Genomic DNA, 115343 nt, shown 5'->3' on the forward strand with positions numbered 1-115343 from the left:
ACGAAAGCGGATTCCTTGCTGGTGGATTTGGAGGCGTCGGGGCGAGAAGTTTTTGCCAAAGATATCGATTTGTCGCGCACGATCGGCTGCTTTGCGGCGATTTTCCCGGTGCAGCTCGTTCTCAAGGGCATCTCTGGGCCTGGGGAAGCTTTAAAGGCGATTAAAGAGCAGGTGCGGGGCGTACCCAATCGAGGTGCTGGCTTTGGGGTACTGCGCTATTTGGGCGATCGCGCAGAAGTAGCGGCGCACTTGCAAGCCTTGGATCGATCGCAGGTTAAATTTAACTACCGCGAGCAATTAGATCCGATTTTGCCTGAATCTTTTGCCTTTGAGCTAGTTGAAAGCGCGAGCAGCAGCCTGCTAGGAAATCGGCGCTATCCGATCGAAATTGACTCCGGCGTGCGACAAAATAGGCTGCAACTAGAGTGGAGGTATAGCGAAGCAGCCTACCGACGAACCACCATCGAAAAACTAGCTAAAGATTTTGTGGATAATTTGCGATCGCTTGCCGCCCACTGTCAGTCTGCCGAAACAGGAACCTACACGCCTTCTGACTTCCCCAAAGCCAATTTGAGTCAAAAAGACCTCGAGCGCTTCTTAGCGAAAATCAACCAACGCAGGTAAAAAAAAATCATGCAAGTAGAAAACATTGAGGATATTTACGAACTTTCGCCGATTCAGAAAGGCATTCTATTTCATAGCTTATTCGCTCCGGAATTGGGACTGTATTTTTTCCAAATGCCCTTTTTGTTGCGGGGAAATCTCAACGTTGACGCTTTCTCTAGCGCTTGGGAGCAAGTAGCAAACCGACACGCGAGTTTGCGGACAGGCTTTTTCTGGCAAGATATCAACAAACCCTTACAAGTTGTATATCAGCAAGTAACAGTTCCCTTAGAGGAATTCGACTGGCGAGGGCTAAATCCTGCGGAACAGGAGGAGCAATTAAATACTTTTCTGGATAGCGATCGCGCCTTAGGGTTCGACCTTTCCCAAGAGTGTTTGATGCGCCTGGCTTTGTTTCGCCTAGCTGACAACTGTTACCAATTTATTTGGAGCAGACATTTTATCGTGATGGATGGGTGGTCAATCCCCACGATCCTCGCGGAAGTGCTTCAAATTTACGAGGCGATTTGTGAGGAAAAAAAGGTAGATTTAGGGCCCAGCATTCCCTACCGAGACTACATCGAATGGTTGCAAAAGCAAGATGTAGCGAAAGCCCAGACGTACTGGCGGCAGGCGCTCGGAGAATTGCGATCGCCTACTTCCCTCACCAATCTAGATGCTAGCAGCGCCTTCAATTCCGAGGAAAAATACGACGAACAGAGAATCTATTTATCGCCAGAAACTACAGCAGCGCTGCAATCTTTTTCGCGGCAGCACCAGCTTACATTGAGTACAATCTTTCAGGGAGCATGGGCGATGCTGCTCAGTTACTACAGCGGCGATCGCAAAGTCGTCTACGGATGTACGGTGGCGGGACGCCCAGTAGAATTACTACAAGACGAGCCACTAATTGGGCTATTTGTTAACAGCTTGCCCGTATGGATCGAGGTAGCTTCTGACCAATCTCTGCTAGTTTGGCTGAGGCAGCTTCAAGAACAATTACTGGAAATGCGCCAGTACGAGTGGAGTCCGCTAGTTGATATTCAAGGGTGGAGTCAAGTGCCGCGAAGCAGGCCTTTGTTCGAGAGTATCTTGGTGTATGAAAACGCGCCTGTGGATTCACTCTTGGAAAAATGGGAAGGCAATCTAGAAATCTCGAACTCGATGATTTTCTCCGATGCGCCAAATTTTTACAAGACTAACTATCCCCTGACTGTTGCCGTGTATCCGGATCTCAAGTTCTGCATCGGCATCAATTACGATTTCCGCCGCTTCGAGCTAGCCACAATTACTCACATTCTGCAGGATTTCGAGAGATTGATTCAGGGCATCTTGGCGCAACCAAACGCGCTCCTAAAGGACTTGATGTTGCCGATCGATCGCGAGTATCCCATGACGTTAAGTCTGGAAAGAGAAGTAACGTTTAATTTTGAATTGTCCGCCGCCTAACTAACAAATCAACTAGAGTGAGAAAGTTGCCATGCATCGCATCGCCCTACAAAAGCCAAGTCAGCCAGCGAATATTTTTGAAAGTCGCGAGTCTAATGTCAGAAGCTATTGCAGAAATTTTCCTGATATATTCCATCGGGCAAAAGATTCTATCATATATTCCGAAACAGGAGCGGAATATATCGATTTTTTAGCAGGGGCAGGGGCGCTGAATTACGGGCACAACAATGACTATATCAAGCAGAAGGTAATAGCTTATCTGGCATCGGACGCGATCGCGCACGGATTAGATATGCACACCTCAGCCAAAAAAGAATTTTTAGAAAAATTCTTTTCGTCTGTCTTAGAACCGAAAAAGCTGGATTATAAAGTTCAGTTTTGCGGCCCAACGGGAACGAATGCCGTTGAAGCGGCTTTGAAATTAGCCAGAAAAATCAAGAAAAGACCGGGCATTTTCTCATTCATGGGAGCCTATCACGGCATGACGTTAGGCAGTTTAGCTGCGACTGGCAATATTGCAGCGAGAGCGGGGGCAGGCGTAACCTCAAATAATGTAACTTTTATGCCCTATCCCTATGGGTTCATGGAAAGTTTTAATACTATCGGTTATATCGAAGCAGTCCTAAATGATGTCAATTCTGGAATCGAAAAACCAGCGGCAATTATTTTTGAAACTGTGCAAGCTGAAGGGGGAGTAATTGTCGCGCCCGTCGAGTGGATGCAACAACTCAGAGACTTGTGCTCACGCCACGACATTTTATTAATTTGCGACGACATTCAAGTGGGTTGCGGGCGGACAGGGCCATTCTTCTCATTTGAAAGAGCTAATATCGTTCCCGATATGGTAATTCTCTCCAAATCGATCAGCGGTTACGGATTTCCGATGTCGCTTTTGTTGATTAAACCTGAGTTAGATATTTGGGAACCGGGCGAACATACAGGTACATTTCGGGGAAATCAACTCGCTTTCGTAGGAGCTACCGCTGCTCTAGAGTATCGAGAAAATATCCATCTCGAACGCGAAGTCCAATTGAAAGAGTTCTTTTTACAAAAATTCCTGGCGGAAGAAATTGCTCCGATCGACGAAAAAATAGATATCCGAGGAATTGGTTTAATTTGGGGCATCGATTTTGAAAAATTTGGCGCTGCTAGTTTTGCTAAAAAAGTCACTTCGCGGTGTTTCGAGTTGGGATTAATCGTGGAAAGAGTTGGGAGAAATGATACGGCTATAAAAATATTGCCTCCCCTGACTATCGAATGGTCAATTTTGCAAAAAGGCTGTGCGATTTTGCAACAAGCCTTGTCCGATTGCTTGAATTCCTAATTGCTCTAATTTTTTCCAATTTTTAAAATGTGAGGAGACGATCGATGATAGCCGTAGCCAATCAAATCAGACCAATTACCCCCATTTCAGATAACTTGTTGTCTCAAAAAATTTATTGGTTAAACAAGCTATCCGGGGAACTGCCGGAGACAACTTTGATAGCCGATTATGTAAGACCTGTGCTAGATAGCGGCAAAGAGCGAGAGGTCGCCTTTGAACTGTCGAGCGAACTGTCTGAAGCGATTTTTAAGTTGGCGAAAAAATCCGATTTGTCAATTTATCTAATTCTGCTCGCTACCGCTAAAATACTGCTCCACAAATATACGAGCAATAGGGATGTTATTGTCGGCTCGCCGGTTTATAACCCAGAAAAAAGCGATTGCTTAATTAATCGAGTGGTTCCGCTGCGCTCCACGGTCACTCCTCAACTGACTTTTAAAGAGTTTCTGCTCCAAGTCAAAGACACTGCGATCGCGGCCTACAGCCACCAAAATTATCCGTTTGCTGAATTAGTGCGGTTGTTAAAACTTTCCGAAACTCAGAGCCGCTGTCCAATTTTTGACGTAGCGGTTTTATGGGAAAACATTCACTCTGCAAGCGATCTCGCGGAACTCGGCAATGATTTAACAATTGCTTTGAAAGTCGATGGGAATCGAATAGTCGGCAAAATTGACTACAGCGACTTGCTTTTCAAAGAGAAAACCATCAGAAGACTGACGGCACACTATGTCAATCTTTTGGAAAACGTCACCAACAACATTCACCTGAAAATTGCGGATCTTAGTTTTTTAAGCAAATCTGAAATCCGCCAGCTATTAGAAACTTTTAACGACAATGCTAGAGAGTATCCTGTCGAGCGAACGATTCACGATTTATTTGAAAGCCAGGTCGAAAAAACGCCCGATCGAATAGCTGTTGTTTTTGAAGAAACTCAGTTAACTTATCGCGAACTGAACGCAAAAGCGAATCAACTCGCCAGATTTTTGCAGAGTTTAGGAGTCAAAAATCGACAACTGGTGGGAATTCTGCAAAAACGGAGTCCGAATTTTCTCATCGCTATTCTCGCTATTTTAAAGGCGGGGGGAGTCTACGTTCCCATTGATAGCACTTATCCTCCGGAGAGAATTCGCTATATGCTTTCTCACAGCGAAGTGCGGATTCTCTTAACAGACGCTTCATTTTTAGAGATTTTGGCAAGCCAAATCGAGTATTGCCCTCAGTTAAAATATTGGGCTTGTTTAGATGTCAAGCCGGAGGGCGCGACGAGATCCGCCTCCGAGGTTCAGATATGCGATCGCCGCGATTTCGATAAACTGCCCGCAGCCAATCTAGAAACTAGCAATCGCGGCACCGATCCAGCTTACGCGATTTATACCTCCGGTTCCACCGGATTGCCCAAGGCAGCTATTATCCGACACGGCGGCGCGATCAATCACATTTACGCCCAATTTGAATCCCTGGGATTGACTGATGAATTTACCTTTTTGCAAAGCGCTCCCGCTTCATCGGATATTTCGGTTTGGCAATTTTTAGCGCCTATTTTAATTGGCGGAAAAACCGTAATTGCCGACGCGGAAACAATTTGCAATCCAGAAAAATTGTTTGAGGTAATTCAAAAACACAAATTAACCCTCGTCGAACTCGTTCCCACCGTTGTCCGAGGATTGACAGACTATCTTTCAAAATTCTCGCCGCAGCAACGAGCGTTCCCCAATTTAAAATGGATGATGGTAACGGGAGAATCCGTCTCGGTAGAGTTGGCGAATCAGTGGTTGCGCCTGTATCCCTCTATCGGCGTTGTCAATGCTTATGGCCCTACAGAAGCGGCTGACGATATTACGCAGGCAATTATTGAAAAACCTTTGCCGGAAAATCAGCGATCGCTATCCATTGGCCAACCCCTAGCCAATTTAAATCTTTACATCCTCGACTCTCAGATGAAGTTAGTTCCCATCGGAGTGCCGGGAGAGATTTGCGTGTCGGGATTTGGCGTCGGCGAGGGCTATTGGAAAGATGAAAAGAATACTCAATTAAGCTTTGTTGAAAATCCCTTTCCAAATACGGCAAAACCGCTGCCAGGAATTGACAAAGATTTAATGTACAAAACCGGAGATTTAGGGCGGTGGCTTCCCGATGGAACGATCGAATTTCTAGGGCGCATCGATCGCCAGGTAAAAATTCGCGGTTTCCGCATCGAACTAGGAGAAATAGAGGCTGTATTGGAGCGACATCCAGCGGTGCGGGAGACGGCAGTTATCGTCAGGGAAGATAACCCCGGCAACAAGCGTCTAGTCGCCTATATCGCTGGGCACCAGGCACAAAACAGTTTATCAGAGTTTCAATCTTCGAGCCTTGCAGATGAGTTATGCGGCGATTTAAAACAAAAATTGCCGGAATATATGGTGCCTTCAGCCTTCGTGCTGCTGGAGGCGCTGCCGCTTTTGCCGAATGGGAAGGTGGATCGCCGATCGCTGCCTGCACCGGAAAAAAGCGCGATCTCCGCGGTGCGATCGCCCCTGGAGGAAATGGTTGCTGGCATCTGGAGCGAAGTGTTAGGGATTGAGGGAATTGGCAGCGAGGATAACTTCTTTGAATTGGGAGGACATTCGCTATTAGCTACTCAGGCGATCGCGCGCCTGCGAGAAGCCTTTAAAATTGAATTGCCCCTGCGCGTCTTATTTGAATCGCCAACAGTGGCAAGTTTGAGCGATTGCATTTCCCAAATCAGCAGCAGCGAGCAAAAACTGGAAGCACCCCCGATCGATCGCGCACCGCGAGGCCCAGAATTGCCCCTGTCTTTCGCACAACAGCGGCTGTGGTTTCTCGATCGCTTGCAACCGGGCGATCCGGCTTACAATATCCCCGCAGCCGTGCGCTTGAAAGGTGCGATCGACGTAACAGCATTAGAGCGCAGTTTCCAAGCAGTTATCAATCGCCACGAAGCCTTGCGGACAACTTTTGGCGAGGTGGAAGGGCGGCCCATTCAATTGATAATTCCCGAACCGACTTTCGCCCTCTCAGTTATAGATTTGCAGCACTTTCCTCAATCTCAGCGAGAAGCAGAAGCCATGCGACTCGCCGCCGAGGAAGCGCAACAACCTTTTGACTTAGCAAACTGGCCATTAATGCGAGTCACTTTGCTACAGTTAGACGACACAGAATTTATCTTATTGCTAACCATCCATCACATCGTTGCAGATGGCTGGTCTCTTGGGGTACTCGTGCGGGAAATGGCAACCCTCTACGAAGCTTTTTGCACTGGCAAACCCTCCCCACTTCCCGAACTTTCAATCCAATACGCCGATTATGCCGTGTGGCAGCGAAACTGGCTCTCTGGGGAAGTTTTAGAAGAAAAACTTGCCTATTGGAAGCAACACTTAGGCAATCCCTTACCAGTGCTGCAACTGCCTGCAAAACAACCGCGCGCCGCTGTTTCTACCTATCGCGCTGCCCTTCAACCTTTCCAGCTTTCCCCAAACCTTTCCGCCGCGCTCAACAAGCTGAGCCGCCAACAAAATGTCACCCTATTTATGACGTTGCTAGCTGCTCTTGAAACGCTGCTATATCGATCGACAAACCAGGATGACATGGTGGTCGGCACCGACCTCGCCAACCGCACCCAATTGGAAACAGAGGCTCTGATTGGTTTCTTTGTCAATATCTTGCTTTTGCGCGGCGATCTCAGTGGCAATCCTACTTTCATAGAATTGGTCGATCGCGTGCGCGAAGTCACCTTAAAAGCCTACGCTCACCAGGATTTACCGTTCGACAAATTGGTGGAGGAATTGCGGCCCGATCGCAGCCTGAATCAAACACCGCTCTTTCAAGTCTTATTCGTCATGCAAAATATGCCCATGCCTGCTTTAGAGCTAGGCGGGTTAACTTTGACACCCTTAGAACAAGACAGCGGCACCGCCAAATTTGATTTAGTTCTCTTCGTGGGAGAAACCGAGCAAGGAATTGCAGGCACTTGGAAGTACAACACTGACCTTTTCGAGGCCGCCGCCATCGAGCAAATGTCCAGCCGTTTTGAAACCTTACTCAACAGCATTGTGGCAGAGCCTGAGACTCGGTTAAATAACTTAGAAATTCTCACGGAAGCGGAAAAAGAACAACAAGCAATGCAAGAAGTCAAGCGCGAAAAGCTAAATTTTAGCAAGTTTAAGAGTGTTAAACCGAAAGTAGTCACTCTGCCAGACGGCGAGTTGATAAAAACCGAATTTCTCCAGCCTGGGGAACTATTCCCGCTAGTCATTAAACCCGCTGCCAGCGATGTCGATCTCATTGATTGGGCGAAAAACAACCGACCATCGATCGAGACAAAATTGCAGCAACACGGTGCAATTTTGTTTCGAGGCTTTACCGATCCCTTAGTTTCTACTTTCGAGCAGTTTGCCTTGGGGATTTGTCCGGAATTGTTCAGCGAGTACGGAGATTTGCCGCGCGAAGGAATGGGTGGAAAAGTTTACGGTTCGACCCCTTATCCTGCCGACCAAACCATCTTCTTTCACAACGAAAGTTCGCACCTGCACCGCTGGCCCATGAAAATCTGGTTTTTCTGCGTTCAACCCGCGCAGTCAGGCGGCGAAACCCCGATCGTTGATTGCCGGAAAGTTTATCAGTTGCTAGACCCCAAACTCCGAGAAAAATTCGCCCAAAAGCAACTGATGTACGTCCGCAATTACACCGACGGACTCGATGTAAGCTGGCAAGAATTTTTCAAAACGGCGCATAAAACTGAGGTGGAACAATATTGCCGTCAAGCGGGCATAGAATTTGAGTGGAAAGACGGAAATAAGCTCAGAACTTGCAAGCGGAGGCCGGCGATCGCCAAGCACCCCAAAACTGGAGAAATGGTATTTTTTAACCAACTTCCTTTGCACCACATTTCCTGCTTAGATCCGGTCGTCCGCAACTCCTTATTATCTGTCTTTGGAGAAGGAAACCTACCTCGCAATGTTTATTACGGCGACGGCACTCCCATTGAAGACTCGGTAATGGCAGAAATTCAGGCCGTCTATCAGCAGGCAACCGTTAGTTTCCCTTGGCAAGCTGGCGACATATTAATGTTAGATAATATGTTGGCTGCTCACAGCCGCAATCCATTTGTCGGGTCGCGCAAAATTGTGGTGGCGATGGGCGAAATGATCGGTGAAGCCGAGATTTAAAAGCTGACTTTTATCCCGCCAAATTCGGCTTTAGCCGACTCTGCTACGAATTGAAAATTGCCATTAGTAGCCACTTCAACGCCTTGACCATAGTCTGTTTTAACTTATATGTTGCACCATTCTCAATCAGCCTTTTATGGGCGGGTTCTCCTGCCCACCCCACAAGAAAATCTACTCTTTGTGGAACAGGCATCTTGCCTGTTCTTGAGAAGGGTGCAAGATGTGAGTTTTAACGGACTTGATCTATTAGCCAGGGACTTTAGTCCCTGGCAATCCTAAAACATAAAGCAATATAACCAATGCAAACAATTAATGGATTTCGGCTTTCTCCTCAACAAAAATATCTGTGGCTGTTGCAACAAGATAGTCCCGCTTATCGGGCACAGTGCGCCATTCTGTTAGAAGGCGAGCTTCAAACAGAAGCTTTAAAAAAAGCCTTAGAAAAAGTTAGCGATCGCCACGAAATTCTGCGAACCAGCTTTCAGGGACGTTCTGGGATTAAATTTCCGATTCAAGTCATCGGCGATCGCAGCTTAATTTCCTGGCATATCGTTAATCTTGAATGCTTTACCGCGCCAGAACAAGCGGCTAAACTCCCTGAAATTTTTCAAAACGAAAAGCGCTCAGTTTTCAACTTTGAGCAAAATCCAATTTGGCGCTTATCCTTAATTTTTCTATCAGCAAACAGGCACATTTTGCTTGTCAGCCTCCCTTCCCTGTGCGCCGATTTCCGCACCATCAAAAATCTAATTCGAGAAATTAGTCAGTGTTATGCAGCTTGCTTGCAAGGTCAGGAACTGGCCGACGAAGTGGTGCAATATGTCCAATATTCGGAATGGCAGAATGAATTGATTGAGGATGAAGAGGCGGCAGAGGGCAAAAAATATTGGACTGAGCGGGATTACTCGGCGCTAGCCAGTTTAAAATTGCCTTTTGAAAATAAAAAAGTCAGCGCGTCCAACCCATTTGAACCGAATTTTTGTGAGGTTAAAATAGAACTGAGTTTACTAGAAGAAATAGAAGCGATCGCCCGCCGGTACGACACCTCAATATCTGCTTTCTTTCTAGCTTGCTGGAAAACGTTGCTCTGGCGGCGGTTGGGAAAGGCAGAAATCATTATGGGCACCGCCTTCGACAATCGCAAATATGAAGAATTAGAGCCAGCACTCGGTCTATTTGCCAAGTTTTTACCGCTTCGCACCCAACTGCAAGAAAATTTTACCTTTCAGGAATTCTGGCAGGAAATTCAGCAATCCCAAAGCGATGCTTATAAATGGCAGGAATATTTCAACAGGGAAGATATAAACGCCTCGCCTGGATTTCCATTTTGTTTTGAGTTTGAGGAACAACTAGAAAAGTATGCGGCGGCTGGCGTAGATTTTTCAATTTACCAGCAATATGTCTGCGGCGATCGCTTCAAAGTTAAACTCTCCTGCGTGCGCCGAGAGGATGCTCTCATCGCTGAGTTTCACTCTGATCCGGCCTTGATAGGGGAACAAGCGCTCCAATGTTTAGCAGAGCAATTCTACACCTTAATAAAAAGTGCAGCTAATCAGCCAGAAACCGCTATCGGCGAGTTGGAAATTCTGAGCGATCGCGCCCGCCACCAAGTCTTAGTTGAGTTCAACCAAACACAGAAAAATTACCCAAAAGACAAGTGCCTTCACGAGCTCTTTGAACAACAAGTAGAGCGCGTACCAGATCGCCTTGCGGTTATCTGTGAAAATCAGCAGCTCACTTACCGAGAACTCAACACCCGCGCCAACCAAATCGCTGATTACCTACAACAATTAGGAGTAAAATCCGAAGGATTAGTGGGAATTTGTGCTGAGCGATCTGTGGATGCGATCGCCGGAATGCTCGGCATTCTCAAAGCAGGCGGCGCGTACTTGCCACTCGATCCGGCCATGCCAAAAGAGCGCCTCGCCTTGATGTTGCAGGATGCCGGAGTGGCAGTGCTATTAACGCAACAACAGCTAATCGAAAAATTGCCAAAAACTCAGGCAAAAATCCTTTGCTTAGATGCAGAAATTCCCTCTGTCTCCCCCTCTCCCTCTCCTCCTCTCTCTCCTGAAAATTTAGCTTATGTCATTTATACTTCCGGTTCCACTGGCACGCCAAAGGGAGTGGCAATTGAACACCGATCGCTCGTCAATTACCTCTACAGCATTCAGGAACAACTAAACCTGCCATCAGGTGGCAGTTTCGCAACCGTTTCTACCTTGGCAGCAGACTTAGGAAATACAGTAATTTTTCCAGCTTTATGTACGGGAGGAAGCCTTCACATAATTTCCCAGGAACGCGCCACCGATCCAGAGGCGATCGCTGCTTACTTTCAGCAGCATTCCATTGACTGTCTCAAAATCGTTCCCTCCCATCTAAAAGCTTTATTAACTGCTTCCGATCCGGCGCAGGTTTTGCCGAAAAAGCGATTAATCCTTGGCGGCGAGGCCTTAAGTTGGAATTTGCTCGAAACTATTCAGAAATACGCCCCAGACTGCTCAGTCTTCAACCATTACGGGCCAACAGAAGCCACCGTAGGCGTGCTGGCTTATCCCATCAAAGACAGAGAAAATTGCATTTCTGAGACAGTTCCTCTCGGTCGCCCTATCAATAACGCGCAGATTTATTTACTTGATTCGCACTTGCAGCCAGTTGCCATTGGCGTGTCCGGCGAGTTATACATCGGCGGTGCTTCTTTAGCTCGCGGCTATCTAAACCAACCCCACTTAACAGAAGAAAAATTCATCCTCAACCCCTTCGACGCCGAACCAAGAGCGCGTCTGTATAAAACAGGAGATTTGGCTCGGTATTTGCCGGACGGAAATATTGAGTTTTTAGGGCGGATCGACAGCCAAGTTAAACTGCGAGGGTTCCGCATTGAATTGGGGGAAATAGAAGCAGCGCTATCTCAACATTCCGCTGTACGCGAAGCAGTAGTTTTGCTACTGGAAAATGAACCTGGGAATCAGCGCTTAGTGGCCTATGTTGTACCCGCGAGGGAATCAGCGATCGCTATTAACGAGCTGCGGTCATTTTTAAAAGATAAACTGCCCGACTACATGGTTCCTTCTGCTTTTGTCGTAATCAAAGCATTGCCCCTCACTGCTAATGGCAAAATAGATCGGCGGGCGCTGCCAGCGCCGGAGGCGGCGAGAGCCGATTTAGCAGATACTTTTGTAGCTCCTAGCACTCCCCTTGAGAAAATGCTTGCTGAGATTTGGGCTGAACTGCTAGGGCTGGAAAAAGTGGGAATTTATGACAATTTCTTTGATTTGGGGGGACATTCATTACTGATTACTCAGTTGCTAGCAAAGGTAAGAGATTCTTTCCAAAAGGAATTGCCCTTGCGCCGTTTCTTTGAAGCGCCTACCATCGCTGCTTTAGCAAAGAATATTGAGGTGAAGCATGGGGCGGATTCTGCGGGCGTGAGCACTGCCAGTTTCGATATTAACGCTGAAGTTGTTTTAGATCCGGCAATTCGCCCTGCAACTCCATTGAGCGAGCCAAAAACTGAACCAGCTTGCATTCTCTTAACAGGGGCGACGGGCTTTTTGGGAGCCTTTTTACTCCGCGATCTCTTGCAACAAACTCAAGCAGAAATTTATTGTCTAGTCCGTTCTGCCGATTCAGAATCAGCTAAAAAGCGGATTCAAAGCAGCCTCGAATCCTATTTAATTTGGGATGAAAGCAGCAGCGATCGCATTATCCCAATTTCTGGAGATTTGTCTCAACCACTTTTGGGGCTTTCCGAGGAGCAGTTCGGAGTTTTAGCCACTAAAATTGATGTCATTTACCACAATGGCGCGTTTGTCAAGTTTACTTATCCCTACTCGGTTCTCAAACCCGCTAACGTTTTGGGGACGCAGGAAGTTCTGAGATTGGCGAGTCAAAGTAAGCTAAAACCAGTGCATTTAATTTCTACGATTTCCGTTGTCTCGGCAATGGGAGAATCTGGGATTGAGGTCGTGCGAGAGGAGGATGAACTCACTCCGGGAGAGAGTCTAAAAGGCGCTTACACTCAGACTAAGTGGGTGGCAGAAAAGTTAGTAGAGGTGGCGCGCGATCGCGGGATTCCTGTTAGCATTTACAGGCCCGGCCGCATTTCTGGGGACAGCCAAACAGGGGCTTGTAATCCCAGTGACTTACTGTACAGGTTAATCGCTGGTTGCGTGCAACTTGGATGTGCGCCCGATGACGATAAGCTGATGAATGTAGCGCCTGTTGACTATGTGAGCCGAGCGATCGTTCATCTTTCGAGGCAAAAAGAATTGCTCGGAAAGACTTTTCATTTAGTCAACCCTCAGTCCTTTCAGATGAGTGAATTGCTTGGCTGGATTTGCTCAATGGGCTATCCAATTAAACGAGTTTCTTCTGAGACTTGGCAAGCAGAAGTAATCAATCGCGCTGGATATTCTCCTGAAAATGCGTTGTATCCGCTGGTCAGTCTTTTTTCGGAAAAAGTTTCGGAAACAGAAATGCCTAAATCTGCGACGCTGAAATTCGATTGCCAGAATGCGTTGAAGGGACTTTCGGGAACCAATATTATCTGCCCGCAAGCGGATGCGAGTTTGTTTCGGACTTATTTTTCTTATCTCGTCAATAGCCAGTTAATAGAGGCTCCCAAACATCTGGTCTAAAAATGTAGAGGCGCGATCGCTCGCGTTTCTACCTTGCTCACTTTGAGGAGAATTTTCAATGAAGGAGGGCTTAAACTTAATGAATGTTAGCTTAGGAAATAATAATGCGATCGCGATCGCAGGCAGAGCTACCGCAGAAGGAACGGGGCGTTACAGGGAACGCCACAAAAAAAACTGTGCAGCCGATCACTTCCGAGAAACTGGTTCGCTTGTTGCCAGCTCGATTGGAATTGGCACTTACCTTGGCGAACCAGATGAGTATACTGACACTCTTGTGGCGGAAGCTGTAGTGGAATCGGTTCGGCGGGGTGCCAACGTAATTGACTCAGCAATCAACTACCGCTACCAGTGCGGAGAGCGGAGTGTCGGAAAGGCTATCCGGCGTCTTTTGGAATCGGGAGAGGCTTCAAGAGATGAACTAATTATCTGCACGAAAGGTGGCGTTCTTCCGCATCCAACTCCAAACCATGTAGAGTGGTTTTATCAGCAGTACGTCGAGCCAAACAACTCTACTGTCAGCATGGCAGATTTGGCTGATGAGCGTTACTGCATCCACCCAGAATACATTCAAGATCAGCTTAATTGGAGCCTCGCCAACCTCGGCATTGAGACAATCGATGTCTACTATCTTCACAATCCAGAAAAGCTACTTTCTCAAGTTGAACCCGATACTTTTTACAATCGATTGCGAGAGGTTTTTGAGGTACTTGAAGGTGCGGTTTTAGCTGGAAAAATTGCTAATTACGGTGTGGCAACTTGGAATGCTTTTCGCGTACCTCCAACTGAAAATTACCATATCGATCTGGCGCGTGCGAAGTCCATTGCTCGGGAAGTAGCTGGGAGCAGAGAGGATCGGTTTCGGTTTATCCAGCTTCCTTTGAATATGGGGATGCCGGAAGCGGTGCTAACCCCAACTCAAACAATCGAAGGAGAACAAGTTTCAGTATTGGAAGCTGCAGATCGCTTAGGCATTTGGGCGATCGCCAGTAGGTCGATCTGTGAAGCGCAGGTTATCGGTCAGATCCCAGAAAAGATTGCTTCTGCCTTTGGCGATCGCTTGCGAACAGACTGCCAGCGGGCGCTCCAATATACCCGGAGCGCCCCTGGCCTCTTGAGTGCCCTTGTAGGGATGAAAGCGCCAAAACATATAGAAGAGAACCTAGCCCTCGCTGCTGTCCCGCGGCTTGGGAGGGCAAGCTTTCAGGAACTTACTGATTCAATTGTTCAAGTGTTAAACGGAAATTGATCTTCCCCTTGCCGGAGAACGGCTGAACTTAAAATCTTCAATGGCATTATGGAATAGTTTCAGTTAATGTTTATGGTTCTTCCGTACTTAGTGTGCTACAATTGGATATTATTGTAACATTTTAGCCCATTAAGTACGGAAGAACCCTGATTACTGACTAAATCAATCATTAATAAATTCACCTTCACAGATAATCGAGTCTCTGTTCTCCAAATCTTCTTGATTCCAGACCGCGTTTAATGCTGCGGAACTTAAGGAAGTTGACATCGTATTTAATGTTGTGTTGTAGTATTCGACAGCATTATTAAGTTCCACCTGCGGCGCTTCTTTGAAGTACGAATTAATATCAGGCGTACACCGCTGGGCTTGGTAGTATACATAAGCTTCAGCATTAATGCACATTACGTGGTAAAAATCCTTATTTGCTGCCGCAACATCTCCAAGTTTATACAGCGCTAAACCCCGGTTGAGATAAGCTTTAACATAGTTCGGATCGAGTTCCACTGCTTTGTCAAAGTCTTCAATTGCAAGCTGCATTTGTTTTAATTTATAGCGAACACAACCTCTGTTATAATAGGCATAAACATTTTGTGGATCGATGGCGAGTGCAATGTTGTAATCGGCCATCGCCTGCGTATTGTCTCCTAGTTGGTGGTAACAGAGACCTCGATTTATGTATGCTTTGATATATTTAGGATTCAACCGCAGCGTTTCGTTAAAGTTTTCCGTGGCTGCCTCTTTTTCTCCCAAAAGGTAGTAAGCGCGCCCCCGGTTGTAATAGGTTTTATAATTGTGGGAATTGATAGATAGAGCTCGATTGTAGTCTTCTATTGCTTCTTCGTAATTTCCTAAATTAGCAAGTACAAGTCCCCGGTTGTTGTAGATAGCGTGGTTGTTAGGCTTATTTGCTAAAGCACAGTTTAGATCATCAATGGCTTTTTCGTGTTCTCCGAGATGACGCCAAGCATTACCTCGATTCAAGTAAGCCTCGAAGAAATTAGGATTGATATCTAGGGCTTGGCTGAGGTCTGCGATCGCTTTTTGGTAGTCTTTCATGTAATAGTAAACCAAGCCGCGATTGTTGTAGGCTTTGGCATCGGCGGGATTGAGTTGCAGTATGCGATCGAAATCGTCGATCGCCGCTTCATAGTTTCCTTTCTTAGCGCTGTGCAAACCACGCTTGTAAAATTGTTTGAGGTTCATAGGTCAACTTTCAGGATTGCTTGATGCTGGGGGTTGATTCCCGTGCAGTCAGTTTTGAGTTCGACAGCCGTTAATCTGTTGAAAGAGCATCCACACGCAGTCAGAGTAACTCTTAAATGATTCCCGGCAATCTACCCTAAACAGGCTTTTTGGTTTATTTTAACAGTAGTTAAATCCTGTTGAAAGGCTCTGCACCTCGGCTGGATTTACTTAGTCAGTTCGATTGTTTACCCGACGCTCGACTTGATCTCAAAAGTCTAGTTTTACTTGGTGCTCTGTGTCTCTTGATGCGGGGGCGATCGGCTCGATCGGCAAATTAAGTTTGAGACCGCTACTCAGTATAAATTGTTGCCAGCAGTCCTACCGAGTAAACTCTATATTTTTTTGACAAACTTCGTCTCAGTATTTGCGGCAGTACGTCTCTAAAAACTTTTGTGGCCTAATTACCAATTACCGATTGATTTCCTCTTCCACATAAACAGTCAATTTCTCCAAATCTGGAAGTTCGATCAATTCTTGTTCCTTTTCCTTAACCGACACGGGCATCATCACAGGTTTACGCTGCTCAATCCAGCAACTCGCCAGCGGTAAAGTTTGTTCCAAATCTTCCAAAGGCCTCGGAATTACCATCACCGCGTTCAACTCGCCAATTCGCTCAGCTTCGTACATTCCGGCCTCTACGGCTACTGCTACATCTGCAACTGCACCGCGAATAATTGCCGTGCACAAACCGGCGCCTATTTTCTCGTAAGCTGCCAAGTGTACGTCTGCGGATTTGAGCATAGCATCGCAAGCACCGACCATTGCCGGAAATCCCCGGGTTTCGAGCAAACCGATCGCCTGATTGCTAAGCCGAGAATAACTGCCGCTTTCCGAAAGTTCAGTCAGCCGAAAGCCGATCGGCAAAACCACTTCCAAATTAGCCAAAGGTCTAGCAATCACCAACTTAGAAACAAACTGCCCGAACTGTTCGGCAGTTTGAGCTCCAGCTTCCACAGCCAAACGCACATCCGAAATTCTGCCCCGGACGATCGCGGTACAGTGACCGGAACCAATTTTTTCGTATCCTACTAAAATCACCCCTGCCGACTTCAGCATCATGTCAGCAGTCCCCACGATTGCCGGAAAACTCTTGGTGGATACCAAACCCAAAGCAGTGTCTTTGAAGTATTCCTGGCGCTGCGATCGCTCTTCGTGACTGTTACGATCTGTTTGTCCGTCCATCTTCTATTACCCTTAGAAACTTCCCAAAATAAAAATTTGTTGATAGTTTATAGTTTCTCAGATGAGAAGACAGACTGCACGAGCTACAAGACACAGATTGCTGCGGCAAGGCCTTACAAATTGCTGAGCTACCAATAATATGAGATTACCTATTTATATTTGATCTTTCTGCCTTCAGCATAGCTGTCTTTTGCGGAAATGACGGCTACCCGGAACCGCCCGATAGACTTTGGCCGTTTTCCTCCGATCGATTAAAAGCTTGCCGGTGCGGAAACAGCGTCCCCAACAGCCGATTGATGTGAGCTTGACCGTACAGAATAGTTGGCGTTTCCCCTGGTTGGGGCGGCTCTGCGGCAGTGGATTCCGGCGGGTCTGGGGCAGTCTCTGGCGCAGTTTGAGGCGGTGTTTGGGCGGGTTGTGGCGGCTCGATCGGCTCGATCGGTCGATCGACTGGTGGCGTAGTGGCTTCGGGGGTTTCTGGTGATGTTGGCGCTGCTGTTGGCGCTGTTGCGGTTGCTTCTTCTGTGGCGGCTTGGCGGCTGGTATCTCCCATTAGAGAACCTGCTGCCATAATTTGCATTTTGTCGATACAAGGATTGATTAGGGTCGTCCCGGCCCCAATACAGGCATTTTCCCCGATCGTTCCCGCACCTACCACCAGCACCCCTGCACCCAGAATAACGCCCGCCGCGATTTCCAGAGTACCTTCACGGGCGTGAAGGATAACTCCCATACCGATACAGGCACCGGCGGCGATCGAGATCCGGCTGCCCGGATCTGCTTGCAGGATTGCTCCAGGGGCGATCGCCGCACCCTCATTCACAACTACATCGCCACTCATCAAAATCTGAGAGTTGCTACTTAATTGCAGTGGCGATAAATACATTCGACTTCACCATGAAAGGAGCTATTTTTTTCGATAAAACGACTTTAAATTATGGGTTTTCTCGACTGATAAATTTAACCATGTCAATCTAAGAAACGATAATTTACTAATACTGAGAAGCTTGATGCTTTAACGTTTTATAGAAACTTTCAGAAGATTCTAGATTTTGACCAACATTTCTCAATCGAGCTTTTTTACTATCTCAAGTCCAACTTCAATCCGCTTGGATTTCTCCCGTGGACACCTGTGTGAGGGCTTAACGGGAGAAACAAGCTAATTACCAGGCAAATTAAGGTCGTTGGATAATTTCTTCGAGTACCCGGCGCTTCGCTTTGGAGTCGATGCCCAGCAAACGGACGTACTCGCCACTGTGTTCTTTGAGACAGCTTTCGAGGGCAGAAATCACTTCGGATTCGCGGTTGGATGAGATCGGGGCGCAACTGCTCCAAGAACCGGTGCGGAAACGGCGCGCGTCGGCGTGTTCCGTGCCAATTTTGTAGCCTTGGGAAAGCAGGTTGCGGATTTGATCGAGCGTCTTGCCGGTCAAACTTCCGCTGCTGGCCGAACCAGTCGAAGCTGCTTTGTATCCCGATGTTGCTGCCGACTTAGATGTTCCTGCCGGCTTAGCCGATTGACCAACCGGGCCGTCGGGACGCTGAATAATTTCTTCAACTATGCGTCGCTTAGCTTTCGGGTCAATCCCGATCAAGCGCACGTACTCGCCCTGGTACTCGTTCATCACAGATTCCAAAGCGGCGATCGCCTCAGATTCGTTTTTCACTTGCAGCGAAGCCCCGCTTTGCCATGAACCGGTGCGGAAGCGGCGCGCGTCGGCGTGTTCCGTCCCCACCTTGTAGCCTTGAGCTAGCAAGCCGCGAACCTGAGCCACTGTTTCGGCACTCAATTTTCCGCTTGACACAGAACCGCTATTGTGGTTGGAAGCTTGTGCAACTTTACCGTTAAATTGGTGAGTTTTCGCGCCGTTAGAACCGTTAGAGCCGTTGTCTCCCGGTCTTTGGACGATTTCTTCTAGTACGCGGCGCTTGGCTTTGGTGTCAATCCCGATCAAGCGGACGTATTCTCCTTGGTGCTCGGCCATGCAAGCTGACAAAGCCGCGATTACTTCAGAGTCGCGGGTTGAGGAAATCGGGCCGCAAGTACGCCAAGAGCCGGTACGGAAGCGGCGTGCATCGGCGTGTTCAGCTCCTACGCTGTATCCTTGGGCTAGTAAATTGCGGATGCTATCGGCAAGAGTTGAACTCAATTGGGTGCCGGCATGAGTAGAATATTTGGTTTGATTCATATTTGGGTTGGTACTTTTCTCGTTGCGAATTGGTGCTAGACAGGCGATGTTCTCAGCGCAGCGATAACCCGTTCTCAGAGCGTCATTGATGCCGATGACATGGGTCGCAAATTGAATGTCAGAATCTTGAACGTCAGGCAAGCGATCGGCTTGCTTCTGATTAGTGATGATGGCTCCCGAAGGTACGTACTTACCGGGGGGGATCTCCACATCTTTAATTAGTACGTGCATCATGACAATGCAGCCGTTGCCCACTCTGGCATTGAACACCGTAGAGCGAAAGCCGATAAAGCAGTTGTCGCCCACGTAGGCAGGGCCGTGAATTAAACTCATGTGGGTGAGGGAAGTATTTTTCCCCACCCACACAGAATAGGATTTGTCGTCGTCTCCTGTGACTCGGCCTTGTTCTAGGCCGTGAATCACTACTCCGTCTTGAATGTTGCTTCCTTGTCCGATATAAAAAGGAGTGCCTTCGTCGGCGCGAATAGATGTCCCGGGGGCAATCATCACATTAGAACCGATCTGCACATCCCCAATAATGTTAGAAAAGGAATGTACGAAGGCGGTATCGTGAATTTTGGGCTCAGCCAAGTTTTTCGACCAAGGCGTCGGGGGAGCCGCAACGTTGCGGACTGCCATAAATTAAGTTCTCCTAAACTGAAAAATCTTTTTGTTAGTTGTTAGTTGTTAGTTGTTAGTTGTTAGTTGTTAGTTGTTAGTTATTTTTCCACTAACTGCTAACTGCTAACGGTTGCAACTAGCCGTATGGGTCGTCTTTTTTACTGTAAATGAGGCGGTTTTCTACATTGACAGTATCTATAATGCCTACTACCAGAGCATCGATCGGACGGTTTTCGCTTCCGGGCGCGATCCGGGCTGCGCTGCCTCGGGTCACTAAAACCCATTCATCGATACCAGCGCCCACACAGTCAGCGGCTACCTCATAGCCGGGAACTGGCGAACCTTCCTCATCAATGAATTGCAGCAGTAGAAATTTCGATCCTCTCAGCGTCGGCTCTTTTTGGGTACTGACAACTGTGCCGAGAACTTTGGCCATTTGCATTTTAGGTAATAGGTAATAGGTAATTGGTAATTGTCATTTTTACACTGTCACTTGTCTTTTTTTAATTAGCTTTCCTCAGTCCGCTGTCCGCCTTTTAGAGCTTCGTCTAGTAACTAATCACTCATGACTGATGACTGATGACTAATAACCAATATCCCATACCCACCTCAATTAAAAATTAAAAATGCTAAATCAAAAACATCGCGATTTTTAATTTTTAATTACCAAACGCCCCTAACAGCCGATCGCCTGTCTTAAGATCTGTTGAGGGGGCGAATGCCGCTGACGCCTTCACGGAACTGTTCTACAGCTTCGGTGTAGCGAATCGGCAACACGTACTCTAAGTTTTCGTGAGGGCGGGCGATTATGTGGGTGGACATCACTTGTCCGCCGTTAACGCGCTTCACTGACTCTACTCCGGCTGCGACAGAAGCTTGCACTTCCGAGACATCTCCTCTTACAATGACCGTAACCCGAGCGCTACCGATTTTTTCGTAGCCTACCAAGGTGACGCGGGCTGCTTTGACCATCGCGTCAGCGGCTTCTACCACTGCGGGGAAGCCTAAGGTTTCGATCATGCCAACTGCAATTGCCATTGGTTTTACTCCTGATTGAATATTTGGGGAACTAAACAGTTAATTTTTGACGATCGCACAAATTTTCCTTAAACGAAATTTTTGTGCGCTAAGAACTTAGTAACCTCGGAACTGTTCTACTGCTTCTGTATATCGAATCGGCAGAACGTATTCTAGGTTTTCGTGGGGGCGAGCGATAATGTGGGTAGAGACGACTTCTCCGCCGTTCACGCGCTTGACGGATTCCACTCCTGCTGCGACTGAGGCTTGGACTTCCGACACGTTGCCGCGCACAATTACGGTGACGCGGGCGCTGCCGATTTTTTCATAGCCCACGAGGGTAACGCGGGCAGCTTTGACCATAGCATCGGCAGCTTCCACAACAGCGGGAAAACCTTTTGTCTCAATCATTCCCACGGCAATTGACATTTTTGAATCTCCTTTGAGGATGAGCGAAATTACCGTTACAAATCTTTGAGAAATCTAAAAATTTGGACGGGGAGGCCCACATTTTTTAGTAAGGCAGTGTAAAGCTTCCTATCCTATAAGAATAGGGGAAGCTGTCCACCTTGACAATATAAACTAACATCATAATGTTTAATAACAAAAATTAAAATTTTTTATGTTACTTAAACTAATTTAATATTTATTTAATAATCTTAATATAGAGAGGGGTGGATGCCGACGGCGAAGGGGGATTCAAGTAAGTAATAATACTCATAAAGTAGAGTTCGGTATGTGAAGCCGGAGCTGATCACTGCCGGGACACTTGGGGATTTCAAAAGGGGGATCGCGGGGAAATCGGCAAAAAAGCAGTCTTGACCCATCAGCAGGCATTTTTTTCTTTGAGTGCCTCGTCTGGTCAGCTAGTAATTTTGTATTGAGATAATTATCAGTTTTGATGGTTTAATGTATAGTTAATCTGGAGTGCAAATTATTTTGCCACAACTATACGATCGGGTTTAGTCAAAGTTTTAGGGTATCGCGCGATCGCCCGCGACTGTTTTTGTATAAAGGCAGCCGGTAATTTGAAGTTTAAGGGATAAATTAAGTCAGGAACCTCAGCCTCAAGGCATGAGGCTTGAAAGAGAAATCTAACAAGCCATCCTGCCCAGCCTAAGTCTTAACTGACTACGTTTTTTGAGTCACGACACCGGGCGGATGCGAAGCTAGTCCCCTGCTCTGTCGCTAGTAGTTAAACAACTTTAAGGTCACTGAAGTAGTGCTGCTAGCCGGCGCAAGCTCAGAAAACCTTGGCGAAGCTAACTTTACCCCAGAAATGGGAGTTTGAGGCAACCATACCTCATCGGAGGGGCAACCATACCCCTCCACCCCGCGAGGGGATTTTAATTAATGTAAAGCCGTGCTAAAAGCACGGGGTTTCTACCCATTTTTCTCATGACTCAATTTCTCCTCCAAGCCTGTTGGTGGGTACCTTTATATGGCTTGATAGGCGCAATTTTAACTTTGCCGTGGTCTACGGGAACCGTTCGCAGAACAGGCCCGAGACCGGCAGCTTACTTCAATTTGCTGATGACGGTGTTGGCTTTCATACACGGGTCAGTTATTTTTACAGCGACTTGGGATCAACCCCCCCAACAATTGCTCGTGCACTGGGTGCAAGCAGCCGATTTAGATTTGTCTTTTGCAATAGAAATCTCCACCGTCAGCGTCGGAGCAATGGAGTTAGTTAGTTTTCTGAGTTTGCTAGCACAAATTTACGCCCTTGGCTACATGGAAAAAGACTGGGCGCTAGCTCGATTTTTTGGGCTGCTCGGTTTTTTTGAAGCGGCAATTAGCGGCATTGCCATTAGCGACTCGCTGCTTCTAACTTACGCTTTGTTGGAAGTGCTGACGCTTTCAACTTACTTGCTAGTCGGGTTTTGGTACGCTCAACCGCTGGTAGTAACAGCCGCTCGTGATGCGTTTTTAACCAAGCGTGTAGGAGACGTGCCACTGCTGATGGGAGTAGTGACGCTTTCAACTTTAGCGGGAAGTTTGAATTTTTCCGATTTGGAAATATGGGCTGAAACTGCAACTTTGTCTCCCCTAGTGGCGACTCTTTTAGGTTTGGCTTTAATCTCCGCACCTACAGCCAAGTGCGCTCAATTTCCCTTCCATTTGTGGCTCGACGAGGCGATGGAAGGGCCCAATCCGGCTTCGATTATGCGGAATACGGTAGTTGTGGGCGCTGGCGCTTATGTTTTGATTAAACTTCAGCCTGTTTTAGCGCTGTCACCTGTGACGGATGCGGTGCTGGTGGTTTTGGGTGCGGTGACGGCTGTTGGCGCTTCCTTGGTGGCGATCGCCCAAATCGACATCAAAAGAGCACTATCGCATTCTACCAGCGCTTCTTTGGGTTTGGTGTTTATCGCCGTGGGGCTAAATCAAGTTGACATTGCTTTGCTGTTGCTGTTCGCGCACTCGATCGCCAAGGGCTTATTATTCATGAGCGTAGGGTCAGTTATTGCCACAACTAACACTCAAGATTTAACAGAAATGGGGGGGTTGTGGTCGAAGATGCCTGCCACGACTACGGCTTATTTAGTAGGCGCTGCGGGGATGGTAGCGCTGTTGCCTCTGGGCAACTTTTGGGCGATGCGGCGCTGGCTCAACGGTTTTTGGACTCTGCCTTTGTGGCTGGTAATTGTGTTGCTTTTGGTTAATGGTTTGACGGCGCTAAATTTAACTCGCATATTCGGTTTAGTGTTTGCTGGAAAAGCGCAGCCGAAAACTCGCAGAGCTCCAGAAGTCGGTTGGCCAATGGCTTTGCCGATGGTAATTTTGACCGTAATGGGGCTGTTGGTGCCTTGGATGTTGCAGGAGTGGCAACTTTTAATTAGTTGGACTGGGCCTTGGGCGGAAACGGGGGATTTTGATACTTTAAATTTGCTGTTGAAGACTCTGCATCTTCCGCTGTTAATGTTATCTGGGTTGATTGGCGTTGCGGTTGGGGTGGCGATTTATTGGTACGGGGTTTTACCTCGACCGGTAAGGCTGCCGGTGCCGGCGTTGCAGGATTTGTTTGCTTACGATTTTTATATCGATCGAGTTTACCGCTTGACTGTGGTTTGGGCTGTGGCTTTTATTTCTAAAATCAGCGCTTGGACTGATAGGTATGTGGTGGACGGGGCGGTGAATTTGTTCGGTTTTGCCACAATTTTTAGCGGTGAAGGGTTGAAGTACAGCGGCACCGGTCAGTCGCAGTTTTATGTGTTGACTATTGCGGCGGGTGTTGCTGTATTGCTGGCGTTGATTATTTGGCAGTTTTAAACCGCAGAGTTTGGCAGATGAATCTATTCTGGGTTTGTCTGCTTTTGATCTAGTTTTATTTAATTTTTAACCGCAGATGAGGGCGGATGAACGCAGATGAACGCAGATGATTTTATTCTGGGTTTGTCTGCTTTTTTATCTCATTTTACTCAAACTCGATCGGCCACAATTCTGTCACCGCAACTTCCCAACCGGGCAAAAGTTCGGGAATTGAAATCATGTCGCCGTCTCTCAATACCACTGGCTCTGCTTGGGGAGTGTAAATTGTTATTGTGCGCTTGTCTGGGTCGATTAATATTCCTACTTTTGCTCCGAGTTCGATAAATGATAAAATTTTTTCTTGCAGGGGTTTGAGGCGATCGGACTGAGATTTGATTTCTACAACTAAGTCGGGAACAAGTTCGGCAAAATACCTTTTACTTTGTTTGAGGCGATCGGCTGTCACAAAAGAAACATCGGGAGCTCTCAGATCAGAATTGGGGAGGATAAACCCGCCGCTAGATTCAAATACTCGTCCGAGTTTGCAAGGTTTGACCCAGTTTAGTAAAAGTCTGCCAAACTCTGCCCCAATTTCGCTCGATACAATGTCTGATGGGCCCATAAGGATAATCTTCCCGTCTACCAGTTCTAATTGGTAGTCTAGATGCGCTTCCGATAGTATACTTTGCAGTTGTTCCAAGTCGGCAACGGTGAGACGGGTGGAAGGAGAACCGGATTTAATTCGCAAATATTCTCGATCTGTAAGACTTGAGGTCATAGGAGGATTCCAGAGATATTTGAATCTATGTTAACAAGAAAATCAGCCGATCGCTTTTATATGTAGTTGCTTTGCGTTAATGTTAAATATAGCTCTAAATACTGTGTAACAAAGGAAAGTTTTAATTGATGCTCAGTGCTTTAATCTGGATACCAATGTTGGCCGCTGCCCTGATTGGGCTCTGGCCCGGTTCAGTGAGTTCTAAAATAGTTCGGAATGTCGCGATCGCCATTGCGGGTATAACTTTTATTCTCTCGGTGATTTTGGCAGTTCAGTTTGATGCCAGTATCAGTCAGTTGCAGTTTTCGGAATTTATTCCTTGGATAGATGCTTTGGGATTGAATTACAATCTCGGCGTTGATGGTTTGTCTTTGCCTTTGGTAATTTTAAATACTCTGCTGACAGGGGTAGCTATTTACGCTACGGATGAGTCGATCCGCAGACCTCGACTTTATTATTCTTTGATTCTGTTAATTACAGGCGGCGTAACAGGGGCTTTTTTATCTCAAAATTTGCTGCTGTTTTTCCTGTTTTTTGAGGTAGAATTGATTCCGCTTTACCTGTTAATTGCGATTTGGGGAGGCGAGCGCCGAGGTTATGCTGCTACTAAGTTTTTAATCTATACTGCATTTTCGGGAATTGTGCTGCTGGCTGCTTTCTTGGGCACTGGTTGGCTTAGCGGTGCTTCGAGTTTCGATATGGTTGGTGCAGCGGGCGCCTCGCATTTGCAAGGAGGATTGCCCTTGCCTTTGGTGAGGCAAATTGTTTTGCTGGCAGGGATATTGCTGGCTTTTGGAATTAAGATGCCTTTAGTGCCTTTTCATACTTGGCTGCCGGATGCTCACGTAGAAGCTTCGACGCCGGTTTCGGTGCTGCTGGCGGGGGTGCTTTTGAAGCTGGGAACTTACGGGATGCTGCGCTTTGGTTTGGGTTTGTTTCCAGATGCGTGGGCGGTGGCAGCGCCGACTTTGGCGAGTTGGGCGGTGGTGAGTGTGCTTTACGGGGCCAGTTGTGCGATCGCCCAAAAAGATATGAAAAAAATTGTAGCTTACAGTTCGATCGCTCACATGGGCTACATTTTGTTAGCTAGCGCCGCAGCTACTCCGATTAGTATGCTGGGAACTGTTTTACAAATGGTTAGCCACGGTTTAATTTCGGCGCTGCTATTTTTGAGTGTCGGCGTTGTTTACAAAAAATCCGGCACCCGCAACATCGATGTCCTCAAAGGTTTGTTCAATCCCGATCGCGGTTTGCCGATGATTGGCAGTTTAATGATCCTCGGCGTGATGGCTAGTGCCGGCATTCCGGGTTTGGCTGGATTTATTGCTGAATTTTTGATGTTTCGGGGCAGTTTGCCAGTGTTTCCCGTGCAAACTTTGCTCTGCATGATCGGCACTGGTTTAACTTCAGTTTACTTTTTAATTATGGTCAACCGCGCCTTTTTCGGCCGCCTTTCGGATGTGGTGGTAAATTTGCCGCAAGTCCGCTGGCGCGATCGCATCCCTTCGCTGGTTTTAGCAATAATTATCGCCATCATGGGAGTGCAGCCGGGAGTTTTAATTGCTTTGAGCGAAAAAACTGCGATCGGAATGGTTGCTAATGTGCCACCGCAAGTTAAAGTTATTGCTCAAAACTTGAAATAAAATATGACGTAGGTTCGTAGTGAGGAATGCAAGTCCTCTCTTAACAGCTTTTAGTCCATAGGTTCGTAGTGAGGAGTGCAAGTCTTCTCTTAACAGTTTTTAGCCCATCATTTAAGGACTAAAGTCCTTACTACAAACCTATTTCTTCGTTCTTCCTTCTATTCAGGCTTAATTAAAATGACAAGTACCGTATTAAAACCATCTTCCCATCCCCTATCCGCATACATTGACATCTTGGAATCAGGCAAAGCTTTACTGCCTGAATCTACGGAAAATGTAGTTGAAGTTGTCGGCATTCTCAAAAGTTACGGTGTGGTTCTTGATGCCTATTCTCGCAATCTTAATTATATTGCAGAAGAACAGTTTTTAGTGCTTTTTCCGTTTTTTAAATATTTCAACGGAGATGTGACGCTGCCCAAATTAATTCGCTATTGGTGGCACGATCGCATAAATTTTGAGTATGCTGAGTATTGCATGAGAACAATGCTTTGGCACGGCGGCGGCGGTTTGGATAGTTATTTGGATTCCCCGGAATTTAGCAGTTTGGCCGAAAAGGCGATCGCGGCTAAATTGAAAGGCAATTTTTTCATGCAGGGACTAAACAAAACCTTTCCTGATTTTTTGCCGGAACAAGTGCGGATGCTGGCTTATTACACCGGTCTCGGTCAGTTTTGGCGGGTAATGAGCGATTTGTTTATAGACTTATCTGATTCCTACGATCGAGGGGAAACTAAGTCTATTTCTGATGTAGTTGATTTTGTCAAAGCCGGTTTAGTCGCCGCGGCCAGCCTACCGATTACCTACAGCGTCAAGATTCACGGTCAAGTCTACGATATACTGCCAGCGACGGCTAATTTGACATTTTTACCAGATGTAGCCGTGCCTTATGTAGAGGCTGTTTTCTTTCGGGGCACAGCTTTTTTTGGTACAGTTTCCTACAACGCTCAAGCCCATCAAATCCCGGAAAAACAAAAAGATTTTGCCTACGGGGCTTTGTTTGCTGATCCTTTACCTATTGGAGGTGCAGGGATTCCGCCAACTCAATTAATGCAAGATATGCGGCATTTTCTGCCGGAGTATTTGCACGAAGTTTATCGCACTAGCTGTCGGGGTGAAGATGATCTGCGGGTGCAAATTTGCCAGAGTTTTCAGAAGTCGATGTTTTGCGTGACGACGGCGACTATTTTGGGTCTAGCACCTCATCCAATGAATACCTCCGATCCAGAGGAAAAAAAGGCTAATCGAGCTTATTTGGAAGGTTGGATGGATCGATTTGGGAATTCTCGCTTGGATTGGGCAAACCAGCCAACTAACAGGGCCTGTCAGTTGTTCCCCGAACGGTAGAAGGGCGACTGGTTTTTAGGGCGCAATGTCTTTAGGAGTTGCAACATACCGGCTTTGGCAATTGCTTTCTTTTGGAGGGCGAAAGCTCATCCTGGCGATCGAAAGGATATCACGTCCCGTCAAATAGGCGTTATAAGGCAAGTAGTGAAAGCTTCAGTCCTCAAACTTTTATGAGGACTGAAGTCCTCACTACCAAACAATTTTATGGTAGTCATTTTAACGGACATAATATGACCTGATCAACTGTTTGTTTTCGGCTCATTGTGATTGCTTTCATAAGAGATGTATCCGCTAACGCTTAGACTGGTAATGACAGGATAAAGCACTTCTTATTTCCGAAGTATCTAAATTCGGACTAGAAGACTCAGGCCGTGAGAGTCGGTTCCGCAAGTTCCCAGCAAACCATAAGTTTCTGCTAAATCTTTGACTAAAGCAGTTTGTTTGGGACTCGGTATCCAAGGATTGGGATTACCGTAAGCATAGTAAATTTCTACACCGTCAATGCCGAAACTGGCTGCTTCTGGGATTAGTTGATCTGCGCTAGATCGATACCTGCAAGGATGTGCGAGAACTGCTAAACCTCCTGCTTCATGAATAGCTTCAATTACCCGGGCTGCTGAATAACAATAAGTACCCTCCGTGCTTTTACCTCGTAGGTATGGTTTGAGACTGGGATGTTGCGGATCGAAGGCGTAACTGAGAATGTGTACCTCATTGTTGAGCAATTCGGCATTAATTTCAGCGCCTGTCCAGAGACTAGGTGCTTCGCTATTTTTGTCGGGATGGTTTAATTTCCAATTATCCAGCCAAATTTGAGCTTTAAGGTAGCCTTGGGTGCTGTGGTGGTCGGTGATAGCTAAGCCTTTGAGACCTCCGGCTATGGCTTGTTCCATCAATTTCTCTGGCTGCAATCGCCCGTCGGAGTAGACTGTGTGCATATGAAAATTATAGGAACCCGGACAGCTATCGGCATCAATTGTCTGAAAGACTTGTTTGAGTGCTGAGATATTTTGGGCTTCTGGTTTGAGACTAGAACTTGTTGGGGAAGCGAGATTGACAGCCATAAGCGTTATTATAGAAAAAACTAACCTTGTTTAATATATCTAATAAATTGATATGTTGCACCTGTGGCAATAGTCGGCTGTGGGATTGAAACATCTGGCGGATTGTTGCGTTCGGCACAAGATATCAATTCACTCGCACATCTTGCACAATTCTCTATCCAGCATTTTATCTGCGGGTGGGGGCGGGTTTATGAGATTATTGATTTTAGGCAATTATATTTGGTAAAACTCCCCTCTAAAGGTTTGTTGACAATGCCGCAAGATATCAATTACTCCCACATATTGCATCATTCTTAACAACAGGCTTTCCGGCCTATTCCACCAAGAGTAAATTTTCTTGTGGGGTGGGCATTCTGTCCGCCCTCTACAGGTTTGTTGACAATGCCACAAGATATCAATTCAATCGCACTTTAAACCTGCAGCCGCGGCTGTGGGAAATTCGATCGGCACAAAAGTAACGCCATATATTGCTGTAGAACATGGTACAATATGCGCTACTCGTTTGGGAGGATTTTTCCGATTTCCAGTCTTTGAGTCAAACTCAATTATACCCGTTGCTCCCTCGGCTTTAAAGTTGGGATCGGCTAAGGTTTTTTGCATTCCTTCGCGGCTGGGTTCTGGCTGCATTTCTAGGGCTTTAATCAGTGTCCGGGCGGCATCGTAGGTTAAGGCCGATCGAGTATTCACCGGGCCTCCCCACAATTTTTCCGCGTTTACAGGAAATTTTTTGTCAAAGCTTGCTAGCGGATGCCAAAACAGGGATATTCCCAGTTTTTCAATAGACTTTAGCTCTTTTGCTACTTCTAGCGTTCTCGGTTCGTACAGCGTCCAGGGCCCGACAATCCAATTGCGATCGCGGTTAGCTTTTATCATTTCGATCGCATTTTCCAGGGAATTAGTGACTTGACCGTCGGGAATGACAAGTAAGGCTGTTTTTCCGGCTTTCTCAACTTTTTGGATTGCTGTTTCGGCGTCAAAATTATTTTTAGATAAGTCGTAAGAATTACGTAGCCTAAAAGTCGAGCCTCCTTTTGCTTCAAATTGCTTTTTGAATTCTTCCCACAAAGAAGCGCTGAACGGACTGTTGGGATTGTAAAATACTGCGGCTTTTTTCTCACCAACCAAGAACAGTTGATTTACTAAAGCTTCAGCTTCTATGCTAGTTGTCGGAGCCGTCCGAAAGAAAAATTTTCGAGGTTTTCGCGTCAGTTCTTCTGTGGTGCTTCCCGGAGAAATGGCGATTAGTTGATTTTGATTGTAAATATCTACTGTTTCCACAGTCATGTCGCTGGTGTAGTGTCCGATGACTGCTAAAATATCGGGTTGGGCGGCCAGTGAATTAGCCCTTTGAACGGCGTAGGATTTGATATTTCCGTCATCAGCAATGATGACTTTGAGACCTTTTTTTCTAATAGCTTTTGCTTCGAGAAATCCTTGGCCTGGAAAATCTTTATTGCTGCTGTCATTGGGTTTGATGAGACTTAAATTAACTTCGGTTTGAGCTTGAGCAATGCCACGCAGCAGTTCTTCTGCTAAATTTGCGTTGAAGATGCTGCCGTCCTGATTTCTGCGGATGGGAACAACAATTGCGATCGTGTAATATTCTGCATTTATTGCCTTTAGCAGAGCATTGTTGATGTAAATTAAAGTTTCTGGGTCTCTGCGGTCTTCCCGCCAGGACTGTTTGAGCAATTTTAAAGCTTCGGGATAATTTCCGTCGGCAAACTCATTGATTCCCCTTTGTTTTGACCACAGGGCGGAGGTTTGCACTAAGAGTTTTTCGCCGGAACTTACACCATCTGCGGAGGGGGTAGGCAGCGTTGGTTGCGGAGAAATTGTGGGGATTAGCGGGAAAATTCTGGGGATTAAAAGTACGCTAGCCCCAAAAGCCGCAATTCCCGCAAAGCCGAACAGCAGCCAGCGAAAGCGCGATCGCAACTTCCGCGAAGTTTTGCCTAACTCGGGCCGTTCGACGATCGAATCCAAGCCTTGCAAAATTTCCTCAACAGACTGGTAGCGCTGCTGAAAGTGGAAGCACACCATCTGGGTTAAAATATTTTTGAGCTTCTTGCTAACTTGTACCGCAGGGCGATCGGGCGTCGAGTAATCCCAGACAATTTCACCAGTTTCGGGGTCTTGCGGCAGATTTGTGGGACGCCGCCCGGTGAGAGCTTGGATGGCGATGATTCCGAGGGCGTAAATGTCGTTGTAGGGTTGCGGGAGAGAGCGCGGATTGTATTGTTCGGCCGGCATATAACCGCTGGTACCGATCACCTGAGATGTGAATATTTCACCTGTAGAGTTAGAAGTAAAAGTGCTGATTTCTTTGACAGCCCCAAAATCAATTAAAACAATTTTTTTATCGGTTTCGCGCCGAATTAAGTTAGCAGGTGTAATATCGCGGTGAATAATTTTTTCTTGGTGGACACATTTTAAGATTTCCAGAACTTGCCGCAACAGAGCAACGGTTTTTTTCTCATTCCACTGATCGCCCGCAGTTAGTTCTTTACAGAGGGGATGTCCTTCAACGTATTCTTGAACTAAATAAAAACAATCGTTTTCTTCAAAGCGATCGAATAATTCCGGAATGCACGAGTTTTGCCCGAGACGGTGCAAAGCGCTAGCTTCCCTTTCAAACCGCCTCCTTGCCATCTCCAAGACGCGCGGATCGTTCGATGAGGGAAAAGGAATTTCTTTAACAACGCACAGAGGATTATTAGGTTTGTTTATTTGTGCAGCCGTGTAGGTTCTAGCAAACCCTCCCTGTCCCAACAAAGCGATAATTTGGTAGCTTTCGTGCAGGATATGCCCTGATTCGAGACACATAAATTTTTCAATACCTCTTGAGTGGCTGCGGTCTTTAATGTTAATTATAGGGACTTAAACAAAAAATTAGTCCCTCTCATGGTAAAATCCATTGTAGTGTAGTTGGCGCTTCCACGTCGCCAAAATCTCATCAAGGAAACAAGTCCCACCGCCATACCCCCATGCGTCGATAAATGGTGTGGTTGCGAGAGACAATGTTTTTACCCACAAATCGCAAAAAACGGGGTTCACCCTAATCATAGAGCACTCAGGTAAGGGCGAAAAAGTGACTCTTTAACTTCAAGAGTTGGCAGACAATATATGGCGTGAAATCGCCAAAACTGATCAGGGGGTATTTTTAGTAACTAAACATTTATATGATGGAGTAAAAAGTCTGTCATTAGATGTAAGCTTTTAAGCATTTAAACTATGAGCAGAGCTTTACATTTTAAAGTTAAGACTGTTAATACCGTCGCATTTGGTAGCCGTGCTCGGAAAAATTATCCCCGTAATTTTAAGCGGCGCCGGGAAGAAGGATTGGCTCCTTCTAATCGTTTTAAGCTCGAACGTTTTGGCTTTATTTGATTCCTCTACAAAGCCAATAAAAGAGCGGTGTAAATTCCAGCACCCAGAGCAAATGCCCAAAACCGACTTTCTCGTTCTTCTGGCAATTCTTCTTTGAGAACGTTGAGAACAATTCCTCCGGCTAAAAAAGCAAATAAAACTGCGATCGCAGTTTTTCCAATTTCTGTAGCGCTACCCAACACCCACCCCACAATAATAGCTGCTGCTAGTATCCAGCGTCCGATGCGATCGTAAATATGCTTGTGGTGTTCCCGCAAACCAGAGTCGTTCACTGCAAAGTGCAGTGCCATTGCACAAGAAAACAACAGCAGATTGGTAAAGCCTGGTTGTTCCCGATGCAGCAGCAGATAGCCAATCAGAGCATTGTAGATTGAAAAAGAGGCAATGTGCAACCAAAAAACACCAAGACTGGTCACATCATCTTCGCCACGCTGACGAGATAAGTTTGCCATTCGCTCCAGGCCGTAAAATACAGTCAATCCTAACAAAGCTATTAAATAAACGTGGTGTTCTAGATAGGAAATAACTCCTGCTTCTACTTGCTCTAATACCGCTTGGTGCTGATTTAGTTCCGGTAAAATATGCACAAAAACATAAGCTACCGAAACCCCACCCGCCGCTGAAAGCCAGCCACTGCGAGGAATAGGTGCAAACCGCAACTTGCCGCAAAATAAATGTGTCAGGGCTAAACCAATGGCACTCAGCGCGGTTAAAGCTAAAGTATTAGGAGCCAGGCGTAAAGCTGCTGCTATTACCATAATTATGCTCAACCCAATTAATCATGTCTTAAAGCTTTAATGACTTGGTGATACCGCTCTTGCACATCTTTCTGGTCTTGCTCTTGAGAGATTTGTTCGCCGCTACTATTTAAAATCATCTCCGCCTGACGGCGTAAAGCTTCTCGTTGTTTGGAATTGTGGGTGTAAGTGGCAATGCAAGCTATAGCTTCCAATAAGCGAATTGTTACCGCCACATCTGATTTACTGTACTGGCGGATTTGGTTAAAGGCAGCATCGACTAACCCTTCAAACGTCACTCCTTCAACAATGACGCGCAAATTTTGTTCATCGTCGTAGCGATAGGGCGAGGGAAAATCCCTTTCAGCGAGGCGGGATAATCCGGCGCTGAGTCGATCGATACACCGAATCGCAGTAAACGGATCGTTGATACCAGGAGAAATCGCACGCAAGGCAATTTCAACTAACTGATCGATGGGAAATTTTATATCTTGATATTCAGTCCGTTCTTGGCCCAGAATAAAAGCATCGTTAATCTGTTGTTTCAGGCTTTGATTCACCTCTTTTTCCGGGAAAACCATCGCTAAATCGCTGCCCTTGACGATAAACTTTCCCGGTCGAGTTGTAAGACGTACAAGCAGATCGTACTTACGGGCAGTTTTCATTAATTCGTCGTCATCGATTGCTTGCAAATAACCCTCGCCCGTGGCTTTGATTGGACTTGCTTCCGAGTCAAAATTTGCAGGAATTTCTCCGACTTGTCGCGAGTTGTTCGCTTTACCTTCTCCGATTTTTTCGGGAAACAGACGATCTAGAGCTTTGTCTAAATCGCCACTAACCTGAGTAATTATATGGGAGGCTTGAATAATGGTTGATGCGTGATGGATAAAGTAAATCAGTACGCCGATACTGGCAATTGCCAATCCGGTACCAACTGTAACCGAGAGTTGGGGTACAAAGAGACTGTATCCTTCTCCTTCTGCATGAATGGTTCGCAGTACGAGTAAACAGTAAATAAACGTGGCAATGAAAGTGCCAAGCACGATTTGATTGCCCGTATCCTGCATAAAATTACGCAGCAATCGGGGACCAAAATTTGAACTCGCTAACTGAAGCGCCACAATAGTAATAGAAAAAGCTGTAGCAACAACGCTGATCATTGAACCGGCAACCGATGAAAGAACCGCTCGCGCACCATCGGCTCCACCCGTGTAAATCCACCTCCAGTTTGGTATATTACCCGTGCGGTCAATTCTCAGCATTGCGATCGCTAAAATCATCGACCCCACCGCCATCAACGTTGGGATAAACCAGTAGCTAGAGTGCAGCGAGTCCCAAATTTTGCTTAACTTGACATTTTTCATGAGTTGGGGTGGCGTGAAGATTGTCCGTTGCCATCTTGTTGCGATCGCACTTCAATGAGTTTTTGCAGAGAACCGCTGATGCTGCGGGGTTTGGGAACTTCGCCATTACCAGCGGGCCATCCTTCGCGTTGACGTTTGCGATCGCCATCCGTCTCTTCGGTTTGGTCGTGAAACAAAATTTGCTGCGTAGGAAAGGGCAAGTCGATGCCATTGGCAGTAAGCTTTTCCTTAATCGCAGAAAGCACCTTGTCCCGCGATCGCAGATCGTCAAGTCGTCGCGGCGGAGCAATCCACCATCGAGCGCGGATATTGACGGTACTTCCTGCAAGTTCCATCAGCAGCACGTCAGGAGCAGGGTCATTCAAAACCTCATCCACACTCTGCAGGGCTTCCATCATTAACTGCTTGGCTCGGTTAATATCATCGCCGTAGCCGATACCAACGTCGTATTCCATCCGGCGTTTCTCAAAGGCGGTATTCACAGTAACAGAATTGGTGAACAATTCCGCATTGGGAACTACAATCCGGCGACCATCATAGGTTCGGATTGTTGTAGCGCGAGTTTCAATATTTTCTACCGTTCCCTCAAAGTTTTTAAACACAATCTGGTCATCGATTTGGAACGGTTCCGTCAAAAGAATTAGGATACCAGCTAGGAAGTTTTGTAAGATATCGCGAAAGGCAAAACCAATCGCTACCCCGCTAATTCCCAGCAGTTGCACCAAATCGCCTGCTTTAAATGTGGGAATTACAATCGACAAGGCAATAAACAGACCAACCAGAACAGTAATACCCTGTGCTAACCTTCCTAACACCAGCCCCAAATTCCGGGATTGGCGGTGGTTGCGGGTAAGTCGCCTGACCGCTCTCTTAATTGACCTGCCAACAAAGAAAAAGATTCCGAAAACAAGGAACGCTAGTATCATATTAGGCAGCAGGACAATGAAGCCATTGATCATGCTCTCAATCTTGTCCCAGACTCCGGATATTTCTGCTCTCATAAAACTTCCTCTTGCATCATATCGATTCCGGTTGCACCGGAATGCTTGTTGACTGTTGACTGGTGACTGTTGACTGTAGAAGGAGGGGTCAACAAAATGAAAATTGCGCGAATTATTTGTTGGCAGGTTGATTCGACTTTACGCCCGACTCCGGAAACGCGGATTTGATATCATTCCTGCCTGCGCCGGAATTGATATCAGTCGTTATTGATAGTAGTGAAATTAGCCATGTCAAACTCTATCTTAAGGCGGTAGATTACTGTAACGTGAGGCTAATTTAGGACTTACACAGCCCCAGTAAATATTGGGGATGGTTCGTTACGCAGAAAGCTAACGCACCAACAATTTTTTTCAAGTGGACATCGAAGCCACATCTTGACCGTTGAGTTTTTGTGCGATCGCATCCAGCACCCTCTGTTCTGCTTCGGAAACCTCTCCGCTACTTTCGGCAATGCGACGGCATTGAGCTAATAGCGGTACTGCAAAGTCGGGGTTAAGTTGCTCTAACAATGCACCCAATGGTTTGGGGGACTTGATGTTAGCAGCAATCCTTTTGAGAGAATCGGCATTTAATTGCAATGCCTTCAATTCTGGCAAAATATCTTCCCAGTTTTTGTTGGGATAAGTTGCCAAAATCATGTGAACCATAATTTGATCCATCCCTGCTTGCTGCGCGATCGCAACATCGAGATATTTCTCGCTTTGTTGCTGAATCGATTGCAGCGTTTCGGTTCCAGGTTCTTCAGTATCTTCCCTCAGTTTGGCTTCGTAAAACTGGCGCGCCGCATATCCCAGCGCGTACAGCATCGTAGCATTGGTACTCGCACCAATCATCGCGCCAGCCAGCGGTACGTTGCGTAAAAAGCCCAAACCAGCTCTCATTGCGTTGCTACCGCCTAGCGCTAACCCAAAAATTGCCAAAACCTCGCCTTTTCGGGCTGGCTGTTGCAAATCCATCCCATAAGCGGCGGCAATTTCATAAACCATTTCGGTTTGAATGGCAGTAGTCGCCGCTAAATCGATCGCCAGCAGTGCAGCCGCGACACCGGGTAAAATGCTGCTAGCAAATCCAACACCACCGGCGTGGATCGCTTTTTCCACCATAATGCGATGGGCAATTTCGCTGGCATCTTCATTGGGATACTTTTGTTGGAGTTCCTTGACTTGAGCTTCGGCTTTGGCTAAGTCGATGCGATCGCTGACCCCAACTAACCAATCAAGCCTGAGTACCCCTGCCACTTGTTTAACAAAGGGAAGATTGCCAACATAAGTTACCGCATCTCCGGTTCCTTGCGTCGCTTGTCCAATCCATCGATAAGTTTGTTTAGCAGCAGCTTCCCCCAAATCAAGTGCTGTGTCAACAACCGCTTTGCCTGTATTCATTGCAGATTCTGTTGTCTCGGCAATGAAATTTAACAAACCAGACTTTTGCTGTGAATTAGTTTCTTTTTTTGGGTTTGATTGGTCATCCATCACTGTTTTTTCAATTAACTACAATACGCCAGATTTTCAGCTTGGACGTAGCCTCTCAGAGGCACTGTAATCGGCACCCAACCATCCGTTCCTAAACTTTCAATCGTCACTCTTCGTCCATTCGCGACGACTCCAACCCTTTCCCCATCAGTGGAAGGTGCTTGATGTACATTAATTCCTCTGGCGGCTGCCACTTGGCGGCAGTTAGTAGGAGGCGGGGCGGTTGCGGCTTCACACGCTCCGAGAAAACCACCATATACGTAGCCTTGTATGGGGGCTGTAATTGGTACCCAGCCATTCTCACCAAGATTTTGAATCGTCACATTGCGTGCGGAATCAATGATGCCAACCGCTTCGCTGTTAGCCGTCGGTTGTCGCCGAACATTAAGACCATTCCTCGCAATAACCTGGCGACAGCTATCCGGTACTTGCGCTAGTAAAGATTCACCTTGAATCTGTGTTTTATTTGTATTAGCGGCGAACGAGGGAGCAACTAAAACGGTTGCCGTTAACAAGATCGAACTTGTTAACCTTGTATATTTTTGCCATATCCTCTGCTCTTGCATCGCTTTATCTCCTTTTAAATCTCTATGCCAAAACCTTAGAAAAGGTTTTTAGCTCGTTCATCTTCTCCAAGAAAGGATGAATCATCATCCCAATGGTATAAAATCATTCGACTCGCTGCTGTGCTTGTTGAATTTTCAGGTTTTATCATCGCTAATCAAGCATAAACGCGAGGTTTGCGAGCGCCAACAGCAGCACCAATCATTGCCGCTGCCAAACTCAGCAAAGAGCCAAGTAGAAATGACCAAGTAGCTTTAGCTGTATTACCAGCTATATCGCGAACTTGATTTGGGTCTACATTCGGCGCTTGATTCGGTATATTAACGCCGCCCTGTTGTTGTACTTGATTGGCAATTTCTCCAGCATTAGCAGCGGCAGCGCCAACAGCACCCGATATCCCGCTTCCTAATAACCAAGCACTAAGTGCTAATGTAGCTCCCCAAAGAATTGCTGCATTCAAAAATGCTGTTTTCTTGGTCATCGGGCCGCAGCTTTGAGCCATCACCCAACCGCCCAAAAATAGGGAAATTAGCAAACTGATAATCGACCAAATTACGACCCCAATACCAACGGAACCTGCATCCGCCCCTGTTGCACCGGCGCTTAATCCGATCGCCATTCCCAAAGCGCTTAAAATTAGTTGAGTGCCCAGAGCGATCGCAATTCCTGCCAAAATTGGCCCCCACCTCACTTGGTCGTGGTAATCCACCGGCGGATTGACGATTGTAGGCTCAGTGAGTTCACTGCCCGATCGATCTGAATAAGTCATAAAAGATTAACCCCTGCGGTACTGCGGTACGTTGTTGCTTTTTTCGTTGCTTGTAGTTTAATTGTACTTAATAATTATTACTAGAATATCTACCGAGGGGCATAATATTTTTTTATTTAATTATTTTAAATATCAAAAGTAGTAATTTCGCTCATAAATCGAAATCTCATTCAGAAAAAACCCCAGCAGCTACTTAGAGATGTCCTTAATTTTGTAGGATCTCCTGTAGTTGTTGTAGGATCTCCCGTAGTTGAGGTGATAATAAAACCTGAGAAATCCTTGTGAGATATTTTGGCCTAAAGGTTGTAGGTTGGCTCAACCCAACCTACCAATGATTAGATAAATTTATCACATTCAGTCGGGGAGAGCTAAATTCATCTACCTAAAGATAGAAAAATATAAAAAAATATCGCTATCTTGATGATTTTCAATTGGCTGAATCCTTCATAAGAAGGAAGTATTAGAACTGATATCTATCTAGAGTAGGTGCAAAGCTTGATGTACATAGGTACAGGAAATAACAATGTTACTTTACAAAATTGAGGATTTTAATCCCAACTACCGCCAAGCAGCTTTTGATGACGACGATATCAAAGGGGCGGATGTGTATGCCGGAAATACCGATGATAAAATGGGCACGATCGATACTGTGCTGGTAGATGAGACAGGACGTTTCCGCTATTTTGTGGTAGAGACTGGTTCTTGGATTTTTGGCAAAAAAGTTTTACTTCCCATCGCTCTTTGTCGCGTTGATTTTAAGGGGCGGCGCGTTTACGCTACAGGTTTGCAGAGTAAAGAGCAAGTGGAAAAACTACCCAGGTATGAGCATGGGACAGCAGTTGATTACGATTATGAAGAACAAGTGCGGGGTATTTATCGGACTTCAACAGTGGAAGCGTCTGCACCAGTAGAAGCATCCTTACCTTTAGAAGGGCCTGTTCCCGTTTCTAGAACGCATTCTGTCTCGCCTCAAGCTCGTAAAGCTCCCTATGACCGGGATACCTATACTTACGAGCGAGAGCCTGAATTGTATCAGATGAACGAACAGGATCATCAAAAACTTAAACTGTACGAAGAACGATTAGTTGCAGATAAAACCCGTCGCAAAACAGGCGAGGTAATAATTGGCAAACAAGTTGAAACCAAAACGGTACAACTGGAGGTTCCTGTAGAAAAAGAGCGAGTTGTGATTGAGCACACTACTCCCGAATCGGCAGGGAGTCGAGTAACTCCAGATACCGCCTTCAAGCAAGAAGAAATGGCACATTTTGATATCTACGAAGAAAGTGTGGATATCCAAAAGCAAGCGTTCGTGCGCGAGGAAGTGCAAGTCAGAAAAGAAGTTGAGCAAGATACGGTTGAGGCAACAGACACAGTACGTCGCGAAGAGTTAGATGTAAAAAAAACAGAATCGGATTCGGAGCGGAAAAAAAGTAATCCGCTTTAACTCAGCCAAATAGTCTCGTTAAAAATGCAAAAATTAGGAGGACATTTCTCATGTCTAATCGCAGGCATTTACCGTCAATCAGCGTAGCCTTTTTAGCTTTAGCCATTAGTGTCAGTGGCACTGGGTTTGTGCTAAGTTCCCAGCAAGTTGCTGCTCAACAAGCTCAATCGAAATTTCCTGATGTACCGCAGAATTACTGGGCGCGTCCGTTTATTCAGTCCTTAGCTGAAAAAGACATTGTTACCGGATATCTAGACGGAACTTTTAGACCCAAACAGGCTGTGGATCGGGATGAATTTTCGGCGATGCTCCGCCAAGCTTTTAATCGAGCAAGCGTTAGAAAGATACCGAGTGGAAGTTACTTTAAGGATGTGCCTCAAAACTATTGGGCAGAAACTCCGATTAAAGAAGCTTATGAAGGGGGATTTATGAATGATTTTCCCGGAAATGAGTTTCGTCCGAAGCAGCCCTTGACTAAGGCACAAGCATTAGTTGTGTTAATGAGGGGTTTAAATATGGATTACAATCCGGCTGTTGTCAAAACTGAGCGAGCTGCTGCAACTCCAGCAACGCAAACTCCCGTAAATAAACGTCGAATTGCTAGGAACCGTTTGGCATTTCCCCTCGCAGCGACTGTTTTGATGCAGCCGTTATTACCTGTAGTGGCAAGGCAGCAGCCTGCGGCTGCGCCCGCAACTAAACCGGCTAAGGCTGTTCCACCAACAACGACAAAAGCTGCAACTGCTACTGCTAAAATTTCGGCATTAGAGTTTCTCAATTCGTACTATAAAGATGCCGAGAAACTTCCTAAATATGCGGTTGAGCCAGTGGCAGCAGCGACCAAGGCAAAGATAGTGGTCAACTATCCAGATCCCAGAGTTCTTAATCCGAACGAGTTGCTCAGTCGGGGTAGTGCTACTGCCCTAATTCATCAAGCTTTGGTCAATCAAGGTCAGATAAAACCGCTTCCAGACAAGGATAGTGCTAAGTACATTCCTACGAGCCCACGTCGCTAGTTCTCCCATCAACATTAACTTTTTTACCCCTGGATTCGATTGACTCGAAACCAGCGATAGCCGTAGGCTTCTAAGGGAATAGAGGGCGAGTCCGCATCGATAGATTCATAGAGCCGATCGCCAAATAAATCGAACAGATTGCTGTATTCGTTAGATTTGAGCGTAGCGGTACAAGGCTTGTCCGCTAGATTGTGGACAGCAATCACCGTCCTGCCTTGCCAGTCGCAGCAGTGGGCTAACACCGAGGGAGAGTCGGTTTCGAGAATGTGCCACTTGCCCCTACCCAACTCAGGACATTGCTTGCGGATGCTGATTGCACGTTCCATCCAGTTAATTAATGAGGCAGGATCGCGCTGCGCTGCGACGACATTGACTTGTTTGTAACCGTATTCTCCGTTGGCGATCGCAGGTCTGGCAAGGGCATCAGTTGCAGCCGTCGAGAAGCCACCATTCGCTGCATCTGACCATTGCATCACCGTGCGGACGCTGCCTCGACCTTCCAGCGAAAGGTCATCGCCCATGCCAATTTCTTCGCCATAGCGCAGCATGGGTGTACCAGGCAGGGTGAAAAGCAAACTGTAGATTAGTTCAATCCGGCGGCGGTCACCTCCCATCATCGGTGGTAAGCGACGACGAATCCCGCGCCCGAAAATTTGCATAGTTTTCTCAGGGGCAAACGCTGCAAAAATTTCCTCTCGTTCCGATGAAGTAATGCGATCTAGCGTCAGTTCATCATGGTGGCGCACAAAATTAAGCCACTGACAAATATCAGGAATATCCGGTAAGGTTTTTAGTCCCTCGCGCAATGCTGTGGATTCTTGACGCGCCAATGCCAAAAACAGATGCTGGTTCAGCAAAAAGTTGAACAGGATGTGCATTCTGTCGCCCTTATCAAAGTAGATAGGAATTTGCTCGCGATCGACATTTGCTTCTGCCAGCAACACTGCATCACCCCGACGCGATGACACAAACTCTCTCATTTCTTCCAAGAAACCTCGCAGCTTTTCGGGGTCTGCACCTTCGATGCCAATTCCTTTAATTAAAAAGGGAACAGCATCAATGCGAAATCCAGACACGCCCAGTTCTAGCCAGAAACCCATAATTTTGCAGATTTCTTCTCGTACCGCCGGATTGGCAATATTCAAATCTGGCTGTTCCTTGTAGAAGTGATGCAAATAGTAAGCGTTTGCTTGTTCGTCGTACTCCCAAATACTGTCCTCGGCATCGGGAAATACCAGCAACTCTGGAGGTGTTTTGGGTGGATTTTCTGACCACACGTAGTAATTGCGATACTTAGAGTTTTTATCGCTTTTGGATGCCACAAACCAAGGATGCTGATTGGACGTATGATTTACTACCAGATCGATCAGCACGCGAATTCCTCGTTCCTTTGCTTGGTGCATGAACTCGACAAAATCTCCCAGGGTTCCCAGTCTCGGATCAATGTTGTAGTAATCCATCACGTCATAACCATTGTCCCGGTTAGGGGAAGGATAAAACGGCAGCAACCACAAACAAGTAATTCCTAGGGCCGATAAATAGTCTAGGCGGTTGATAAGTCCTTGAAAGTCGCCGACACCATCGCCGTCCGAGTCCATGAAAGTTTCAACATCGAGGGAGTAGACAATTGCGTTTTTATACCAGAGGTCTTTCATTGCCGTTTATTTCCTAATAAATAAACAGTGTAACTTGGCTGTGCTCAGAAATCCGGTCACAGGGCTATTTAGGAAGCTGAATGCCACCGATATAGCTCATATTTCCGAATATGAGCCTAAGTTCTGTTTGTCCCAATTCAAAATATATCTCTCAATATAAAGCTAAATGCAATATCTATCAAGATAATAAATAAATTACGTTTTTTTTATTATTAAAAAACGGTCGCTCCTGCTGACTACAATTAGCAGGAGCGATCGCTACCAATTTCAGATTAGATGTTCATCCCAATAGCCAACTTGTTTAGCTGGTAGCTGCACTGTCTTCGCTCTCTTTCGCCAAGACAGTGCAAAACCACCAACCTTAGTTAAATCGGTCAGCCCTTGTCAATCATAAGGACATAGGAGTTGTGTTTGCCTTTAACGATCGCCAATGCTGCCAACTACTCTTCTACCCAATTGAGTAACCCAAGAGAAGTAACAGCTCCAAAAAAGTGAGCGCCAATCAGATTGACGTTTGCCATCGTCACAAAAATATCTAGGGAGCGAATCACATTTTCAGGCGTATAAGCTGCGAGCGCTTGGGGTTGACTAAGAGTTTTCGCTAGCACTACAGCAACTGTTTCTTCAGAAGCGACAAACGCTATTAATACCCCCACCAAACTAGAAACTAATCCAATCCGTAAGGTGTGAGTAATATGTTCTTTGCTGGGATATACCTGGGAATTTTCGGCGTGCAAAAGTCTGCCTAACAGCCTATAGCGAAAATCCCAAAATATTCTAAAGCCCAGCAATGACAGGCCAATTATAGCTAAAACTACCCCGAAACCAATACCTGCATTATTGGTTTGGTCGCCCATGTTGCGACCCAACATAGCAAATAATAAAACAATGCCGGAAACAGCACCCAAGAATAACTGTATCCAGAAGCTAAATCGACTAAACAAGCGAAAAGTGGCGACAAATTCGCTTTGGGTCAGCGGTTGCGGCAAGGATTCTGGTTGATTCATTATATCCACCTTATTGCTGAATTGAGCATCAAAATAAACGAGGTAAGAAATAGGTTCTGCTTGTCTTCCTAGGGCAAGCGCTCGCCTGGTGGTTAGCTATTAGACTTCTCCAGAAAACTCGGTTAAGGGCAGGCGGGATGCCTACCCCGCAGTAGTTATGAGAGAGGTCTATTGGTTACTGAGGAATGGCTGAGGGATATACTCCTGTAGCAACTAGCACAGGTTTGTTGGTATACTCGACTTCTAGCTTCTGCTTCAAGGTCAAATCCCATTGTAGATCGTAGTCCCGCTCAAGTTCAGCGAGGACAAACGGACGCAGCACGCCGGTTACGGCAACCTTCTCACCTTCTCGCACGCTTGGTTGTGGAACTGTGTGTATCACTAACAAGTCTTGTCCGCCAATTAATTTCTCTTCATCCAAGGTGAACGAGTTTGGACTTCTGAGGCTTTCGACTTCACCGCTCACCGCCAGTGTCTTGCCGTAGTATTTTTTGGGGTCTGAGGTGAGTTCCCCCGGTGTGGGGGCTAGCGCCATCGATTGTGCAACGATCGTAGGTTTACTTTCGTACTCGGCGTACAAGTTTGGCTCTAAGCCTAATTTGTACTCGCGCTCAATATCTGCAAGGACAAAATTGCGAACTGTTCCCGTTACTTGAACTTCTTGACCTGATTCAGTCGGCAGCACAAAAGGCTTGCCGGTGGCATTGACAACCAAAATCGATTCGGTGCTAAAAAACTCCTTATCGCTAACTGTAAAGGTCGATGGCCCCAATTTTTTGACTGGTTCGCTTCTGATGGTCACAGTTTTGCCAAGCAGTTGTGCTGTTTTATCAACCACATTCTCGGTTGTCGTGGGAACCGTACCGGGTGTTGCAGGTGCAGGTGCAGGTGCCGTTGCTTGCTGCTGTGGGGTAGTACAAGCCGGAAGCAGCATAGCTGCTAGTGCGAGGGCGATCGCTCCTCCCTTAGCATTCGAGAGCTTTTGAGTGTAATTGTTCAAACGATTATTAACCATTGAAAAACCTCCTAGATTTTTTTTGTTTATTTTGTTGATGAAGCTACAGAATTTGTGTTCAAAACCGGGTTTTTTTATAGCCTAATTCAAAAACACTTGACCGTCAGATTGAATTCTTAAAACTCCTTGATTGCCATCCAAGTTACTCGTTTCATCTATTGAAACTGCTAGCATCCCTTTTTCAGAACTAGACATGGGTATAACTTTCAGCAGCCCTCCATCTACGCGCACCATTGTGACAGTCACAGGCGTTGGTAGATTTTGCAGAACAATTTCTGCTCCGCGCGCTAGCATTCGGGATTCAGTATGCCCGATCGCCTGATAGGAAATCGGGGCATTTGTGCTGTTTGTTAATTTCACGCTCACCTCACCTGCCATTGGTGTGACAGTGGCAAGGGGAGTCTGTCTTGTTTCTGGCAAAGGTGGTTGCGTAACATTCGTTCCCCTCGCGGGAGGAACCATATTTTGACCCAACTCTTGCGGATTCAATCTTTGACTTGCAGCATTAGGCGGACATCCTTGAGAAACCCGAACATTACTGTTATAAGGTTCTTCATAGGAAATCCTAGGACAGGAGTTGAGTGTAGGAGCGGGAGCTGCTGATGCCACAAGAGGAACGGTTGGCAGCGCGATTAATAAACTTCCAGAGATGATTTGTAATATCCCTGGCGTTTTTTTCCAGCGATTGAGTTGATACATAGATATCTCCTGATGGAATCTTTCAAATTTAGTCAGGTTGGCCAGATTTTTGGTGGCAAATAGTCGCGAGTCACCGCTCAATTTTGAAACAGTACCAAAGTTTCTTCGCTGGTGCGATCGCCTCTACTAGAACTGAGATTCACCTCGTATCGGGTTCCTGGTAGGGAAATGGTCGGCTTAAAAGCAAAGCTGAATTTACCTTGTTCATCCGCCCGAATTGTGCGTTCGAGGATATTTCGTTCAAATCCAAACAAACCTGCCACAGAAGAGGTAGCCTGAACGTTGACATTAACTGTCGCATTGGGGGCGCTGCGTCCTTCCACTTCCACCGTCCCGCTGACGCGAGCATTTTCTTCGGGAGTGATAATTTCTAGCGGGATTTCGGCAGTGTTGGAACTGCCATCATCGCCAGCAATTAGTTCTCGATCTAAACGGGAACGAATAACTTGATTTCCCGACTGCAAACTAGCAGTAACCGCCGCACCGGCAGGGGGGAAATAATCTTGGCTGCGGATCGTATATTCCCCTGTGTAAACGCCGTTGGATTCTTCCCGCATGGGGATGTTATAAGCAACTCCTTCAATGGAGAAATTAGCTGTAGCGTTGGGAGTGCCGAGCAATTTGAAATTGAGCGTGGTTCCTGGAGCTAACTGCTGTACGGATCGGGCACTGAAGCGGTTAATAGACAAAGATTGAAAGCCGCGATCGCTATAACCAGCTACTAGAGGTTGTTGCAAGCGGGTGCTACTGATGCGATCGCCTTGTTGCAAATTTGCCCGCACAACTGTATTTTCGGAAATTCGATCGCCCTGGCGAATCATGTAGCTTGCCTCGTAAACTCCCGGTTGAACCTCCCGCATCGGCAGATTTTGCACTGCATTTGGGATAGTCAAGGTAGCTCTAGAATACGGGGTTCCTCGCAGCACGAAAAAGAGTTCAGTTCCCGGATCTAATCGCTGTACTGGATACGCGGTAAAACTGTCGATATCCGAGCCGACTACTCTTCGTTGAGCTACTTGGGTAGAGGGTTTGGCGCTAGCTTGGGCAATTTCTGGTAAATAAATGGTTGAACCCAACAGAACCAGTCCAATTGCCGTTGAAAATGATTTTATTTTCATAAAATCCTCCTAAATCGCAACAACCAACCTCTTGCAGTAACGTGAAAAGAAAATTTAAATTATTAAAAATTTACTTTTGCTAAAGGTCGATTGTATGTGTTCTACATTCTTTCAAAAAAGTTCTACCTTCTTTTAAAATGTTGTTTCTCTCTCAATTTAACTTCAAATCTCCACAGCTTGCCATCTGTCGGAGGCCATAAGCAAATATCTATCTGATGAAAGATGATTGAGGAAAAAATGATAAATTTGCGAGTTAAGTGCGATCGCTCCGACTATTGGCGATAGATGCTTGATTCCCAACTGTCGCACTGGGACGCATCCATTCTTGCAACGTCCATAAGCTAGTTAGGGCAGCTATTGCAGCTCCCAAACTATCCATAATCAAATCAATAATCGTATCATCCAGGCTCCCAATCACTTCGGTTGAGAGAACAATACCAGCCGTCCACTCGGTAACTTCCCACAAAGCACCAATCGCAATCCCAAAACTGGTTATTGTTAGCAAGTACAGCAGTTTATGGTTGCGAAAAATAGTCAGCATTGAACTGTATGCTAAAAAACTCAATGCTAAAGTCACGGCAAAAGTCGTGAAAGCATGAACAATTTCATCATAAGGTCCCGGTTGGTAAAACAGTCCAAAAATCCAGCCTCCGGCGTTGAGTAAGGCAGCAAGCACAAATAGGAAATCAAACAGCGTTGGCAAGCGATCGACCATCACCACAAACGCCAGAGAGGCTACTAAGAATAAGGCTAACCCCAAGGCATTTTGCCATTTTCCCTGACTCAGAGCAGCTATTACTGCTATTGTTAATAACGCCTGTCCTACCCAAGCTGCAACTCGATAGCCACGCCAGTTTGTAGTCATCATCACTCTCCTTCTATCTTAAGATCACACATCCCCGACTTCTTAGAGAAATCAGGGATCTCCATGCCCTTTATGTGGTTTATTGGAGTTCAATTTCTAGAGGTCATCTTGAGCAACTTGGGCATGGTTTAAGGCAGCGACTAAGGTAACTCCGCCTAAAATATTACCAATTAGGGTAGGTATCATGAATTTGCCAAAATATTCAGACCACGAAACAGCTTTAATTGCCACTGCATAGAAAACTTCCACAGATCCGGCAATAATATGAGGAAATTCACCTAGCCCAACCAGGGAAGTGATGATAACAATTACCCACAGTTGGGAAGACTCAGCGGCGGGGAGAAGCCAGACCATTAAAGCAATTAACCAACCAGCAAAGATGGCCCGCAATAAAGTTATCCAAAATCCTCCATCGATAACTCTTAAACCTATTTCGCCAAACGCTTTTTGAAATTCAGGCGGGAACACTCCAACCTGTGCAACTATTGAGGCAAATATGAATGCACCTAACAAATTGCTTGCTAAGACAATTCCCCATAATCGCAGCACTCGCATAAAAACTTTGCGTCTGCGATCGTTTAACAAAGGCAGAATGACAGTCAGAGTATTTTCAGTGAACAACTGCTGACGCCCCATCACCACAATGACAAAGCCGATACTGTACCCAAGGCTGACAATGATGGAACTCCAAGATTGCTGGGGTAAATTTGCTTGGAGTACACCTTGAGCCACCAGGGAAAATCCCATAGATAGTCCTGCAGCTAATCCAGACCAAGCTAGGGCTGAAACTGGACGGCACAACTCACTTTCACCCTCAACCCTAATCGTTTCGTGAATGATTAACGCAGTGGGACGGATTCGCTCAATAATCTCTTCACGATCGCGATCGCTGAGTTCCAATTTTTGTTGGCCCAGCAATTCTATTGCTTGGCTTGCTCGATCGCTATTTTGTGTCATCTCGCTCTTGTTAAATTATATGAACTTCGTAGTTCTCAGGATACAAACTAAACAATAGCGACGCGCCTAACCTGAGAATGAGCTTTGGGTTTTTCTAAAAAGTCCCTGTAGAGAAAAAATAGCCGTGCAACATCTATCTTAAGTTGGGTGATTTTAAAATTGAATGTAAAAGCAATATATCTTAAGTAAGATATTTGGATATTTGCTTTAATTTTGCACAATCTTTGCCCGACATAGGTGTAGGGTGAAAATGTAAGAGTGGCAGTCTTAGGAGGTATCTTTGTACAAAATTAATTCGTTAAGTACAAGAAAACCTGACCCATTCAAAAATTCAACCACGAATGCGATTGGGGATGCTTCTAGCTGGTTCGTTCGCTGTAATTGGGAAAGAAAAGTCCTCTCTCAAACTTGAGAACCTAGTCAAGGCTGAGTGCGATCGCATTCGTGGTGGAGATTGCCGTTTTTTTGGGACTAGCAGCAGTTTTTTTGGCTTGGCGCGTACTCTCATTTGCAATTGACAAAGACCTGCTGTGAGTTTTACGTTGGCACAATCATGCAAGTAGCTTTAACATTCAGTTCAATCTAACGTTTTTGCTGGCGATCGCAGTTGTCTTTGGTTTAATCGGGCTTTGGGGAAAAGCCACCAGCAAGCGTCGTTTTAACAAGGTGTGAAGCACCGGAATATGAAAATCCACAATTTCAACCTCACCATAAATCGTGGGTAAATCGATCGGTGTTGACCAGTTACTTATCGAGTAATAACAATGAATAGAGATAGCGATGATCGCAGTTCTTCGGCACAAATAACTAACCAACAGGGTGAAAATACAAGTCAACAAATCCCGCAGCCGCCAGAGGGTTGGGATCGCTTTAAATGGTTGGGGCCTAGTTTTTTATGGATGCTGTCGGCTGCTGGTTCTGGTGAGTTACTATTTACACCTCGAATTGCAGCACTTTACGGCTACTCGCTGTTGTGGGCGCTGCTAGCGGCTGTTATCCTCAAGTGGTTTATCAACAACGAAGTAGGGCGGTTTTCGGTTTGTACGGGCGCAACGATTTTAGAAGGTTTCAAGCAAATTCCTGGGCCGAAAAATTGGACGATTTGGCTGATTTTATTGCCGCAAGTGGTAGTAGCCATTTCCACCGTTGCCGGACTTGCAGGTGCCGCCGCTACAGCACTGATTCTAGTAACAGGAGGAACTGTTAAACTTTGGACGGTGATTATTATCGCTGTGACGGCAGCAATTGTGTTCATGGGGCAGTATGAAGTTGTTGAAAAAATTTCCTCAATTATCGGCATCGGCCGCACATTGGCAGTGGTAGCGGCGGCGATTTTTGTCTTTCCCAACCTTCGACAATTCGCAGCGGGCCTAGTGCCTCAAATTCCCCAAAACGTGCAATATCAAGAAATCCTACCTTGGCTGGGTTTTATGCTAGCAGGGGCAGCGGGATTGATGTGGTATTCCTATTGGGTGGAAGCCAGAGGATACGGTGCTGCTTCCATCAAACAAGAACAACCCCTTGATTTTAATCAAATCGGTCACGAACAAGTAAAAAGGTTGCAGGGTTGGGTGACTTTAATGAGTTTATCCAACACCTTAGCAGTCGTGGGTGCGCTGTTAGCCGCGCTCGCTTTTTTGATTCTCGGTGGCGAGTTGTTGCGTCCCCAAGGATTAGTGCCAAAAGAACAACAAGTAGCAGAAATTTTGGGTAGTTTGCTAGGCGACCTTTGGGGGCCATTTGGCTTTTGGTTTATGGTGGCAATTGTTTTTATTACTTTTTGTAGCACCACGCTTTCAGTCCAAGATGGCTTTGGGCGGATGTTTGCCGATGGCACGCAAATTTTACTGCAAGGATTTGGCGTGCGGGGTCGTTGGACGAATGAAAAATTTTTGCGGCCATTTTATATTATCGTGCTGTTAGCTGCGTTACCCATTGCGATTTATCTGATTTTCGGCGAACCCGTTTCCTTGTTACAAATGGCTGGAGGCATTGAAGCAGCTCACATTCCCATTGTGACTGGATTAACGCTTTATGTGAATCATCGAATGCTGCCCAAGGAATTGCGACCCTCGAAGTTTATCTGGGGTGGAACGGTAATTGCAGGAATCTTTTTTGCCTGCTTTGCAGTTATCTATCTTTTACAACTGAGCGGGGTAATTGGAACGAGTGGAGGAGGAAGTTAAACAGGGTTTTTATAGGGGCGCTAGGTGGTGAATGTGCCAGAATTTCGCAAAAATAATAGTTACATTTGTCTGGCGATAACTGGCAAACTGTAACAGATACAAACTCCCCCTCAACTGCAATCGGAATAGAATTTTTAGATATTGCAATCGACCACAATCAAACATCTCCGATTCACTTTACTTTTTTCTGGACTCTTTCCCAAAATTGGGAAAATCGCAACTATCAAGTTGCTGTTGTTAGTTAACCTTCACTTTCAAATTGTTATGACTCTCGCAACCAAACCTTTATCTAACTATATCGCCGTCGTGTTTGACTTCGACGATACCCTTGTCCCGGATACCGTCGATAGTCTGTTAGAAAGCCTCAATATTGATGCGCTCGCCTTTCGTAGCCAGCGAATTCAACCTTTAATCGATAGCGGTTGGGACGATATTCTAGCCAGATTTTACGCAATTATCGAGGAATCTAAGCGTCAAGGGAACAAAATAACCCAGGAATATATAGCAAATTTTGGGAAAAAATTAGCGCCTTTTGATGGCGTTGCGGAAATGTTCGATCGCCTACGTCAAAGCGCTTATGCAATCAACCCCAAAGTGGAAGTTGAATTTTATCTAATTAGCTGCGGTATGGTGGAAATTGCCCGTAATAATTGCCTCGCCCCCAACTTTAAGGCGATGTGGGGTTGCGAGTTCCATTATGGTAAAGACGGCGGGATTGAGTTTGTCAAAAAAATTGTAACTCACACGGAAAAAACTCGCTATTTGTTCCAACTTGCCAAAGGCGTTGACAACGCTCCAAAAGACGATGGCAAGACATTTGTTTATCGGGATGTTGCGGCGGAAGAATTGCACATCCCGCTAACGCAAGTCATTTATGTGGGTGACGGGGCATCAGATATTCCTTGTTTTTCGCTTTTGCATGAACAACAGGGAATAACGATTGGGGTTTATAAAGATAGTACCCCACAAGATTGGAGTCAGGAAATAGAAATTAGCCAAAGTCAGCGGCTGATGAATTTGGCTTCTGCAGAATACAGTGAGGATTCGGAATTGATGCGATCGCTCACTCTCGCTGTAGAAAGTTTAGCCAAAAAAATCTCCCTGCTTGAGTTAAGTGTTGGTGAATAGAGAGGCTTTTGTTATGGGTTTAGGAAAGTGGATCGGTTTTTTGGCTTTGGTAGCCTCGCTCTATATTTTGTGGAAAATTAGAACGATTGTTTTACTGTTTTTTACCGCCGTAATTTTAGCGATCGCTCTCAACCGTTTAGTGCGAAGATTGCAGCAGTCTGGTGCGAAGCGGGGAGTGGCGATCGCCTTAGCCGCTGCGATTCTAGTCACAGCGAGCGCTGTCTTGGTAACTCTCATCGTAACGCGCCTGAGCAATCAATTTCAAGAGTTGTCCCAACTCGTCCCGCTAGGAATAGAACAACTGCGACTTTGGAGCAATTGGTTGCAAGCAAGATTACCCGGACAAATTGTTGATAACCTTCCCAGTATTGACGATTTAACCCAAGAAATTAAAACGCTTTTTCAGTGGACAAGTTCGCATATTTATCTGTGGTTTTCCAACTATCTAAGCTTGATTATCAATACCTTATTAATTACCGTTTTGACAATCATGCTTTTGGTAAATCCGATGCCATACCGCCACGCAATTATCAGCCTTTTTCCGGCTTTTTACCGTCAGCGAGCCGATGAAATTCTCTCCAAATGCGAAGAGGGTTTAATGGGTTGGTTGGCAGGCGTTGCATTAAGCATGAGTTTTATTGGTATTACGAGCATTATTGGTTTGTTTGTTTTGCAAGTTCCACTGCCTTTTGTGAACGGGCTTCTGGCATTCATATTAGCCTTAGTTCCCTATATTGGCGCAATGTTAAGCGTAATTCCACCGCTGCTGCTGGCTTTATTAGATTCGCCTTCAAAAGCAGGCGCGGTGTTGTTGCTTTATTTCCTAATTCAACAAATTGAAGGCAACTTGGTCACACCTATCATTATGGAAAAGCAGGTATCTCTGCTTCCCGCTTTCACCTTAGCTCTTTTGACAGCCTTCGGATTTTTCTTTGGTTTTTTGGGATTATTTTTAGCGCTACCAATTCTAATTGTTATTCAAATTTGGGTTAAAGAAGTTTTAATCAAAGATATACTAGACCGCTGGCAGACTGCTCAATCAGGAAAGCCAGTCGATAACCCATAAAGCTATATTTGTCAACCCCAATAAATGTGAAGTTTACCAATCAATCAACCGCTGACACTCCCACTCAAGACAGATGAAAAAAATTTCTAAATAAGCTAATTATTAAATTAATAGATAATAATATAAATTATTTGTTTAAAAACTCAGTTAAGTGCAAAGTAATCCACCATATACCTATGCCAGCAGTCGTTAACAACTAAAGTATAAAAAATATGAAACGGGACAACTCACCGACCGACAGCATTAAAGACTCAATTGGACAGGCAGCTTCTCATCCCTGGTTTGAGCGACTGGCAAGATTGGGATATGCTTCCAAAGGCTTAGTTTATTTTATTGTCGGTTTTCTAGCAGCACAAGCCGCCTTTAGTATGGGCGGCAGGACAACCGATACTAGCGGTGCATTATCAGAAATTGTTAACCAACCCTTCGGTAAATTTCTGCTATTTCTGGTAACAATTGGCATTATTGGTTATGCCCTTTGGCGTATCGTTCAGACAATTCTCGACCCAGAACACCAAGGACAGAAAATGGATGCCAAGCGAATTGCCCAACGCATTGGCTACGCCTTAAGTGCTTTTGGCTACGCAGGTTTGGCTTTAACGGCTGTAAAACTGATAATGGGTTCGGGCGGTAGTAATAGCGATTCAACCGAAGATTTGACAGCCCAAATTTTAGCGCAACCGTTTGGACAATGGCTGGTAGGATTGGCAGGATCAATGGTTATTGGTGTAGGTTTTTCTTATTTATACGAAGCATATAAAGCAAAATTTCGTCGCCATTTCAAGCTAGATGAAATGAGCCCAACCGAGGAAAAGTGGGCGACACGGTTGGGTCGATTTGGCATTGCTGCCCGTGGAATTGTTTTCGTTATAATTGGTTTTTTCTTAATTCAAGCAGCAAGGCTCTCGGATGCCAGTCAAACGAAGGGATTGGGCGAGGTGTTGGCAATTGTGGCACAACAGCCTTTTAGTCCAGTGATTTTGGCTCTAGTACCTTTGGGTTTAATTGCCTATGGCATCTACTCGGTAATTGAAGCTCGCTATCGGCGAATTTTCCACTCATAAGCTTGCTCGTTATACAGAAAGTTATGAATTTTGAGTCCAAGATTATTTTGGGTGAATTAAAAACTTATCTAACTCAAAACTCAAAACTTTTACTAGCCGTCCTGGTTAAATCACCTGCTTTTAAGTCTGGATATTTTAACTGACAACTCAGGGCGGGCACGAAGGCATCGCCCCTACTCAACTCAAAACTCCTAAAAACTTATGGCACAAATTGGTTATCATGCTTCCCATGAACAGTTTAAGCCCAGCGAACTGCTGAAATATGTCCAAATGGCAGAACAAGCTGGCTTTACCCATGCCCTTTCTTCCGATCACTTTCATCCTTGGAGTGAAGCGCAAGGACAAAGTGGTTTTGCTTGGTCTTGGTTGGGTGCAGCAATGCAAGCAACGCCAACGCTTTCCTATCGAGTTGTTTGCGCTCCCGGACAGCGGTATCATCCGGCTATTATTGCCCAAGCGGCGGCAACTTTAGCAGAAATTTTTCCAAATCGTTTTTGGCTCACGGTTGGCAGCGGTCAAGCCTTGAACGAACATATTACTGGGGATAAGTGGCCTACTAAGAGCGATCGCAACACACGCCTCAAAGAATGTGTCGATATTATCCGCGCCCTTTGGGCAGGAGAAACCGTCACCCATCGCGGTTTAGTGTGCGTAGAAGATGCAAAACTCTATACCCGCCCGGAAATTTTCCCATTAATTATCGGCGCGGCAGTTACCCCAGAAACCGCAGAATGGTTGGGCAGTTGGGCGGATGGATTAATTACTACTTCTCGCCCACCTGAAAAGTTAAAAAAAGTCGTCGATGCGTTTCGTCGCGGTGGTGGAGAAGGGAAACCAATGATTTTGAAAGTGCAGCTTTCCTATGACAGTAATGCAGAGAAAGCACTACAAGGCGCTCATCATCAATGGCGTAGTAATATCTTCAAAAGCAAAATGCTGACACAACTGATAACACCCGATCAATTTGATGCCGCCGGGGAGTTTGTGCAACCAGAGGAGTTATATCAACACGTCCGCATCTCGGCAGACCCAGAGCAGCATATTGAGTGGTTGCAAAAAGATATTGAATTGGGGTTTGATGAACTAATTTTACACAACGTTAACCGAGAACAAGAGCAGTTTATTGAGGTGTTTGGCGAAAAAGTAGTGCCAGCCCTGACAAAAAGTTGATTCGCAATTATGATGCGAGTGATATCAATTCCGGCGGCGCCGCAATGATATCAAATCCGCGCTTCATCGTGGGGCGTAAAGTCGAATCAAGTTGCCAACAAATAATTCGCGCTATTTTCAGTTTTTTGACTCATAGTCAACAGTCAACCGTCAACCGTCAACAACCACCGACGGTGCAACCGGAATCGATATGACTTACCGACTAGGATTGTCAGAATCCTGAGTCCGATCGCTATCTCCCAAACCCAATGCGGTTCGCCACTTATCGGGATGGCGCGGCATCAGTATTCGCACATCAGGATCGGGCAAGCCGATGCCAGCATCTTTGAAGGCAAGAACGATTGCCCCTCTCACGGCGGAGGTTGTCGCCACAAAGTCAGTACGCCGCGAGTCCGTCCAAAACCGCACCTCAACCAAGATGTCATCCTGTCCCAAATCTCGAAGTCGCACGGAAACTGGCGGATCGTTGAGCACGGCTTCCGTAGCTTGCGCTGCCTCTGTCATCACAGTTACGGCTGTTTGCAAATCGCTATCGTAGCCGATAAACAGAGTCACGCTGCTGCGACGAATCGGGGCGGCGGTGTTGTTGGTAATGCGCGAGGTGAACAATTCCGCATTGGGAACCAATACCACTCGACCATCATAAGTACGGAGTTGGGTGGCGCGCAATTCGATCCGCTCGACATTGCCTTCAGTTTCCCCGACAACAATTTGATCCCCAAGTTCAAAAGGACGCAATACCAGAATTAAAATGCCGCTGATAAAGTTAGAAAGGATATCTTTTAAAGCAAAGCCGAGAGCAAGACCCGTTAAACCCAATCCGGTGGCAACTGCCTGCGGATCGAACCCAAAGGCATCCAGGGCCACAATAAAACCGAGACTCCAGACAACATAGTATGCGACTTGTTTAATTAGGTTTTCTACCGTTAAGTCTTCTACAATATGCCGGAAAATCAGGCGCATCAACCAGCGCACCAAAGCCGCGATCGCCCAAAATAATCCAATCACCAGTAATGCAGCTAGCGCGCGGGGAATAATCGCGATCGCAGATTCACCCAGTCGTGCAAATCCGGTTTGCACCGAGGATTGCACCTCTGCCACAAAGCGTTCCGAAGGGGAAAGACGGCGCTGACTGGCTCGCGTTAGGGCGGTATCAATCGCCTCTGACCACTGAGTTGCCAGGGTATCAACCGTTGTCAAATTATCCTGAGCGTCTGCTTTAGTTACGGTGACAACAGGGACTCCAGCAATCGTAATCACCCGCTGAGCGCTATCTTGAGTCGGTTCTATGCGGGGAGGTGCGATCGCCGTAGGATTCTCCAAAAGTCGGCTCATGCGTCGCTCAATCTGCCGCGCACGTGCGGTTGCATCTACGTTTTCTACCGCACTCACCCGAAACATTGCTCGACCATCTAAACGCACTGTTACCCGTTCGTCTTGGGCGCCTGCGGAATTCGGGGTAATACACGTTATCGTTATGGCAATTAAGAGCGCGAGCAACAGAACCGACCGCACGCTCGATCGGGCTAACCGCCTCCAATGGAGTTTTATGCTTTGCTTGATGGGATACACTACGGCTGTTGTTGTCTAAGTTGGGCTAAAAGAAATAGCGATCGAGGAGATCCTAAACGAATACCAATATCCCGAATCCACGGATCGCTCACAGGAGACTTTACAATAACAAAACCAAGCGATCGCTCAACTATGAAAATCAGTAAAGGTACTTCCCCTGGGTATGTTCATAATCTTTGCTCGCTCAAAGGCTTGGCGGCTCATTGTCGCAAATTCGTCGCGATCCATAGCCTGTTTAGGTCTAAATTTTTTATTAAGATATCCTGTAGCAATGCCTTTTTCAGCTAAAGATTGAATAAATGGACGCCCCCAGTAATTACGCGGAACATCAGCAAATGTCTGCTGAGATTGTTGAGCTGCAACTGGCTCAGGCTTTACTAAAAAACTGGTCGCCTAGATGCTAAACGACAAAGCTAAAAATGCTGCACTTAATTAACTGCAAACGCCAGGAATTAGACCTGGAAAATCTCCTATTTTTTTGCAGTCTTAGTGAGCGTTTAGGTTTGTATTTGCGCTTCAACGCTCATCTAGTCGAAGACAGCGCAACTACAAAACCTTGTTCAATTCATTCGCACTCTAACGCCCTTCCCTCTTCACGTCTAACTCTTCACGACGCAGTGTTTCCGTTGCCTCAACAATCTCCGTTTCAACTTCTTTCCTGATGTTAACTTCTTCGCGCACGAAAGCTTCTTTTTTGAGATCAGCAGTTTCTTCGTAAACTTCCATACGCATCACCTTTTCCTGCTGGAAGGGAGTATCCCGATTTACGGGCGCACCTGCCTTTCCTGGAGTTACACTCTCAATTACAACTCGCTCTTTTTCTGTTGGAATTGAAACTCGTGCTGTGTCCGTTTCTACTCGCTTCCCAATTGCTACCTCGCCAGCTTTGTGACGGCTTTTTTCTGCAACCAGTCGTTCTTCGTAGAGTCGGAATTTGTGATGCTCGCGCTCGTTCATCTGATACAATTGAGGCTCTTGTTCGTAAGTGTAGGTGTTGCGGTCATAACCAGCAGCGCTAGCTTGGTTAGAGACAGGATGCAGCCTAGAAACTGGTGCAGATGCTTGTACAGGCAATGAGGTTTCTAAAGGCAATGATGCTTCTACAGGTGCAGACCCTTCTACAGTTCGAGTACGATAAACACCCCGCACTTGTTCTTCATAATCGTAATCAACCACCATCCCATCCTCATACCTGGGTAGTCTTTCTGCTTGGTCTTTACTCCTCAAACCCGTCGCGTAGATGCGTTCTGCACCAACATCCACTCGACAAAGAGCAACTGGAACTAATACCTTTTTGCCAAATATCCAGAAACCCGTGTCAACAACAAAATATCGGAAACGTCCTGTCTCATCAACTAGCGCGGTATCGATGGAGCCAATCTTCTCATCTGTATTTCCAGCATAAATATCCAGGCCTTTGATATCTTCGCCATTAAAAGCCGCTTCGCGGTAGTTGGGATTAAAATCTTCAATTTTGTAAAGTAACATAGGAATCCTTCCCTTTCTATCTACATCAACTTATGCCCCCATTTTAGATATAACTCAAATTTGATGCTTCCTTCTTATGAAGTATTAAATACAACAGAATAGTACGATGAGTATATTTATTTTAATTTTTTTCTGTCTCTGGATAGATGACTTGTCATTTTTTATTCATCTTCCGCCCCCTCATCATAATTTGAACTTTGAACAACTTTGGCTTGATTATGCAACTCCCTATGTTTAAATATCATTATAAATATAGGATGCAATGCTGCCTCTTCAGTAATAAATTTCCCATAACTGATGACCAATGACTAATGACTAATAAAAATAAATTCCCCGACATAACCGGGGAAGGAAAAATATTAAAAAAAGTAATGTTGTTTTAATAAATTGAATAGGCCAAAAAGCGGCGATAAATTAGTAGCAGCCCTTGTTGATTTGAGAGCGGACGCCGGGGCGGGCATTCCTGTGCAGGTGCCGCACCCGATCGCATTTTCCAGTCTCAAGAAAACAGTTGCATTCATATTGGAGCACCAATTAAGCTTGGCTGCTGTTGCGAGTCTGGCTAGCCAGCTCCAACAGTTGCGCCCAGCGTTTTTGGACTTGTTTGGGAGTGCATTTGAGGGCGGTGGCGATCGCCTTGTCGCTTTCTTGATTCCGCTTCATTTCTAACATTTGCTGCATTTCGGGCGCAAGTTGAGCGCGAAATGCTTCCCATTTGTCCGAAGTCATTCCCAGCTTTTGATCGACATCAGCACCCAGCCATTCGTGGACGAGTTTCCAATTTTGAGTGCGGGCAAATTTTTCGACGTGGTACTTGAAACGTTGTTGCAAGTAGTCGCGCTGGCGGGAAGACAAACCGAGCGCGCGGTCAATTTCCGAAGCCGAAAGGTCTTGCAATTTTAAAGTTAAGTAATTCACGCATTCTGGCTGATTTTGCGATTCCAGATAGGCGATCAATTCCGAGACTACTCGATCGCGCAGCACAGCATCAGCAGGATCGACAGTTTCCGATACCATTTGCTCGCGCACTTGTTGCAGCGCCGGAGAGCGGCTGTACATTTCCGCTTCTTCTCCCTTGCCGGATTCTACAGCCATTTCAATGTCGATCGCAGTTTCGGGAGGTTGACCCTTGGCAAATCCTTGAGCGCGCAACACGATCAGGCGTTGGCGGTTGCGGCCGGGCAAACCAATTTGGCGCTTGGCGTAGTGTTCGGTAAAAGCCATGTACTCAGCCAATTCTAGCTGGGTGCGGGGCTGGTAGGTGACATCGAGTTGGTGTTCGCGGCGGAAAGCTCGCAGAGATTCGATGTAAAAGCCTTGCAAAAAGTCTTCAATCATGTTGTAGCGAGCTTGGAAGTTCAAGTTCGATCGGAAAGAAGCAACATGGCGGTAAATCATCGCCGCGAGGTGAGAATGCAGTTCGACGCGGCCTTGTTTGGAACCGAGGCGGTAGTATTGCAGGGTTTTTTGCAACCGGTGCTCGGCCAAGGTGATTTGCCAAGCTTCAACTTCGCCGGAAATTTGGATGCGATCGCTTTTTTGGCAAATCCGTTCAACTTCCTTAGCAATCCGCATCGCCACTGCTTGAGCGCTGCGGCTGGCAGTTTTCATTTCGGCTTGCAATTCTTTGAGGGCGAAGTTAGCCAAAGCGAGGATATCGATGCTGGGAACAGTATTGATTTCAGCGGTTTGTTCCGGAATGCAGTTGAGGTCAGAAGCGGTGTTGCAGTTGACGGTGTTGGTGGCAGCTTTGACAGTCATGGCGTTTATCGGGTGGTAGGGCACAGCGGGTGTGCGAGGACATTTGTTAGAGAGTGAGGCGGCAGTTGCTGGCAGTTTCGCTTGCTGTGCTGATTCAACTCTCTATACATTGAATGTTACGGAAGTAGAGATAACCGCAGTGATGCCAGTGTTCCACTCTCTCATCCAACAGTTTTTGGCTGCTGAATCTGATTCTAAGCGCTGGCTGTGGAAGATTGGTTTTATTGCCATTAAAGCCTTACTGTACAAGCATTCTGAGCTGTTATTTGCGTGGGGAGATCGCGAAAAAGATTGACGGTGTTCCGGGGCCGCTGAGTGGACGATTTACAAACTGGTTTTTTAAGGGTTTGACGTTCTGGAATCGGGATGGGAGAAAATGTAGCGAAAACCCATGTCTTCTGAACCTACGCAACCGCAGTTAGGAAACCCGGTCGATCTGCAAATTTGCTCTTAGTAAAACGCGCAACGGCCTTTTTTGAACGAACCGCGAAGACGCAAAGGAGACGTTCGGCGAAGCCGTTCCCGTTCCCCGCAGGGGTTCCCGAAGGGTAGGGTAGGAAGATAAGAAAAGTAGGGTGCGGTGCGGTGAACACAGAGGCCTGTCAACCAACTCACCCCGATTCTCTCTCTAATATCAAAGTCACCGGCCCGTCATTCTCGATCGAGACTTGCATCATCGCTCCAAACAAGCCTGTTTCAACTTTTAAGCCGCTCTGGCGCAACTTTTCGACAAATTTATCATAAAGAATTTCGGCTCGTTCAGGAGCCGCTGAGCGGTCAAATGAAGGTCGCCGACCTTTGCGACATTCCCCATAGAGCGTAAACTGACTCACAACCAGCAACTCGCCGCCGATGTCTTGTACGGACTTGTCCCAGCGTCCGGTATCCGTGGCAGAGTCGGGAAACAAACGCAATTCTAGGCATTTGCGAGCCATCCAATCGAGTTCTGCTTCGGTGTCGGTGTCTGCAATACCTACAAGCAAGTTAAGTCCGCGGCCAATTTTGCCGACAATTTGACTTTCTATTTCGACTTGAGATGATTTTACTCGCTGGATGATGACTCGCATTGACTTGCTTTTTGGTAGCGTCTTAGGATTATTTGAACAGCAGCGCAATCGCCGTGTCGCTATGAAAATGAAAACGGTCCGATACACCGATGTCGGCAAAGTCCAACAATTAGGGTCGAAGTAGGAAATTCAGGGTTAATACATCTTCTTTTTGCCTAAATATTGTTCATAAATGAATCCCATTGAATGGGAGTGGCAATATATCAAAAAAAATCAACTAGCCGGAAAAATGTTTGAGGATGAATTAGAGCTCGCTTATGCTGTCATTCCTGGGGTAGAAGTTAGAGCAGAAAAAGGCAATCATACTACAGAACCTGTTAAATTTAACTCCCATCAAGTTACTTAATCCTTCGTTACATACTTGTAAATATTTCCCCCGACTTACTTAATCACTAATCACCAATCACCAAGGACTCCCAATCATCACAAAAGCCGACCAATAATAAGGATGCGACAACTTTAAATCCGCAAACCCTTGCAGCGAAGTCGGCAACTCCACCCCCTCACCCCGACTCAAACCCCGCAATCGGCCACCCTCCAAACGCACATCTCCCCGCAACATCGCAATTTGCGCTTGTCGTAGCGCCGCCCCCTTAATTCGCGCCGTCTTCAACTGCTGGTAAAACTCACTCATTAATCCCAAAGTACCTTCATCACTCACATACCACAAACTTCCCAAAGCCGTTTGCACCCCCGCTTGCAGCGCCAAACCCCCGAAACCCAACTCCGCCTGTGCATCTCCCACCGCAGTCCGACAAGCACTTAAAACTAACATATTCACCTGCGGATCATTCAATCTCAAATCCCGCAATTGATCCAGTCGCAGCCGACTATTCCAAAACTGAATAAAAGAATTATTCGGTACTCCAGGTCGAAATTCGCCGTGAGTAGCTAAGTGAATAACCCCAAAAGGTCGGCTTTGATGCTGTCGCTTCAAATTATCCACAGTGAAATCCTCATTCAAGAAACTAACTCCCGGCCACTCTCTGGAAATAGCGGCTATTTCAGTAGGAACTGCTGGCAAAGGATTCAACTCGGAAAATTCTGAGGCACCCATTGCTAAAACTTGAGAATTTCTGAGATCGACGTAGCGAGTCTCTGTTAAATTAATGCTGGGCATCAGGCTGAGATTGTACTTTTCCACCAAAAATTGCTGTCCGTCGTGCAAAGCAGCAAAGGGCATACCTCTCAAACCTCGATCGACAACAAAGGAAATAGTATCGGTTTCGCAGTTTTTCAAACTGTCCTCTAAAGGCGAAATCATCCACTTATAAAGCTGTTGGGAAGATGGTAGATAACTCGTAGTAGCCCGCACCCCCGGTTTGGTAATCTCATCCCGGAACTGAGTTACAACTTTCAGCAGTTCTGCCCGGTTCGCAGCCGGCACACTTTTGTGAACCACTTCACCGCAAGAATTTATTAGCATTAAATTTAATTCTTCGGGCTGCGAGAACAGATAAATTAAGCTGGGTTTCGTGCCCGTTTCTGCGCCCACCGATGCTAACTTTTTTTGAATTTCCTCTGGGGATACCAACTCGTCGCTGATGTTGATGCCTAAATATTCCCCGAATTCTTGGCTGAAAGATTGATCCACTAGAGACAAAGCGGCCGATATATTGTCGGTTTCCAAATTCCTGCCGATGTCACCGCGAAATGCTGACTGAATAACTGAATCTCTGATATTTGAATTGAGGAAATTTCTCATTTCTCTGGGAGAGTGCATTCTTTCGGGCGGCATCCTGTCTCCCGGTTTTCCTATATCTCGCGATATTCTGTTTTGGTTCTGCCGCTGTTCGCGACTAAAGGGTTGGTTGCGATCGGGGAAAAGCGATCGCCCTCTATCAAATCGGGATCTATCCCTTGGTAATATTGGCGGCGAATTGGGGTTATTGGGGTTAGGTCGATCTATGGGATTAGGTCGATCTATGGGATTAGGTCGATCTATGGGATTAGGTCGATCTATGGGATTAGGTCGATCTATGGGATTAGGTTGATCTATGGGATTAGGTCGATCTATGGGATTAGGTTGATCTATGGGATTAGGTTGATCTATGGGATTAGGTCGATCTATGGGATTAGGTTGATCTATGGGCTCGTTGATGGTTGGTTGATTGGTAGTGATGATCGCACTATTGCCTTGAGTGTAAGAATTTATGAAAGATTGCCCCTGAGTAATCGTACCCAAAGCATTGCTGGCGATCGCCCCAGCAGTACCGTTAGTCGTCGCATCTCCCACCGCAAAAGGTATCGGCGGATTGACATCGCCGCCGCCGTGGCGGATCGTAACTGTACCCGGTTGAGTGCCACCAAGAGTCGAGACGCTAAGAGGAGTGCCGTTTTGGTCAAAAGTACCCGTCACTCGAACTAAACCCGGAGTTGTGAGCTCAACATTACCGCCCGGAGCATTGATCCATGCAACACTGATATCATTTTGAGCGTTAAGATTTACTGTAGAAGTGCGATCGGCACTAACAACAGGATTAACATTTATTCGCCCAATTGCGATTTGGTTCCCCGCTAAAATTCCGACACTTTCGGCAGCACTTATATTACCAGTGCTGACTGTTCCCCTGCTGCTAGTGACATCAACTGCCACTCCCTGCAAGTCTCGTGAATTTACATCGAGAGGCGCTATTAAATTGACATTTCCTGTTGTGGCGTCCGTATTGCCAATATTAATACTTCCCGTATTGCTGTTTACATTAACTCCAACTCCCCGCAAATCCCCTGAAGTTACATTGCCAGAACTTGTCAAATTGACATTTCCTGTTGTGGCGTCCGTATTGCCAATATTAATACTTCCCGCATTGCTGTTTACATTAACTCCAACTCCCCGCAAATCCCCGGAATTTACATTTAGCAGCCCTGTTAAATTGACAGTATTTTCTGTTGCTATAGCGGTTTCAATATTAATACTTCCCGAATTGCTATTTATATTAACTATTGCTCCCAGCAAATCCCCCGAACTTACATTTCCCGAACCTGTTATATTAATATTGCCAAGAGATGTAGTATTACCGATCGCAATATTTCCCTGCTCGCTATTGACTTCAACGGCTCCACCTTGCAAATTTCCTGCATTTAAGTCCCTGGATGCTCTCAAATTAATAGTGCCAGTGCCAGCATTAATCGCTGCAACATTCATATTAGTTTGTGCATCCAAATTTACTGTAGGAATGAGGGGATTAACTAGATTTGTGGTCACAGGATTAACAGTTATTGCCCCTGTGTTGATTTCCTGTCCCGCTAGAATTCTGACATCTCCAGAAGTAGCGATCGCCCCCGTATTAACACTCCCATTGCTGCTGCTAGCATTGACAGTCGCAGCGGTGAGATTGCCTACCGTTAAGTCCCTAAAAGCTGTCAAATTGATATTCTCAGTTGCTGTGATATTGACAGGTGTAGTATTAGGCACAATGGTATTGGCATCAGTCAAAACTCCCAATGCCCCGGAGTTACTGGTAATATCAACATTAGATCCCTGCAAAGTCCCAAAATTCACATTGCCAAAAGCTCTGAGTTCGATCGCCCCGGAAGTCCCAGTATCGATCGACCCTGTTACTATATTGCCTCGAACAGTATTCAGACTAATACTGCCGTTGATATCAGCACGAGAAATGTTACTTGTCAATATAATATTGTCATTAGCTTGAATATTAATTGTCGAACTAGACGTTAATTTGCCCCCAACTACCACTGCCCCTTCCCTGCTTTCGAGACTAATTTGACCGCCATTAATATCTCTAGTTGCGATACTTCCCGGCGCTGACAAAATCACCGGCCCGCCGGCCGAAATATTTTCAACAGAAATCAAATTATTCGATAAAATAGACGCAGGAGTAAATATTGCATCGTCACCTAAAGGATTAGGTTGTTCATTATCACCCGGAGTATCCGTAGGAGAATTAGGAACATTAGGAGAATTTGCCAAATTTTGCACTCCAGCCCGCAGAATTAAGGCCGGACTGCTGGTTAAAATAGCAATATCTGGATCACCACTCACATTTTCCCTACCCAATGCAATATCGGGGCCGGTAATTGTAATATCCTCGGCAACAATGCTCCCCCTCGCCTCGACTTTCAGCGAAACTCCGGTATAATCTCCAAAGAAAACATCTCCTTCCGAACTGATAATCGGGTCAAATAAACTGACAAAGTTTCCCGGCATTCCCGACAAATTGCGAATCGAAAAATTGCCACCAGAAACAAAGTGGGAATCCCCCGAAATAACGCCGTTGCTAACCAAACTCAAATTCCCGCCGCTTTGGAATTGCGGGGGCAGAGATAAGCCGCCGATCGCATTTTGAGTGAGAATATCAATAGTGCGAGATCCCTGAATGTATAAATTCCCCCCAGCCTGCGCCAAAAAAGGATTCTGGGCGCTGTCCCTGACCCGCACCGCATCCCCACCCAGCAAACTCAAATCCCCCGAAGTTTGCAGCCTAGCGCCTGCTAACGTGAGATTTTCCGCAGCCCATAAATTTGCACTTCCCGCATTCAACTGCGGCAGCCCAGACAAATTAGCAGCAATCGCCACATCCCCAGAATTCACCTGCAAACCAGAACCCACAAGCCGCACAGAACCGTCCTCAGCAACCGCAACACCCGCCGCCTGATTTTGCCCAGTACCTGTCAGCAACTGCGGCAAAGTAACAGGATTCAAAGTCTGTTGAGAATTCCCCCAATTCCCGCCCCTTGCTATTTCCAAACTCAACAAATGCCCCGGTTGACTAATGCGGAGAACATTTCCGCCCCCAACAGCAGCAACAGTAATTTGTCCGCCCGCAGCCGACAACTGCCCGGTACTAACAACCGTACCGCCAAGCAAAGCCAAATTTTGCCCAGGAGTCACTGCTAAATTGCCAGCATTAAAAATACTTCCCGGTACACCCGGACTAAAATAAAAAGCATTTGGCGTACCCACCAAGGCGCTAAAATTATTTGTACCCGCCGCATTAAACAAATTTGAACCAAAACCGACACCATTCGCAGTAGTTGCAGTAAAAGCCGCCGGCACATTCAAACTCGCGTTCGGGCCAAACACAATCCCCGTAGGATTAATTAGAAAAAGATTAGAATTGCCGCCCGTGACAGTAATTAAACCGTTAATTAGCGAAGCGTCCCCGCCAGCAATTCGAGCTAATATATTCTGAATAGCCGAATTAGTCAGAAAATTAGCAATTTGACCTTCTTTCAAGCCAAACTGCCCAAAACTGTGAAAAAGATTCGCGCCGTCTCCCGACAAACTGCCGCCGTTGATATCATAACGGTTGCCGCTGGGGGTGACAACAGTACCCGTACCGTCAGCAGCAGGCACTATGGGCTGTGCTTGCGCGAAAGTATTAAAAATTAACAAAGAAAAGGGACAAATAAATAGCGCAACCTTTTTAATCTTTAAGTTGGCATTTTTCATAGCAGCAAGTAAAACTATCCTAATTGCCTTAATTATCGCACTTGCAAACAACTTACCCCTAAATAACAAATTAATTCGCTCATGACAACTCCCAAAATCAAAAGCCTCTACACAGACGGCGCTTGTTCCGGCAACCCAGGACCCGGCGGGTGGGGTGCAGTAGTTTGCTTCGCCGACGGCAACTGTCACGAACTCGGGGGTGGAGACCCCCAAACCACCAACAACCGCATGGAAATGCAGGCGGCCGTCGCTGCGCTGGAATTTTTTGCCAATTCCGGTCAAACCGAACCAGTCACCGTTTACACCGACAGCGAATACGTTAAAAACGGCATCACCAAATGGATTCAAGGCTGGAAAAATAAAGGCTGGAAAACCTCAACGGGCAAAGATGTTGTCAACCAAGACCTCTGGCACCTGCTAGACAAGCTGAATTCCCGACAAATCAAGTGGGAACACGTCCGCGGCCACTCCGGCGACTTCTACAACGACAGATGCGATGAAATCGCCCGCAGCTTCTCCCACAATCTCACTCCCGAACTGCAACAGCAGAAACCAACGGGAGACGAGGCCGGGGCGGGCACGGGGGCATCGCCCCTACGCTTTGACAACACAATTGTTTCGGAAGAAACGGACGCAACTGGTAACAAAACGATAGAATCCTATGTCATAACTTCTGACCTTCCGATCTCCAACTCTACCATGATGGATTCAACTGCCGATACCCTGGAGAACTTGCCCCGCGAGGTGAGGGTTCAAGACCTCCGCAATCTGATCGAAACGTTGCACATCGCCGACGAGGTTGCTACGAAAGGCTACTTGATTACCAGTTCTGAACTGGCTGATTTGATGGATGTAAATGCCAGCGCTGTCACCAGTCGTGGAGACAACTGGGTTTGGCGAAATTGGGTAGTGTCGCGGGTGCGGCGCGAAGGCAACCAAATTCTCTGGCAATTAGAGAGAATCGACCACGTTAGTACAACTGATTAGTGGTTAGTCATGAGTTATTAGTTGATTAATGACTGATGACTAATGACTGTCTCAAACCAAGATTTGGCAAAATTCCGTAGGGACACAACATTGTTGTGTCCTTTTAGTCATCAGTTTAGTAAACACACTACTTAACATCAGTCCCAGTTAAAAGAAAGAATCCAACTGTCTGTAAGCCCGTGCTCTAAACCCTCATAAAATCAGTGATTTCCCATCGAAAATCTCAAATCGAAAATAGCATGAGTCCCAGCTTGCGAACAGTCATTGCTACCAGGTATGTCACTCCCTTGCGCGAGGGCGGATCGCTGCCGGCGATCGTCGAAGCAGATGATGATGGTATGTACGTGCTCAAATTTCGCGGTGCGGGCCAGGGAGCCAAATCTCTGATTGCCGAGCTAGTGGCGGGAGAGATTGCTCGCGCCTCCGGGCTCCCAATCCCTGAACTCGTCTTTGTTGAACTCGATCCCGAACTGGCTCGCACTGAGCCTGACCCGGAAATTCAAGATTTGATCCGAGCAAGTGCTGGCCTCAACCTCGCCCTCGACTATCTCCCCGGCTCGATCACCTTTGACCCGATAGCGGGGAAGTCCGATGCGGATCTCGCCTCAGAAATCGTCTGGTTCGATGCTTTCGTAACCAACATCGATCGCACGTCGCGCAATGCAAATATGCTGGTATGGCACCGCCGGCTTTGGCTGATCGATCACGGTGCAGCCCTCTACTTCCACCACACCTGGAAAGATTATCTCTCGCGCAGCCGCGATCGTTTTCCCCCAATCAAAGACCACGTTCTGCTGCGTTTTGCCAGCACCCTGGAAGCAGCAAATTTAAAGATGACTCACAGGCTAACGCCGGACATCATTCGCAACATTGTTAAACTAATTCCTGATACTTGGCTGGTGGGAGATTCTCCTTTCAGCGATAGCAACCAACATCGGGATGCTTATATCGAGTACCTGCTAAATCGGCTAGAATCACCACATATTTTTTTGGAGGAGGCGATTAGTGCCCGATCGATTTCTTTATGATTATGCCATTATCCGCGTCGTTCCCAAAGTTGAGCGCGAGGAGTTTATCAACGTGGGAGCGATCGTTTCCTGCGGTACGAAAAAATTCCTCGAAGCCCGTATCGAAATTGATGAACAGCGCTTGATGGCGATCGACTCAACGTTGGATCTGGAAATGATTCGCAATCACCTAGCAGTCATTCCCATCATTTGTGCAGGCGGCTCCGAATCTGGCGCGATCGGTCAACTTCCCCACAGAGAGCGCTTTCACTGGCTCGTAGCACCCCGAAGCACGATCGTTCAGACATCGCGGGTACACACTGGTTTTTGCCAGAATCTACCGGGTGCGATCGAACACTTGCTCGATACAATGGTGCGATCGTCAAGCCGAAAACCCTCTGTAAAGGCTCAGTTGCTAGCGGTTAGAAATGACACTCACGAAATGCGATCGCACTCTAGTTAGCGTCAGCTCTCTCTTCTCGACCTCTGCGTGAATCAGCGTCAATCTCTTGTCATCTGCGGTTAATAAATTATATTTTTTTAACCGCAGATACAGGCAGATTAACACAGATTAACGCAGATGAATTTATCAATTACCTCCCGGATTTGAGCGAAGTTTTCTAAAGTCTTAGCCGCAGTTTCGCAAGGTAGAAAGATGATTCAATTTGAACCAACAAAGATGACTTTCCCTCTCTGGGGTTTAGCAATTTTCATCCTGTGGACGATCGCAGTCGTTATCTTGCTCCTAGCAGTGAGGATTCGGCATCTATCTGCGGGCGGATCTGTAAAAGATTTCGGCACACCAAACGACGACAGCTTGCTTTGGCGACTATTTCGAGTACAATCCAACTTGATAGAAAACCTGCCTTTGTATTTGGGAGTTGTTTTTCTTCTAACAGTTAGGGGTGTTTCAGGAACAGCAGTTGATTTGCTGATTGTTGTGTACATTCTATTTCGGCTTGTACATTCAGCGATTCACATCGCTGGCCTAGATCCAAAGTTTCGGTTGTTCAGCTTAGTAATTCAGTTAAGCTGCTTGGTGGCCTTAACTATTATGGCAGTTTTCTAGTTGAGGAATTACGCAATTGACAGCTATATATAGTAGGGTGCGTCAAGGGCAAACCTTAATTGTTTCTTACACAGGGTAAGTCAGACCCACCTTACAAGTCGATCGCCCCTGTGACATTACTGCCTGTGATTTGGGTAATTTATCGAAGTTTATGAACCGAATATCTCGTGCGATCGCTGTTATTTTAATTGTATTAGGCTGCATTATCTCTGTTTTAGTTCAGCCACCGCAATCAGCCTTAACCGTGCCACCTCCCGTGCAAGAATCTCCACGACGCGGAGGAGATGTTGCTGAGACAATTAATTTTGGACGGCACTTTCAAGAATTAGGAGTTGAAGGCTCGATCGCAATTTACGATTTGAATAGCGATCGGCTTTATCAACACAACCCGCAGCGTAACGCCACAGCTTTTTTACCCGCATCTACATTTAAGATTCTCAACTCTCTGATTTCCTTAGAAACAGGGGTGATTTCAGATGAAATTGCCGTTCTAACTTGGGATGGAACTCAAAGGCAAATTCCCGCATGGAATCGAGACTTGAATATGAGAGAAGCCATGAAACTTTCCGCCGTTTGGTTTTACCAAGTTCTCGCCCGCCGAGTCGGACACGAGCAAATGCAAAAATGGGTAGCTAAAGTCGGTTATGGCAACCAAAAAATCGGTAACAAAGAGGATATTGACAAATTCTGGTTAGAGGGAGAACTGCGAATCACACCCAACGAGCAAATTCAATTTCTCCGCCGTCTCTACAAAAACAACTTACCCTTTTCTGAGCGCTCGCTGTCTCTGGTTAAAGATATCATAATTGTTGAACAAACTCCCGATTACACAATTAGAGCTAAAACAGGCTGGGCAAACTTTGGAGAACAAGCAAAGCCTCAAATTGGCTGGTATGTAGGTTATTTAGAAAAGGATAAAAATGTTTACTTTTTTGCTACAAACATTGACATCCGCAACAAAAATGACGGAGTTGCACGAATCGAGTTAACGCGCCGTTGCTTCAAGGATCTTGCGCTGCTGTAAGTGCGTTATTTGTTCTCTAATATTCGCAAAAACGCCAGCGGGGCGGCTAACGGTGACAGCCAAAACACCCATTTATTGGATACCTGAGTTCGATGGTAGGAAGCCGATTGTTTTAAATCTTTTAGGACTTACGCAATTGGCACATATATATATAGCAAAACCATTTGATTTGTAAACAATCGATTCAAGGATCACAAGCGTTTCAGGTGGTTCTACATTCATGACTCAAATAGACTTGCTATAGTTGCTATCGTCCGATATATCCTTTCTCGCAGCAAGGCGACAATCATCTAAGAGAGCATTAAGTTCTTCAATGACTAGCCAGGGGTTTCGACCTTTCAAACAAGCTACCATCGCTGCTTCATAGGGATTTCGGCCAGTTTTTTTTACTGCTGCGATCGCCTGTTTGTTAGACAATCCCCGCGCGCTGACCAACCAAGCAGCCAAAACCTGTCCTGTACGTCCGCTCCCCCCAGAACAGTGAACTACCACCCGTTCGCCTTTGCTATTTGCAGATTCCAAGAACGGCAATATTCGATCGATTAAAATATCGCGATCGACCAATTCAAAGTCTGCAATCGGCGCCCAGCAAACTCGCTCGCACCCAAATACTTTCCGATATGTTCCCAGTAAATCAGTGTAGCAGATGAGTTGGGTCTGAGCAAGCAAGCAGCAAACTTGCTTGATATTATGCCCCTGCATAAATTCAATCCACCGAGCAACTTCTCCATCGCGGTATCCTGGTCTGGCTGCACCAAACACAATTAATTCATTCTCTGAAGCCGCAGCGAATTTGTGCATACTGTTTTCAATTTTTTTACCTATAATTAAGAAAGACGCACAAATCCTGAATCAACAGTGAAAAACAAGATCTCGATCGGTTTAATGAACTGGCTGCAACCCAAACCAGAAACCGTTTTGCTATGCGACTCAAGTGCAGCAGCTTCTGAGATGGCATTCATGCTCAACGGTGAGTGGGATGGGTGCAATAGTTTGGTGATCTCTAAATGCGACAAGGTAGCAATTGAAGCAGCAGCCCGTTTGCTGGAGACATCGTGGTGCTACCAAAATACTTGCGAACCCGTTTTAATTCGGCTGGAAGTTGACGAATTGCTGCGCCGTTATGCGATTGGAGACAGGTTTTTTATTAATGCTAACTTGCGATGCGCCCAATTGAGCGAACTTTGCTTGGAAAACATTGATTTGAGTTATGCTAAATTAAATTTGGCTAACCTCAGTGGCACTAATTTAAGCAAAGCAAACTTAATGGCAGCACAGATGCCAGCAGCAAATTTGAGTGGCAGCAATTTGAGTAAATCGCAACTTGTGAGGGCGAATTTATCAGGAGCAAATTTATCGGATGCTAATCTCAGAGGTGCCGATATGAGTTATGCAGATTTAAGCAATGTTTGTTTAACAGGTGCTGACTTAAGAGGTGCAAATTTAGCTAGAGTAGACTTAAGAAAAACAAGCTTAGATGGGGCGATTGTTGAGTAATACCAAATCCCGCTTAAATACTTTTTCTCACACCCCGTGGGTAAATCCTGTCAACATTTATCTGCGTTAATCCGCGTACATCCGCCACCATATTGGGGAGAACCTGTCCTTTTTCCCAATACTGAACAGCAGCCCCATAGACTCCCCATAACTTACCAAAAGCGCTAAAACTCAGGTCGCCACGCGCTAGCTTTACAACTTCGCTCAATTTTTTCCTAGCTTCTGCGTCCACAGTATTAGTCACCAGATAAACACAACTTCTAGTTTACAGATAAATCTATCTAATACTCATTCCCCAGCAGCTTCAGCCGATGCAGCGAATCTATCCGCTACAGCTTTGCCAATTAGCGCCACCTGACTCAGAGGCAAAAACTGAATTTTTTTGACAATATCGTTAATTTCTGGGGCTGGCGAGACTGAATTGCCCTCCAAAAAGCTGAGAAACTCTTCCAGCGAATAACCCGCTCTCGCAGCAATTTTAGCCAAGTTTTCCGTTTCTGGAACAGTATCGCCCCTTTCCCACAATTGCACAGCAGTCGCAGAAACCCCCAAAAGCTTGCCAAACGCTCGTTGGCTCATAGAGCCACGAGCCGTTTTGATAATTTCACTAAGTTTTTGTCTATTTTGGATGTTCACGACTTAAAAGCTACTCGACCGTACCTACAAGTAAACTGGTCAGTTTATAAATCATTATCATTTAACGCTTGAATCGTTTACTTGTCACGCTTGACACACAAGTAAGTTTACTCTAAAATTAAAAGTATAAATTTAGTACCGCTGTATCGGAGTGCCCCTCACGATTTACGAGTCCGAAAAAATGACTAATAGACGCACACGCATGACAAGCCACACACGCCAGAGCCTTACAGCCTCCGGTTGGCTCAAACCCCAATGCTGGCAAATCTCTAAAATAGAAGCAGCCTAAGCCTTGAGAATGCCCGTCAACCGCATAGTCAAAGTCTACCCCAAACAACATCAGGTAATAGTTGTTTACCTGAACAAGAAAGGACAAAAATGCAGTTCCTTTTTCAGCTACAGACTATTTTCCAGATGGCAACAAGAGGCGATCGCAGCAATTGCCAGTTGTCGAAACCAGCAAATCCTAGCACCCCTAGAAGTCATTGTACAATACGACCTCGAACATTTCAAATATCCAGTGGCGATCGCCGATGCAATTTGGGAAGCCCTACTCAACCAGATCTCCCGCGTAACAAGGGAACTGAGGCTGAGCAAACAATGCGCCTAGCCCCCCATCACTCCATCAATTAGTAGAAGCAGCCAACTCAGCCAAACGTTCCTGCTGATCCTGGGAAATGCAAGTTTGAATAATCCCCTCAATATCCCCTTCCAAAACACTATTGAGCGAGAAATTTTCCCCCAAACGGTGGTCGGTAGCCCGATTGTCCTTATAGTTGTAGGTGCGAATCTTCTCCGATCGCGAACCAGTACCAACCTGAGCCAAACGCCGCGACTTCACCTCATCCTGCTGCTCCCGCAACTTCATCTCATAGAGCTTAGCCCGCAAAATCTGCATCGCCCGCTCCTTATTCTGCAACTGACTGCGCTCCTCAGTACAGAAAATCCGAATTCCCGTCGGCTTGTGAAACAAATCCGCAGCAGTTTCCACCTTGTTCACGTTTTGACCGCCAGCGCCGCCCGATCGAGCCGTGCTCATCTCAATATCCTTCGGATCGATGTGAATCTCCACATCATCAACCTCCGGCATCACAGCCACCGTCGCCGTCGAAGTATGCACCCGGCCGCCAGCCTCAGTCACAGGCACTCGCTGCACCCGGTGTACTCCCGCCTCAAACTTCAGCTTGCTGTAAACGCTGTCGCCTGTAATTTCCAGAATCACCTCTTTAAAGCCGCCCATTTCCGCCAGCGACTCGCTCACCAACTTCACCTGCCAGCCTTGAGTTTGAGCGTAGCGCGAATACAGCCGCAGCAAATCTCCAGCCCAAATACTGGCCTCATCTCCGCCAGTACCGGCCCGAATTTCCAGCATAATATTCTTGTCATCGTTCGGATCGCGGGGGAGCAGCAAAACCTTCAAACGACTTTCCAAACTCTCCAGCTTCGACTCAAGTTCCTCAACTTCCAGCGCAGCCATTTCTTGCATATCTCGATCGCCTGCAGCTTCCTTGAGAACCTGTCGCGCGCCCACCAAATCTTCCTGAGTGGTTTTCCACAGAGCAAAAGTATCGACCACTTCCTCCAAGGACGATCGAGCTTTCGCTACCCGTTGAAACTCTTGATTGTCCCTAGCCACATCCGGGTCAGCCATGCGGCGAGTCAACTCATTAAAAGTTTGCTCTACCGACTTCAATTTATCCAGCAAATAAGATTCAGCCATTGTCAGTTGTCCTTTGTCAATCGATTTTAGATTTTAGATTTTAGATTTTAGATTTTAGATTTGAAGAACAGTTGGGATAGACTCTCGATCGAACTCAACTGCCTGCATAGCAAGTCTTCAATCTAAACTCTCCCATCCGAGGGCGGATCGATTTTAGATTTTAGATTTTAGATTTTAGAACTCAAGAGCAGTTAGGATAGAATGTCGATCAAACTCTACTCGCTCAAACTAAACTGCCAGCCGTAGCAAGTCTTCAATCTAAAATCTAAAATCCGAGGGCGGTAAGTTGCCAGTAGAAAGAACTACTCTCAACAAACTGCGGACAAATGACAATCCGGCTACTTCTTCTTTTTGCCTTTACCAGCCGCCTTAGAAGCATCTGCTTTCGGCTCTTCCATTTTCAGCGGTCCAGAGGAAGCATCTGCCTTCGGCATTTCTACCTCGCTCATGCCGTATTTCCGCATAAAGCGTTCCACACGACCTTCAGTATCAATAATCTTCTGAGTGCCAGTATAAAAAGGATGATTTCCCGACCAGACATCAACTTGAAGCTTTGGTTTAGTTGAACCCACAGTCATCACAAGTTCCCCGTTGCAATAAACCTGAGATTCGGGATACCACTCAGGGTGAATGCCATCTTTTGCCATTGTTTTTTACTCTCTAATTTTTGACTTTACAACCATTTTAGCTGCCGCAGGACTTGTACACCAACAACAGCACGAATTTTGCCTTATATCTGTTGGAACCAGGAATCAGGAATCGGAAATAAACTTCAAAAAAAGACGGATAAAATCTGGATAGATAATTTTTGCCTTTTCCTGGTTCCTTCTTCCTTCTTCCTTCTTCCCTCGATTACCGCTTCGAGTATTGAGGAGCTTTGCGAGCTTTCCGCAAACCGTACTTTTTCCGTTCTTTTGCCCGCGGGTCGCGAGTCAAATAGCCCTCTGTCTTCAGAGGCTTGCGGTTGTCCGGGTCTAATTGACAAAGTGCTCTAGCGACACCCAAGCGAATCGAGTCAGCCTGACCTGTCAAGCCACCGCCTTCGACTTTTACCAAAATGTCGTACTCATTTTCCAGACCCAAAGTTTCCAGAGGGGCCTTAGCGAGAGCCAAATAAGTAGGGTTGAATTGCAGGTACAAATCCCCCTCTTTACCATTGACAGTCAGTATGCCAGTGCCGGGAACCAAGCGCACTCGCGCTACGGAACGCTTGCGGCGGCCGGTACCCCAGTACACAGCGCGACCCGATGTATCTGTTGCTTGCATTACTCATTTCCTCCCGGAATCGTGTGAACAATTAATTCTTCTGGTTTTTGAGCTTGGTGCGGGTGGTTGGGGCCAGCGTACACCTTCAGTTTAGTAAACAGTTGTCTGCCGAGAGAAGTGTGAGGTAGCATTCCCCGAATAGCTTCTTCGACAATTCTTTCGGGCAAACGTGCTTGCAATTTGGCAAAAGTTTCTGTTTTCATGCCGCCCGGTCTTCCAGAATGGCGGCGGTAGATTTTCTGGGTGCGTTTTTTGCCAGTAACAGCGATTTTGTCGGCATTGATGACAATTACGAAGTCACCGGTATCCATAGAAGGAGTGTAAGTCGGTTTGTGTTTCCCCCGCAGGTACATGGCAACTTCAGTTGCCAGACGGCCCAGCCGCTGGTCGGCGGCATCGACCACGTACCACTTATGCTCTAGGGAGTCTTGAGTAGGGACGTAAGTTTTGTTCATTGTTTGTTGTTAGTTGTCTATTAACTGTTAACTGTTGTTAGTTGTCAGTTGTCAGTTGTCAGTTGTCAGTTTTTAATTGTTAGTTGTCCTTAGTTTTTTATTAGTAGTTACCTAATGACTAATGACTAATAACTAATGACTAATGACTAATGACTAATTTTGGCTGAGTGTCGTACCAGACATCTGGGGGAAAGGGAAATTCTGAATAGCCAACCCGCAGCAGGCACAAACCTTGAGCGGGAGCGGCATATTTTACCATTTCTCGGCGTTCGTTGACCCAGATATCTGTGAAATTGTCGATCGGCCTTTCCCCGCGACCCACCTGCACCAGCAACCCCACCAGCAGCCGCATCATCCCGTACAGAAACCCGCTCGCCTGAACCTCAATATAGATAAGAGGCCCAGAACGGTGACACTCTGCCGCTTGCACGTCCACCCAGGAATGGGGGCGGGCAGAACCCGCGCGGTGGAAAGCAGCCAGGTGATGCCGCCCGATGAGCGGTGTCAAAGCTGTCTGAATCAAAGATTCATCCACAGGGGCGTGGTAGCAGTGCCAAGCAAAAGGACGCACAAACAAATTAGGAGTCGGATCTGTATAAAGGGTGTAGCGATAGCGCCGCCAACTGGCTGAGAACCGAGCGTGCCAGGTAGGTTCCACCTTTGCCGAAGCTCGAATTAAAATATCTTTTGCCAGTCGAGAGTTGAGAACACTTGCCCAGCGGTGAGCCGGAATTGGGCCGTGGGAATCAAAATGCGCTACTTGAGCAGCAGCGTGGACTCCCGCATCGGTTCTCCCAGCAGCGTGCAGCGTTACCGGGCGTTCCAGAACAGTCGATATTGCTGTTTCAATTTCTTCTTGTACTGTACGCTGGTTCGGCTGTCGCTGCCAACCGTGAAAGTTAGTGCCGAGGTATTGGATTACAAGAGCAACGCGCTGTATCGATTGGGGATTTTCGATTGGGGATTTTCGATTGTCAGTCATAAATCACAAATCTCCAACCCAAAATTGAATTAAACCAGTTCAACGATCGCCATTTCGGAATTGTCTCCTTGGCGGGCGACAGTTCGTACTACGCGGGTGTAGCCCCCGTTGCGCGAGCCGTAGCGTTCTTGGGCTGCTTCAAACAAGGCGTGTACTAACTGTTTGTCGTAGATAAAGCCCATAGCTTGCCGGCGAGCGGCCAAGGAGCCATCTTTTGCCAGGGTAATCATTCTGTCCGCCTCTGGGCGCAGCGCTTTGGCGCGGGCAAGAGTGGTAGTAATTTTACCGTGGCGGATTAATTCGGTGGTCAGCGAGCGCAGCAGGGCGCGGCGCTGGTCAGCCGGTTTGTTGAGTTGGGGAACGCGACAGCGGTGACGCATGGCAGTTGGTAATTGGTAATTGGTAATTGGGCGCCGGGATAGATAGTCTGCGAACTCGGGCGGTGAATTCTTGGTTCTTAAGAACTCACTTACTGAAGATGCAAAACTTTTTTACCCGTTACCCGTTGATTAACTTTTAGCTGATTTTTCCTGTGGCAAGGTAATGCCCAAGCGTTTTTGTAAAGCTTCAATCACTTCTTCGGCAGACTTCTGACCGAAGTTTTTGATCTCGAGCAAGTCTTCTTGGGTATAATCCAATAAGTCTGCGACTGAGTTGATCTGAGCCCGCTTGAGACAGTTGTAAGCCCGGACGGACAACTGCAATTCTTCGATCGGAATTTGGCTAGTAGGATCGGCCTCACCTGGATACTCTGGTTTGAGAGAATCTTGGGTGATGTCTTTGAGAGGTGCAAATAAATCTACCAGGATGTTGGCAGATTGACTCAAAGCTTCTTGAGGAGTCACGCTGCCATCAGTCCAGATTTCCATAATCAGCCGGTCTTTTTCGACCGTCCCGCCTACCCGAGCATCTTCAACGCTGTAGTTGACTCGGCGAATCGGCATAAAGATGGCGTCAATTTGGAGAAAATCCAAAGCCGATCCATCATCGCGACTGCGGTCTACTGCTCTGTATCCGATGCCTTTTTCAATTCTGAATTCCATTTCCAGAACTGAGCCTGGGGAGAGAGTTGCAATGTACTGGGATCGATCGATCAATTCCACCTCTGAGGGCAAATCGAATCGATCGGCCGTAACGGTGACAGGCCCCTCAATCCGCAACCTACCGATTTGCGGCTGCTGAGAATGAGTTTTGAGGACGACCTCTTTCATGTTCAGGAGAATTTCTAGAACATCCTCACGTACCCCTTCGATCGTGGCAAACTCGTGATTGACGCCCGCGATTCGGACTGAAGTTACTGCTGTTCCTTCTAAGTTTGACAGCAGAACTCGCCTCAGCGCATTCCCAACAGTTGTTCCCTGACCGCGATCGAGCGGTTCCAGGACAAATTTTCCGTACTGACTGCGGTCTTTGTCAGTGTTAGACTCTATACATTCAATTTGAAACTGCGCCACGGAGTGACCTCCCTTTTCCACTTTGGATTTTTGATTTTGGATTTTAGATTGCAGAGCATACCCCTGAACGGATTTCGGATTTTGGATGGACGGGGCAACAGTTAGAACCATTAGTTTTTGACTTTAAGCAGTTAGCCATTATCCAAAATCTAAAATCTAAAATCTCAAATCGTTTTAGACTCTACGCCGCTTGGGAGGGCGACAGCCGTTGTGAGGAATTGGGGTAACATCTCTAATCAGGGTGATTTCCAGTCCCGCCCCTTGCAGCGCCCGGATTGCAGTTTCTCTACCTGCTCCAGGCCCGCTCACCATTACTTCTATTTGGCGCATTCCTTGGTCGTTGGCTCTGCGGGCAGCACTTTCTGCTGCTGTTTGAGCTGCAAAGGGAGTTCCCTTCTTAGCTCCTTTAAAACCGCTGGAACCTGCAGATGCCCAGGATATCACTTCGCCGTTGAGGTCGGTAATAGTTACAATCGTGTTGTTAAAGGTAGACTGGATGTAGCCTACCCCATTGGGTACATTCCGTTTCTGCTTTTTTGCACCAGATTTCTTGCCTGTTTGTTGTCGCGCCATATTAGTCTCTTTAACGTTTCTCTCAACTAATGTTCCGAAGCGCTAGGAGCCAGCAGCCCCCAGCGTATTTTTCCCAAAAAGATGTTACTTCTTGGAAGGTGCCTTTTTCTTGCCCGCAACTGTTCGGCGGACGCCACGACGGGTTCTGGCGTTGGTACGGGTTCGTTGTCCCCGCACCGGCAGACCCAAACGGTGACGCCGACCGCGATAAGTTCCGATGTCCATCAGGCGCTTGATGTTCATTGACTCCCAGCGCCGGAGGTCTCCTTCGATTTGGTATGTTGTTTCTACATGAGTCCGCAGAGCAGTCACGTCGGCCTCTGTTAAATCCTTGACGCGAGTGTCAGGATTTACGCCTGTTGCAGCGATAATTTGTTGGGCTCTCGACAAGCCTATTCCGTAAATGTATGTCAGACCTATTTCGACGCGCTTATCGCGTGGAAGGTCTACCCCGGCAATCCGTGCCACACTTTTTGTCTCCCTAGTTTTCCTGTTTGGCTACAATGTTCAATTAGGATGCACCTGCGTGCATTGCCCAATCTTCCTTTTTTCTAACCTTGGCGCTGTTTGTGTTTCGGGTTAGTGCATATCACCATCACTCGACCGCGACGGCGGATGACGCGACATTTTTCACAAATTTTTTTGACAGATGCTCGAACTTTCATCTTTCTTCCTGCCTGGAGAACCCCGCTCTACCGGAGAGCAGGCACGCTGGGACTGCCCGTAGAGCGGTGGGAGGAGAGGCTGGGCAAGGTGTAGGCCTCTCCTCGATTAAATTGTATAAAGTGCGGGTTGTTTCATGAAGGAGCCCGCTTGCACCCACTCCCATTGCTGGGGTAAAGTTCGCTTGCACAAAAATATTGGCGAGCGATACTTTTACGGTGTAACAATGACTTAACCCGGTACACCGGTGGGTTGTTGACGCCCTTCTCGGCAACACTACAAACGTAGCATTATAGCATAATTTTGAAGCTTTTTACCAAATTCTCTCTAAATTAAACTTACAATTAGTTTTTAGAAAGTTTTATCTAAGCCTATTTTTTCCGAAGGCGATAAGTAATCCTGCCTTTGGTCAAGTCGTAGGGAGTCAATTCGACTTTGACGCGATCGCCAGGCAGAATTTTGATGTAGTTGCGGCGGATCTTGCCGGAAATGTGAGCTAGCACGTTAAACCCATTATCTAGGTCAACGCGAAACATCGCATTGGGCAGGGATTCCGTCACTGTCCCTTCCATTTCAATTAAATCTTGCTTAGACAATTTGGTATTTACCTCAACTCTACATTTGATTAACTAGGAGTGTCCCGGCGTTGGTCTCAAAACCTATTTACTGGTAGGAGTCAAACGGGAACGGGGGGCAATAATTAGGGCGACTCGCTCGACTTCTTGACTCAACCAACCAATTGTTTTAGCTTTACTTGAGTAAAGTTGTGGCAATTAGTATCGAGTTCAATCCGGTCTCTAGCAACCCTCACAAAACCTGATAGCACAAAAAGCTCCTAGTTAACATATCTTAGCAAAAGCTGGTGAGTAACAAGCCGTATTGAGAGGGTTCAAGAGTCGATCGAGAGAGATTGTTGCAGTTCGGCGGTGATTAATTCCATGTCGCGATCGCCATCAACCGCAACTAACTGTTGGCGGGCGCTGTAAAACTCAATCAAAGGCTCAGTTTGCTCGCGATAAACTTGCAACCTGCGGCGGATCGTCTCCTCATTGTCATCGAGGCGGCCCCGCGACAGCAGGCGAGCCACCAAAATGTTGTCAGGTACCTCCAAATTGACAGCTCTGAGATCGCAGTCCTTACCAGACGTACTTCCGCCAGCACCGCTAACATCACAAAGCAGTTTGTCAAAAAACGCTGCCTGTGCCACAGTGCGGGGAAAGCCGTCCAGAATCCAACCAGCACTAGCATCTGGTTGATTCATGCGTTCTTGCACGATATCCATCAATAACTCGTCGGGAACCAACTCACCAGCATCCATGTAGGCTTTCGCCTTTAGACCCAAGGCAGTTTTGGCAACCACGCAGGCGCGCAGGATATCGCCCGTAGAAATGTGGGGTATTTTCCAGTGAGCGGCTAAGATCTGAGCCTGAGTTCCTTTTCCCGCCCCTGGAGGCCCCATAAAAATCAATTTCATTGCGATTACTTCACCATTCCTTCATATCGCTGGGAGATGACGTAAGTTTGAATTTGCTTAGCAGTTTCGATCGCCACACCTACTAGAATCAGTAGGGAAGTTGCGCCAAAACCTCTAAAAGTTTGCACGCCGATCGCGCTTTCTACAGCAGTTGGTACAATAGCCACCAGACCTAGAAAAATCGCTCCCAAGAAAGTCAAACGGTTCAAAACCTTCTCCACATAATCACTCGTTTTCTGACCCGGACGAATTCCAGGAATGCTAGCGCCCATTTTCTTCAAGTTCTGAGACATATCTACGGGGTTGACAATCAACGAAGCGTAGAAATAGCTGAAGAACAGAATCAAAGTTAGATAAAACAGCGCGTAAGCCCAAGGTGTTGGGCCGTTTGGACTCAAAACATTAGCAACTTGAACCAAAAACGGGTTATTGAGAGACTGAGCGAGGAAAGAAGGCACAATCAAAACCGAAGATGCAAAAATAATCGGCATCACTCCGCCTTGATTCAAGCGCAGGGGCAGATAGCTCCGGCTCTCCCGATAAACTTTGCGGCCGACTTGACGACGAGCCGAAATAATCGGAATGCGGCGAGTACCTTCCTGAACAAAAACAATCCCGACAATCGTCACCAAAAAGACCAGCAGCAGAACGACTACACGGCCGACAACTTGCGTGTCGCCACTTTGAGCCAATTCAAAAGTTTGTCCCAAAGAGCGCGGCAATACCGACACAATGTTGATAAAAATCAGTAGCGACGCTCCGTTCCCGATACCTCGTTCCGTCACCACTTCCGATATCCACATTACAAACATTGAGCCGGCCGTCAGAGCCAAAGCAGTTTGTGCTATGAATAAAGGCGATGGAGATTGAGCAAAAGGGCTGACCCAAATCCCAATGCCAATACTTTGCAGAATTGCCCAGCCCAAAGAAACGTAGCGAGTAATTTGAGAAATCTTGCGCCGCCCTGCTTCTCCTTCATTTTTCTGCAAGTCTTCTAAGCTTGGCAGAGCCGCAGTTAGAAGTTGCACAATAATTGAAGCATTAATGTAGGGCAAAATCCCCAACGCGAAAATCCCCAAAGCTGACAAGCCACCTCCTGAGAACAAGTCCAGAAAGCCAATTAAAGGGCTGTTTTGGACGTTTTGGGCAAAGGCGACTCGATCGATGCCGGGGACTGGCAAGTGGACACCCAGGCGTACTAAAATCAGTAAGCCAATGGTTACGAGGATGCGACCTCGCAAACCAGCAGCTTGAGCCATCTGCATGAACGTCTCTTGTGCAGTTGGCGCTTTTTCTCTACTAACGTCCATAGTTACGATTTTGGATTTTAGATTTGGGATTTTCGACTAAATCATTTTCTGATAGCAAGCTTGAGGATTTGAGATTTGGACAGACTCTCAAACCTCAAATCTTCACGCAACTAATTCGCAACTTCCGCCTGCAGCTTCAATTTTGGCGCGAGCACCTGCGGTAAAAGCCGAGGCGCGCACTTGCAAAGGTACATTCAGTTCACCATCTCCTAAGATTTTCAGCGGCCCGTTGTCAGTATTGACAATTTTCGCTTGCATCAAAGAGGTGAGAGTAACTTCTGTGTTTGCTGGCAGCGATGCTAATTTACTTACATTAATGGTAGTGTACTCTTTCCGGTTCACTAGAGGGAAGCTTTTCAACTTGGGGAGACGGCGGTAGAGAGGATTTTGACCTCCTTCAAAACCGGGTCTGGTGCCGCTACCGGCTCTAGATTTTTGACCGCGCATCCCTTTGCCGGAGCTCGCGCCTTGACCGGCAGAAATACCTCTGCCCAAGCGTCGGGGGCGCTTTTGGGAGCCTGCTTTGGGTCGGGCGTCTTGCAATCTCATAGTTTTAGTAATTGGTAATTGGTAATTGGTATTTAGAGAGAGGGTACGCAGTAGTTTTGAGTGCGTGAGTTTTAAGTTGCGGATTTTTTTATTTTCACCGCAAGCACTTAACACTCAAAACTTACAGTTTCCCATTCTCGCGTGCCCTAACCGTAGAGATTTTCTACTGGAATTCCGCGCTCTTGAGCAACTTCGGACAAGGTGCGGAGGGTGGAGAGGGCATTGACTGCGGCTCGGGCGTTGTTTAAGGGATTTCCAGAACCTAGCTGTTTGGCTAAGATGTTGCGGACTCCTGCTAGTTCGAGAACAGTTCGCACTGCTCCCCCTGCAATTACCCCGGTTCCCGGAGCGGCCGGCCGCATCATGACTTTAGCTCCGCCACCGTCACCGTTGATGGGGTGAGGGATGGAGTTAGATTTGGTGAGGGGGACTTCAATTAGGTGCTTTTTGCCGTCAGCGACGCCTTTTTTAACGGCACCGATTACGTCGCTAGCTTTGCCGACTCCTACTCCAACTTGACCGCGTTCGTTGCCGATAATGACTATGGCGCGGAAGCTAAGTTTTTTACCACCTTTGACTACTTTAGTAACGCGCCGGATCTGAACGACCCGTTCTTGCCATTCGGATTCTTTTTCGCGTGCTTTGTTACTGCTGCTTTTTTTCTTGTTGCGCTGTTCTTTTTGTTCTGCCATAGTTTTGTCCTGTGGGAATTAGTAATTGGTGAAAGGCGATCGGCAATTGGTAATTGTTTGAGTAAAAAGTAAAAATAGAAGAAATCTGGATTTTGCCTTTTCACTTTCAACTTTTGACTTTTTACTTTTTAATTACTCATTACCCGCTACCCATTACCCCCTCTAGAAGTCTAACCCCGCTTCGCGAGCTGCTTCTGCGAGGGCTTTGACACGACCGTGATAGAGGTTGCCCCCCCGATCGAATACGACTTTGACTATGCCAGCGCTGGAACAGCGTTTGGCAATCAACTGACCGACTTGCACGCTCGCGGAGCAGTTGCCGCCAGAACTGAGAGTTGACTTCAATTCGGGATCGAGGGTTGACGCGGCGGCCAAAGTGTGCTGGGCGGTATCGTCGATTACTTGAGCGTAGATGTGCTGCTCTGAGCGAAATACCGCTAGTCTGGGACGTTCGGCGGTGCCGAACACCTTGCGCCGAACACGGCGGTGTCTGCGCTGGACTGATTCTTTGCGAGTAAGCTTCATTGTTACTTCTTACCTGTTTTGCCTGTTTTACCAGCTTTGCGCCGGACGACTTCGCCGCTGTAGCGAATGCCTTTGCCTTTGTAGACTTCGGGCGGACGCACTGCGCGGATGCGGGCTGCTGTATTGCCTACGAGTTCTTTGTCAATGCCGGAGACAATGACGTTGGTGTTACCTTCAACTGCCATTGTGATGCCTTCTGGAGGGGGCATTTCCACGGGTTTGCTGTAACCGACGTTTAAAATCAGGTTCCGTCCTTGAACCTGTGCCCGATAACCTGTGCCGATAATTTCGAGACGCCGCTGAAAACCTTGGGATACACCTTCGACCATGTTGGCAACTAGGGTGCGGCACAAGCCGTGCAGTTGTCTGGCGACGCGAGATTCGTCTCGGCGGGTAACGAGTAAAGTCTCGCCTTCAATTCCCATGAGGATTTCGGCTGGGATTACTCGGGAAAGTTCACCTTTAGGACCTTTGACGGCTACTTTTTGACCGTCTAGGGTGATGGTGACTTTATTGGGAATGCTAATCGGACGCTTGCCAATTCGCGACATAGTTTTTTGTCCTTTGTTTTTAGTTATTAGTCCTTGATTATTAGTGCTTAGTTATTAGTCCTTAGTGATTGATTTTTGAGTCTGTTGCCAACGACCAGTGACTAATGACTAATGACTAATGACTACCAAACATAACAAAGCACTTCACCGCCCAAACCTTGGCGTCGAGCTTCTCTATCCGTCATAATGCCGCTGGAGGTAGAAATAATGGCTATGCCAATTCCGCCTAATACTCTGGGCAATTCTTTACGGTTCGAGTAAACGCGCAGTCCTGGTTTGCTGACTCGCTTCAGTGCCGTGATAATGGGCTTGCGAGTTTTACCTTTGTACTTTAGAGAAAGCACTAAATGTCGCTTGACCCCTTCTTCTGCTTCTTCAAATTCGCCGATGAAGCCTTCACTTTTGAGGACTTGGGCGATGCTGCGGGTCATTTTTGTAGCTGGAATTTGCGTTGTTTGGTGGCGCGCCATGCAAGAATTGCGAATGCGCGTCAACATATCTGCTATGGTATCGTTAGCTGCCATCTTTTGCTTCTTACTCTAGTGCTTAGTTGTCCCGGAACGGCATTCCCATTTCTTTAAGCAAGGCGCGTCCTTCTTCGTCGGTGTTTGCTGTGGTGATAATTGAAATGTCCATGCCTCGAATTTGATCGATGCGGTCATATTCTATTTCTGGAAAAATTAGCTGTTCTCTCAGACCCAAGCTGTAGTTGCCGCGCCCGTCGAAGCTTTTGGGGCTGATGCCGCGGAAGTCGCGGATTCGGGGGAGTGCAAGGTTGATCAGCCGATCGAGAAAATCGTACATCCGATCGCCGCGCAGCGTCACCATAACACCGACGGGTACTCCTTTGCGGATTTTGAAGCCTGCGATCGCTTTTTTCGCCCGCGTCACCACTGGTTTTTGCCCGGTGATGATGCCAATTTCGTTGATGGACGAATCGAGTGCCTTGGCGTTTTGAGATGCTTCTCCCAAACCGCGGTTCACTGTGACTTTGACGAGTTTGGGAACCTGATGGATATTAGTATATTTAAACTGATCCATCAGTGTGGGAACGATTTTTCCTTGATAAAGAACCTTGAGTTTGTCCGGCATAGTTTTTGTGTTTCGTTAACTGTCCCTGGGCTTGGTCAGGGAATTTGTCGATTGTCCGTCCCACCGATGTTAGCTGTTAGTTATGAGTTTAAGAGTCACTTGTCAGAAGGCGGACTAATGACCGATGACTGATAACAACTCACTATTGATCGATGATTTCTCCAGTTTTTTTGAGCTGTCGCAGTTTCCGACCGTCTTCGCTAAATGTATAGCAAACGCGGCTAGCTATTTTTTCTTTTTCGGAATAGTGCATGACATTTGAGCTGTGAATGGGAGCCTCAAACGTGAGTATTTTCCCGGACTCTCCCTCTTGCTGGGGCTTGACGTGCTTTGTTCTGATGTTTACACCTTTAACAATTACTTTGCTGACTTTAGGATATGTCTTTAAGATTTCTCCGACTTTTCCTTTCTCTTTGCCAGTAATTATTTGCACGGTGTCGCCTGCTTTGACGTGCATTCTGTAGCGCTGCGGTTCGCTAGTTGGTTTACCCTTTTTTCCGTACATTTTAAAGTACCTCCGGGGCTAAGGAAACGATTTTAGTAAAGTTTTTGTCGCGCAATTCGCGGGCGACGGGACCGAAGACGCGAGTGCCTTTGGGGTTGCCGTCTACGTTGATAATAACGGCGGCGTTATCGTCAAAACGAATGCTCATGCCACTGTCGCGACGCAGACCTTTGCGGGTTCTGACAATGACTGCCCGAACGACATCTGATTTTTTGACGGCCATATTGGGGATGGCGTCTTTGACGACGGCAATGATGACATCGCCGACTCCGCCGTAGCGACGGTTGCCGCCTCCCAATACGCGGATGCACATCAGTTTGCGGGCTCCGCTATTGTCGGCGACATTGAGGTATGTCTGGGGTTGAATCATGGTGATTGTTGAGTGTTAACTGTTGACTGTTAACTGTTGACTGTTGACTTTTGACTGCTAGTTGATTGTTAATTTTCGATCGGGAGATCGCGATGTGGCAATTAACTGTTAGCCGTTTTTTGTCCCAAAAATCTCAGCAACCGTCCAGCGTTTGGTTTTGCTCAGGGGGCGAGTTTCAGTGATGCGAACGCGATCGCCCGATTTGCACTGATTTTCTTCGTCATGAGCTTTGTAGCGCTTGGTGCGGACTACGATTTTGCCGTATTTGGTGTGGGAGGAGCGGTTTTCGATTGCTACCACGACGGTTTTATCCATCTTGTCGCTGACTACTACGCCAACTCGTTCTTTAATTGCCATAGCTACCTATTTTTGTTGTGCAATTGACTTTTTTTTAGCTACTGTGCGATCGTCGGCTCGGCTGCTGCGGTTGCAGCAGGCTGTGCTACCTGTTTAGATGCGGCTAATTTTTCGGCAGCTTCTTTCTCAGCAACGATTTGGCGCTCGCGTTCAACTGTCATCAATTGAGCTAGCCGGTGTTTGGCGTGCTTGAACAGGTGAGGCTTTTCCATGCGGCCGGTAGCTTGCTGGAGCCGCAATTCCATTAGTTGGCGCTTGACGGCTAAAATTTGCTCTGCTACAGCAGCATCGCTTAATTCTCTAGCTTCTTTAATCTTGGTCAAAGACATAATTGTGTGCTTTCTCGTTAGCGAGCGGTATGACAGAAGACAGAATTGTCTCTTAGGCTGAAGGTCGAAGGAAAGAAAAGTTATGAAAGCCAGATTTTAAAATGCTGTAGCCGTTTAAAATGCTGATTAATACAGACCTAATTCTACCTTCGCTCTTAGCTATGACTGGCCTTCTTCGCGAGTGATGAACTTGGTTTTAATTGGTAATTTGAAAGATGCCAAACGCATGGCTTCGCGGGCAGTTTCTTCACTTACGCCGCCAATTTCAAACATTACCCGGCCCGGTTTGACCACGGCAACCCAAAACTCTGGTGAGCCTTTACCAGAACCCATCCGGGTTTCTGCTGCGCGCTCGGTGACTGGTTTGTCGGGAAAAATGCGAATCCAAATTTTGCCACCCCGGCGGATATAACGGGTCATGGCGCGGCGTCCGGCTTCTATTTGGCGGGAAGTAATCCAGGCGGGTTCGACGGCTTGGAGCGCGAAGTCGCCAAAGCTAACTGTATTGCCGCGGGTGGCAATACCGCTCATTCGCCCGCGCTGTTGTTTGCGGAATTTCGTTCTTTTAGGGCTTAACATGGCTTTGGGAGTTGGGTAATTGGTAATTGCTAATTGCTAATTGGTGATTGCTAATTGCTAATTGCTTTGGAACAACTCACACTTAACAAATGACAACTAACACTTAACAATTAGCTAGCCTTCGTTCGATCGATCTTCAAAGTTCTGGCGGCGGCGCTTTTGTTTGGTGCGGGGCACTGCAGCATTTGGTGCAGCCTCTTGTTCCTGTCCGGGAATAATTTCGCCTTTGAAAACCCAAACTTTAATGCCCAGAATACCGTAGATGGTTTGAGCAGTGCAGTAGGAGTAGTCAATGTCGGCCCGCAACGTGTGCAAGGGGACTCTTCCTTCGCGCGTCCATTCGGTACGGGCAATTTCTGCGCCGTTGAGGCGTCCGCTGACTTGAATTTTGATGCCTTGGATGCCGACTTTTTGGGCGCGGGTGATTGCTTGGCGGACGACTCGGCGGAAGGATACGCGCCGTTCTAGTTGCTGAGCGATGTATTCCGCGATCAGTGTGGCATCGGCGTCTACTCGCTGGACTTCGACGACGTTGATGCGGATTTGGCGGTTGCTACCGAGTTGCTGCTGCAAACCGACGCGCAAGGTTTCGATGCCTGCTCCGCCGCGGCCTACGACAACGCCTGGTCTGGCGGTGAACACTTCTAGGTCGATTTGATCGGCTTTCCGCTCAATTTTGACCGAGGAAATACCAGCATTGCTGAGGGTTTTACGAACGTACTTGCGAATTTTATAGTCTTCTTGCAAGAGTTCGGGATAGTTTTTGGGATCGGCAAACCAGCGAGAGCGGTGCTCTTGGGTAATGCCGAGGCGAAAACCAATTGGATGTATTTTTTGGCCCATAATAGTTGATGAGTTAATTGGTAATTGGTAATTGGTAATTGGTAATTGGTAATTGGTGATTACCCATTTTTTTCAACTTTAAGCTGTTTATTACCTCTTACGTTTTTCCCTGGTTTAGTTTTCTACGAGCGGAGCTACTACTACGGTAATGTGACAGGTTGGCTTGCGGATTTGGTAGGCGCGACCTTGAGCGCGGGGTCTAAAGCGTTTGAGGACTGGGCCTTGGTCTGCGTAAGCTTGAGACACTACTAGCTTGGATTTATCCAATCCTGCGTTGTGTTCGGCGTTTGCTACTGCCGATCGCAAAACTTTGACAATTGGTTCGCAGGCGCGGTAGGGCATGAATTCGAGTAAAATCAGCGCTTCTTGGTAGCTTTTGCCGCGAATTTGGTCGAGGACTCGGCGCACTTTGAAGGGGGATGTTCTGATGTAACGGGCGATCGCCTTAATTTCGGATGTGGTATCTATAGCCATTTCGATTTGGGTAATTGGTAATTGGTAATTGGGGAAAAGGTAATTGGTAATTGGTAATTTTTTTTCCGACTACCTATTACCTGTCACCTAATTCGGCTATCTTTTTGCCTTTTTATCACCACTTTTCGCGTGACCTCTAAAGGTGCGAGTGGGGGAAAATTCTCCGAGTTTGTGACCTACCATTTGGTCGGTTAGGTAGACTGGTACGTGCTGTCTGCCGTTGTGAACGGCGATCGTGTGACCTACCATTTGGGGCAGAATTGTGGAAGACCGCGACCAAGTTTTAATTACTTGTTTTTGGCCAGCGGCGTTGAGTTTTTCGATTTTTGTCATCAGAGCATCTGCGACAAAAGGGCCTTTTTTTAGCGATCGAGACATGATTTTTTTAGTAATTCAGGAGTCATTAGTCAGCTTTCACCAGTCATTTGTCATCAGTCCTCAGTCATTAGTTAGCAGTTAATAACTAAGCACTGAAGACTGCTGACTGATGACTAGCTTTGTCTGCCGCCCTTGCCGCGTTTGGAAGATTTGCGACGGCGCCGGACTATTAAAGCGTCGCTGCGCTTGTTTTTGCGTCGAGTTTTTGCACCCAATGCTGGTTTTCCCCAAGGAGTGACAGGCCCCGGACGCCCAATAGGAGCTCTGCCTTCGCCACCGCCGTGCGGGTGGTCTACCGGGTTCATGACGCTACCGCGAACGGTGGGTCTGCGACCTTTCCAGCGGGTACGACCTGCTTTGCCGAGGCTGATGTTTCTGGCGTCGGTGTTGCCGACTTGACCGATGGTGGCGTAGCAGTCGGCGCGGACTTTGCGCTGTTCGCCGGATGGCAGTTTGAGGGTGACGTAGCTACCTTCTTTTGCCATTAGCTGAGCGCTGGAGCCAGCGGAGCGAACGATTTGTCCGCCTTTTCCGGGTACTAGCTCGACGTTGTGGATGCTGGTACCGAGGGGAATGTTCTTCAGGGGAAGGGCGTTACCGATTTCGATCGGCGCGTCTGGGCCTGAGACAATTACTGTACCGACGTTTAAGTTAAGCGGGTGCAGGATGTACCGTTTTTCGCCGTCTTTGTAGAACAGGAGGGCGATGCGGGCGTTGCGATTGGGGTCGTATTCGATCGCCTTGACAGTAGCGGGAATGCTGTGTTTGTCGCGGCGGAAGTCGATGTCTCTATACAGCCGTTTGTGACCGCCTCCCCGGTGGCGGCAGGTGATGACGCCTCGGTTGTTGCGGCCTTGTTTGGTGTGCTTATTGCTAGTTAGAGACTTTTCTGGTTCTGATTTGGTAATTTCAGCAAAGTCCGAGACGGTTTGTTCTCGGGTGCTGGAGGTATAAGGTCGGTAAGAACGGATGCCCATAATCGATCTATTTTAGATTTTGGATTTTGGATTTTGGATTTGACGTTTATCGATTTTAGATTTTAGGTTGAAGATTGGCGATCTTTGGTTAACTTACGAGTTTTCTGGTTTGAGAATTTCCCCCAGTTAACCGCAATTTAAAATCTAAAATCTAAAATCTAAAATCCAAAATCGTCTAGACTTCTGGGAATAGGAGTTTGCGGATCGAGTCTCCGTCGGTCAGAGTTACGGTTGCTCGCTTGTAACAAGGTTTAAAGCCGACGAATTTGCCAACTCGACGCTTTTTGCGCGGCGGGTTTTGGGTGTTGACGCCGATGACTTTGACCTTAAATAGTTCTTCGATTGCAGCTTTGATTTGAGGCTTTGTCGCTTTGGGGGCTACGTCGAATGTGAATTGATTTAATTCCATCATTCGGGTAGCTTTCTCGGTGAGAATCGGACGCTGGATCAAATCTGCGTAGTCGCGGGGGTCGATTTTACTCACCGTAAATCTCCTGAATTTTAGCTATGGCTGTAGATGTGACGATAATTTTGTCAGCCGCGAGAACGTCGTAAACATTCAGGGATGTTGCCAAAATGACGTTTACTAATTCGATGTTGCGTCCTGATAAGTAGACGTTTGGTTGCGGTTCTGGCAAGATTAACAGAACTTTTGTATCGGGTTCGATGCCCCAGCGGGCGATCGCACTCAGCAATTCTTTGCTTTTGGGTCTCGGAAATTGCTCTGCAAATTCTTCAACCACAATGATGTCTTCGGTGCGACTTTGGAATGCTGTCCGCAAAGCTAGACGGCGTTCCTTTTTGTTCATTTTGACTTCAAAGTCTCTCGGTTTTGGCCCGAAGATGACACCGCCGCCCCGCCACAGCGGAGAACGGATAGAACCTGCTCTGGCTCGGCCGGTGCCTTTTTGACGCCAGGGTTTGCGCCCACCGCCTCTGACTTCCGATCGAGTTTTGGTGCAAGCATTTCCTTGACGAGCGTTATTCAGTTGCCGCGTCAATGCTCTGTGAACGATGTGAGACGCATTTTCTTCTTTGGCTACGCGCAGTTCTAAAGTTGTTTCCCCAACTTCTTCGCCTTGCCAATTTCGGACTACACAATTAACCATATCTTTTGTCCTTTGTCTGTTGTTAGTTGTCTGTTGTTAGTTGTCTGTTGTCTGTTGTTGTCGTCTGTTGTCTGTTCTCAGGTCTTAGTTTTCAGCTCTTAGTTTTCAGCTCTTAGTTCTTGCTTGCTACTAACCGCCAACCACTATCTACTGACTGCTGACTACTGACTACTTACTACTGACTAACGTCCTACTTTTTTCTCAGGCACAACATTGACTAAGGCGCCAGCTTTGCCGGGAACTGCTCCCTTAATTAGCAGCAAATTCTGCTCTGTATCCACCCGGACAATTGTTAGTTTGCGGACGGTGACTTGAACGTTGCCCATACGTCCTGCCATTCTTTTCCCAGGATAAACGCGACCGGGAGTAGTTCCAGGCCCTATCGAGCCAGGCTCGCGGTGGTTCTTGGAACCGTGAGACATCGGGCCTCGTTTAAAGTTGTGGCGCTTTTGAAAACCTGCAAAACCTTTACCGATGCTTGTACCGATGACATCTACTATTTGTCCCGGTGTAAAGGTATCTGCTTTTAGTTGTTGACCTAATTCAAATGAACTGGTATCTTCCAATCGGTATTCCTGCAAGTGGCGCAGTGGATTTGCCCCCGACTTGGCAAGGTGTCCCAATTCTGGCTTGTTGAGAGCCTTTGGTTTGACTTCGTTGTATCCAACTTGAACGGCACCGTAGCCGTCAGTTTGTTTTGTTTTGATTTGAGTTACTGTACAAGGCCCTGCTTGTATGACGGTGACAGGGATTGCTCTCCCTTGGTCGTCAAACACTTGAGTCATGCCTAGTTTAGTGCCAAGAATGCCTACAGACACGGATTTTTTTCCTTTTATTTACGCAAGAGGTTTCGGATTGCGAAGTTTACGTCAATCCGCTTGCTCTTGTGCAGAAACATTTATTTCAGTGTTCCTGCAATTAACTGTTATCAACCAACAGCCTTCCTCGGTGTTTAAAATTGGAGTTTTAAATTTGGGAGCGAGCTTGTGGAAGTCTTGCAAGGGTTAAGATACGCGGCTTTTTACCTGCTATATCTCCGACTTTTTTTTCGGTCTTGCTTATTTGCGCCAGGACTTGAGCATAAATTTACTCAGTATCCTTTACGGCGACAATTCACAATAGTACATGAAGTGTTTGGCGTTTGTCAAGGCCGGGATGAGAATTTTTCGCCTCAACTTTAGGATTTATAATATTTCCAGCTCGCAAGCAGCGATCGACCAAATTTTGATACAGCAGGAAACACAAATTTATGGGACTGATTACGACGGGATCTGATCTGATTCGGGATTTGGAAAAGTCGGGGTCGCTGGCCCTGTACGTTCCTTTAGAGGGAGGATTTGAGGGGCGCTACCTCCGCAGGCTGAGGGCTGCGGGCTACGGTGGGTACACGATTTCGGCGCGGGGTTTGGGCGATTTGGCGATGTATTTAACGGGGGTTCACGGCGTGCGGCCGCCGCATTTGGGCAAGAAAACTACTGGCAACGAAGCGGCTGTGGGTTATACGTACTACGTGCCACCGATTTTGCAAACTCAATTAGACAATTTGCCACCGAAAGCAAAAGGATTGGTGCTGTGGATTATTGAAGGGCAAATTTTGTCGAGTCAGGAGATTGAGTATTTGACTGTTTTGCCGACGTTAGAACCGCGAGTTAAAATAGCAGTGGAGATGGGGGGCGATCGAGCTTTTAGCTGGAAGCCACTTAAAGATGCTTTAGTTGCAGCTTAAATTCCGGTATTTGCGATCGCAAATCAACTAAAAAAACGCAGCGAGCAACTAAAGCTCAACAGCTTCTGCTCGCTGGTTTTGATCTTTTTGGGAAAAACTTAATTAACAGGAAAAATCTTATGCTTCAGAATCGCGATTATACCATCATCATTGACAAAAGCGGCAGTATGTACACAAAAGACCAGATGGGCGGTAAAAGTCGGTGGGCGCTCATGCAAGAATCGACGATCGCATTGGCGAATAAATGCGAAGAACTCGATCCTGATGGCATAACAGTTTATGTGTTTTCCGGTCGCTTCAAGCGCTATGACAACGTAACATCAGCTAAAGTCGTGCAAATTTTCCAAGAAAACGAACCTTCGGGAACTACGAATTTAGGTGCAGTGCTGCAAGACGCTCTGAACAGTTATTTTCACCGCAAAGCATCCGGTAAGACCAAGCAAAATGGGGAAACAATATTAGTGGTGACGGACGGGGAACCGGACGATCGCAAAGAAGTGATGAAAACGATTATAGAGGCTTCTCGGAAGCTCGATCGAGATGAAGAGTTGGCGATTTCTTTCATTCAAGTAGGGAATGCGCCGGAAGCTACTAAGTTTCTCAAGATATTGGATGACGAACTGCAAAGCGCCGGGGCTAAATTCGATATCGTTGATACTGTCACGATGGATGATATTGAAGGAATGACCCTGACAGAGGTATTGCTGAATGCAATAACTGATTAAGGAGGCGGGCGAAGTTTCCGTGATTATATTGGGGCCAGTTAGCCCAGCAGGATTTTTTAGGGGGTTTAAGTTATGGAATCGATCGAGCGCCTATTAGGTGAACTTAAGGCAGAGTATCAAGCATCTCAAAAAATTGCTGAGTTGAAAAGTCAGGCGCCGATGCCAGCACAAGCGCCGTCAAATGCAACATTTAAAACATCAGATATAAATTTGTATGCTAGTCCTTTGGATAAGGATTTAGCTCAAATTAAGGCTGAGTACGAAGCGCAAAATAAAGTTCAGGAAGTCGCTTCAATGCAACCGTTTAAGGCTGAGCACGAAGCACAAAATAAAGCTCAGGCAGTGGCTGCACTGGAACTGCTTAAGGCTGAGCACGAGGCACAAAATAAAGCTCAGGAAGTAGCTTCACTGCAACCGCAACCCGCAGAAAAAGTCGCGGGGCCGCAGTTGGACGTACAAACGCACAGACAGAAAGTTAGGCAAGCTCAGGTTTGGCTGAAAAAGTTGGATAAGAATTCCGATGAGGGATATTGGTTTGATCAGTTTGCTTTTAAGTATTCTTCGAGGATAGATGCGGCGATCGACTATTTGCAAGCTGTGAATGAGTTTGATTGATTGAACTACACGGTATGCACAATTTTTAAGGCCATTTTTTGTTTAATTGCCATCTCTATTTGTTGTAAGGACACGGCAGTGCTGTGTCTTTACAAAGCGTAAAATAAATATCATTTGTATCACGCGGGATTTAGGACACGGCAGTGCCGTATCCCTACAAATTGGCAGAAAATAAAAATTATTTATAGGAACACAGCACAGTTATTTCCTGTGGCTGCCACAACCAGGGGGAGGATTCTTCCTATACTAAATTTTTGGCTACAGACGTAGGATTCAACAAAAACAAAGCCGCTTTTTTTGCTGTATCTTCAGATAGCTGAATTTGTTTTAACTCAACAATACCTTCACTGATAAAAGTATCTCTCAAAGCAGCTTTTTCTCCGCTGTTAAAACTCGTTTCGTAAAACACTTCTCGAATTCCAGCCGCAATGACTAATTTCAAACAATAGATACAGGGTTCTAATGTGACGTAAATACTAGCCCCAGCAGTAGATATACCGTGTTTAGCAGCTTTGGCGATCGCATTTGCTTCCGCGTGAACCGCCCTTGATGGCAAAGTTTTGCTGGCATCGCAACTGCTCAAACCAGGATAGCAGAAGCCTTGAGTAGTACAGTGTGCCGAACCTGACGGCGAACCGTTATAACCCGTTGCTAAAACTTGCCTGTTTTTAGTTATCACTGCGCCTACAGGAAAAGCCAAACAAGTCGATCGAGTAGCAGCCAATTTTGCTAACATTAAGAAGTATTCGTCCCAACTCGGTCTCTCTTCTTCTAAATTCATCTTCGATCCTGGATGTATTGGTTGCTTGTTTTCAAACACTCGGCCGCCTTTTGCAATTCTATTCCCAAATAACCAATATGCTCGCCTTTGATGGCAGGGGAAGCCGCACAAATTTCTCGCACTAACTTGAGAGGGTTTTTTCCCGAATAACAGGTGACAGCTTCGCCACTGCCGGGGGTTGTTTGCGTGACAACTATCTGATTGTCCGCTACTTCAACTAAAAAATTGCCCGCTGCATCGAAAAAGTCTCTATCTTCGCAGATTTTAGCATATTGGGTTTGAATTAGTCGATCGGCATTTTCAAAGGTATCGTCATACAAGTGAGCCGATTGACTCAGCGTTACCAACGGACCCATTGTCAAATTATAATCGGAACGCCTCGCAATTTCATCTCGAATGTGCTGCTGCAAAGCCCGCAAACCCATTGCATTTGCCGGCCACGCCGCAAACATATCGTTACTGCGGAGAGTTGCAGTTAGCGATATTTCACCATCCACCACTCGCACCCAAATATGATTTAAACAAGGACTGCCGCTGTGCTGGTGGTCGGAGGAACCGTCAGGTCTTCTGTTGATATTTCCGCCCGCATCCCACAAACTAATTACAGCACTTGCCGCGTCAATTTCCTTAATTAGTTTGGCAATAACTTCTTCTATTTGATCTCGTCCAAACCACGACCGCATCCGCTGTGCATAGGTATATTTAATGCCTTCGTTATACGGGGCATCTTCCAGCATTTGCGGTTTGTACTGTTCGAGGAAATCGCGGTCGATTGGTAAGTAATTCGGTTCGGGGAAATAGAACTCCGCAGGTTCATCTGTAATGACTGCCATTAAGTCGATTAATTCTTGCCACTGTCCGTCGTAACCAGTCGGCCGCAACGTGCCGGTGGTTTTAATTCGGTGGATGATTTTTACCCAAGTTTCGGCGATAGTTTTGCCTTCTATTCTGTGTCCGTATTTCTGACCGGGGAGTACAGTCGGGACGATTTCGACTAGCGGAAAAGTTACGGGTTCTCCCCAAGGTTCAATAGATTCTTTTTGGGTAAAACACTTGACAATAGTCACTGTTTCTGCTATATTTTTCGCCTCTTTCCATTCTATTGAATGACGTAATAGTTCTAAGGATTCTGCTGCTATTTCAATATCAATGTAGCCAAATATTGAAGATTTAATCAGCCAGCAATCTCTACCAGTATCGCTTTTGCCAGCTTCAAAGCCGTTGCGAAAAAAGTCGAGCAAGCACGCTGCAGCACCGGAGTTGCGGTCTTCTTTGGTAGCGTTGAGAATTACTAAAAAGCGGACGTGGGGATTGCACAGTAAGTTTCTAATTAAGAAGTTGATGCCGCGAGTAGGCGAGTAAAGTTGTCCGATGACAGCAAACTCGTTGGGTTGTAATTTTTTGCCGATCGCACTTTTTACTGTCCAGCCGCTGACAATGGCTGTTTGCCCCGTTCCGCAAATTAATTGATTCGGTTTGTATAGGGGTTTGTACTCAAATTTATTGACGAGATTTGTGGCTGTCATGGTTTACCGTTTTTTGCACCGCGTACTACTATATCAATAGTTTGGATGGTTTGAAGGGGCGCTATCAATCATCTTTACGCCACCGCTGCAACGATTTGTTATACTGCGTCAACGCAGATCCTTGCCTGAATGTCTTTTACAGCGATCGCCCTCACCGGAATTGAAATCACAAACTCTGTACCTTCACCTAAAGTTGAGTTAACTTCTAGAGTTCCAGAGTGTTTCTGGACTACGATTTGACGAGCGATCGCCAATCCTAGGCCTGTTCCTTGCCCCACGCCTTTGGTTGTAAACAAATGCTCAAAGATTTTTGGCTTCACCGCATCCGTAATGCCAATACCATTATCCTGAATTCGGATCACTGCCTGAGATTCCGACAATTGCGTCTTGACAGTAATCTGGTTGGGGTTAGCTTTGATCTGAGCAAAACTGCGTCCTTGATTTGATTCCTCAAGGGCATCGATCGCATTTGCCAGCAGATTCATAAATACCTGATTCAACTGTCCCGCAAAGCATTCTACCTGTGGCAGATCGCCATAATCTGTGAAGACTTGAATTTCCGGGCGAGATTCGTTGGCTTTGAGGCGATGCTTGAGAATCAAGATTGTGCTGTCAATGCCGTCGTGGATATTGTAATGAATGGGGATCTCGCAATCCGAACGCGAGAAAGTTCTTAAACTGGTGCTGATTGTGTTAATGCGATCGACTCCTTCTTGCATCGAATCGATCAACTTGGGTAAATCCTCTTGTAAATATTCCAAATCTATTTCCTCCAGGAATGCTTGTAGAGTGGCACTTGGATAAGGGAGTTCTTTTTGGTAGAGAGCGAGCAGTTGAAAGATGTCTTTAATATAGTCCTGAGCGGGTTTCAGATTGCCAGCAATAAAGCCAAGCGGGTTATTAATTTCGTGCGCGACACCAGCGACTAAATTGCCCAAAGCAGACATCTTTTCGGTTTGGACTAACTGACACTGAGACTGTTGCAGTTGTGTGAATGCTGCTTCTAAATCAGCCGTTTGCTCAGCTACACGCTGTTCAAGATTTTTAGTTAACTGCCGTAGCTGCAAATGAGTTTTCACCCGTGCTAGCACCTCCTGTTCTTGAAATGGTTTGGTGATGTAGTCCACAGCACCCAGGACAAATCCTTTCACCTTACTGTCGGCATCCGAGAGAGCAGTCATAAAAATGATCGGAATACTGGCTGTGGTGGGATCTGCCTTCAGACGTTGGCAGGTTTCAAAGCCGTCAATTCCTGGCATTTGAACATCGAGCAAGATCAGATCGGGAGGATAAGCTTGGACTCTCTTAAGAGCGCGATCGCCATCGATTGCGGTTGCTACTTCGTACCCCGCATCACTTAAGGTTTCACAAACCACTTCTAAGTTCGCAGGGGTATCATCCACCACCAGAATTAATTCAGGACTAGACATCGGCTTTCTTCTCTGTGAGGTGTTGTTGTAGCAACTCTTCAATCTCTTCGGCTTTAAATTGCTTGGCAAGCCGAATAATTTGTGAGGCAAAATCTGCGTAACCAGGGTTAGAGTGAGCAATATGCTCTGTGTGTTCTCGGAGCCGTTTTAAGTTGCCTTTCTGAGCCATTTCTAGTAACGTTTTTAACTCTACAGGAGAAGGAATAATAATCCTTTCTGGCTTCTCTAATGCAGTGGTTGGAGTGGATGACCCAGAGCCGTTTGAGGCTGTAATTTCATATTTCCACTTTAATTCCAAATGAGTTGCTAAGAGGTTAAATAACTCACTGACTTCCACTGGCTTTGCCAGGAAATCATTTCCCCCTGCATCTAAACTCATCTGTCGATAGGCTTGTGATACTGATGCGGAAGAGACAATGATCTTCTGGTGTTGCCAATCATTGGCACTGCGAATTTGTTTGAGCAGTTCAAAGCCATCCATGACTGGCATTGCCAAGTCTGTAATCACTAAGTCAGGTTGAGACTGTCGTATTTTTTCCAATCCTTCTTGTCCATTTTCGGCCTCACTAACTTGGAATCCGAGCGGCTCTAACAAGTTGAAGAGAACGGCTCGGTTTTCCCACCGATCGTCTACCACCAGAATGCTGCGGCGTTGTCCTTCGTAACCAATAATTTGTTTTCCAGTTGTGAGGGAGTTTTGCTCGGCCCAATCGGTGGCGATCGCCATTTCCACCTCAAAAAAGAACTCACTGCCGACTCCGGGTTGGCTCTTAACTTGGATTTTTCCGTTCATAAGTTGGACAATCCTTTGGCTGATGGCGAGTCCTAAACCCGTACCCTCGACTTGGCGCTGGCGATCGCCCACTTGTTCAAAAGCCTGAAAAATTTTATCCAAATGATCGGGCGCAATTCCTACGCCCGTATCCTCAACTTGAAATTTGAAAGAGCGAGTGGACGGATTGGGATGATTCTCAATTACGGCAACCTTGAGCGTGACAGAACCTTTGTCGGTGAATTTAATCGCATTTCCCACCAAGTTGAGTAATACCTGACGCAGCCGTTTTTCATCAACAAAAATCCCTTCCGGCAACTGCCGATCGGGCTCGTAAACGAAGTCAATGCCTTTTTGGTCAGCACGAATACGGCAGATTTCAGCCACACCTTGGAGGAATGAGGGAAAGTGAATCGCTTTAGGTGTGAGTTCTAGTTTGCCGGCTTCTATTTTGGACAAGTCCAACACATCGTTAATTAGCGTCAGTAAATGAGAACCACACTGGTGAATGATTTCTACTCCATGACGTTCTTTCGCTGGCAACGCTTTGGATCGGTTGAGGATTTGAGCATAGCCCAAAATACCGTTGAGAGGAGTGCGGAGTTCGTGGCTCATGTTGGCAAGAAAATCACTCTTTGCTTTGTTGGCATTGTCTGCTGCTTCCTTTGCAGACTTGAGTTCGGCGGTGCGTTGTTCAACTCGCTGTTCAAGCTGCTGGTTAGTTTGCTCTAGGGCGGTGAAGGAATCGCGCAACTGCTGCGCCATTCGGTTAAAGGATTGAGCAAGTACACCCAGTTCTTTAACGCCAGAGGCTTCGACGTTTTGGTCGAGTTTTCCTTCGGCGATGGCTTCCGATGCGTGACTGAGCAGCAAAATGGGTCGAGCAATCCAGCGCGAGGTGTAGATACCCAAAACCGTTGCCAGTGCTAATGCGCCTAAGCACAGCCAAATCGTGTTGACTGTGTTGGCATTAATTCGTCCCATGAAATCTGATTCGGGCATGGCGACGACTAGCAGCCAGTCCAATCCCCATTCGTCCTGCCAGGGAGTTACTTGAACAAACTCCCGCTCACCCTGGAGGCGAAAGTCTAGCTGCTGGACGGTTTGAATGGTTTTGAGAGCGCCGAAGCGATCGCGGAGATACTTGGACGTGGCTTGAATTAGGGCGTCCTTACTCTCAAAGCCCCGCAGTCGCTGAGGTTTGCCGTTGGTCACTGAAAACACGGGCGCATCGCTAGAGCTGGCAACGATTAATCCGTTACGCTCCAGAATGAACACTTTGCTGGATTGACTAACCTTAATTTCACGTAAAAAGTCACTAATTTGCGAAAGGCGCTGCTCCACTCCCACGCTGCCGATCAACTGACCATTCTTGTTATAGATGGGGCGACTCGTGGCGATCGACAACGGGTAGTTATTAGTCTCCCATTGATAGATCGCGCTCCACCCTGGTTTGCCCGTCTCGACACCTTTGGCGTACCAGCCTTCCTTCTGGAACTGATACGCTTTGGTGATTTCAAACATTTTAGTTGGCTTGCTTTGGTCATTCGTAATGTAGTTGTACAAATCAGGATTGCCGTACCGCTTCGGTAGCACCAGGCTAATGTCAGGATTGCCGTTGTTGGGAATGGTTGACTCGCGGTAATATCCCGATGCGATAAAGTCGCCCGTTTTAGAGCCGTAGAGGATATAGCCAACCTTATAGGTTTTTACTTGCTTGGCAAAGAATTGAGCTAGGCGATCGGCATCCTGTAAGTTCAACAATCCCAGGTCAATTTGCTCGCCGTTGATTTGGGTCAAATAGCGGGTTGCAGCGGCATAGCTGTCGAGGTGCTGATCCACACGGTTACTCACCTCCGTTTGCAAGTTAGTCGCTAGTTCATTCACTGCTTTTTGTCCATTTCGCAGCGACAGATACCCTGTTAATCCTACGGCCGCGAAGATTTGCAGGATGAATGGAACAACCAGACCGGTTCGCAGGGGAACCTTACTAAAGCCTTTAGCAACAACCATTGTGGACTTTGACAGCATAGCATTCAAAACAGTAAAGATAGGGTACAGGGTTGAGAGTTCCCAAACCTGGTTTAGAGCCACCCGATTTTATCTGCAATAAACAGGGAAAATCTCGGATCGGGTTGGACTTCTAAAAAAGCATGGCGGTTCAAGTTTTATAGGATCAAATTCCGCATTACTTGCTAGGTGAAATACGCACCGACGCTAACAATTAATGTCGTACCTCCAACAATCAATCGCATCAGCAAGTTGCGAGTCTTTTTCTCTTGTTCACCGAGAGCAACAATGACTGAGTTGCTTGATGTGCCCTTGGTTGGTGGAGTGGCTGGGAGACTGTGCTCGGCTCGGATCTGTTAGCCGAGTGTGATTTTTAGTAGATCGGGCGATCGTTCTGGCTCAAATTTAAAGGCGATCGCACGCACTCGACCAAAAATCTCTCAACCCCATTACAATCGAAGACTACCGCTTATAGAAAATTGCAGAGAAAGCCCAGGGATTCTAGTCGTGGGATGAATCTGCTGACCATAAAGGGTCAGTCCTTTTCAGTTTACGCCTCAGTCCCCTAATCAGAGTTCTTAGCACAACAGGTTTGATTTCTCACTTCTGGCTCGCAATATTTCTTTAGTAATTCTTTCTCTTCTTGAGTGACGCCCAACGTAATAAATACATCGGGCTTGGGCATGGACAGATACCCCACTTAGAGATACCTTAATTATAGTGGTTAAGGTATTGAACTACTTTAGCCTCTACAAACAAGTCAGTATTTGTATGTTCTGGAGAAAAAGAATTAACTGTGAGGCCCCCGCTCAGATATCTTTTGCCAACACCCCTGTTAACAACTATCGCTATTCTGTCACCCTGAGAGGAGTATGATAGCCTAAAATCCTCCAAACCGAGTTGCTATCTATGGATAAAGCCCGTCCACCTCGACCTACCATCAATTTTATAGATAAATATTGTGCCTCATCAATAAATTGGTTTTCAGATGTTAGGATTTTTGAGGTCTTGGAGCAACTACACCTAGGGATGCTCTCCCCAATCGAACGTAAAACTTTACCAGGCATTGCCGAAGTAGTTAGATTAGCTAATGAACAATCCTTATATCACTTTTCAACTAAATCTCCAAGGATTAAATCGACACTTAATAAATCAAAGGCTATCTTTTACTTTACCAGGCTTAAAAAACATAAAAATATTTGTAATTTTTGATTAAACCGGAGATAAAAATAAAAGAAGAAGTACCGATCATGTGAGTCGGGAGTATTTAGGGAAACTCGGAAAGATAGATAAGGGAATTGTTGCGCTTCCAGCCGGCGAGCTAACTGATAATATAACTTTTCCGTTAATGTTTGCAACTTCTAAACCAAAATCACGCCTCAAGTCAGGTAATTTATTATTCTAAACCTAAGATTGCAGCTAGGTTAGTGGAACAGATTCACCACAGGGGATTTCAAAGAGAGTTAGGATTAGCTGATGGCATATATGCAGCAAGTGAAACAAATTTCTGAGGATGCTTAGAGCAATTAAAACTCAATTTTATTGTAGCGATTAGAAGCAATCATGGAGTCTGGTTACGATCAGGGCAGAGGGTTAGGCAACATAAATGGCGTAAATTCAATCGCATTTTTAGCAATAAGACTCAAGAAGATGGCTTTATAATAATTGTGGGGAAAAAAATCAAAATAGTGGGAATTTACCAGAGACCCAGAAACTTTACCGCAACACTCTACTTGGTATGTGATGACAGAAATTACCGACCTTAGCTATAAAGATGTCGGGAATCTATACGGCTGTAAAAATTGGGTAGAATATGCCCCTATACGGTTCATTTAAGGCTCAAACCGTGGTAAATTAGGTATTGTGTCCAAAAAGGGAGAGCAAGTTAGCGTGCATCTCAAAAAATTCTCATGAGTATCTCCCCACATCCCAAGTACGGAGATACTCAAAGCAATAGAGATAGCGATGACCGCATCTGCAATCGAACAGGCAATTACTAAAATTAATGTTGAAGAGAAACGTTATCGCACCCTGCCAGCACAACTGGTAGTGGGTCTGGTAATCGCAATGAGTCTATGGTCGAAAGATTCAATGCGGGATGTACTAAAAAATTTGATTGATGGTCTTAAGCTGTCGCACATTTAAATTGCATATTCTGGGCGGGCGGGACGCCTACCCCACTCATTGTTTGATTGTTTGTAGGAGTCGTAAATTTTTTACCCCACCCCAACCCTCCCAGAACCCGCTCGATCGGGCGTAAGAAATTCACAAATGATGCGAACATTGCTATAGAGTAGCCGGAATTGGCCGATCCAACTCAGCTTGAGTCTGTCCCAAATTTGTCGCTGCTGAATTTACCGGGAAAATTGGTTGCAAGCAAACTGTCACAGGTACTCGGAACAAAAAAATTATCAAAAAAATAAAAAAGTGCGATCGACCGCGTTAGCAATTGCCGATAATTAGCGGCGCACTTATTTTGCATTCTCGGGCTGATTGCCCGTTGATGCGTAGATACCATGCCACCAAACCCAACAGTTCTCCGAGAAATTGAGTTTACGAGGTCTTGTCCTAATTAAGATACAATAAGAACCACAAAGAAAGTGCGATCGACATTATTTGACAGTCAAGCTATGCAATCTACAACTCAGTCGGAGACAGAACAGGCGATGGACGCTCCCAAACACGGATTGCCCGTTACAATCATTACAGGATTTCTCGGCAGCGGCAAAACAACCCTGCTCAACCACATCCTGACCAACCAGCAGGGTTTGAAAACCGCAGTTTTGGTAAATGAATTTGGCGAAATCGGTATCGACAACGAACTGATTGTCACTACCGACGACAACATGGTTGAGCTGAACAACGGCTGCATCTGCTGCACAATTAATGAAGATTTAGTTAATGCAGTTTACAAAGTTCTGGAACGTCAAGAAAATCTCGATTATCTGGTAGTCGAAACAACCGGACTCGCCGACCCGCTACCAGTAGCAATGACTTTTTTAGGCACAGAACTGCGCGACCTGACTCGTCTCGATTCGATAGTGACAGTAGTAGATGCAGCCAACTACAGCTTAGATTTGTTCAACTCTCAAGCAGCTTACAGTCAAATAGCTTACGGCGATATAATTATCCTCAACAAAACTGATTTGGTTGAAGAAGCAGATTTAGATTTGTTGGAAGTTAAGATTCGCGATGTCAAAGAAGGTGCTAGAATTCTGCGAACCGTAAAATCGGAAGTTCCCCTACCGCTAGTCCTCAGCGTGGGATTGTTTGAATCTGACAAATATTTCCAATCTGAAAAAACTCCTAGCAGTCACGACCACCACGACCACGAACATCACGACCACCACGACCACCACGACCACCACGACCACCACGACCACCACGACCACGAACATCACGACCACAGCCATCACGACCATCACGGTCATGACCACTCCCACCATTTAGAAAATGACGGATTTACCTCAATTTCTTTCCAGAGCGACAAGCCATTTTCTCTGAGAAAATTTCAATATTTCTTAGACAAACAACTGCCAACCAATGTATTTCGCGCGAAAGGGATTATGTGGTTTGAAGAAAGTCCCAAACGGCATATTTTTCACTTGAGCGGGAAGCGATTTTCGATGGATGACGACGAGTGGAAAGGTGATCGCAAAAATCAGCTTGTTCTCATTGGTCAGGGTTTGGATACCGAGACTTTGCGATCGCAACTCGAAAACTGTCTTTGTATGCCTTCAACCAATCGTGGCAAAGGTTTTGGGAAGAACTAACAGTAAAATATTCTTTTCACCTAAACCAAAGAGCGTCACGGTCTAATTGTTTTCGCGATCGCGATTTGGAGATTGATGGGGACAACGAAGGGCGATCGCCCTCCAAGAAAAAGAGTGTCCTCCAAGAAAAAGAGCGCCCTCGAATAAAAAGAGCGATCGACCTATTTTATTGTTGCTAACAAAACCAGAGCCGCACACTTATACTGTCCGCCGATCCCAAAAGCACGATCGCCCGTGATTTCAACGGTGCAGAGTTGGGTTGTTTTTACCTAATCTCTGCACCTTTATGCTGTTCGCACCCTGACATGGTGACAACCCAATCAAAACCCGGATTGAATCAAGGACATAGCCCTCAAACCCCTCTGAAAAAATGGCATTTAGGTAAGTCTACCTCTCATTAATTCAGCAACTATTTCTTGACAAAACTCCATTCTAATCACCCAAGATTGACGCCAATAAACCAATCCAAAAGCTACTATGGCGGCGTTCCGAGCGCCTGCACTCAGTCCACCGACCAATATACTTATGAACTCCTCGCAGCTTATGTTTTTGACCTTGGATCACAGCACAAGTTTAGGCAATAGGAATAACTAAGATTAAACTTTTTAAACGCCGCTCGTTGGCGTGACTCTTCTCGCTTATTATAACCGCCTGTCTTGCAGTCCTTAAACATCGCTTCAATCCCACTACGACATTTAAAAGTAGCGATCGCTCTCTTCAAATTCCCTAAATTAGTTAAGAAGTACCAACCTTCATCTTCCCCGTTGCTGCGATATTAGGACTTACGCATTGACAAAATAACAAAATAGTGAATGGATAAAGAAGGAACGTCTACTAACGGTATTGGACAATCAGAAAAATAACTAAAACCTCGACAGCGCAATGCAACGCCGGACATTTACACCTTATTTTTACTCTCAGAACCAAAGTTTGGGGGGTGCAGTAGGTTAGCAGAGATATTGGGAGACGTTTCCCATGATAGTATTAATCACTTTTTGCTTAGAGAGAGAGATGAACCGAAAGATTTATTCGAGATCATAGAAAAATTATCAACTTAGAAGGAGTTATAGTTATTTCAAATAAAAATGAGACACTAACTTGCACAATAAGCGCGAATAATCTCATCAAGAGATGTGGCAGAATGCGAATACATTATAGCTCTCTTTAATGCACTAAAATCATGCTCAATATCATTTAAGTCAGGAGAGTATTTTGGTAAAAAAAGTATCTGATGGCCTGCTTCCTCCACCAGGAGTCTAATTGCTGTCTTACGATGAATCGGTGCATTATCCATGATTAATATTGATGGTATTGTTAAAGATGGCAATAAATATAAAGCTAACCACCCTTCAAAACTTTCTGCATTCAANACTTTTTTTCCTTTTTTTGACCACGCATAAACACAAGCATGAAACTCTTCAAATCCTGATTCATCAATAAATACAATGCTTTTACTTCCATGAACTTTAATTAATCTTCTCAGTGTTTGGTAGTATTTTATTCTTTCTTCTCTATTCCTTTCTTTATAACGAAATTCTTTTTTTTTTCTCGTAATTTTCATTTTCTTTAAAGCATAGCATATGGCACTCGCTCTCACCCCGAATTTCCTTGCTCTTTCTATTAATCTTGCTTCGGGATTTTCTTCTACATCTTTTCTGAGTGCTTCCCAGTCTATCTTTCGCTCACGGTGTTCAACCGCAAGTTGCTCGAAGGTCTTCCCTCCCTAGCCATCTGTATATTGTTGCTCTTCCTACTTTAAACAGGGCGGCAGCTTTGGTTATACCCCCTCCATTTTCCACATAATCCACTACTCTTTTTCTCAAATCTAGACTGTATGCCATTTTTCGGCTCCGAGTTAACAATTTTTCTTGATTTTACATCATCTTGCATTTGTCTCACATTTATTTGAAATGACTATATATTAAGTGTTGACGATAGAGTTATCTAAAAGCTGTATAGTGAACCAAAGCATACGGAATTAATTAGCTATTTTTAATTAGGTAAATACCAGAAGTTGATCATTGTATTGAACTTGATTACGCTATGTTATAGAGATATTTATGGTAATTAATTGCCCAGAAATTACATAATTGAGGATAAAAATACACGGTCAAACCAAAAACGTTTTTTTTAGAAAAATGGTGAGTAAAATAAGATAATTGGGAGTTAAAGCAAGAACAGTAAAGGGAGAGAGTTGGTATTCAGGAGTATAAAACTTAAAGTTTCTAAAAAACCAGGAACTTTTTTATGTATAAACAAAAAATAAAATCCTCTCAAATGAGCCGCAAAAGTATTACCAAGTAAGCACTTTGGATATTGCCGATGAAGGATTAGTGACTCATCTCAAATAATTTAGGTTTATAAAATTGTTGAGGAAAATAATTTAAAAAGAAGACTCTAGACATTCTATTTTATATCTGCCAGCTCCGTCCAAGCTTAAAGAGAAAAGTCGAAGTTAATTTATCACAATTCACGATGTTCATTGGGGAATTGAAACCTTTCATAGAGCGCTCAAACAAGTAGGTGGAATTTGTAGTTTTATGGTGAGAGACACCATGCTATCAAGACTTACATATTTTGCTCACTTCACGCATTTATCAAATTGGAGTTAATGCGCTCTAAAAAGATAATTAGCAATTGGTATGAAGTCCAAAAGAATCTGTTCACTTTAGTTGTCCGTAAGCATATTTTGGCGAACCTTAGCAGTGATGGCATGATCCAGTATAGATAATGTTTTTTGTCAATGCGTAAGTCCTAATGCTAGCGTGTATGGTCGTATGAAGTAGGACGCTCTGGCTTCCACGATCACAACCCAATGCTTTGGCTACGGAAATGGTCGGTTCGGACATCCGGAACAGGATCGTGCAATCTCTCTAAGAGAGGCCACTATCCTTCAGACTTTTCCCAAAAACTACCGCTTCCTAACTCCTGGCGAGCGTGTCTCTTTCAGCAAACTGGGTCGTTTAATCGGAAACGCAGTTCCTGTCCAAATTGGCGAGGTGCTAGCGCAGAGCCTACTCGCTTATCTACAGAAGTACCATAAGCAGCTAAAGTAAAAATACAAGATTAAAGGTTAAAACAACCTTTAATCTTGCATTTTTACTTTCACTATTTTTTATTCCTCGATCGGCTTAGGCTTCTTAACCGGCTTAGGAAGAGGTTCCTTCGGGACAGGCGGTGGTGCTGCTGCTGCGGACTTGATGGTAGGACGCCCTACAGGAGCACCGTCACCGCTGGGCCTAGGAGTAAACGGACGCTTCCCTCCTCCTTTGAAGCCACCGGGCGGCTTGCTGCCAGGGGGGAATTTCCGCTTTTTAATCGGCAGCGCCCCAATATTATTAGCCTGCTCAATCATCAGACTGTCAGCTTTCAATTTGACGTGGAAATCCCAAAAAAACCCAATCGCCTTTGTTCCTAAATCTCCCTTGAGTTTTAGCTTAAAAAACTTCATCTTGTCGTCATTCTTGCGGGGAGCTTGCTTGATTTTGACGATGACATACTTTTCTTGGTCTTGGGATTGATAAATCACCTCACCTCTAATCGAAAAATAGCCATCTTCAACATCAGGTTCCGAGGGAGGCAAAGATGCGGTCGATGCTTCGCCGCTAGCCTCAATCTCCGCTGCTTCCTGATTTTCCTCATCAGAAGACGGTTCGGGAGGTTTCTTGAGCGTTTCCGGCTCCCAAACCCCCATAATCTGGGCGTGCAAGTTGCCGTCTTCTTGCCTGGTGCGGGGATAGACCACCCACAAGTGTTCTTGTTCCAGCTCCAGGTGATTTTTGACTAAACTCATGACTCTACCCAGCAAAACTGCGTCGATGGCAGTTCCGTCGGCAGCTATCAGCATACCCCGCGTGAATTGCTCTTCTGATGGCGTGTAGCGGCCCCGCACCAAACCAACAGCTCGGTACTGTCTGGGTTCGCTGGGGGGGGGAATGGGATGTTGGCGCATGACGGAGGGTATGTCCTCAGCGGCCTGACTTTCGTTAGCGGCAGGGTCGGCGTTTGCCGGCGGTGCGACTGCTACGGCTGGAGTATCGCTGACAGGTGTCGAAGACGCAGCAGACGCCGGGGGAGCAGGAGCATTGCTGGGCTGGTCTTGTGGCTTTGTTGTGTCCTTGTCGAGGGCAGAACTGTAGCGTGGTCGTTGCAGCCTATCCTTGGACGCTGGGGCGTCTGGTGGCGTTGCCGGTTGATTTTCGTCAACAGGTGCAGCCAACGCCGAAGGCACCGAACTTTCGTCTGGTGTCTCAGGAATGGAATCTGTATCTTTAGGCGGATTGACGGCCTGTTCGCTGGGCTGAGCCTTGCGAGTTGAAGTAGATTTGGACGATTTGGAAGACCGGTTGGGAGAGGGGTTCATAAAAACTCCTTGCAGCGGAGACACATCCCTTAAGGGAAATTAGGAATAAACTGAAGAAACTGCTTTAAAAACTACTAGCACCTGACTTGGGGCTTGCGCCCGGCGGTCTGGTTGTGACCCGTCAACGCCAACTTTCAACGCTACGAGTGCCGATCGGTTCGCTGGCTGCTAAAATCCTTGCTTGCAAGGACTTTGGCAGTTGCTGACCGATCGATCCTGCGATCGCGCTGAGTTTGGAGTTGCTGGCTAATAGCATTTAGGATATTCAGCTTGCCTATTTTACTTAATCCAATTACCTAACGGCCTGATCCGCCATATTTTCGGTAATTTTTAGCTTGACCAGACTAAATTGGACAGACACCGCAGTCCTTGGGGCTGCGGGTCTGAGTGTCCAAAATTGTTTAGCTAGCATGGAGTTGTGGGTCTGTTACCATATTAGCTGCAAGTAAAAGGCTGCTTTGTCCGTTGGGACTTTGAAGTTAAGAACTTTTATGGTTGCATGGATCTAGTTAAATGGCAGACGCCCCCGGGCAATGCGTTAATTCTTAGAAAATAGTAGATTTTAAGCTGGGATAGTTGAATTATGGAAAAAGCAAATAAGCGTCGTGGGTTGATTACTGTGGTGGTGGTGCTGTCGCTCATCGCTTTTTTGGGATTTTCTCTGGTTCCCATTTTGGACAGTATTCTCAAGGCCAGCCAAGCCCAAAGTACGTCAACTCCAACGCCTACTCAGACGGCCCAGTCTGGGGAGAAGCAATCAGAGTTGCTGCAAGCTCAGGCTAGGGGATACGAGTTGGTTTTGCAGCGGGAACCTGACAACGTAACGGCTTTGCGGGGATTGTTGCAGGTGCGACTGGAGTTGATCAGCCAAGGAGTGGGCGATATTAAGGATGCGATCGCTCCTTTGGAAAAGTTGGCTGCGCTGAATCCTGAGACTACTGAATACGGGATTTTGCTGGCTCAGGCTAAGGAACGCACGGGCGATCGCGAAGGGGCTGCTCAAGCTTACAGGTCAATTTTAGCGTCTAAGCCAGGGGAAATTAAGGCTTTGCAGGGGTTGGTGAATTTGCTGCTGGTGCAGCAGCGGCCGGAAGCTGCGATCGGATTGCTGCAAGATACGCTGAAGGCGGCTCCGGCTGCAAATCTGGCGAAACCGGAAAGTGTTGATGTAACTTCAGTGCAGTTGATTTTGGGACAGGTTTATGCTGTGCAGAAGCGCTACGAGGAAGCGATCGCAATTTACGACGAATCTGCTAAGGCTAATCCCAAAGATTTTCGCCCCACTTTAGGAAAGGCGATCGTGCTGAAGGAACAGGGCAAAACAGATGAGGCAAAAACGCTGTTCGATCGAGCTACTGAGTTAGCTCCTCCTAACTATAAAGACCAAATTAATCAGTTAGCTAGTGGCACTCCTTCGCCTTCTCCTGCGGCTACGACGACTCCCGAACCGGCTGCTTCTCCTAGTCCTGAAGGTGCGCTACCGAAACCTTAAGGAAAGTTTTAAGTTTTGAGTTATAAGTTAAAAAGTTTAAAATTCAACACTTAATACTTCTAACTCAAAACTCTTCGCCAATTACCAATTACAAGCAGCAGCGGCATCCTGACGGAAAATTTTGGTTCTCCCTAAAAGATAAGCTGTTAGACGACTATGCTGCAACCCAGTTTTAGTATAATGAGTGCAAAATTTTAACTTCATCCTCACCTAGAAGAACGCAGTCGCTCAATAGCTGCAAAAACTGCTCGATCAATTCGCGCTCCCCGGCGCTGGAACCCCAGCTCTGGCAGCATTTCTTTCAAAATTTCCTCATCGGTACGCAGACAACCATCTGATAAGATCCAACGAATTAGCGACATCAGTTCAGCCTGAGTATAATCGTCAATTTTGGATCGTTTTGGAACATTGGGTCGCGTTCCCCGCAATGCTGTAGGAGAGTTTATTTCTGGAGTGAGTGATTGGGATGTAAAAGGTTGGGCAGTTTGTGGAACTGGCTTGGTCGGTTTATTCTTCTGTGCATCTACCTGGTTAGCATACTTAACAGCAGCTTCGTAAGCATCCACAGCGCGTTGTATCTCCTTGTCCCGCCGCATGAACCAGTCAGTTGACCAAATACGGTGAAAGCGCCAGCCGAGTGCTTCCAGTTGTTGCTGTCGCAGTCGATCGCGATCGCGTGCGGTTCCTAGAGAATGGTAACTGGCCCCATCACACTCAATTGCCAGCACAAATCGCCCAGCCTGCTGCGGATGTTGCGCCACCATATCAATTCGATAACTCGAAACTCCCCACTGAGGCAGAAGCGAGATGCCCTTGCCTGTTAGTGCATCATAGATATCCTTTTCAAAGGGATTGAGTGGCACGCCAGACTGTTCGGTTTCGCCAAGAATCTTGCCCTCACTCGCTGCATACTGAATGTAAAGTCGCAACAGTTCCACACCTCGCGATGACGATCGATTCGGGTCCATATCGTGGTGGTCAAATGACGAAACCAGAGTCATACGCTGCCTTGCCCGCGTAACTGCAACATTGAGACGGCGTTCCCCTCCCTTGGTCAGCAACGGGCCAAATCGATACATCAGCCTGCCCGAACGGTCTTTGCCATAGCCTACAGACAACAGGATTGCATCCCGCTCATCCCCTTGAACCCGTTCGAGGTTTTTGACAAAAAAGCGTTCCGGACGACCCTCGTCAAAGAAAGCTGCTAATTCAGGACGTTCCCCAAGTGCTGCATCGAGGGCTGCTTCAATGCGCTGTGCGTGTTTGATGCCCATTGTAATTACGCCAAGCGTTTCGTTAGGTTGTTCAGTGGCGTGTTGGATCACTAACTCAACTACTCGCTGGACTTCCCTGGAAGCGCTTTCTTCCTGACCCTCCTGACCGGGAATACACGACACAAGAACGTGAGAAATAGATGGTGAACCACCAGAACTGGGAAATGTAATCAGGCGATCGTTGTAAATGTGGCGGTTGGAGAAGGCAATTAACGCTTCATCTCGACTTCGATAGTGCCACAAAAGCTCCCAGGTTTCCAGGAAAGAGGACATCAAATCGAGCAGACTCTCCAACCCTTCAACGGGGGATGGAGATTCGGCTTCCTCTTCCTCATCCAGACCCCCTGCAAAAAATGTTGTCGGTGGGAGTTGGTATTTATCCCCGGCGACAACTGCCCTTTCCGCCCGCAGTAATGCCGGAACTGCATCCTCTGGCAATACCTGACTGGCTTCATCGAAAATGACAACATCGAAATAACGACGGTCAGCGTCGAGTAACTGGCTCACTGAGAGGGGACTAGCCATCCAGCAGGGACTAATGCTGGTTAAAACATCGGGAGCTTCTGCCAAAAGCTTACGCAGTGGCAGATGTCGGGCTTTTTTAGCGGCTTCGCGCCGTACCAACGCTTCCTGTTCTGGATAGGCATTCATTGCAGCGATCACACGTTCCGCATGGGCGCGTCGGACTCGATTGGAAGAGATCTTCACTCTTTCCTGGTCTAGGGCGCGAAATTCTTCAATCAACTGTTCATGAGTTTCTCTATTGAAGACTGTTAAGGCTGAATCTTGGGCACGCGCCTGGTCGAGACAGGAGGCAAACCAGGCATACTTGAATTGCTTCGACCATAGGGAGGGATCAGATTTTAGCCGCCTGAATTCCGCAATAATTGACGACGCACCACAATGTTCAATTTCGCGCTCAATTTCCTTAAGACGCGCCACCAGTAGCGGTATGTTGAGGTCTGCTGCCAGCTCATTAAAAAGTTCTTTTAAATTTTGGAGCGGTAACTGACTTAGATTACCCTGCCCCAAATCGGGTTGAATACGATTTAGGTCTGTAAGGAGCACTTTCAGGTTGTCTCGTGCTGCACTCAAAGACGTGACTTGGCACGGAACTGAAGCCGAACGCGACAGCCATCGCCAACGACTCAACTGTTCGGATGCTTTGGTTACTTCCTGAAATAATTGCCCATTTGAGGTTTCTCCAGCTTTTCGTAGTTTCTTAAGAGTAGATATTGCCTTTTTGAAGTTGCTATCAAAGAGCCATGCCAAGTTCTCTGCGATGAAACCGTTTCTTAATGGTGACAGCGCATTGACTTGCTTTTCTAAGTCTTGTTTAAAAATATCTTCCGAATAGAGAAAGAGGGTTTTTTCAACATCTTCGATGAGTGTTATTAGCTGCTCGGCTTCGTTAAGGTTAGTAGGTGGCTCTAGCTTGGTAGTAAAAATGAGCGTTTCTAGGCACTCATAAAATGCTGGTAAACGATCTCTAGCAATCTTCCGCACTACATCAGATGCCAGCAACGCAGCGTTTCCCGACAATAACTTGACTTTCATCCAAGGGGAGGGATGGTCGCCAAGAAAGAGACTGGTTAATTCTCCACTACTTATTTCTGCCAGGAGTTGCTCTACAGTGTCAGCCTTTTCTGCACTGAGTCGATTAAGTTCGACACCGCGAAAGCGGATATTGATCCGCTCCGATTCAGAAAATTGCAACAAAAGCTCAGCCTGAATCTCGTAGATACTCTTATCTGATGGTTTGCGCTTATCGTGCAGCCGTGCTACATGGTCATTGAGCCGCTTCCTTTGATCGACAAAGCGTTGGTGGAGATTGCCGGTGTCTGCTGGGGAAATATTGCGTACCAGTGTCAAGCTTTCTGCTACTTGCTGTAATACCTCTCGCCGCGAGATAGCTGCACCGTGTAGATCAAGCAATAAATGCCCTAGTCCTTTTTGCTCTAATCGAGTTTTCACCACTTCCAAAGCGGCACGCTTTTCAGCAACAAACAGGATGCGCTGTCCTGATGCGGCTAAGGTGGCAATCAGATTAGCAATTGTCTGGCTTTTTCCTGTACCGGGAGGGCCTTGAATGACTCCATTTCCCCCTGCCAGAACTGCATGAATCACTTGCTGCTGACTTGAGTCGGCATCGAAGACGAGAAATTCCTTGTCGGGTGAGATGCGATCGAGTTCTCTAACCTCAATGTTTTGATTCGTACCCCGGACATTTTGACGGGCCCTCATGTCCCCAGCGATCGCGGAAATCATATCATTGGCTACCATCTCACTCAAGCGATCGCGCAGGTCTCTCACCATCGCCATCTTTTGGAAAGAAAAATTACTGAGGACTGCCCGTGTTTGAATCTCAAAGCCTTTTACTTCAGAGGCAGCTTTGGTTAACTCAGAATAAACAGCTTCTAGGTCTGGACTGTCGTCTTCCCCTAGGCTTTCTGCCTCCCCTAGCAGATGTTCTGGCGTGACTTGGCATCCATATTCTGTCTCTAGTACGTGCAACAGTACGGGGTTGACCTGGACTTCGCCGCTACGTTTTAGTTTGATTGCGCCACGCGCATCTACATGAATTGGCACCAGAAGGACAGCAGCTTCTGGCGGGCGACCTCCATCAGTTGGAGTCCAAGTTGCCATTCCCAAAGCGAGGAAAAGCGTTTCTAGCCCCTTTTCTTCTAAGTTGGCAAGTGCGCGGCGGCGGATTCCCTGTACCTGTGCTGAGGCTTTCAGTTCTTCAGCCTGCGGTAGCAGACGAATTAACGGAACTGTGTTGCCAGTCAGCAACTCTTTCAATGCCTTGGAGTTACAGTCTGAGAAATCAAGTGTCCCCCTCTTAAGTTCGCGATAGTATAGCAGGTTGTTGCGCCGTGACAGATCGATTAGGCGTCGAATCCAACCCTCCCGTACTCGCTCCACAGCAGCATAGCGCTCGCGCTTGGCCCCATCCTTAACAAAGTTGCTCATACCAACACTCTTTTCCCACAGCATATCCCTTGAAGACTCTCAACGCTTGTCTAATATCTGCGAGAGCGATATTACTGTTACTGCCTCTTGAGTCTGATGCAAAGCTTCTCAATCCTTATTTTTCCATACTTTACAAGTCTTACTGCTGGGCCGCCACTCGGATTTCTTGATTAAAGAATCTAGAATCTATAGTTGATACAAATGGTGGGCAATGCCCACCTACAAATTAATACTTCCTCTCCTGCGGCTCAAACATCGTAATCGCCACCGGCATATAAGCCAAATCAATCCCCGCAGGCGAATAATACGCCATTGTATGCTTCAAGAAATTCCCATCATCGCGCTCAGTAAAATCTTCCCGCGAATGAGCTCCCCGACTTTCCTGCCGGTTCAAAGCAGAAGTTAAAATCATTTTTCCGACAATTATCAAACTCCGCAACTCCAAAGCTTCCACAATTTCCGTATTCCACAACTTGCCTTTATCGTCTAAGTAAACCTCCTCATATTGTCGCTCTAAATCCGCCAATTTCTTTAAACCTTCCTGCATCAATTCGGCGCTACGAAATACGCCACAATACTCAGTCATAGTATCTTGATACTTCTGCCGGATTTGATTGATGCGGTATTTTCCGGGACGTTCTAAAAGTGCCTGAATTTGCTCTTTTGCTTCCGTAATATA

The 115343-nt window shown here is 46.4% G+C and carries 103 protein-coding genes and 4 pseudogenes (2 of these 107 cut by a window edge); 34 read left to right on the forward strand and 73 right to left on the reverse strand.

Annotated elements, in window-relative coordinates; all coding sequences use genetic code 11:
- The 6 genes from NDI35_RS03460 to NDI35_RS03485 form a co-directional block, all read left to right on the forward strand.
- Positions 1-624: the 3' end of a non-ribosomal peptide synthetase gene (locus tag NDI35_RS03460; protein WP_445311513.1), read on the forward strand. 3900 nt of this gene lie to the left of the window's left edge; the window shows 624 of its 4524 coding nt (coding positions 3901-4524); its start codon lies beyond the left edge, outside the window; its stop codon occupies positions 622-624.
- A gap of 9 nt (positions 625-633) precedes the next feature.
- The gene (locus tag NDI35_RS03465; protein WP_445311514.1) at positions 634-2052 is read left to right on the forward strand and encodes a condensation domain-containing protein; all 1419 of its coding nucleotides are present in this window, start codon (positions 634-636) and stop codon (positions 2050-2052) included.
- A gap of 31 nt (positions 2053-2083) precedes the next feature.
- The gene (gene ectB, locus NDI35_RS03470; protein ID WP_445311515.1) at positions 2084-3376 is read left to right on the forward strand and encodes a diaminobutyrate--2-oxoglutarate transaminase; all 1293 of its coding nucleotides are present in this window, start codon (positions 2084-2086) and stop codon (positions 3374-3376) included.
- Positions 3377-3420: 44 nt separating this feature from the next.
- A complete protein-coding gene (locus NDI35_RS03475; protein WP_445311516.1) occupies positions 3421-8544 on the forward strand; it encodes a non-ribosomal peptide synthetase in 5124 nt (1707 codons plus the stop codon).
- Between the two features lie 299 nt (positions 8545-8843).
- Positions 8844-13184, forward strand: a complete 4341-nt coding sequence (locus tag NDI35_RS03480; RefSeq protein ID WP_445311517.1) for a non-ribosomal peptide synthetase family protein — start codon at positions 8844-8846, stop codon at positions 13182-13184.
- A 58-nt stretch (positions 13185-13242) separates the two neighbouring features.
- Positions 13243-14430 carry an aldo/keto reductase gene (locus tag NDI35_RS03485; protein ID WP_445311518.1) on the forward strand — a complete coding sequence of 396 codons (1188 nt, stop codon included), beginning with the start codon at positions 13243-13245 and terminating at the stop codon, positions 14428-14430.
- Positions 14431-14592: 162 nt separating this feature from the next.
- Here NDI35_RS03485 and NDI35_RS03490 read toward each other — a convergent pair whose 3' ends face one another.
- From NDI35_RS03490 to NDI35_RS03520, 7 genes are all read right to left on the reverse strand, one after another.
- Positions 14593-15633, reverse strand: coding sequence for a tetratricopeptide repeat protein (locus NDI35_RS03490; protein WP_445311519.1), 1041 nt, complete (start codon positions 15631-15633; stop codon positions 14593-14595).
- Between the two features lie 450 nt (positions 15634-16083).
- Complete coding sequence (ccmO, locus tag NDI35_RS03495; RefSeq protein ID WP_333300595.1) at positions 16084-16857, reverse strand: beta-carboxysome assembly protein CcmO; 774 nt, start codon at positions 16855-16857, stop codon at positions 16084-16086.
- 205 nt (positions 16858-17062) lie between these two features.
- Complete coding sequence (ccmN, locus tag NDI35_RS03500) at positions 17063-17743, reverse strand: beta-carboxysome scaffolding protein CcmN (protein WP_445311520.1); 681 nt, start codon at positions 17741-17743, stop codon at positions 17063-17065.
- Positions 17744-18032: 289 nt separating this feature from the next.
- A complete protein-coding gene (ccmM, locus tag NDI35_RS03505) occupies positions 18033-19685 on the reverse strand; it encodes a beta-carboxysome scaffolding protein CcmM (RefSeq protein WP_445311521.1) in 1653 nt (550 codons plus the stop codon).
- Positions 19686-19803: 118 nt separating this feature from the next.
- Positions 19804-20109: a beta-carboxysome shell vertex protein CcmL gene (gene ccmL / locus NDI35_RS03510; RefSeq protein ID WP_006635057.1), complete on the reverse strand. Its 306-nt coding sequence runs from the start codon at positions 20107-20109 to the stop codon at positions 19804-19806.
- Between the two features lie 254 nt (positions 20110-20363).
- Positions 20364-20705, reverse strand: coding sequence for a carbon dioxide-concentrating mechanism protein CcmK (locus NDI35_RS03515; protein ID WP_006635058.1), 342 nt, complete (start codon positions 20703-20705; stop codon positions 20364-20366).
- Positions 20706-20801: 96 nt separating this feature from the next.
- On the reverse strand, positions 20802-21113 hold the full coding sequence (locus NDI35_RS03520) for a carbon dioxide-concentrating mechanism protein CcmK (protein WP_006635059.1): 312 nt from the start codon (positions 21111-21113) through the stop codon (positions 20802-20804).
- A gap of 969 nt (positions 21114-22082) precedes the next feature.
- Here NDI35_RS03520 and NDI35_RS03525 point away from each other — a divergent pair.
- Positions 22083-23957 carry an NAD(P)H-quinone oxidoreductase subunit F gene (locus NDI35_RS03525; protein WP_445311522.1) on the forward strand — a complete coding sequence of 625 codons (1875 nt, stop codon included), beginning with the start codon at positions 22083-22085 and terminating at the stop codon, positions 23955-23957.
- 145 nt (positions 23958-24102) lie between these two features.
- Here NDI35_RS03525 and NDI35_RS03530 read toward each other — a convergent pair whose 3' ends face one another.
- Positions 24103-24714 carry a Uma2 family endonuclease gene (locus NDI35_RS03530; RefSeq protein ID WP_445311523.1) on the reverse strand — a complete coding sequence of 204 codons (612 nt, stop codon included), beginning with the start codon at positions 24712-24714 and terminating at the stop codon, positions 24103-24105.
- A 128-nt stretch (positions 24715-24842) separates the two neighbouring features.
- Here NDI35_RS03530 and NDI35_RS03535 point away from each other — a divergent pair, with 128 nt between their 5' ends.
- The gene (locus NDI35_RS03535) at positions 24843-26357 is read left to right on the forward strand and encodes an NADH-quinone oxidoreductase subunit M (protein WP_445311524.1); all 1515 of its coding nucleotides are present in this window, start codon (positions 24843-24845) and stop codon (positions 26355-26357) included.
- 177 nt (positions 26358-26534) lie between these two features.
- A complete protein-coding gene (locus tag NDI35_RS03540; protein WP_445311525.1) occupies positions 26535-27701 on the forward strand; it encodes a CO2 hydration protein CupB in 1167 nt (388 codons plus the stop codon).
- 344 nt (positions 27702-28045) lie between these two features.
- Here the strand turns inward: NDI35_RS03540 and NDI35_RS03545 are convergent, their stop codons facing one another.
- From NDI35_RS03545 to NDI35_RS03580, 8 genes are all read right to left on the reverse strand, one after another.
- The gene (locus NDI35_RS03545; RefSeq protein WP_445311526.1) at positions 28046-28765 is read right to left on the reverse strand and encodes a PHP domain-containing protein; all 720 of its coding nucleotides are present in this window, start codon (positions 28763-28765) and stop codon (positions 28046-28048) included.
- Between the two features lie 399 nt (positions 28766-29164).
- A complete protein-coding gene (locus tag NDI35_RS03550) occupies positions 29165-31591 on the reverse strand; it encodes a bifunctional serine/threonine-protein kinase/ABC transporter substrate-binding protein (protein WP_445311527.1) in 2427 nt (808 codons plus the stop codon).
- A 569-nt stretch (positions 31592-32160) separates the two neighbouring features.
- A complete protein-coding gene (locus NDI35_RS03555) occupies positions 32161-32913 on the reverse strand; it encodes a hypothetical protein (protein WP_445311528.1) in 753 nt (250 codons plus the stop codon).
- Between the two features lie 17 nt (positions 32914-32930).
- Complete coding sequence (locus NDI35_RS03560; protein WP_445311529.1) at positions 32931-34256, reverse strand: DUF2254 domain-containing protein; 1326 nt, start codon at positions 34254-34256, stop codon at positions 32931-32933.
- A complete protein-coding gene (locus NDI35_RS03565; RefSeq protein ID WP_445311530.1) occupies positions 34253-35257 on the reverse strand; it encodes a mechanosensitive ion channel family protein in 1005 nt (334 codons plus the stop codon). Before NDI35_RS03565 ends, NDI35_RS03560 begins: the two co-directional genes overlap by 4 nt.
- Before the next feature lie 351 nt (positions 35258-35608).
- A complete protein-coding gene (locus NDI35_RS03570) occupies positions 35609-36730 on the reverse strand; it encodes a hypothetical protein (protein ID WP_445311531.1) in 1122 nt (373 codons plus the stop codon).
- A 14-nt stretch (positions 36731-36744) separates the two neighbouring features.
- On the reverse strand, positions 36745-37296 hold the full coding sequence (locus NDI35_RS03575; protein WP_445311532.1) for an SH3 domain-containing protein: 552 nt from the start codon (positions 37294-37296) through the stop codon (positions 36745-36747).
- A gap of 155 nt (positions 37297-37451) precedes the next feature.
- On the reverse strand, positions 37452-38063 hold the full coding sequence (locus tag NDI35_RS03580; protein ID WP_445311533.1) for a hypothetical protein: 612 nt from the start codon (positions 38061-38063) through the stop codon (positions 37452-37454).
- A gap of 523 nt (positions 38064-38586) precedes the next feature.
- Between NDI35_RS03580 and NDI35_RS03585 the strand changes: the two genes are divergently transcribed.
- Both NDI35_RS03585 and NDI35_RS03590 read left to right on the forward strand, forming a co-directional pair.
- Positions 38587-39510, forward strand: coding sequence for a DUF2382 domain-containing protein (locus NDI35_RS03585; RefSeq protein ID WP_445311534.1), 924 nt, complete (start codon positions 38587-38589; stop codon positions 39508-39510).
- Positions 39511-39560: 50 nt separating this feature from the next.
- Positions 39561-40526: an S-layer homology domain-containing protein gene (locus tag NDI35_RS03590; RefSeq protein WP_445311535.1), complete on the forward strand. Its 966-nt coding sequence runs from the start codon at positions 39561-39563 to the stop codon at positions 40524-40526.
- A gap of 23 nt (positions 40527-40549) precedes the next feature.
- On the opposite strand, the gene NDI35_RS03595 is transcribed toward NDI35_RS03590, so the two are convergent.
- The 8 genes from NDI35_RS03595 to NDI35_RS03630 all read right to left on the reverse strand — a co-directional run bounded on the left by NDI35_RS03595 (position 40550) and on the right by NDI35_RS03630 (position 48537).
- On the reverse strand, positions 40550-42181 hold the full coding sequence (locus NDI35_RS03595; protein WP_445311536.1) for an alpha-amylase family protein: 1632 nt from the start codon (positions 42179-42181) through the stop codon (positions 40550-40552).
- Positions 42182-42621: 440 nt separating this feature from the next.
- Entirely contained in the window at positions 42622-43188 is a 567-nt protein-coding gene (locus NDI35_RS03600) for a DUF3611 family protein (protein WP_445311537.1), read from the reverse strand.
- 175 nt (positions 43189-43363) lie between these two features.
- Complete coding sequence (locus NDI35_RS03605) at positions 43364-44203, reverse strand: hypothetical protein (RefSeq protein WP_445311538.1); 840 nt, start codon at positions 44201-44203, stop codon at positions 43364-43366.
- Positions 44204-44284: 81 nt separating this feature from the next.
- Complete coding sequence (locus tag NDI35_RS03610) at positions 44285-44902, reverse strand: hypothetical protein (protein WP_445311539.1); 618 nt, start codon at positions 44900-44902, stop codon at positions 44285-44287.
- Between the two features lie 77 nt (positions 44903-44979).
- Positions 44980-46020, reverse strand: coding sequence for a hypothetical protein (locus NDI35_RS03615; protein ID WP_445311540.1), 1041 nt, complete (start codon positions 46018-46020; stop codon positions 44980-44982).
- 253 nt (positions 46021-46273) lie between these two features.
- Positions 46274-46885, reverse strand: coding sequence for a DUF2238 domain-containing protein (locus NDI35_RS03620; protein ID WP_445311541.1), 612 nt, complete (start codon positions 46883-46885; stop codon positions 46274-46276).
- A 96-nt stretch (positions 46886-46981) separates the two neighbouring features.
- The gene (locus tag NDI35_RS03625) at positions 46982-47842 is read right to left on the reverse strand and encodes a formate/nitrite transporter family protein (protein WP_445311542.1); all 861 of its coding nucleotides are present in this window, start codon (positions 47840-47842) and stop codon (positions 46982-46984) included.
- A gap of 572 nt (positions 47843-48414) precedes the next feature.
- Positions 48415-48537: a hypothetical protein gene (locus NDI35_RS03630; protein WP_445311543.1), complete on the reverse strand. Its 123-nt coding sequence runs from the start codon at positions 48535-48537 to the stop codon at positions 48415-48417.
- Between the two features lie 69 nt (positions 48538-48606).
- Here NDI35_RS03630 and NDI35_RS03635 point away from each other — a divergent pair, with 69 nt between their 5' ends.
- The 5 genes from NDI35_RS03635 (at position 48607) to NDI35_RS03655 (ending at position 54456) form a co-directional block, all read left to right on the forward strand.
- Positions 48607-50028 (forward strand): Nramp family divalent metal transporter, encoded by a 1422-nt coding sequence (locus NDI35_RS03635; protein ID WP_445311544.1) that lies wholly within the window; start codon positions 48607-48609, stop codon positions 50026-50028.
- 264 nt (positions 50029-50292) lie between these two features.
- Positions 50293-51156, forward strand: a complete 864-nt coding sequence (locus NDI35_RS03640; RefSeq protein ID WP_445311545.1) for an HAD family hydrolase — start codon at positions 50293-50295, stop codon at positions 51154-51156.
- Between the two features lie 13 nt (positions 51157-51169).
- Positions 51170-52222 carry an AI-2E family transporter gene (locus tag NDI35_RS03645; protein ID WP_445311546.1) on the forward strand — a complete coding sequence of 351 codons (1053 nt, stop codon included), beginning with the start codon at positions 51170-51172 and terminating at the stop codon, positions 52220-52222.
- A gap of 212 nt (positions 52223-52434) precedes the next feature.
- On the forward strand, positions 52435-53286 hold the full coding sequence (locus NDI35_RS03650; RefSeq protein ID WP_445311547.1) for a DUF1206 domain-containing protein: 852 nt from the start codon (positions 52435-52437) through the stop codon (positions 53284-53286).
- 201 nt (positions 53287-53487) lie between these two features.
- Entirely contained in the window at positions 53488-54456 is a 969-nt protein-coding gene (locus NDI35_RS03655) for a TIGR03885 family FMN-dependent LLM class oxidoreductase (RefSeq protein ID WP_445311548.1), read from the forward strand.
- Positions 54457-54651: 195 nt separating this feature from the next.
- On the opposite strand, the gene NDI35_RS03660 is transcribed toward NDI35_RS03655, so the two are convergent.
- The 4 genes and pseudogenes from NDI35_RS03660 to NDI35_RS03675 all read right to left on the reverse strand — a co-directional run bounded on the left by NDI35_RS03660 (position 54652) and on the right by NDI35_RS03675 (position 59277).
- Positions 54652-55878 carry a mechanosensitive ion channel family protein gene (locus NDI35_RS03660; RefSeq protein WP_445311549.1) on the reverse strand — a complete coding sequence of 409 codons (1227 nt, stop codon included), beginning with the start codon at positions 55876-55878 and terminating at the stop codon, positions 54652-54654.
- Positions 55879-56154: 276 nt separating this feature from the next.
- Positions 56155-56355: pseudogene (locus NDI35_RS03665) on the reverse strand (S-layer homology domain-containing protein); the annotation flags it as partial.
- Between the two features lie 249 nt (positions 56356-56604).
- Positions 56605-57516, reverse strand: a complete 912-nt coding sequence (locus tag NDI35_RS03670) for a DUF2382 domain-containing protein (protein WP_445311550.1) — start codon at positions 57514-57516, stop codon at positions 56605-56607.
- 534 nt (positions 57517-58050) lie between these two features.
- The gene (locus NDI35_RS03675; protein ID WP_445311551.1) at positions 58051-59277 is read right to left on the reverse strand and encodes a HetZ-related protein; all 1227 of its coding nucleotides are present in this window, start codon (positions 59275-59277) and stop codon (positions 58051-58053) included.
- Positions 59278-59320: 43 nt separating this feature from the next.
- Between NDI35_RS03675 and NDI35_RS03680 the strand changes: the two genes are divergently transcribed.
- Entirely contained in the window at positions 59321-59572 is a 252-nt protein-coding gene (locus tag NDI35_RS03680; protein ID WP_445311552.1) for a hypothetical protein, read from the forward strand.
- A gap of 316 nt (positions 59573-59888) precedes the next feature.
- On the opposite strand, the gene dtd is transcribed toward NDI35_RS03680, so the two are convergent.
- The gene (gene dtd, locus NDI35_RS03685) at positions 59889-60344 is read right to left on the reverse strand and encodes a D-aminoacyl-tRNA deacylase (protein ID WP_445311553.1); all 456 of its coding nucleotides are present in this window, start codon (positions 60342-60344) and stop codon (positions 59889-59891) included.
- Between the two features lie 172 nt (positions 60345-60516).
- Between dtd and NDI35_RS03690 the strand changes: the two genes are divergently transcribed.
- On the forward strand, positions 60517-60690 hold the full coding sequence (locus tag NDI35_RS03690) for a hypothetical protein (RefSeq protein ID WP_445311554.1): 174 nt from the start codon (positions 60517-60519) through the stop codon (positions 60688-60690).
- 57 nt (positions 60691-60747) lie between these two features.
- Here the strand turns inward: NDI35_RS03690 and NDI35_RS03695 are convergent, their stop codons facing one another.
- A complete protein-coding gene (locus NDI35_RS03695) occupies positions 60748-65757 on the reverse strand; it encodes a CHAT domain-containing protein (protein WP_445311555.1) in 5010 nt (1669 codons plus the stop codon).
- 81 nt (positions 65758-65838) lie between these two features.
- On the opposite strand from NDI35_RS03695, the gene rnhA reads away from it, so the two are divergent.
- The 5 genes from rnhA to blaOXA all read left to right on the forward strand — a co-directional run bounded on the left by rnhA (position 65839) and on the right by blaOXA (position 69844).
- The gene (gene rnhA / locus NDI35_RS03700) at positions 65839-66744 is read left to right on the forward strand and encodes a ribonuclease HI (RefSeq protein WP_445311556.1); all 906 of its coding nucleotides are present in this window, start codon (positions 65839-65841) and stop codon (positions 66742-66744) included.
- A 239-nt stretch (positions 66745-66983) separates the two neighbouring features.
- Positions 66984-67772 (forward strand): HipA family kinase, encoded by a 789-nt coding sequence (locus tag NDI35_RS03705; protein WP_445311557.1) that lies wholly within the window; start codon positions 66984-66986, stop codon positions 67770-67772.
- Positions 67750-68214 carry a DUF3037 domain-containing protein gene (locus NDI35_RS03710; RefSeq protein ID WP_445311558.1) on the forward strand — a complete coding sequence of 155 codons (465 nt, stop codon included), beginning with the start codon at positions 67750-67752 and terminating at the stop codon, positions 68212-68214. The genes NDI35_RS03705 and NDI35_RS03710 overlap by 23 nt, the downstream gene beginning before the upstream one ends.
- A gap of 216 nt (positions 68215-68430) precedes the next feature.
- A complete protein-coding gene (locus tag NDI35_RS03715; RefSeq protein WP_445311559.1) occupies positions 68431-68820 on the forward strand; it encodes an MAPEG family protein in 390 nt (129 codons plus the stop codon).
- A 151-nt stretch (positions 68821-68971) separates the two neighbouring features.
- On the forward strand, positions 68972-69844 hold the full coding sequence (blaOXA, locus tag NDI35_RS03720) for a class D beta-lactamase (RefSeq protein WP_445311560.1): 873 nt from the start codon (positions 68972-68974) through the stop codon (positions 69842-69844).
- 225 nt (positions 69845-70069) lie between these two features.
- Here blaOXA and NDI35_RS03725 read toward each other — a convergent pair whose 3' ends face one another.
- The gene (locus NDI35_RS03725; RefSeq protein WP_445311561.1) at positions 70070-70645 is read right to left on the reverse strand and encodes a protein-tyrosine phosphatase family protein; all 576 of its coding nucleotides are present in this window, start codon (positions 70643-70645) and stop codon (positions 70070-70072) included.
- A 57-nt stretch (positions 70646-70702) separates the two neighbouring features.
- On the opposite strand from NDI35_RS03725, the gene NDI35_RS03730 reads away from it, so the two are divergent.
- Positions 70703-71341 (forward strand): pentapeptide repeat-containing protein, encoded by a 639-nt coding sequence (locus tag NDI35_RS03730; RefSeq protein WP_445311562.1) that lies wholly within the window; start codon positions 70703-70705, stop codon positions 71339-71341.
- Positions 71342-71354: 13 nt separating this feature from the next.
- On the opposite strand, the gene NDI35_RS03735 is transcribed toward NDI35_RS03730, so the two are convergent.
- Both NDI35_RS03735 and NDI35_RS03740 read right to left on the reverse strand, forming a co-directional pair.
- Positions 71355-71585, reverse strand: coding sequence for a hypothetical protein (locus NDI35_RS03735; protein ID WP_445311563.1), 231 nt, complete (start codon positions 71583-71585; stop codon positions 71355-71357).
- Between the two features lie 44 nt (positions 71586-71629).
- Complete coding sequence (locus NDI35_RS03740) at positions 71630-71920, reverse strand: helix-turn-helix domain-containing protein (RefSeq protein ID WP_445311564.1); 291 nt, start codon at positions 71918-71920, stop codon at positions 71630-71632.
- Between the two features lie 355 nt (positions 71921-72275).
- Between NDI35_RS03740 and NDI35_RS03745 the strand changes: the two genes are divergently transcribed.
- Positions 72276-72587 carry a hypothetical protein gene (locus NDI35_RS03745; RefSeq protein ID WP_445311565.1) on the forward strand — a complete coding sequence of 104 codons (312 nt, stop codon included), beginning with the start codon at positions 72276-72278 and terminating at the stop codon, positions 72585-72587.
- Between the two features lie 15 nt (positions 72588-72602).
- Here NDI35_RS03745 and prfA read toward each other — a convergent pair whose 3' ends face one another.
- The 31 genes from prfA to rplC form a co-directional block, all read right to left on the reverse strand.
- Positions 72603-73697, reverse strand: a complete 1095-nt coding sequence (gene prfA, locus NDI35_RS03750; RefSeq protein ID WP_445311566.1) for a peptide chain release factor 1 — start codon at positions 73695-73697, stop codon at positions 72603-72605.
- Between the two features lie 338 nt (positions 73698-74035).
- Positions 74036-74344, reverse strand: a complete 309-nt coding sequence (gene rpmE / locus NDI35_RS03755; protein WP_445311567.1) for a 50S ribosomal protein L31 — start codon at positions 74342-74344, stop codon at positions 74036-74038.
- Positions 74345-74549: 205 nt separating this feature from the next.
- Positions 74550-74963, reverse strand: coding sequence for a 30S ribosomal protein S9 (rpsI, locus tag NDI35_RS03760; RefSeq protein WP_006634975.1), 414 nt, complete (start codon positions 74961-74963; stop codon positions 74550-74552).
- Positions 74963-75418: a 50S ribosomal protein L13 gene (gene rplM / locus NDI35_RS03765; protein ID WP_015178725.1), complete on the reverse strand. Its 456-nt coding sequence runs from the start codon at positions 75416-75418 to the stop codon at positions 74963-74965. The genes rpsI and rplM overlap by 1 nt, the downstream gene beginning before the upstream one ends.
- A 139-nt stretch (positions 75419-75557) precedes the next feature.
- The gene (truA, locus tag NDI35_RS03770; RefSeq protein WP_445311568.1) at positions 75558-76400 is read right to left on the reverse strand and encodes a tRNA pseudouridine(38-40) synthase TruA; all 843 of its coding nucleotides are present in this window, start codon (positions 76398-76400) and stop codon (positions 75558-75560) included.
- A 29-nt stretch (positions 76401-76429) separates the two neighbouring features.
- On the reverse strand, positions 76430-76780 hold the full coding sequence (rplQ, locus tag NDI35_RS03775) for a 50S ribosomal protein L17 (RefSeq protein ID WP_445311569.1): 351 nt from the start codon (positions 76778-76780) through the stop codon (positions 76430-76432).
- A gap of 129 nt (positions 76781-76909) precedes the next feature.
- Positions 76910-77854 (reverse strand): DNA-directed RNA polymerase subunit alpha, encoded by a 945-nt coding sequence (locus NDI35_RS03780; RefSeq protein ID WP_202798589.1) that lies wholly within the window; start codon positions 77852-77854, stop codon positions 76910-76912.
- 174 nt (positions 77855-78028) lie between these two features.
- The gene (rpsK, locus tag NDI35_RS03785; RefSeq protein ID WP_006634980.1) at positions 78029-78427 is read right to left on the reverse strand and encodes a 30S ribosomal protein S11; all 399 of its coding nucleotides are present in this window, start codon (positions 78425-78427) and stop codon (positions 78029-78031) included.
- 84 nt (positions 78428-78511) lie between these two features.
- The gene (rpsM, locus tag NDI35_RS03790) at positions 78512-78895 is read right to left on the reverse strand and encodes a 30S ribosomal protein S13 (RefSeq protein ID WP_333234747.1); all 384 of its coding nucleotides are present in this window, start codon (positions 78893-78895) and stop codon (positions 78512-78514) included.
- 83 nt (positions 78896-78978) lie between these two features.
- Entirely contained in the window at positions 78979-79092 is a 114-nt protein-coding gene (rpmJ, locus tag NDI35_RS03795) for a 50S ribosomal protein L36 (protein WP_015178722.1), read from the reverse strand.
- A 369-nt stretch (positions 79093-79461) separates the two neighbouring features.
- Positions 79462-79686, reverse strand: coding sequence for a translation initiation factor IF-1 (gene infA / locus NDI35_RS03800; protein WP_006276978.1), 225 nt, complete (start codon positions 79684-79686; stop codon positions 79462-79464).
- 293 nt (positions 79687-79979) lie between these two features.
- On the reverse strand, positions 79980-80564 hold the full coding sequence (locus tag NDI35_RS03805; RefSeq protein ID WP_445311570.1) for an adenylate kinase: 585 nt from the start codon (positions 80562-80564) through the stop codon (positions 79980-79982).
- A 5-nt stretch (positions 80565-80569) separates the two neighbouring features.
- A complete protein-coding gene (gene secY, locus NDI35_RS03810) occupies positions 80570-81874 on the reverse strand; it encodes a preprotein translocase subunit SecY (protein ID WP_190745438.1) in 1305 nt (434 codons plus the stop codon).
- Between the two features lie 102 nt (positions 81875-81976).
- A complete protein-coding gene (rplO, locus tag NDI35_RS03815; RefSeq protein ID WP_333180239.1) occupies positions 81977-82423 on the reverse strand; it encodes a 50S ribosomal protein L15 in 447 nt (148 codons plus the stop codon).
- Positions 82424-82569: 146 nt separating this feature from the next.
- A complete protein-coding gene (gene rpsE, locus NDI35_RS03820) occupies positions 82570-83115 on the reverse strand; it encodes a 30S ribosomal protein S5 (protein ID WP_445311571.1) in 546 nt (181 codons plus the stop codon).
- A 162-nt stretch (positions 83116-83277) separates the two neighbouring features.
- Positions 83278-83640 (reverse strand): 50S ribosomal protein L18, encoded by a 363-nt coding sequence (gene rplR, locus NDI35_RS03825; protein WP_333039624.1) that lies wholly within the window; start codon positions 83638-83640, stop codon positions 83278-83280.
- A gap of 2 nt (positions 83641-83642) precedes the next feature.
- The gene (gene rplF / locus NDI35_RS03830; RefSeq protein ID WP_190737229.1) at positions 83643-84191 is read right to left on the reverse strand and encodes a 50S ribosomal protein L6; all 549 of its coding nucleotides are present in this window, start codon (positions 84189-84191) and stop codon (positions 83643-83645) included.
- A gap of 122 nt (positions 84192-84313) precedes the next feature.
- The gene (rpsH, locus tag NDI35_RS03835; RefSeq protein WP_190737227.1) at positions 84314-84715 is read right to left on the reverse strand and encodes a 30S ribosomal protein S8; all 402 of its coding nucleotides are present in this window, start codon (positions 84713-84715) and stop codon (positions 84314-84316) included.
- Positions 84716-84737: 22 nt separating this feature from the next.
- Entirely contained in the window at positions 84738-85283 is a 546-nt protein-coding gene (gene rplE, locus NDI35_RS03840; RefSeq protein ID WP_006634989.1) for a 50S ribosomal protein L5, read from the reverse strand.
- 142 nt (positions 85284-85425) lie between these two features.
- Positions 85426-85788 (reverse strand): 50S ribosomal protein L24, encoded by a 363-nt coding sequence (gene rplX, locus NDI35_RS03845; RefSeq protein ID WP_242719707.1) that lies wholly within the window; start codon positions 85786-85788, stop codon positions 85426-85428.
- Position 85789: 1 nt separating this feature from the next.
- Positions 85790-86158, reverse strand: a complete 369-nt coding sequence (gene rplN / locus NDI35_RS03850; RefSeq protein ID WP_006634991.1) for a 50S ribosomal protein L14 — start codon at positions 86156-86158, stop codon at positions 85790-85792.
- A 108-nt stretch (positions 86159-86266) separates the two neighbouring features.
- The gene (gene rpsQ, locus NDI35_RS03855; RefSeq protein ID WP_006634992.1) at positions 86267-86515 is read right to left on the reverse strand and encodes a 30S ribosomal protein S17; all 249 of its coding nucleotides are present in this window, start codon (positions 86513-86515) and stop codon (positions 86267-86269) included.
- Between the two features lie 38 nt (positions 86516-86553).
- A complete protein-coding gene (gene rpmC / locus NDI35_RS03860) occupies positions 86554-86844 on the reverse strand; it encodes a 50S ribosomal protein L29 (protein WP_333074729.1) in 291 nt (96 codons plus the stop codon).
- A gap of 159 nt (positions 86845-87003) precedes the next feature.
- The gene (gene rplP / locus NDI35_RS03865) at positions 87004-87423 is read right to left on the reverse strand and encodes a 50S ribosomal protein L16 (protein WP_333039615.1); all 420 of its coding nucleotides are present in this window, start codon (positions 87421-87423) and stop codon (positions 87004-87006) included.
- A 114-nt stretch (positions 87424-87537) separates the two neighbouring features.
- Positions 87538-88266 carry a 30S ribosomal protein S3 gene (gene rpsC, locus NDI35_RS03870; RefSeq protein ID WP_006634995.1) on the reverse strand — a complete coding sequence of 243 codons (729 nt, stop codon included), beginning with the start codon at positions 88264-88266 and terminating at the stop codon, positions 87538-87540.
- Positions 88267-88380: 114 nt separating this feature from the next.
- Complete coding sequence (gene rplV, locus NDI35_RS03875) at positions 88381-88740, reverse strand: 50S ribosomal protein L22 (RefSeq protein WP_190657986.1); 360 nt, start codon at positions 88738-88740, stop codon at positions 88381-88383.
- Between the two features lie 96 nt (positions 88741-88836).
- Positions 88837-89118: a 30S ribosomal protein S19 gene (rpsS, locus tag NDI35_RS03880; protein ID WP_006634997.1), complete on the reverse strand. Its 282-nt coding sequence runs from the start codon at positions 89116-89118 to the stop codon at positions 88837-88839.
- A 113-nt stretch (positions 89119-89231) separates the two neighbouring features.
- Positions 89232-90095, reverse strand: coding sequence for a 50S ribosomal protein L2 (gene rplB, locus NDI35_RS03885; protein ID WP_333039612.1), 864 nt, complete (start codon positions 90093-90095; stop codon positions 89232-89234).
- A gap of 175 nt (positions 90096-90270) precedes the next feature.
- Positions 90271-90579 carry a 50S ribosomal protein L23 gene (locus NDI35_RS03890; RefSeq protein WP_006634999.1) on the reverse strand — a complete coding sequence of 103 codons (309 nt, stop codon included), beginning with the start codon at positions 90577-90579 and terminating at the stop codon, positions 90271-90273.
- Positions 90572-91204, reverse strand: coding sequence for a 50S ribosomal protein L4 (rplD, locus tag NDI35_RS03895; RefSeq protein WP_190657994.1), 633 nt, complete (start codon positions 91202-91204; stop codon positions 90572-90574). Before rplD ends, NDI35_RS03890 begins: the two co-directional genes overlap by 8 nt.
- Before the next feature lie 182 nt (positions 91205-91386).
- The gene (gene rplC, locus NDI35_RS03900; protein WP_190657996.1) at positions 91387-92022 is read right to left on the reverse strand and encodes a 50S ribosomal protein L3; all 636 of its coding nucleotides are present in this window, start codon (positions 92020-92022) and stop codon (positions 91387-91389) included.
- Between the two features lie 431 nt (positions 92023-92453).
- Between rplC and NDI35_RS03905 the strand changes: the two genes are divergently transcribed.
- The 3 genes from NDI35_RS03905 (at position 92454) to NDI35_RS03915 (ending at position 94270) form a co-directional block, all read left to right on the forward strand.
- Positions 92454-92930 carry an NAD(P)H-quinone oxidoreductase subunit N gene (locus tag NDI35_RS03905; RefSeq protein ID WP_333070029.1) on the forward strand — a complete coding sequence of 159 codons (477 nt, stop codon included), beginning with the start codon at positions 92454-92456 and terminating at the stop codon, positions 92928-92930.
- A gap of 119 nt (positions 92931-93049) precedes the next feature.
- Positions 93050-93655 (forward strand): vWA domain-containing protein, encoded by a 606-nt coding sequence (locus NDI35_RS03910; protein ID WP_445311572.1) that lies wholly within the window; start codon positions 93050-93052, stop codon positions 93653-93655.
- A gap of 72 nt (positions 93656-93727) precedes the next feature.
- Positions 93728-94270 carry a salt stress protein, Slr1339 family gene (locus tag NDI35_RS03915; protein ID WP_445311573.1) on the forward strand — a complete coding sequence of 181 codons (543 nt, stop codon included), beginning with the start codon at positions 93728-93730 and terminating at the stop codon, positions 94268-94270.
- Positions 94271-94511: 241 nt separating this feature from the next.
- On the opposite strand, the gene NDI35_RS03920 is transcribed toward NDI35_RS03915, so the two are convergent.
- From NDI35_RS03920 to NDI35_RS03935, 4 genes are all read right to left on the reverse strand, one after another.
- Positions 94512-95051 (reverse strand): deoxycytidylate deaminase, encoded by a 540-nt coding sequence (locus NDI35_RS03920; protein WP_242719685.1) that lies wholly within the window; start codon positions 95049-95051, stop codon positions 94512-94514.
- The gene (locus NDI35_RS03925) at positions 95048-96577 is read right to left on the reverse strand and encodes a thymidylate synthase (protein ID WP_445311574.1); all 1530 of its coding nucleotides are present in this window, start codon (positions 96575-96577) and stop codon (positions 95048-95050) included. Before NDI35_RS03925 ends, NDI35_RS03920 begins: the two co-directional genes overlap by 4 nt.
- A 98-nt stretch (positions 96578-96675) precedes the next feature.
- The gene (locus NDI35_RS03930) at positions 96676-98007 is read right to left on the reverse strand and encodes a sensor histidine kinase (RefSeq protein WP_445311575.1); all 1332 of its coding nucleotides are present in this window, start codon (positions 98005-98007) and stop codon (positions 96676-96678) included.
- Positions 98000-100810: a hybrid sensor histidine kinase/response regulator gene (locus NDI35_RS03935; protein WP_445311649.1), complete on the reverse strand. Its 2811-nt coding sequence runs from the start codon at positions 100808-100810 to the stop codon at positions 98000-98002. The genes NDI35_RS03930 and NDI35_RS03935 overlap by 8 nt, the downstream gene beginning before the upstream one ends.
- An 888-nt stretch (positions 100811-101698) precedes the next feature.
- Here NDI35_RS03935 and NDI35_RS03940 point away from each other — a divergent pair.
- The 4 genes and pseudogenes from NDI35_RS03940 to NDI35_RS03955 form a co-directional block, all read left to right on the forward strand.
- Positions 101699-102001: a hypothetical protein gene (locus tag NDI35_RS03940; RefSeq protein ID WP_445311576.1), complete on the forward strand. Its 303-nt coding sequence runs from the start codon at positions 101699-101701 to the stop codon at positions 101999-102001.
- 753 nt (positions 102002-102754) lie between these two features.
- Positions 102755-102916, forward strand: a pseudogene (locus tag NDI35_RS03945) (transposase domain-containing protein); the annotation flags it as partial.
- A gap of 503 nt (positions 102917-103419) precedes the next feature.
- A complete protein-coding gene (locus tag NDI35_RS03950; RefSeq protein ID WP_445311650.1) occupies positions 103420-104562 on the forward strand; it encodes a CobW family GTP-binding protein in 1143 nt (380 codons plus the stop codon).
- 896 nt (positions 104563-105458) lie between these two features.
- Positions 105459-105602: pseudogene (locus NDI35_RS03955) on the forward strand (IS701-like element ISAcma42 family transposase); the annotation flags it as partial.
- 53 nt (positions 105603-105655) lie between these two features.
- Here NDI35_RS03955 and NDI35_RS03960 read toward each other — a convergent pair.
- Positions 105656-106403: pseudogene (locus NDI35_RS03960) on the reverse strand (IS630 transposase-related protein).
- Between the two features lie 963 nt (positions 106404-107366).
- On the opposite strand from NDI35_RS03960, the gene NDI35_RS03965 reads away from it, so the two are divergent.
- Positions 107367-107618, forward strand: coding sequence for a DNA cytosine methyltransferase (locus NDI35_RS03965; protein ID WP_445311651.1), 252 nt, complete (start codon positions 107367-107369; stop codon positions 107616-107618).
- A gap of 59 nt (positions 107619-107677) precedes the next feature.
- On the opposite strand, the gene patR is transcribed toward NDI35_RS03965, so the two are convergent.
- Both patR and NDI35_RS03975 read right to left on the reverse strand, forming a co-directional pair.
- Positions 107678-108925, reverse strand: coding sequence for a heterocyst master regulator PatR (gene patR, locus NDI35_RS03970; protein ID WP_445311577.1), 1248 nt, complete (start codon positions 108923-108925; stop codon positions 107678-107680).
- A 121-nt stretch (positions 108926-109046) separates the two neighbouring features.
- Entirely contained in the window at positions 109047-109181 is a 135-nt protein-coding gene (locus tag NDI35_RS03975; protein WP_445311578.1) for a hypothetical protein, read from the reverse strand.
- A 327-nt stretch (positions 109182-109508) separates the two neighbouring features.
- Between NDI35_RS03975 and NDI35_RS03980 the strand changes: the two genes are divergently transcribed.
- Positions 109509-110417: a tetratricopeptide repeat protein gene (locus NDI35_RS03980; protein ID WP_445311579.1), complete on the forward strand. Its 909-nt coding sequence runs from the start codon at positions 109509-109511 to the stop codon at positions 110415-110417.
- A gap of 206 nt (positions 110418-110623) precedes the next feature.
- Here NDI35_RS03980 and NDI35_RS03985 read toward each other — a convergent pair whose 3' ends face one another.
- On the reverse strand, positions 110624-114664 hold the full coding sequence (locus tag NDI35_RS03985) for a PDDEXK-like endonuclease domain-containing protein (protein ID WP_445311580.1): 4041 nt from the start codon (positions 114662-114664) through the stop codon (positions 110624-110626).
- 226 nt (positions 114665-114890) lie between these two features.
- A protein-coding gene (locus NDI35_RS03990; RefSeq protein WP_445311581.1) for a succinate dehydrogenase/fumarate reductase flavoprotein subunit crosses the window boundary here: on the reverse strand, positions 114891-115343 show its 3' portion. 1275 nt of this gene lie beyond the right edge of the window; the window shows 453 of its 1728 coding nt (coding positions 1276-1728); the start codon falls outside the window, past its right edge — the gene reads right to left on this strand; its stop codon occupies positions 114891-114893.

It is taken from the genome of Microcoleus vaginatus FACHB-2002, assembly GCF_040004035.1.
Lineage (GTDB): Bacteria > Cyanobacteriota > Cyanobacteriia > Cyanobacteriales > Microcoleaceae > Microcoleus > Microcoleus vaginatus_C.

Coding starts and splice junctions, on each gene's coding strand:
- NDI35_RS03465 (WP_445311514.1), top strand. CDS start 634: ATGCAAGTAGAAAACATTGAGGATATTTACGAACTTTCGCCGATTCAG.
- ectB (WP_445311515.1), top strand. CDS start 2,084: ATGCATCGCATCGCCCTACAAAAGCCAAGTCAGCCAGCGAATATTTTT.
- NDI35_RS03475 (WP_445311516.1), top strand. CDS start 3,421: ATGATAGCCGTAGCCAATCAAATCAGACCAATTACCCCCATTTCAGAT.
- NDI35_RS03480 (WP_445311517.1), top strand. CDS start 8,844: ATGCAAACAATTAATGGATTTCGGCTTTCTCCTCAACAAAAATATCTG.
- NDI35_RS03485 (WP_445311518.1), top strand. CDS start 13,243: ATGAAGGAGGGCTTAAACTTAATGAATGTTAGCTTAGGAAATAATAAT.
- NDI35_RS03490 (WP_445311519.1), bottom strand. CDS start 15,633: ATGAACCTCAAACAATTTTACAAGCGTGGTTTGCACAGCGCTAAGAAA.
- ccmO (WP_333300595.1), bottom strand. CDS start 16,857: ATGGACGGACAAACAGATCGTAACAGTCACGAAGAGCGATCGCAGCGC.
- ccmN (WP_445311520.1), bottom strand. CDS start 17,743: ATGTATTTATCGCCACTGCAATTAAGTAGCAACTCTCAGATTTTGATG.
- ccmM (WP_445311521.1), bottom strand. CDS start 19,685: ATGGCAGTCCGCAACGTTGCGGCTCCCCCGACGCCTTGGTCGAAAAAC.
- ccmL (WP_006635057.1), bottom strand. CDS start 20,109: ATGCAAATGGCCAAAGTTCTCGGCACAGTTGTCAGTACCCAAAAAGAG.
- NDI35_RS03515 (WP_006635058.1), bottom strand. CDS start 20,705: ATGGCAATTGCAGTTGGCATGATCGAAACCTTAGGCTTCCCCGCAGTG.
- NDI35_RS03520 (WP_006635059.1), bottom strand. CDS start 21,113: ATGTCAATTGCCGTGGGAATGATTGAGACAAAAGGTTTTCCCGCTGTT.
- NDI35_RS03525 (WP_445311522.1), top strand. CDS start 22,083: ATGACTCAATTTCTCCTCCAAGCCTGTTGGTGGGTACCTTTATATGGC.
- NDI35_RS03530 (WP_445311523.1), bottom strand. CDS start 24,714: ATGACCTCAAGTCTTACAGATCGAGAATATTTGCGAATTAAATCCGGT.
- NDI35_RS03535 (WP_445311524.1), top strand. CDS start 24,843: ATGCTCAGTGCTTTAATCTGGATACCAATGTTGGCCGCTGCCCTGATT.
- NDI35_RS03540 (WP_445311525.1), top strand. CDS start 26,535: ATGACAAGTACCGTATTAAAACCATCTTCCCATCCCCTATCCGCATAC.
- NDI35_RS03545 (WP_445311526.1), bottom strand. CDS start 28,765: ATGGCTGTCAATCTCGCTTCCCCAACAAGTTCTAGTCTCAAACCAGAA.
- NDI35_RS03550 (WP_445311527.1), bottom strand. CDS start 31,591: ATGTGTCTCGAATCAGGGCATATCCTGCACGAAAGCTACCAAATTATC.
- NDI35_RS03555 (WP_445311528.1), bottom strand. CDS start 32,913: ATGGTAATAGCAGCAGCTTTACGCCTGGCTCCTAATACTTTAGCTTTA.
- NDI35_RS03560 (WP_445311529.1), bottom strand. CDS start 34,256: ATGAAAAATGTCAAGTTAAGCAAAATTTGGGACTCGCTGCACTCTAGC.
- NDI35_RS03565 (WP_445311530.1), bottom strand. CDS start 35,257: ATGAGAGCAGAAATATCCGGAGTCTGGGACAAGATTGAGAGCATGATC.
- NDI35_RS03570 (WP_445311531.1), bottom strand. CDS start 36,730: ATGGATGACCAATCAAACCCAAAAAAAGAAACTAATTCACAGCAAAAG.
- NDI35_RS03575 (WP_445311532.1), bottom strand. CDS start 37,296: ATGCAAGAGCAGAGGATATGGCAAAAATATACAAGGTTAACAAGTTCG.
- NDI35_RS03580 (WP_445311533.1), bottom strand. CDS start 38,063: ATGACTTATTCAGATCGATCGGGCAGTGAACTCACTGAGCCTACAATC.
- NDI35_RS03585 (WP_445311534.1), top strand. CDS start 38,587: ATGTTACTTTACAAAATTGAGGATTTTAATCCCAACTACCGCCAAGCA.
- NDI35_RS03590 (WP_445311535.1), top strand. CDS start 39,561: ATGTCTAATCGCAGGCATTTACCGTCAATCAGCGTAGCCTTTTTAGCT.
- NDI35_RS03595 (WP_445311536.1), bottom strand. CDS start 42,181: ATGAAAGACCTCTGGTATAAAAACGCAATTGTCTACTCCCTCGATGTT.
- NDI35_RS03600 (WP_445311537.1), bottom strand. CDS start 43,188: ATGAATCAACCAGAATCCTTGCCGCAACCGCTGACCCAAAGCGAATTT.
- NDI35_RS03605 (WP_445311538.1), bottom strand. CDS start 44,203: ATGGTTAATAATCGTTTGAACAATTACACTCAAAAGCTCTCGAATGCT.
- NDI35_RS03610 (WP_445311539.1), bottom strand. CDS start 44,902: ATGTATCAACTCAATCGCTGGAAAAAAACGCCAGGGATATTACAAATC.
- NDI35_RS03615 (WP_445311540.1), bottom strand. CDS start 46,020: ATGAAAATAAAATCATTTTCAACGGCAATTGGACTGGTTCTGTTGGGT.
- NDI35_RS03620 (WP_445311541.1), bottom strand. CDS start 46,885: ATGACTACAAACTGGCGTGGCTATCGAGTTGCAGCTTGGGTAGGACAG.
- NDI35_RS03625 (WP_445311542.1), bottom strand. CDS start 47,842: ATGACACAAAATAGCGATCGAGCAAGCCAAGCAATAGAATTGCTGGGC.
- NDI35_RS03635 (WP_445311544.1), top strand. CDS start 48,607: ATGAATAGAGATAGCGATGATCGCAGTTCTTCGGCACAAATAACTAAC.
- NDI35_RS03640 (WP_445311545.1), top strand. CDS start 50,293: ATGACTCTCGCAACCAAACCTTTATCTAACTATATCGCCGTCGTGTTT.
- NDI35_RS03645 (WP_445311546.1), top strand. CDS start 51,170: ATGGGTTTAGGAAAGTGGATCGGTTTTTTGGCTTTGGTAGCCTCGCTC.
- NDI35_RS03650 (WP_445311547.1), top strand. CDS start 52,435: ATGAAACGGGACAACTCACCGACCGACAGCATTAAAGACTCAATTGGA.
- NDI35_RS03655 (WP_445311548.1), top strand. CDS start 53,488: ATGGCACAAATTGGTTATCATGCTTCCCATGAACAGTTTAAGCCCAGC.
- NDI35_RS03670 (WP_445311550.1), bottom strand. CDS start 57,516: ATGTTACTTTACAAAATTGAAGATTTTAATCCCAACTACCGCGAAGCG.
- NDI35_RS03675 (WP_445311551.1), bottom strand. CDS start 59,277: ATGACTGTCAAAGCTGCCACCAACACCGTCAACTGCAACACCGCTTCT.
- dtd (WP_445311553.1), bottom strand. CDS start 60,344: ATGCGAGTCATCATCCAGCGAGTAAAATCATCTCAAGTCGAAATAGAA.
- NDI35_RS03690 (WP_445311554.1), top strand. CDS start 60,517: ATGAATCCCATTGAATGGGAGTGGCAATATATCAAAAAAAATCAACTA.
- NDI35_RS03695 (WP_445311555.1), bottom strand. CDS start 65,757: ATGAAAAATGCCAACTTAAAGATTAAAAAGGTTGCGCTATTTATTTGT.
- rnhA (WP_445311556.1), top strand. CDS start 65,839: ATGACAACTCCCAAAATCAAAAGCCTCTACACAGACGGCGCTTGTTCC.
- NDI35_RS03705 (WP_445311557.1), top strand. CDS start 66,984: ATGAGTCCCAGCTTGCGAACAGTCATTGCTACCAGGTATGTCACTCCC.
- NDI35_RS03715 (WP_445311559.1), top strand. CDS start 68,431: ATGACTTTCCCTCTCTGGGGTTTAGCAATTTTCATCCTGTGGACGATC.
- blaOXA (WP_445311560.1), top strand. CDS start 68,972: ATGAACCGAATATCTCGTGCGATCGCTGTTATTTTAATTGTATTAGGC.
- NDI35_RS03725 (WP_445311561.1), bottom strand. CDS start 70,645: ATGCACAAATTCGCTGCGGCTTCAGAGAATGAATTAATTGTGTTTGGT.
- NDI35_RS03740 (WP_445311564.1), bottom strand. CDS start 71,920: ATGAGCCAACGAGCGTTTGGCAAGCTTTTGGGGGTTTCTGCGACTGCT.
- NDI35_RS03745 (WP_445311565.1), top strand. CDS start 72,276: ATGCCCGTCAACCGCATAGTCAAAGTCTACCCCAAACAACATCAGGTA.
- prfA (WP_445311566.1), bottom strand. CDS start 73,697: ATGGCTGAATCTTATTTGCTGGATAAATTGAAGTCGGTAGAGCAAACT.
- rpmE (WP_445311567.1), bottom strand. CDS start 74,344: ATGGCAAAAGATGGCATTCACCCTGAGTGGTATCCCGAATCTCAGGTT.
- rpsI (WP_006634975.1), bottom strand. CDS start 74,963: ATGCAAGCAACAGATACATCGGGTCGCGCTGTGTACTGGGGTACCGGC.
- rplM (WP_015178725.1), bottom strand. CDS start 75,418: ATGAACAAAACTTACGTCCCTACTCAAGACTCCCTAGAGCATAAGTGG.
- truA (WP_445311568.1), bottom strand. CDS start 76,400: ATGACTGACAATCGAAAATCCCCAATCGAAAATCCCCAATCGATACAG.
- rplQ (WP_445311569.1), bottom strand. CDS start 76,780: ATGCGTCACCGCTGTCGCGTTCCCCAACTCAACAAACCGGCTGACCAG.
- rpsK (WP_006634980.1), bottom strand. CDS start 78,427: ATGGCGCGACAACAAACAGGCAAGAAATCTGGTGCAAAAAAGCAGAAA.
- rpmJ (WP_015178722.1), bottom strand. CDS start 79,092: ATGAAAGTTCGAGCATCTGTCAAAAAAATTTGTGAAAAATGTCGCGTC.
- NDI35_RS03805 (WP_445311570.1), bottom strand. CDS start 80,564: ATGAAATTGATTTTTATGGGGCCTCCAGGGGCGGGAAAAGGAACTCAG.
- secY (WP_190745438.1), bottom strand. CDS start 81,874: ATGGACGTTAGTAGAGAAAAAGCGCCAACTGCACAAGAGACGTTCATG.
- rplO (WP_333180239.1), bottom strand. CDS start 82,423: ATGAGATTGCAAGACGCCCGACCCAAAGCAGGCTCCCAAAAGCGCCCC.
- rpsE (WP_445311571.1), bottom strand. CDS start 83,115: ATGGCAGAACAAAAAGAACAGCGCAACAAGAAAAAAAGCAGCAGTAAC.
- rplR (WP_333039624.1), bottom strand. CDS start 83,640: ATGAAGCTTACTCGCAAAGAATCAGTCCAGCGCAGACACCGCCGTGTT.
- rplF (WP_190737229.1), bottom strand. CDS start 84,191: ATGTCGCGAATTGGCAAGCGTCCGATTAGCATTCCCAATAAAGTCACC.
- rpsH (WP_190737227.1), bottom strand. CDS start 84,715: ATGGCAGCTAACGATACCATAGCAGATATGTTGACGCGCATTCGCAAT.
- rplE (WP_006634989.1), bottom strand. CDS start 85,283: ATGCCGGACAAACTCAAGGTTCTTTATCAAGGAAAAATCGTTCCCACA.
- rplX (WP_242719707.1), bottom strand. CDS start 85,788: ATGTACGGAAAAAAGGGTAAACCAACTAGCGAACCGCAGCGCTACAGA.
- rplN (WP_006634991.1), bottom strand. CDS start 86,158: ATGATTCAACCCCAGACATACCTCAATGTCGCCGACAATAGCGGAGCC.
- rpsQ (WP_006634992.1), bottom strand. CDS start 86,515: ATGGCAATTAAAGAACGAGTTGGCGTAGTAGTCAGCGACAAGATGGAT.
- rpmC (WP_333074729.1), bottom strand. CDS start 86,844: ATGTCTTTGACCAAGATTAAAGAAGCTAGAGAATTAAGCGATGCTGCT.
- rplP (WP_333039615.1), bottom strand. CDS start 87,423: ATGTTAAGCCCTAAAAGAACGAAATTCCGCAAACAACAGCGCGGGCGA.
- rpsC (WP_006634995.1), bottom strand. CDS start 88,266: ATGGGCCAAAAAATACATCCAATTGGTTTTCGCCTCGGCATTACCCAA.
- rplV (WP_190657986.1), bottom strand. CDS start 88,740: ATGGCTATAGATACCACATCCGAAATTAAGGCGATCGCCCGTTACATC.
- rpsS (WP_006634997.1), bottom strand. CDS start 89,118: ATGTCTCGATCGCTAAAAAAAGGCCCTTTTGTCGCAGATGCTCTGATG.
- rplB (WP_333039612.1), bottom strand. CDS start 90,095: ATGGGCATCCGTTCTTACCGACCTTATACCTCCAGCACCCGAGAACAA.
- rplD (WP_190657994.1), bottom strand. CDS start 91,204: ATGGTTAATTGTGTAGTCCGAAATTGGCAAGGCGAAGAAGTTGGGGAA.
- NDI35_RS03905 (WP_333070029.1), top strand. CDS start 92,454: ATGGGACTGATTACGACGGGATCTGATCTGATTCGGGATTTGGAAAAG.
- NDI35_RS03910 (WP_445311572.1), top strand. CDS start 93,050: ATGCTTCAGAATCGCGATTATACCATCATCATTGACAAAAGCGGCAGT.
- NDI35_RS03915 (WP_445311573.1), top strand. CDS start 93,728: ATGGAATCGATCGAGCGCCTATTAGGTGAACTTAAGGCAGAGTATCAA.
- NDI35_RS03920 (WP_242719685.1), bottom strand. CDS start 95,051: ATGAATTTAGAAGAAGAGAGACCGAGTTGGGACGAATACTTCTTAATG.
- NDI35_RS03925 (WP_445311574.1), bottom strand. CDS start 96,577: ATGACAGCCACAAATCTCGTCAATAAATTTGAGTACAAACCCCTATAC.
- NDI35_RS03930 (WP_445311575.1), bottom strand. CDS start 98,007: ATGTCTAGTCCTGAATTAATTCTGGTGGTGGATGATACCCCTGCGAAC.
- NDI35_RS03935 (WP_445311649.1), bottom strand. CDS start 100,810: ATGCTGTCAAAGTCCACAATGGTTGTTGCTAAAGGCTTTAGTAAGGTT.
- NDI35_RS03940 (WP_445311576.1), top strand. CDS start 101,699: ATGGATAAAGCCCGTCCACCTCGACCTACCATCAATTTTATAGATAAA.
- NDI35_RS03950 (WP_445311650.1), top strand. CDS start 103,420: ATGCAATCTACAACTCAGTCGGAGACAGAACAGGCGATGGACGCTCCC.
- patR (WP_445311577.1), bottom strand. CDS start 108,925: ATGAACCCCTCTCCCAACCGGTCTTCCAAATCGTCCAAATCTACTTCA.
- NDI35_RS03975 (WP_445311578.1), bottom strand. CDS start 109,181: ATGCTATTAGCCAGCAACTCCAAACTCAGCGCGATCGCAGGATCGATC.
- NDI35_RS03980 (WP_445311579.1), top strand. CDS start 109,509: ATGGAAAAAGCAAATAAGCGTCGTGGGTTGATTACTGTGGTGGTGGTG.
- NDI35_RS03985 (WP_445311580.1), bottom strand. CDS start 114,664: ATGAGCAACTTTGTTAAGGATGGGGCCAAGCGCGAGCGCTATGCTGCT.